The sequence below is a fragment of the Pseudomonas sp. PSPC2-3 genome, from assembly GCF_049898265.1.
Classification (GTDB): Bacteria; Pseudomonadota; Gammaproteobacteria; order Pseudomonadales; family Pseudomonadaceae; genus Aquipseudomonas; species Aquipseudomonas veronii.
Window position 1 is genome coordinate 279,029 of the sequence record NZ_JAFCXJ010000008.1, and the last position, 113,151, is coordinate 392,179.

General features: G+C 61.4%; 105 protein-coding genes, 1 tRNA gene and 2 pseudogenes (2 of these 108 only partly in view). 63 read left to right on the forward strand and 45 right to left on the reverse strand.

What is annotated here, in order from left to right:
- A protein-coding gene (locus ACP7E3_RS19935; RefSeq protein WP_017844891.1) for an enoyl-CoA hydratase/isomerase family protein crosses the window boundary here: on the reverse strand, positions 1-845 show its 5' portion. Its footprint begins 268 nt before the window's first position; only the first 845 of its 1,113 coding nucleotides appear in the window; it begins with the start codon at positions 843-845; its stop codon lies beyond the left edge, outside the window.
- Positions 846-981: 136 nt separating this feature from the next.
- Here ACP7E3_RS19935 and ung point away from each other — a divergent pair, with 136 nt between their 5' ends.
- From ung to ACP7E3_RS19955, 4 genes are all read left to right on the forward strand, one after another.
- Positions 982-1,674 (forward strand): uracil-DNA glycosylase, encoded by a 693-nt coding sequence (ung, locus tag ACP7E3_RS19940; RefSeq protein ID WP_017844892.1) that lies wholly within the window; start codon positions 982-984, stop codon positions 1,672-1,674.
- Positions 1,675-1,877: 203 nt separating this feature from the next.
- Complete coding sequence (locus tag ACP7E3_RS19945; RefSeq protein WP_057004963.1) at positions 1,878-3,911, forward strand: hypothetical protein; 2,034 nt, start codon at positions 1,878-1,880, stop codon at positions 3,909-3,911.
- Positions 3,912-4,255: 344 nt separating this feature from the next.
- Positions 4,256-6,217, forward strand: a complete 1,962-nt coding sequence (locus ACP7E3_RS19950; protein WP_426124145.1) for a hypothetical protein — start codon at positions 4,256-4,258, stop codon at positions 6,215-6,217.
- 197 nt (positions 6,218-6,414) lie between these two features.
- Positions 6,415-8,709 (forward strand): autotransporter outer membrane beta-barrel domain-containing protein, encoded by a 2,295-nt coding sequence (locus tag ACP7E3_RS19955; protein ID WP_057004965.1) that lies wholly within the window; start codon positions 6,415-6,417, stop codon positions 8,707-8,709.
- A gap of 109 nt (positions 8,710-8,818) precedes the next feature.
- On the opposite strand, the gene ACP7E3_RS19960 is transcribed toward ACP7E3_RS19955, so the two are convergent.
- The 7 genes from ACP7E3_RS19960 to ACP7E3_RS19990 all read right to left on the reverse strand — a co-directional run bounded on the left by ACP7E3_RS19960 (position 8,819) and on the right by ACP7E3_RS19990 (position 21,498).
- Positions 8,819-12,436, reverse strand: coding sequence for a YncE family protein (locus tag ACP7E3_RS19960; protein ID WP_426124147.1), 3,618 nt, complete (start codon positions 12,434-12,436; stop codon positions 8,819-8,821).
- A gap of 139 nt (positions 12,437-12,575) precedes the next feature.
- Positions 12,576-15,986: a YncE family protein gene (locus tag ACP7E3_RS19965; protein ID WP_261754146.1), complete on the reverse strand. Its 3,411-nt coding sequence runs from the start codon at positions 15,984-15,986 to the stop codon at positions 12,576-12,578.
- A gap of 132 nt (positions 15,987-16,118) precedes the next feature.
- Entirely contained in the window at positions 16,119-17,147 is a 1,029-nt protein-coding gene (locus ACP7E3_RS19970) for an AbrB family transcriptional regulator (protein WP_108524453.1), read from the reverse strand.
- Entirely contained in the window at positions 17,140-18,654 is a 1,515-nt protein-coding gene (locus ACP7E3_RS19975) for a tripartite tricarboxylate transporter permease (RefSeq protein WP_046384377.1), read from the reverse strand. Before ACP7E3_RS19975 ends, ACP7E3_RS19970 begins: the two co-directional genes overlap by 8 nt.
- Before the next feature lies 1 nt (position 18,655).
- Positions 18,656-19,114 (reverse strand): tripartite tricarboxylate transporter TctB family protein, encoded by a 459-nt coding sequence (locus ACP7E3_RS19980; protein ID WP_046384376.1) that lies wholly within the window; start codon positions 19,112-19,114, stop codon positions 18,656-18,658.
- A gap of 60 nt (positions 19,115-19,174) precedes the next feature.
- The gene (locus ACP7E3_RS19985; protein WP_164887021.1) at positions 19,175-20,164 is read right to left on the reverse strand and encodes a Bug family tripartite tricarboxylate transporter substrate binding protein; all 990 of its coding nucleotides are present in this window, start codon (positions 20,162-20,164) and stop codon (positions 19,175-19,177) included.
- A gap of 41 nt (positions 20,165-20,205) precedes the next feature.
- Positions 20,206-21,498 (reverse strand): OprD family porin, encoded by a 1,293-nt coding sequence (locus tag ACP7E3_RS19990; RefSeq protein WP_046384374.1) that lies wholly within the window; start codon positions 21,496-21,498, stop codon positions 20,206-20,208.
- Between the two features lie 234 nt (positions 21,499-21,732).
- Here ACP7E3_RS19990 and ACP7E3_RS19995 point away from each other — a divergent pair, with 234 nt between their 5' ends.
- Positions 21,733-22,404 carry a response regulator gene (locus ACP7E3_RS19995; protein ID WP_017844905.1) on the forward strand — a complete coding sequence of 224 codons (672 nt, stop codon included), beginning with the start codon at positions 21,733-21,735 and terminating at the stop codon, positions 22,402-22,404.
- Positions 22,397-23,782, forward strand: coding sequence for a sensor histidine kinase (locus ACP7E3_RS20000; protein WP_017844906.1), 1,386 nt, complete (start codon positions 22,397-22,399; stop codon positions 23,780-23,782). The genes ACP7E3_RS19995 and ACP7E3_RS20000 overlap by 8 nt, the downstream gene beginning before the upstream one ends.
- Here ACP7E3_RS20000 and ACP7E3_RS20005 read toward each other — a convergent pair whose 3' ends face one another.
- On the reverse strand, positions 23,783-24,604 hold the full coding sequence (locus ACP7E3_RS20005; RefSeq protein ID WP_017844907.1) for an HDOD domain-containing protein: 822 nt from the start codon (positions 24,602-24,604) through the stop codon (positions 23,783-23,785). It lies immediately after the preceding gene.
- 36 nt (positions 24,605-24,640) lie between these two features.
- Entirely contained in the window at positions 24,641-25,582 is a 942-nt protein-coding gene (locus ACP7E3_RS20010) for a YgfZ/GcvT domain-containing protein (RefSeq protein WP_426124152.1), read from the reverse strand.
- A gap of 139 nt (positions 25,583-25,721) precedes the next feature.
- Between ACP7E3_RS20010 and ACP7E3_RS20015 the strand changes: the two genes are divergently transcribed.
- Both ACP7E3_RS20015 and ACP7E3_RS20020 read left to right on the forward strand, forming a co-directional pair.
- Positions 25,722-25,976 carry a succinate dehydrogenase assembly factor 2 gene (locus tag ACP7E3_RS20015; RefSeq protein ID WP_057004969.1) on the forward strand — a complete coding sequence of 85 codons (255 nt, stop codon included), beginning with the start codon at positions 25,722-25,724 and terminating at the stop codon, positions 25,974-25,976.
- Positions 25,960-26,409, forward strand: coding sequence for a protein YgfX (locus tag ACP7E3_RS20020; protein ID WP_017844909.1), 450 nt, complete (start codon positions 25,960-25,962; stop codon positions 26,407-26,409). The genes ACP7E3_RS20015 and ACP7E3_RS20020 overlap by 17 nt, the downstream gene beginning before the upstream one ends.
- Here ACP7E3_RS20020 and nadB read toward each other — a convergent pair.
- Positions 26,378-27,994 carry an L-aspartate oxidase gene (gene nadB, locus ACP7E3_RS20025; RefSeq protein WP_017844910.1) on the reverse strand — a complete coding sequence of 539 codons (1,617 nt, stop codon included), beginning with the start codon at positions 27,992-27,994 and terminating at the stop codon, positions 26,378-26,380. The genes ACP7E3_RS20020 and nadB overlap by 32 nt on opposite strands.
- Before the next feature lie 462 nt (positions 27,995-28,456).
- On the opposite strand from nadB, the gene rpoE reads away from it, so the two are divergent.
- The 4 genes from rpoE (at position 28,457) to ACP7E3_RS20045 (ending at position 32,309) form a co-directional block, all read left to right on the forward strand.
- Positions 28,457-29,038, forward strand: a complete 582-nt coding sequence (gene rpoE / locus ACP7E3_RS20030) for an RNA polymerase sigma factor RpoE (protein WP_003172477.1) — start codon at positions 28,457-28,459, stop codon at positions 29,036-29,038.
- Positions 29,039-29,070: 32 nt separating this feature from the next.
- Complete coding sequence (locus ACP7E3_RS20035) at positions 29,071-29,658, forward strand: sigma-E factor negative regulatory protein (protein WP_046384370.1); 588 nt, start codon at positions 29,071-29,073, stop codon at positions 29,656-29,658.
- A 16-nt stretch (positions 29,659-29,674) separates the two neighbouring features.
- Complete coding sequence (locus tag ACP7E3_RS20040; protein ID WP_046384369.1) at positions 29,675-30,637, forward strand: MucB/RseB C-terminal domain-containing protein; 963 nt, start codon at positions 29,675-29,677, stop codon at positions 30,635-30,637.
- Between the two features lie 235 nt (positions 30,638-30,872).
- A complete protein-coding gene (locus tag ACP7E3_RS20045; protein WP_177030268.1) occupies positions 30,873-32,309 on the forward strand; it encodes a DegQ family serine endoprotease in 1,437 nt (478 codons plus the stop codon).
- A gap of 65 nt (positions 32,310-32,374) precedes the next feature.
- Here ACP7E3_RS20045 and ACP7E3_RS20050 read toward each other — a convergent pair whose 3' ends face one another.
- Positions 32,375-33,808: a M48 family metalloprotease gene (locus ACP7E3_RS20050; RefSeq protein WP_057004971.1), complete on the reverse strand. Its 1,434-nt coding sequence runs from the start codon at positions 33,806-33,808 to the stop codon at positions 32,375-32,377.
- Between the two features lie 95 nt (positions 33,809-33,903).
- On the opposite strand from ACP7E3_RS20050, the gene ACP7E3_RS20055 reads away from it, so the two are divergent.
- Both ACP7E3_RS20055 and ACP7E3_RS20060 read left to right on the forward strand, forming a co-directional pair.
- A complete protein-coding gene (locus ACP7E3_RS20055) occupies positions 33,904-34,143 on the forward strand; it encodes a sulfurtransferase TusA family protein (protein ID WP_017844915.1) in 240 nt (79 codons plus the stop codon).
- Between the two features lie 32 nt (positions 34,144-34,175).
- The gene (locus ACP7E3_RS20060) at positions 34,176-35,246 is read left to right on the forward strand and encodes an AI-2E family transporter (protein WP_017844916.1); all 1,071 of its coding nucleotides are present in this window, start codon (positions 34,176-34,178) and stop codon (positions 35,244-35,246) included.
- Positions 35,247-35,284: 38 nt separating this feature from the next.
- Here the strand turns inward: ACP7E3_RS20060 and ACP7E3_RS20065 are convergent, their stop codons facing one another.
- Positions 35,285-35,758 (reverse strand): peroxiredoxin, encoded by a 474-nt coding sequence (locus ACP7E3_RS20065; protein WP_046384366.1) that lies wholly within the window; start codon positions 35,756-35,758, stop codon positions 35,285-35,287.
- Between the two features lie 10 nt (positions 35,759-35,768).
- Positions 35,769-36,329 carry a glycine cleavage system protein R gene (locus tag ACP7E3_RS20070; protein WP_003172487.1) on the reverse strand — a complete coding sequence of 187 codons (561 nt, stop codon included), beginning with the start codon at positions 36,327-36,329 and terminating at the stop codon, positions 35,769-35,771.
- Between the two features lie 273 nt (positions 36,330-36,602).
- Between ACP7E3_RS20070 and dapA the strand changes: the two genes are divergently transcribed.
- The 5 genes from dapA to ACP7E3_RS20095 all read left to right on the forward strand — a co-directional run bounded on the left by dapA (position 36,603) and on the right by ACP7E3_RS20095 (position 40,291).
- Positions 36,603-37,481, forward strand: coding sequence for a 4-hydroxy-tetrahydrodipicolinate synthase (dapA, locus tag ACP7E3_RS20075; protein WP_017844918.1), 879 nt, complete (start codon positions 36,603-36,605; stop codon positions 37,479-37,481).
- Between the two features lie 17 nt (positions 37,482-37,498).
- Entirely contained in the window at positions 37,499-38,614 is a 1,116-nt protein-coding gene (gene bamC / locus ACP7E3_RS20080; RefSeq protein ID WP_046384365.1) for an outer membrane protein assembly factor BamC, read from the forward strand.
- A gap of 4 nt (positions 38,615-38,618) precedes the next feature.
- On the forward strand, positions 38,619-39,377 hold the full coding sequence (locus tag ACP7E3_RS20085; protein WP_017844920.1) for an MBL fold metallo-hydrolase: 759 nt from the start codon (positions 38,619-38,621) through the stop codon (positions 39,375-39,377).
- A gap of 27 nt (positions 39,378-39,404) precedes the next feature.
- Positions 39,405-40,118: a phosphoribosylaminoimidazolesuccinocarboxamide synthase gene (purC, locus tag ACP7E3_RS20090; protein WP_017844921.1), complete on the forward strand. Its 714-nt coding sequence runs from the start codon at positions 39,405-39,407 to the stop codon at positions 40,116-40,118.
- A gap of 83 nt (positions 40,119-40,201) precedes the next feature.
- A tRNA-Ser gene (locus ACP7E3_RS20095) sits at positions 40,202-40,291 on the forward strand.
- An 877-nt stretch (positions 40,292-41,168) separates the two neighbouring features.
- Here the strand turns inward: ACP7E3_RS20095 and ACP7E3_RS20100 are convergent.
- Complete coding sequence (locus tag ACP7E3_RS20100) at positions 41,169-41,987, reverse strand: DUF6236 family protein (protein ID WP_426124159.1); 819 nt, start codon at positions 41,985-41,987, stop codon at positions 41,169-41,171.
- Between the two features lie 453 nt (positions 41,988-42,440).
- Between ACP7E3_RS20100 and ACP7E3_RS20105 the strand changes: the two genes are divergently transcribed.
- The 3 genes from ACP7E3_RS20105 (at position 42,441) to ACP7E3_RS20115 (ending at position 43,493) form a co-directional block, all read left to right on the forward strand.
- Entirely contained in the window at positions 42,441-42,743 is a 303-nt protein-coding gene (locus ACP7E3_RS20105; protein ID WP_046384363.1) for a type II toxin-antitoxin system HigB family toxin, read from the forward strand.
- Positions 42,744-42,746: 3 nt separating this feature from the next.
- On the forward strand, positions 42,747-43,118 hold the full coding sequence (locus tag ACP7E3_RS20110; protein ID WP_057004975.1) for a helix-turn-helix domain-containing protein: 372 nt from the start codon (positions 42,747-42,749) through the stop codon (positions 43,116-43,118).
- 138 nt (positions 43,119-43,256) lie between these two features.
- Positions 43,257-43,493 (forward strand): hypothetical protein, encoded by a 237-nt coding sequence (locus ACP7E3_RS20115; RefSeq protein WP_057004976.1) that lies wholly within the window; start codon positions 43,257-43,259, stop codon positions 43,491-43,493.
- A 94-nt stretch (positions 43,494-43,587) separates the two neighbouring features.
- Here the strand turns inward: ACP7E3_RS20115 and ACP7E3_RS20120 are convergent, their stop codons facing one another.
- Both ACP7E3_RS20120 and ACP7E3_RS20125 read right to left on the reverse strand, forming a co-directional pair.
- Positions 43,588-43,959, reverse strand: a complete 372-nt coding sequence (locus ACP7E3_RS20120) for a DUF6216 family protein (protein ID WP_426124162.1) — start codon at positions 43,957-43,959, stop codon at positions 43,588-43,590.
- Positions 43,898-44,449, reverse strand: a complete 552-nt coding sequence (locus ACP7E3_RS20125) for a DUF6216 family protein (protein ID WP_426124164.1) — start codon at positions 44,447-44,449, stop codon at positions 43,898-43,900. The genes ACP7E3_RS20120 and ACP7E3_RS20125 overlap by 62 nt, the downstream gene beginning before the upstream one ends.
- 136 nt (positions 44,450-44,585) lie before the next feature.
- Here ACP7E3_RS20125 and ACP7E3_RS20130 point away from each other — a divergent pair, with 136 nt between their 5' ends.
- On the forward strand, positions 44,586-44,879 hold the full coding sequence (locus ACP7E3_RS20130) for a hypothetical protein (RefSeq protein WP_169865065.1): 294 nt from the start codon (positions 44,586-44,588) through the stop codon (positions 44,877-44,879).
- A gap of 15 nt (positions 44,880-44,894) precedes the next feature.
- Here ACP7E3_RS20130 and ACP7E3_RS20135 read toward each other — a convergent pair.
- Positions 44,895-45,689 (reverse strand): annotated as a pseudogene (locus ACP7E3_RS20135) (EAL domain-containing protein); the annotation flags it as partial.
- Positions 45,690-45,987: 298 nt separating this feature from the next.
- Between ACP7E3_RS20135 and ACP7E3_RS20140 the strand changes: the two are divergent.
- The gene (locus tag ACP7E3_RS20140; RefSeq protein WP_057004978.1) at positions 45,988-46,329 is read left to right on the forward strand and encodes a helix-turn-helix domain-containing protein; all 342 of its coding nucleotides are present in this window, start codon (positions 45,988-45,990) and stop codon (positions 46,327-46,329) included.
- A gap of 370 nt (positions 46,330-46,699) precedes the next feature.
- Here the strand turns inward: ACP7E3_RS20140 and ACP7E3_RS20145 are convergent, their stop codons facing one another.
- Positions 46,700-47,638 carry a LysR family transcriptional regulator gene (locus ACP7E3_RS20145; RefSeq protein ID WP_017848707.1) on the reverse strand — a complete coding sequence of 313 codons (939 nt, stop codon included), beginning with the start codon at positions 47,636-47,638 and terminating at the stop codon, positions 46,700-46,702.
- Positions 47,639-47,796: 158 nt separating this feature from the next.
- Between ACP7E3_RS20145 and ACP7E3_RS20150 the strand changes: the two genes are divergently transcribed.
- The 5 genes and pseudogenes from ACP7E3_RS20150 (at position 47,797) to ACP7E3_RS20170 (ending at position 53,612) form a co-directional block, all read left to right on the forward strand.
- Positions 47,797-49,116, forward strand: coding sequence for an MFS transporter (locus tag ACP7E3_RS20150; RefSeq protein ID WP_046384359.1), 1,320 nt, complete (start codon positions 47,797-47,799; stop codon positions 49,114-49,116).
- 13 nt (positions 49,117-49,129) lie between these two features.
- Positions 49,130-50,359 (forward strand): Zn-dependent hydrolase, encoded by a 1,230-nt coding sequence (locus ACP7E3_RS20155; protein ID WP_232566361.1) that lies wholly within the window; start codon positions 49,130-49,132, stop codon positions 50,357-50,359.
- 87 nt (positions 50,360-50,446) lie between these two features.
- Positions 50,447-51,472: a histone deacetylase family protein gene (locus ACP7E3_RS20160; protein ID WP_426124168.1), complete on the forward strand. Its 1,026-nt coding sequence runs from the start codon at positions 50,447-50,449 to the stop codon at positions 51,470-51,472.
- A gap of 514 nt (positions 51,473-51,986) precedes the next feature.
- Positions 51,987-52,754 (forward strand): annotated as a pseudogene (locus ACP7E3_RS20165) (MCP four helix bundle domain-containing protein); the annotation flags it as partial.
- Positions 52,749-53,612: a methyl-accepting chemotaxis protein gene (locus ACP7E3_RS20170; protein WP_370737569.1), complete on the forward strand. Its 864-nt coding sequence runs from the start codon at positions 52,749-52,751 to the stop codon at positions 53,610-53,612. The pseudogene ACP7E3_RS20165 and the gene ACP7E3_RS20170, both read left to right, overlap by 6 nt.
- 36 nt (positions 53,613-53,648) lie before the next feature.
- On the opposite strand, the gene ACP7E3_RS20175 is transcribed toward ACP7E3_RS20170, so the two are convergent.
- Entirely contained in the window at positions 53,649-53,858 is a 210-nt protein-coding gene (locus ACP7E3_RS20175) for a cold-shock protein (protein WP_046384355.1), read from the reverse strand.
- Between the two features lie 70 nt (positions 53,859-53,928).
- Positions 53,929-54,141, reverse strand: coding sequence for a cold-shock protein (locus ACP7E3_RS20180; RefSeq protein WP_046384354.1), 213 nt, complete (start codon positions 54,139-54,141; stop codon positions 53,929-53,931).
- Between the two features lie 269 nt (positions 54,142-54,410).
- On the opposite strand from ACP7E3_RS20180, the gene ACP7E3_RS20185 reads away from it, so the two are divergent.
- Positions 54,411-55,313, forward strand: a complete 903-nt coding sequence (locus ACP7E3_RS20185; protein ID WP_017848714.1) for a LysR family transcriptional regulator — start codon at positions 54,411-54,413, stop codon at positions 55,311-55,313.
- On the opposite strand, the gene ACP7E3_RS20190 is transcribed toward ACP7E3_RS20185, so the two are convergent.
- Together ACP7E3_RS20190 and ACP7E3_RS20195 are read right to left on the reverse strand one after the other, a co-directional pair.
- The gene (locus tag ACP7E3_RS20190; RefSeq protein WP_017848715.1) at positions 55,305-56,063 is read right to left on the reverse strand and encodes a substrate-binding domain-containing protein; all 759 of its coding nucleotides are present in this window, start codon (positions 56,061-56,063) and stop codon (positions 55,305-55,307) included. The two genes, ACP7E3_RS20185 and ACP7E3_RS20190, sit on opposite strands and share 9 nt — an antisense overlap.
- Positions 56,060-57,367, reverse strand: coding sequence for an MFS transporter (locus tag ACP7E3_RS20195; RefSeq protein ID WP_057004984.1), 1,308 nt, complete (start codon positions 57,365-57,367; stop codon positions 56,060-56,062). Before ACP7E3_RS20195 ends, ACP7E3_RS20190 begins: the two co-directional genes overlap by 4 nt.
- Before the next feature lie 198 nt (positions 57,368-57,565).
- Here ACP7E3_RS20195 and ACP7E3_RS20200 point away from each other — a divergent pair, with 198 nt between their 5' ends.
- The 7 genes from ACP7E3_RS20200 (at position 57,566) to ACP7E3_RS20230 (ending at position 64,083) form a co-directional block, all read left to right on the forward strand.
- Entirely contained in the window at positions 57,566-57,712 is a 147-nt protein-coding gene (locus ACP7E3_RS20200) for a hypothetical protein (RefSeq protein WP_165933314.1), read from the forward strand.
- Between the two features lie 135 nt (positions 57,713-57,847).
- Positions 57,848-58,570 carry a GntR family transcriptional regulator gene (locus ACP7E3_RS20205; protein WP_046384352.1) on the forward strand — a complete coding sequence of 241 codons (723 nt, stop codon included), beginning with the start codon at positions 57,848-57,850 and terminating at the stop codon, positions 58,568-58,570.
- Positions 58,567-59,355 (forward strand): SDR family oxidoreductase, encoded by a 789-nt coding sequence (locus ACP7E3_RS20210; protein ID WP_026140238.1) that lies wholly within the window; start codon positions 58,567-58,569, stop codon positions 59,353-59,355. Before ACP7E3_RS20205 ends, ACP7E3_RS20210 begins: the two co-directional genes overlap by 4 nt.
- Before the next feature lie 79 nt (positions 59,356-59,434).
- On the forward strand, positions 59,435-60,367 hold the full coding sequence (locus ACP7E3_RS20215; RefSeq protein WP_046384351.1) for a 3-keto-5-aminohexanoate cleavage protein: 933 nt from the start codon (positions 59,435-59,437) through the stop codon (positions 60,365-60,367).
- A 65-nt stretch (positions 60,368-60,432) separates the two neighbouring features.
- Positions 60,433-61,311 carry an SMP-30/gluconolactonase/LRE family protein gene (locus tag ACP7E3_RS20220; RefSeq protein WP_426124173.1) on the forward strand — a complete coding sequence of 293 codons (879 nt, stop codon included), beginning with the start codon at positions 60,433-60,435 and terminating at the stop codon, positions 61,309-61,311.
- A 73-nt stretch (positions 61,312-61,384) separates the two neighbouring features.
- The gene (locus ACP7E3_RS20225) at positions 61,385-62,707 is read left to right on the forward strand and encodes an MFS transporter (RefSeq protein ID WP_169881947.1); all 1,323 of its coding nucleotides are present in this window, start codon (positions 61,385-61,387) and stop codon (positions 62,705-62,707) included.
- Positions 62,708-62,763: 56 nt separating this feature from the next.
- Positions 62,764-64,083: an MFS transporter gene (locus tag ACP7E3_RS20230; protein WP_057004985.1), complete on the forward strand. Its 1,320-nt coding sequence runs from the start codon at positions 62,764-62,766 to the stop codon at positions 64,081-64,083.
- Here the strand turns inward: ACP7E3_RS20230 and ACP7E3_RS20235 are convergent.
- Positions 64,061-64,240 (reverse strand): hypothetical protein, encoded by a 180-nt coding sequence (locus ACP7E3_RS20235; protein ID WP_017848724.1) that lies wholly within the window; start codon positions 64,238-64,240, stop codon positions 64,061-64,063. The genes ACP7E3_RS20230 and ACP7E3_RS20235 overlap by 23 nt on opposite strands.
- A 129-nt stretch (positions 64,241-64,369) precedes the next feature.
- Between ACP7E3_RS20235 and ACP7E3_RS20240 the strand changes: the two genes are divergently transcribed.
- Together ACP7E3_RS20240 and ACP7E3_RS20245 are read left to right on the forward strand one after the other, a co-directional pair.
- On the forward strand, positions 64,370-65,293 hold the full coding sequence (locus tag ACP7E3_RS20240) for a LysR substrate-binding domain-containing protein (protein ID WP_046384347.1): 924 nt from the start codon (positions 64,370-64,372) through the stop codon (positions 65,291-65,293).
- A gap of 55 nt (positions 65,294-65,348) precedes the next feature.
- The gene (locus ACP7E3_RS20245; protein WP_426124177.1) at positions 65,349-65,711 is read left to right on the forward strand and encodes a 5-carboxymethyl-2-hydroxymuconate Delta-isomerase; all 363 of its coding nucleotides are present in this window, start codon (positions 65,349-65,351) and stop codon (positions 65,709-65,711) included.
- A 35-nt stretch (positions 65,712-65,746) separates the two neighbouring features.
- Here ACP7E3_RS20245 and ACP7E3_RS20250 read toward each other — a convergent pair whose 3' ends face one another.
- The 4 genes from ACP7E3_RS20250 to ACP7E3_RS20265 form a co-directional block, all read right to left on the reverse strand.
- On the reverse strand, positions 65,747-66,682 hold the full coding sequence (locus tag ACP7E3_RS20250; protein ID WP_426124179.1) for a LysR substrate-binding domain-containing protein: 936 nt from the start codon (positions 66,680-66,682) through the stop codon (positions 65,747-65,749).
- A 137-nt stretch (positions 66,683-66,819) separates the two neighbouring features.
- Positions 66,820-68,007, reverse strand: coding sequence for a cyanate transporter (locus ACP7E3_RS20255; protein ID WP_426124181.1), 1,188 nt, complete (start codon positions 68,005-68,007; stop codon positions 66,820-66,822).
- 141 nt (positions 68,008-68,148) lie between these two features.
- Positions 68,149-69,591 (reverse strand): aldehyde dehydrogenase family protein, encoded by a 1,443-nt coding sequence (locus tag ACP7E3_RS20260; protein WP_426124183.1) that lies wholly within the window; start codon positions 69,589-69,591, stop codon positions 68,149-68,151.
- Positions 69,588-71,213: a 5-guanidino-2-oxopentanoate decarboxylase gene (locus ACP7E3_RS20265; protein WP_057004988.1), complete on the reverse strand. Its 1,626-nt coding sequence runs from the start codon at positions 71,211-71,213 to the stop codon at positions 69,588-69,590. Before ACP7E3_RS20265 ends, ACP7E3_RS20260 begins: the two co-directional genes overlap by 4 nt.
- Positions 71,214-71,324: 111 nt before the next feature.
- Between ACP7E3_RS20265 and ACP7E3_RS20270 the strand changes: the two genes are divergently transcribed.
- On the forward strand, positions 71,325-72,197 hold the full coding sequence (locus tag ACP7E3_RS20270; RefSeq protein ID WP_046490388.1) for a LysR substrate-binding domain-containing protein: 873 nt from the start codon (positions 71,325-71,327) through the stop codon (positions 72,195-72,197).
- A 59-nt stretch (positions 72,198-72,256) separates the two neighbouring features.
- On the opposite strand, the gene ACP7E3_RS20275 is transcribed toward ACP7E3_RS20270, so the two are convergent.
- Both ACP7E3_RS20275 and ACP7E3_RS20280 read right to left on the reverse strand, forming a co-directional pair.
- Positions 72,257-72,871, reverse strand: a complete 615-nt coding sequence (locus ACP7E3_RS20275; protein WP_017848732.1) for an NAD(P)-dependent oxidoreductase — start codon at positions 72,869-72,871, stop codon at positions 72,257-72,259.
- Between the two features lie 34 nt (positions 72,872-72,905).
- Entirely contained in the window at positions 72,906-73,772 is an 867-nt protein-coding gene (locus tag ACP7E3_RS20280; RefSeq protein WP_426124186.1) for an MBL fold metallo-hydrolase, read from the reverse strand.
- A 105-nt stretch (positions 73,773-73,877) separates the two neighbouring features.
- On the opposite strand from ACP7E3_RS20280, the gene ACP7E3_RS20285 reads away from it, so the two are divergent.
- Positions 73,878-74,783 (forward strand): LysR family transcriptional regulator, encoded by a 906-nt coding sequence (locus ACP7E3_RS20285; protein WP_032804836.1) that lies wholly within the window; start codon positions 73,878-73,880, stop codon positions 74,781-74,783.
- Positions 74,784-74,882: 99 nt separating this feature from the next.
- On the forward strand, positions 74,883-75,059 hold the full coding sequence (locus ACP7E3_RS20290) for a hypothetical protein (protein WP_164887019.1): 177 nt from the start codon (positions 74,883-74,885) through the stop codon (positions 75,057-75,059).
- A gap of 25 nt (positions 75,060-75,084) precedes the next feature.
- On the opposite strand, the gene ACP7E3_RS20295 is transcribed toward ACP7E3_RS20290, so the two are convergent.
- The gene (locus ACP7E3_RS20295) at positions 75,085-75,972 is read right to left on the reverse strand and encodes a helix-turn-helix domain-containing protein (protein WP_046384341.1); all 888 of its coding nucleotides are present in this window, start codon (positions 75,970-75,972) and stop codon (positions 75,085-75,087) included.
- A gap of 189 nt (positions 75,973-76,161) precedes the next feature.
- Between ACP7E3_RS20295 and pobA the strand changes: the two genes are divergently transcribed.
- Together pobA and ACP7E3_RS20305 are read left to right on the forward strand one after the other, a co-directional pair.
- Complete coding sequence (gene pobA / locus ACP7E3_RS20300) at positions 76,162-77,346, forward strand: 4-hydroxybenzoate 3-monooxygenase (protein WP_169850587.1); 1,185 nt, start codon at positions 76,162-76,164, stop codon at positions 77,344-77,346.
- A 65-nt stretch (positions 77,347-77,411) separates the two neighbouring features.
- The gene (locus tag ACP7E3_RS20305) at positions 77,412-78,929 is read left to right on the forward strand and encodes an MDR family MFS transporter (RefSeq protein ID WP_046384340.1); all 1,518 of its coding nucleotides are present in this window, start codon (positions 77,412-77,414) and stop codon (positions 78,927-78,929) included.
- A gap of 69 nt (positions 78,930-78,998) precedes the next feature.
- On the opposite strand, the gene ACP7E3_RS20310 is transcribed toward ACP7E3_RS20305, so the two are convergent.
- The gene (locus tag ACP7E3_RS20310; RefSeq protein WP_057004993.1) at positions 78,999-79,838 is read right to left on the reverse strand and encodes a cache domain-containing protein; all 840 of its coding nucleotides are present in this window, start codon (positions 79,836-79,838) and stop codon (positions 78,999-79,001) included.
- 50 nt (positions 79,839-79,888) lie between these two features.
- Positions 79,889-80,662, reverse strand: a complete 774-nt coding sequence (locus tag ACP7E3_RS20315) for a transporter substrate-binding domain-containing protein (protein WP_256823243.1) — start codon at positions 80,660-80,662, stop codon at positions 79,889-79,891.
- 410 nt (positions 80,663-81,072) lie between these two features.
- On the opposite strand from ACP7E3_RS20315, the gene ACP7E3_RS20320 reads away from it, so the two are divergent.
- From ACP7E3_RS20320 to ACP7E3_RS20340, 5 genes are all read left to right on the forward strand, one after another.
- Positions 81,073-82,443 carry a glutamine synthetase family protein gene (locus tag ACP7E3_RS20320; protein WP_046384337.1) on the forward strand — a complete coding sequence of 457 codons (1,371 nt, stop codon included), beginning with the start codon at positions 81,073-81,075 and terminating at the stop codon, positions 82,441-82,443.
- A 101-nt stretch (positions 82,444-82,544) separates the two neighbouring features.
- A complete protein-coding gene (locus ACP7E3_RS20325) occupies positions 82,545-83,144 on the forward strand; it encodes a class I SAM-dependent methyltransferase (protein WP_079443069.1) in 600 nt (199 codons plus the stop codon).
- A gap of 122 nt (positions 83,145-83,266) precedes the next feature.
- Complete coding sequence (gene rnd / locus ACP7E3_RS20330; RefSeq protein WP_046384335.1) at positions 83,267-84,400, forward strand: ribonuclease D; 1,134 nt, start codon at positions 83,267-83,269, stop codon at positions 84,398-84,400.
- Positions 84,397-84,690 (forward strand): YcgL domain-containing protein, encoded by a 294-nt coding sequence (locus ACP7E3_RS20335; protein ID WP_017848744.1) that lies wholly within the window; start codon positions 84,397-84,399, stop codon positions 84,688-84,690. Before rnd ends, ACP7E3_RS20335 begins: the two co-directional genes overlap by 4 nt.
- Before the next feature lie 109 nt (positions 84,691-84,799).
- Positions 84,800-85,732: a D-2-hydroxyacid dehydrogenase gene (locus ACP7E3_RS20340; RefSeq protein ID WP_017848745.1), complete on the forward strand. Its 933-nt coding sequence runs from the start codon at positions 84,800-84,802 to the stop codon at positions 85,730-85,732.
- Positions 85,733-85,783: 51 nt separating this feature from the next.
- On the opposite strand, the gene ACP7E3_RS20345 is transcribed toward ACP7E3_RS20340, so the two are convergent.
- Positions 85,784-86,377 carry a nitroreductase family protein gene (locus ACP7E3_RS20345; RefSeq protein WP_017848746.1) on the reverse strand — a complete coding sequence of 198 codons (594 nt, stop codon included), beginning with the start codon at positions 86,375-86,377 and terminating at the stop codon, positions 85,784-85,786.
- A gap of 153 nt (positions 86,378-86,530) precedes the next feature.
- Between ACP7E3_RS20345 and ACP7E3_RS20350 the strand changes: the two genes are divergently transcribed.
- Together ACP7E3_RS20350 and ACP7E3_RS20355 are read left to right on the forward strand one after the other, a co-directional pair.
- The gene (locus tag ACP7E3_RS20350; RefSeq protein ID WP_017848747.1) at positions 86,531-86,980 is read left to right on the forward strand and encodes a YcgN family cysteine cluster protein; all 450 of its coding nucleotides are present in this window, start codon (positions 86,531-86,533) and stop codon (positions 86,978-86,980) included.
- 13 nt (positions 86,981-86,993) lie between these two features.
- Positions 86,994-88,214: a hypothetical protein gene (locus tag ACP7E3_RS20355; RefSeq protein ID WP_108524353.1), complete on the forward strand. Its 1,221-nt coding sequence runs from the start codon at positions 86,994-86,996 to the stop codon at positions 88,212-88,214.
- Between the two features lie 65 nt (positions 88,215-88,279).
- Here the strand turns inward: ACP7E3_RS20355 and ACP7E3_RS20360 are convergent, their stop codons facing one another.
- The 4 genes from ACP7E3_RS20360 to ACP7E3_RS20375 form a co-directional block, all read right to left on the reverse strand.
- The gene (locus ACP7E3_RS20360) at positions 88,280-88,630 is read right to left on the reverse strand and encodes a YgaP family membrane protein (RefSeq protein WP_017848749.1); all 351 of its coding nucleotides are present in this window, start codon (positions 88,628-88,630) and stop codon (positions 88,280-88,282) included.
- A gap of 68 nt (positions 88,631-88,698) precedes the next feature.
- The gene (locus tag ACP7E3_RS20365) at positions 88,699-89,166 is read right to left on the reverse strand and encodes an RNA methyltransferase (protein WP_017848750.1); all 468 of its coding nucleotides are present in this window, start codon (positions 89,164-89,166) and stop codon (positions 88,699-88,701) included.
- 199 nt (positions 89,167-89,365) lie between these two features.
- Positions 89,366-89,740, reverse strand: coding sequence for a YajD family HNH nuclease (locus tag ACP7E3_RS20370; RefSeq protein WP_003210675.1), 375 nt, complete (start codon positions 89,738-89,740; stop codon positions 89,366-89,368).
- A gap of 60 nt (positions 89,741-89,800) precedes the next feature.
- Positions 89,801-90,487: a spermidine synthase gene (locus tag ACP7E3_RS20375; protein WP_017848751.1), complete on the reverse strand. Its 687-nt coding sequence runs from the start codon at positions 90,485-90,487 to the stop codon at positions 89,801-89,803.
- A 78-nt stretch (positions 90,488-90,565) separates the two neighbouring features.
- Here ACP7E3_RS20375 and ACP7E3_RS20380 point away from each other — a divergent pair, with 78 nt between their 5' ends.
- Positions 90,566-90,844, forward strand: coding sequence for a hypothetical protein (locus tag ACP7E3_RS20380; RefSeq protein WP_017848752.1), 279 nt, complete (start codon positions 90,566-90,568; stop codon positions 90,842-90,844).
- 33 nt (positions 90,845-90,877) lie between these two features.
- Here the strand turns inward: ACP7E3_RS20380 and ACP7E3_RS20385 are convergent, their stop codons facing one another.
- Positions 90,878-92,932: a S9 family peptidase gene (locus ACP7E3_RS20385; RefSeq protein WP_079443070.1), complete on the reverse strand. Its 2,055-nt coding sequence runs from the start codon at positions 92,930-92,932 to the stop codon at positions 90,878-90,880.
- A gap of 21 nt (positions 92,933-92,953) precedes the next feature.
- Between ACP7E3_RS20385 and ACP7E3_RS20390 the strand changes: the two genes are divergently transcribed.
- From ACP7E3_RS20390 to ACP7E3_RS20405, 4 genes are all read left to right on the forward strand, one after another.
- Positions 92,954-93,487 carry a hypothetical protein gene (locus ACP7E3_RS20390; RefSeq protein ID WP_017848754.1) on the forward strand — a complete coding sequence of 178 codons (534 nt, stop codon included), beginning with the start codon at positions 92,954-92,956 and terminating at the stop codon, positions 93,485-93,487.
- A 30-nt stretch (positions 93,488-93,517) separates the two neighbouring features.
- Positions 93,518-94,294 (forward strand): class II glutamine amidotransferase, encoded by a 777-nt coding sequence (locus tag ACP7E3_RS20395; RefSeq protein WP_108524354.1) that lies wholly within the window; start codon positions 93,518-93,520, stop codon positions 94,292-94,294.
- 11 nt (positions 94,295-94,305) lie between these two features.
- Complete coding sequence (locus ACP7E3_RS20400; RefSeq protein ID WP_017848756.1) at positions 94,306-94,848, forward strand: DUF2937 family protein; 543 nt, start codon at positions 94,306-94,308, stop codon at positions 94,846-94,848.
- A 217-nt stretch (positions 94,849-95,065) separates the two neighbouring features.
- Positions 95,066-95,806 (forward strand): 5-oxoprolinase subunit PxpA, encoded by a 741-nt coding sequence (locus tag ACP7E3_RS20405; protein ID WP_046384331.1) that lies wholly within the window; start codon positions 95,066-95,068, stop codon positions 95,804-95,806.
- 25 nt (positions 95,807-95,831) lie between these two features.
- Here ACP7E3_RS20405 and ACP7E3_RS20410 read toward each other — a convergent pair whose 3' ends face one another.
- Both ACP7E3_RS20410 and ACP7E3_RS20415 read right to left on the reverse strand, forming a co-directional pair.
- Positions 95,832-97,010: a vWA domain-containing protein gene (locus ACP7E3_RS20410; RefSeq protein ID WP_057004997.1), complete on the reverse strand. Its 1,179-nt coding sequence runs from the start codon at positions 97,008-97,010 to the stop codon at positions 95,832-95,834.
- A gap of 11 nt (positions 97,011-97,021) precedes the next feature.
- On the reverse strand, positions 97,022-97,867 hold the full coding sequence (locus ACP7E3_RS20415) for an AAA family ATPase (RefSeq protein WP_017848759.1): 846 nt from the start codon (positions 97,865-97,867) through the stop codon (positions 97,022-97,024).
- 256 nt (positions 97,868-98,123) lie between these two features.
- Between ACP7E3_RS20415 and cysK the strand changes: the two genes are divergently transcribed.
- Together cysK and ACP7E3_RS20425 are read left to right on the forward strand one after the other, a co-directional pair.
- Complete coding sequence (gene cysK, locus ACP7E3_RS20420; RefSeq protein WP_017848760.1) at positions 98,124-99,098, forward strand: cysteine synthase A; 975 nt, start codon at positions 98,124-98,126, stop codon at positions 99,096-99,098.
- Positions 99,099-99,284: 186 nt separating this feature from the next.
- Positions 99,285-100,223 (forward strand): aspartyl/asparaginyl beta-hydroxylase domain-containing protein, encoded by a 939-nt coding sequence (locus ACP7E3_RS20425; RefSeq protein WP_017848761.1) that lies wholly within the window; start codon positions 99,285-99,287, stop codon positions 100,221-100,223.
- A 144-nt stretch (positions 100,224-100,367) separates the two neighbouring features.
- Here ACP7E3_RS20425 and acnA read toward each other — a convergent pair whose 3' ends face one another.
- A complete protein-coding gene (gene acnA, locus ACP7E3_RS20430) occupies positions 100,368-103,109 on the reverse strand; it encodes an aconitate hydratase AcnA (protein WP_057004998.1) in 2,742 nt (913 codons plus the stop codon).
- Positions 103,110-103,304: 195 nt separating this feature from the next.
- On the opposite strand from acnA, the gene rlmM reads away from it, so the two are divergent.
- Together rlmM and tusA are read left to right on the forward strand one after the other, a co-directional pair.
- Complete coding sequence (gene rlmM, locus ACP7E3_RS20435) at positions 103,305-104,381, forward strand: 23S rRNA (cytidine(2498)-2'-O)-methyltransferase RlmM (protein WP_046490414.1); 1,077 nt, start codon at positions 103,305-103,307, stop codon at positions 104,379-104,381.
- Positions 104,382-104,408: 27 nt separating this feature from the next.
- On the forward strand, positions 104,409-104,660 hold the full coding sequence (gene tusA, locus ACP7E3_RS20440) for a sulfurtransferase TusA (protein ID WP_017848764.1): 252 nt from the start codon (positions 104,409-104,411) through the stop codon (positions 104,658-104,660).
- Between the two features lie 158 nt (positions 104,661-104,818).
- On the opposite strand, the gene ACP7E3_RS20445 is transcribed toward tusA, so the two are convergent.
- Positions 104,819-106,213, reverse strand: coding sequence for an MATE family efflux transporter (locus ACP7E3_RS20445; protein ID WP_169881942.1), 1,395 nt, complete (start codon positions 106,211-106,213; stop codon positions 104,819-104,821).
- 180 nt (positions 106,214-106,393) lie between these two features.
- On the opposite strand from ACP7E3_RS20445, the gene pdxB reads away from it, so the two are divergent.
- A complete protein-coding gene (pdxB, locus tag ACP7E3_RS20450) occupies positions 106,394-107,536 on the forward strand; it encodes a 4-phosphoerythronate dehydrogenase PdxB (RefSeq protein ID WP_017848766.1) in 1,143 nt (380 codons plus the stop codon).
- 57 nt (positions 107,537-107,593) lie between these two features.
- On the opposite strand, the gene ACP7E3_RS20455 is transcribed toward pdxB, so the two are convergent.
- On the reverse strand, positions 107,594-107,767 hold the full coding sequence (locus tag ACP7E3_RS20455; protein WP_017848767.1) for a PA1571 family protein: 174 nt from the start codon (positions 107,765-107,767) through the stop codon (positions 107,594-107,596).
- Between the two features lie 245 nt (positions 107,768-108,012).
- Here ACP7E3_RS20455 and ACP7E3_RS20460 point away from each other — a divergent pair, with 245 nt between their 5' ends.
- Positions 108,013-109,797, forward strand: a complete 1,785-nt coding sequence (locus ACP7E3_RS20460; RefSeq protein WP_426124199.1) for an ABC transporter ATP-binding protein/permease — start codon at positions 108,013-108,015, stop codon at positions 109,795-109,797.
- Between the two features lie 64 nt (positions 109,798-109,861).
- Here the strand turns inward: ACP7E3_RS20460 and ACP7E3_RS20465 are convergent, their stop codons facing one another.
- Positions 109,862-111,790, reverse strand: a complete 1,929-nt coding sequence (locus ACP7E3_RS20465; protein WP_108524357.1) for a transglycosylase SLT domain-containing protein — start codon at positions 111,788-111,790, stop codon at positions 109,862-109,864.
- Between the two features lie 213 nt (positions 111,791-112,003).
- Between ACP7E3_RS20465 and ACP7E3_RS20470 the strand changes: the two genes are divergently transcribed.
- Positions 112,004-113,151, forward strand: the 5' portion of a protein-coding gene (locus ACP7E3_RS20470) for an ATP-binding cassette domain-containing protein (protein WP_017848770.1). It continues 772 nt past the right edge of the window; the window shows 1,148 of its 1,920 coding nt (coding positions 1-1,148); it begins with the start codon at positions 112,004-112,006; its stop codon lies beyond the right edge, outside the window.

Sequence of the window (113,151 nt, forward strand, 5' to 3'; positions counted from 1 at the left end):
GGGCAGCCTTCGCTGAGGGTCTTGCCGGCGCGGCTGAGCAACGGGTCGGCGTGCTCGCGCAACGGGCTCAAGGCCCGCCAGGCACTGCGCACGTCACTGACATCCAGCCACTCATCGATCTGCGCCCGGCGTGGCAGCCATTGCGCTTCGGGTTGCTGGTCGATGGCTTCCTGGGCCAAGGCCTTGAGCAGGCTGTTGAGCTGCATCGCGGTCTGTTCCTGCCAGTTCAGTTGCAACAGGCCTTCGAGCAGTTCGTCTTGCTGGTCGTCGCGCATGAAGCGGTCGGCCAGGCCCAAATCGAGTGCGTCGCGGCCGTTGATGTGCGCGCCGGTCAGGCCAAGGAACAACCCCAGTTTGCCCGGCATGCGTGACAGGAACCAACTGGCGCCCACATCCGGGTACAGGCCGATGCTGATCTCGGGCATGGCCAAGCGGCTGCTGGGGGTGACGATACGCACCGAGGCGCTTTGCAGCAGGCCCATGCCGCCGCCCAGCACATAGCCGTGACCCCAGCAGATCAACGGTTTGGGGTAGGTGTGCAGGCGATAGTCGAGGCGATATTCCGCGGCAAAAAACTGCGCGGCCAGCTCCGGCACGACGCCGGGTTGTTCACGGCAGGCCATGGCCAGGCTGCGCACTTCGCCGCCGGCGCAAAATGCCTTGGGGCCCTTGCCGCGCAACAGCACGCAGACGATGTTCGGGTCTTTGGCCCAGGCGTCCAGGCGATCGCCCAGGGCCAGGATCATCGGCAGGGAGAGGGCGTTGAGGGCCTTTTCGGCGTCCAGGCTGGCGATGCCGATGCGCGCGCCGCCGCTGCCGGTCAGCTCTTCGAAGTGCAGGTTCATCGTGACCTCAATCGGGAAGGTGAAGGTTGAGTATGATCCCTTCATGGGAAAGTGCCGGTTGTGTGTCAGATCAATTGACAAGCGGGGTCGGCTTTCCTAGGGTTCGCCTCATTCTTTTTTACAAGACCAGTCAATCATGAGCGAAGGCGACCGTATCAAACTCGAACCCAGCTGGAAACACGCCCTGCGCGATGAGTTCGAGCAGCCCTACATGGCCCAGTTGCGTGAGTTCCTGCGCCAGGAACACGCGGCCGGCAAGGAGATCTACCCGCCTGGCCCGCTGATCTTCAACGCGCTCAACTCCACGCCGCTGGACAAGGTCAAGGTGGTGATCCTCGGCCAGGACCCCTACCACGGCCCCGGCCAGGCCCACGGTCTGTGTTTCTCGGTGCAACCGGGCGTGCCGGCGCCGCCGTCGCTGGTCAATATCTATAAAGAGCTCAAGCGCGACCTGAATATCGACATCCCCAACCACGGTTGCCTGCAAAGCTGGGCCGACCAGGGCGTATTGCTGCTCAACACCACCATGACCGTGGAACGCGCCAACGCCAACGCCCATGCGGGCAAGGGCTGGCAGTTTTTTACCGATCGGATCATCGAAGTCGTCAGCGAGCACCAGCCGCACCTGGTGTTCCTGCTGTGGGGCGCGCATGCACAGAGCAAGCAGAAGCTGATCGATGCGACCAAGCATCTGGTGCTGACGTCGGTCCACCCGTCGCCGTTGTCGGCATATCGCGGCTTTCTGGGCTGCGGGCATTTCAGCCGCACCAACAAGTTTCTTGAGCAGAATGGCGAGACGCCGATTGATTGGGTGTTGCCACCCGTCTGAGGGGCCGGCGCGTTGTGTTCCCGGGTTAGCGGGAGCACACCGTCTGTGGGGGGCAACGGTCTTGTGTCCGCCCTACCTGTTACTTTTGACAGTATCCAACCACCGCGTTTCCTAATTAACTGTTCTCCCGGCCTTATCGCTCTGCTGTTCAGCAGCACGCAGCCAGCGGCCAGTCACTGAACCCAGTGTTGAGGAGAGTGGAAATGCCTAATAACACACCATCGGACAAGCGCTTATCCAAAAGCGGCCTTCCAACTCCGAAAATGGCGGCTGAACCCGTGGTACCGCCACCTTTCGCGTTGCCTTTATTGAGTGATGAAACGGCGTACACCATTCCACGTTCGGCGCAGGCGGCGGACTTGCCGGTAGAAGTCCAGACGTTATGGGCCGGTGGGGATGGGCTGGATCCTGGCGAGGTGACCGTCATCAGATTTTATTGGGATGATGAATCGACGCCGTTCGCTACCGCGTCCCGTACCGCATTTTATGATGAGAGCGACCTGCCGGTGGTCGGGCTTGTGCCGCAGATAAAACTGAACTCACCCGGCCTGCATTTGCTGCGCTACACCGTGACGTTGGTGCCGGGCGATACGGCCGGCCCGTCCAGTCCGATTCTCATTAATATCGACAAGGAGGCGCCTAATCAGAATAACCGGGGGGCACCGTTGATTTTTCCATCAGAGATAGAAAGCGGCGGAGTGACGGATGCGTACCTGGTGTCTAACGGTGATCGCGTCGTGGCACGGGTTCCGCGCTGGCCGGACATTCGGCTTGAGGATGAAGTGACGGCCGACCTGGTGCGTTTGCCCCTGAGCAAGGCCAAAGGCAAGCGTCGGGTGCTTGCGGACGGGATCGCCCGTACCACGATCACTCAGGCCCACTTGGATGGCGCTCCCATTGAGCTGATCTTTACCGGTGACGTGCTGCGCAGTCATGTCAACGCTGAATACAATGCCCGTTATTTTTTGAGCGACAGGGGCGGCAACGAAGGCCCGCCTTCACGCACTTCAGTCCTGCTGATAGACCTGACACCCACGCCGGGCACCCTCAGGGCTGTCGACGTTCCCCAATTGGCGATCGACGGGCGGATCGATCTGGAGGATGCTCGGGACCCGGGGTTTCCAGGCGGTGTGTATATACACATCCTGGAAGTGGTCGGGGCCGCGCCCGGCGATGTTCTGCAGCCATTTTGGGACTTCATTGCTCTGCCCCCGATTACCGTCGGCGTAGGCCAGGTCTGGCCGATCGTGGTGCAGATCGACTATGGAACCCTGGCCAGTGGCGGCTTCGAGTTTATCGGCGGTACGATCAGGACGGATTACACCTGGCAGCGCGGGACCGGAACGCCGAGACGTTCACTTCCCAGGTTTGCGCCGGTCAATCTGACCGTCGCAGGGCCGGTAAGCCCGAACAACCCTGACCCGGTGAACCCGTTGCTGGAACGGGTCACTGTCAAAGGCCGAGACGGCGACAACCTGTTGACGATCAGCGACCGGGGCCAGCCGGCGCGGGTTATTGTGCGACTCTATGTCGGCCCTGTTGCGAACCAGTCGTTGGAATTGATGTGGGGCAACCCTCCCGTGCTTGCCGATACCTATACCGTGCGGCCTGAAGACAGGGCGGGGGACGAGATTGCGTTCTTCGTCCCATGGGATCTGATCGAGCAAACACCGGGCGGCATTGTCCCCACGTTCTATTGGACGTTTAACGGAATCAACAGACAGCGTTCGCCCCATACGGATGTGATGGTCAATATTGTACCGATCGATGGGTTGCGCGACCCTGAATTTCCCGATGTCAACTATGGGCCTGCGCCTGATGCAGGCTTTATCAACTGCGACATGCGGCCTTGGGACAGAGGCGTCCGAGTGAGAATTCCCGGCGACAGCAGCCGGTTGTCGGAGCAGGACACGGTTGTCTTGTCTTGGGCGAGCTACGCCAATACCAACGGCAATTCAGATGGCGTCATTCCAGAAACGATCGATACGTTCTCCCATACGCTGACGCAACAAGAGGCGGAGCAGGGCTATGACTTTTGGGTGCCGTTTGACCCCTATATCCTGCTGCCGGGACTTGTAAAGCCGCCTGAGGGGCAAACCAATCCGCGCTATGGCTCGGCGGTCATACAGTATCGGCTGATCAAAAGCGGCGGAGGGGGGATAGGGGATTCCCGTCGGGAACTGGTGTTCATTTCTCTGACTCGCCTCGGCACCCTGCCGCCCTGCATCAGTGATTGAACCTGGCATGTTGTACGTGCAATCGGGAGGGCATGAAGCCTTCCCGGTTTCATTTTCAGACGTTGGATTCCTGCCTTTTTGCGCTATTTCGCAATAAAAAAAGCCGCTTGGACGGTTGTCGTCGAAGGGGCCAGTGGCGGCCTTTCGCTCAATTTTTACATATATCAACCTGTCAAGTTTGACAGTTACGAAGGCTTTTCGAAAAGAGTTTACTGCGCTTGTCAGTGTGAGTTCGTTGAGTCGTTGTGAGTGGCACTGATCAACAGCAGTACACATTTGTCGGAAGTTCCTGAAGGTCCATTCGCGGTGGGCCCTCGGCTCCGTCTACCCAGGAGTTTGTAAAAATGGCAAACCCAGCACGTTTCAAAGATGTAAAGGCGTCTAAAGCGTCTTCGAATAAACCCAACACATGGCCCACCATCCTGACCCCGCCAGCGCCGGCTGATATTCATACGCTGCCGGATGTAGTAGGGGATGACCAACTCGCTGTAGTCAGCGCCGAGCAACAGAGGGACGGGCTGCCCGCGACGATACGGCTCTGGCCGAATGCTGCCGAGTTTCCGGGAGAGTTCGATATCTTGACGGTTTCGCTTGAAGGACAGGCAGTTCAACTTCAAGAGATCGAAGGTCCTGTCACGGCTGACGTGGATATTGTGATCAAGTCGAGCCGTCTTAGAACCCATGGACCGAAAGATATTACCTACTCCGTTACGCTAAGCGGCTTACCCGCTGGCGAGTTTTCCTTGCCGCAGACCGTCTTTGTCGATGCGATCGACCCCAATGGCAATAACCGGCCGGGTGCCCTCACGCTGCCGGTTGATTTGCCATCGGAAGGGGTGACACCTGCGTATTTGGCGGCACATGGTGGCGTCACGCTGACCTTCCCCCGGCCAGTGGATTCAAGACCTGGGGATACTCTTGTGGCGTTTTTTGGCGAGACGGACGATACGGGCAAGACGATTAACGTTCCGCCCACAGGGCCGATTACCCTCACGTATAACACGCTTGAAATTCAGGGCTTCGGAGAGGGCGATTTTTTAATCAGCTATCAGATCTCCGACAGGGCAGGAAATGCCACACAAGTGTCGATACCCCGCACGCTCTCGGTTAGAACGAGCAATCCACCTGTGCTGCTGGCCCCGCTGGTTCCCAATGCAGGCGCTCTGATCGACAAGGAAGAGGCGCGTGATGGGGTGCTGGTGACTGTGCCCACCATCGACAACTTCCACCCCAACGACTGGGTACATATCTTTATGAACGGCATTGAGTTTGGTAGTCAGCGCCTTGGCGTCACGCCAGTATTTGCGTTGCCGTTTGTCGTTGGTTACTCCACCCTGCGCGCAGGTGGCGTGCTGTATACCGCCAGTTTCAAATATGAAGTTCGTCGTGGTCTGGATACATACCCCTCTCCGGAGACCGACGTCCCCGTCGACTTTGTGGAGCCCGGCACGCCGATCCCCGGGGAGGGGCCGGTGGATACAGCACTGGCATTGCCTGTGGTGAGAGGCGATTCGGCGGTTGATAACTCGTTGATTGCGTCCGACCTGGACGGTACGATTCGTGCGACCTTTCCCATCTATGCGGGGCGTACAACGACTCCGGGCACTGAGTTCATCGATCTCTATTACGGGTTCATGGACGGGACGGCTGTCGGTACGTATGGAGTCACGGGTACGGAACCTGAAGGGACCATGATATCGATAACTATCGCGTCGGATATCATTGAAAGCTACGGGAACGGTGAAGTTCCTTGTTGGTATCGGGTACGCAATGCTAACAATTACAAAGAGTCCCATAAGCAGAACGTGAATGTTAACGTCTTTTCGCTTGACGGGTTGGCGGACCCTGTCTTTACCAACCTGTTCACGCCGCCACCGCCTTCCACCGACGCGCCCTTCATTTCCTGTGAGCAAATACCTTGGGTCGGCGTGCCCATCAGGATTTTTGATCCGGTGACGCTCCAGGATGGTGACACCGTCGTTATTCACGCTGTGCGGTATCTCTATTCAGGTGTGACAAAGCCTCCAACGCCGGTGGCGGGCAGTGAGATAAACAGTCCTCCTATAGGGATTGGGCCGTCTGAAAGGATCAACGGTTTCACCTATAATTTTGCCTTGAATTCTTACTTCGACGGCGATACGGCAAGGCGGCGCGGTTGGCTGGAAGTCAGTTGGAGCATCATCCGCTCGGGGCCGCCGCCAGAGAGTGGAACGTCGGACCCTGTTGCGGTGAAGTGGGATATCCGCAGCAGCGCTTCAACAGGGACTTGTGCCCCCATCACCCTAAGAAACGGCTCGTTGGCCTAGGCCTTCATACGCACCTATTCGGGCCTCCAGGTAATCAAAAGTCCCCTCTCGTTGAGGGGATTTTTGTAGGTATTAGATAAGGAATATCCTACATATCCTTTCTTTTTGGATCTTTAGTCTCTGCGGCTCTTGAAAACGGAACCTGCTCGATACGGCTCCGGTTTCGAACTGGAACTTTTTTCTGAGAGTCGCAAAACATGATCCATACCTCTACTCACCCACGTTTTCGTTGTACGCGTTTGTCCACCGCGATCAAGCTCATTGCAGCCGCCCCTCTGTGCCTGTTGGGCGAGCAAGCCTTTGCCGTAAAAGTCATTGATGGGCAAACTGGCCCGGCTTATTTCGACGTCGTCCCTGGCTCGCACACCGACAATTATATTGTGCAACGCGAAGGCGTCTTGAATGTGAAGCCAGGTGGTGTCACGCGTGAGATTCTCGTGACCGGCGCCTCGACCCTCAACATGGATGGAGGCCGCGTTGACGGCTACTCCACTCTCGATGCAGCCATACTTCTGAATCGAAGCAACGCCACCATTGCCAACTCACAGATTACCAGCTACTCCAAGGGTGGCCTGGATATGTCCCGCAGCCTGTCGGAGGATATCGGCTCCGAAGCCGTAGTGAGCAACAGCCAGATCACGGGTGCCACCTACGGCGCTACGGTCACGGCGTTCAGCCATCTGCAGTTGCTCGACGGCTCCACGCTGACCGGCGGCAGCCAGGAAGGCCTGAAGTTGATGGGCGGCAAGGCCACCGTGGTGGGCAGTACCATTACCGGGGCGACTAATGGCGTCACGATGACCCGCGAGCATCGCACGGTAAACGAATCTCCCGTGTTGGTGCTGGAAGGTTCGCGTGTCGAAGGCGTGAGCGGCCCGGCCATTCTGGTGAATCAGACCATTACCGCCGAGATCGATGTAAACAACGGCTCCACGCTGATCGGCGGCAACGGCAACATGCTGGAGCTGACCGGCGGCGGCAATGCCAACATGCGTGTCAACAACAGCGCCCTGGCCGGCAACATCCAGGTAGGCACCGACAGCGCCCTCGACCTGAGCCTTGATGGCGCCATCATGAAGGGCGATGTGATCAACAATGGCGGTAGCGCCAGTGTCGGTCTGAACAACGGCTCGGTCCTCACCGGGCGCCTGGAGCACGTCGATAAACTGGCGATCAACAGCGACGCCACCTGGGTGATGGTCGACCATCAGCAGGTGGGTGACTTGTCCCTGAGCGGCGGCAACGTCAAGTTCGGCGAGACCGGTACGTTCTACCAGCTGGACGTGGCCAACCTGTCGGGCAACGGCACCTTCATCATGAGCGCGGATTTCGCCACCCTGAGCAGCGATTTCCTTAATGTGACCGGCACGTCGTCGGGCGACCACAAACTGCTGATCGCCAGCAGCGGTGCTGACCCGTTGAGCGATGACCGCCTGCATGTCGTACACACCGCCGACGGTGGCGCCCAGTTCAGCCTGATCGGCGATCGCGTGGATGTCGGGACCTATTCCTACAGCCTGATCAATGACAACGACGGCAAGGACTGGCTGCTCGACCCAGGCAGCAAGGTGATCAGCCCGAGCACCAACTCGGTGTTGGCATTGTTCAACGCAGCCCCCACTGTATTGCTGGGCGAAATGACCACCCTGCGCACCCGCATGGGTGAACTGCGCTTCAGCGAAGGTCAGTCGGCTGGGCTGTGGACCCGCGCCTATGGCAACAAGTATGAGGTGTCCAACGACAAGACCGGCTTGGGTTACAGCCAGTCGCAACGCGGCTTCGCGCTCGGTGCCGACGCGCCGGTATCGGGTGGTGACGGCCAGTGGCTGATCGGTGCAATGGTCGGTCACAGCACCTCGGACCTGGACCTGAACCGTGGCAGCAGTGCAACTATCGACAGCTACTATGTCGGCGGTTACGCCACCTGGCTGGATGTCGAGAGCGGGTTCTACTTTGACGGTGTGCTCAAGTTCAACCGCATGCACAACGAGTCCAATGTGGCCATGAGCGACGGCAAGAAAGGCAAGGGCAACTATGCGCAAAACGCAATGGGCGCGTCGGCGGAAGTCGGTCGCCACATCACGCTGGACGACGGTTTCTTCGTTGAACCATATGGCCAGTTGTCTGCGGTGATTACCCAGGGCCAGAGCTACACGCTGGACAATGGCCTGGACGCCAAGGGTGACCGCTCCAGTACGGTGATCGGTGAACTCGGTACTACCGTGGGGCGCAATATCCAGCTGGAAAGCGGCGGCGTCTTGCAGCCGTACTTGAAGGCGGCGGTGGCCCACGAGTTCGATCAGAGCAATAAAGTGTTCGTCAACGACAACTCGTTCAACAACGACTTGTCGGGTTCGCGCCTGAAGCTGGGTGCGGGTGTGGCGATGTCGGTATCGCAGAACCTGAAGTTGCATGCGGATCTGGAACACAGCACGGGCAAGAACATCAAGCAGCCGTATGGAGTTAACCTGGGCTTGCGCTACGATTTTTAACGGGCTGGATGTATAGCGCGGTAGCGGTATAAACCGTGCGGGTAATGAAAATGCCCCGTCTCGAAAGAGGCGGGGCATTTTTTTGCTTTAAGGCAGGGCGGGGTGGTTTTTAAATGCTCACCACCGCCACGGTCGTGTTGCCAGAGTTGCAGACCAGCAAGTATTGGCCATCAGGTGTGCAAGCCACCCCATCGGGTTGATCAAAACCAGTAATAGTACCAACGAGTGTCTCGGTGGTCGTATCAATGACTCTGACACGGTTACCGGAAAGTTCCGCTACATACGCCCGGGGGAGAGTGGGATGGAAGGCAATTCCTCTTGGATCACTCAGCCCGGTTAGGGTTTTGACGTGAGTAAGACCCTCATCGGCGGTGTTGTAGATTTCAACTCTGTTTATGGCCGATACCGACACATAGAGTCGTTCCAAGGGGGAGTTAAGAGGGCTGTGGGCAAGTTCTTGAGCAACTCCCCCGTTGACAACGGTGTGGGTACGCAGCCCGCTGCTGAAAATAAATCGCTCCGTGTTGACGCCCGTTGTAAATGCCGATATGCCTTGTGGATCGACTATCGCAGCTCTAGGGGCGGACGTGCCAGTATAGTAAGTTGAAAGCTGGTTGCTTATTGTATTGTAGCCGAACAGCGCATAGTTACCATATGCGGTGTTAGGGCCGAAAAGTACTCGCGAACCGGTGGGGTTTAGGCAAATTGCCTGGGTTATGGCGCCATAGTTGTAGGGGTAGGAGAAGCTGAAGGAGCTGATATTAAAGACTAGGATGTTGGAGTTGGCAGCAACGCCATAGGCCGAGATAAAGAGCCTTGAGTCAGTAGGGTGCAACGCCAATCTATAAGCAGCATAGGCATAGGGAGTGCTCAGTGTTCTGACTGCATCAGTTGTAAGATTGATGATTGAAATCGCATTGGCACGCGAGTTCGCGACACATGCCGTTGTGCCGTCTCGACTGATTACGATTTTAGCCGGGCCATTCCCAGCTGTAATATGACGAATAATCTCCCCGTTTCCCTTACGCGTCACATAAGTAGGCACCTTGAAGTACTTGGCCGTCTCCAGGCTGTTGGAACCGTCCAGCGATACCCAGGCTTTGACCGCAACCTCGCTGTTGTTCTCCAAGCCTGACAAATAGCTGGCGGGTATCAGGTCGAGCGTGCGTCCGGCATTGAATTCCGCGGATGTCACGCCGACCGCAAGCCGCAGGTCGCGATTGGTCGTGCTGAGTAACTGAATCCACACGGGTTGCCCGGCTCTGAAGAACGGCCATTTATCAATCCGCACGTTGTTCGCCACTGCCGTATTGATCGCCCCACCCGAGGCTTCGGGGATACTGACCAGTTCGAATTCCTGCTCTGGCAGCTCTTCGACCTCCAGGGTCAATTCCCGCGACTGGGTGATGGCGTTGTCGCGGGTCACCTCGAAAAATACCCGGCACTTGCGACCCAGGTTCGCCCCCACGAATACGTTGGACGTGGTGAACGTGATGTACTCCTCCCCCGCATCAGGGATGCCGGGTTTCATCGGGATATTCGGTGTTCCAATCCCAGTGCCGCTTTCTCCGATGATATGTACTTTGACGTTATCGCTGGCGAGCATGGCATAGGTCACGCGGACAGTGACAACGGCAGGACGCGGCGGCAGGACATGTAGGGGGTTGATCGAGGCGAGGCTGGGCGGCTTGATCGGGGTAGACTCCAGTACGACCGGTTCTGGCAACTCCAGTGCGCTGCCTATCGTAATCACCAGATCATGGGAGATGAGTTGGCGTGGCTGTCCAGGCGCATCGACCGTGTAGTAAAGGCGTGCCGAGCCGTTCAGGTTGTTCAGGACGATAGTTCGAGGAATCGTGAAGGGCAGGTCTGCCCCCAACCAGTTTGAATCGATCAGGAAGGCGATTGGCGGATTGCTGCCGCCCGCCTTGCTCCCTTCAAAGTGCAGGGTAACTACGGCATTCAGTACAAAACTGGCATGGTGGTGAACGGTGACGTTCAGGTTGGCCTTGCTGACGAGCGGGTCGAACACATGATTTGGCGGCACAGCCTGCCGGGTGGTCGGGGCACGCAGTGAGGCCTGGGTCTCGCCGATACTCAGCTCGAGTCGACGTGACGGCGGCCGATTGTTGACTTTGTAATAGGTAATGAGAGAGCCACCTTCCAACTGGGCGATGGGCCCGCCGGGTCCGTTGGGCAAGTCAAAGTAAATGTCACCGATGCCTGCCATATCGCTGTATTCGGCGTAATAAGACCTGCCATTGGCGAAGGTACCTTCCAGTACCAGCGTGACGCGATCATTGGATAGCTGGCCGGGGTAGGTCTTGATGAGCACTTCAAACGGATTGACGGTGGGATCAGGCAGCGTGCCACCCATGGCCGCCTCGACAATGGGCGCTGCCAGGCCGACCTCGCCAGGCGTGCCGACGATGTTGACGTTGGCACCTCTGGAGTCGCGCGGTAGAACGCCTGTGCGTATGCGCTGATAGGTCAACTGAATGCGACCGTTGACCAGCGGCAGGATGTCTGCGAACGGCCAGGGGATCTTCGCGGTGACGATGGTCGGTGATACGACAGGGAAATCGTAAAATGTGATGATCCGGATACCCTCAGCGGTGAGGCCGTTGACCCTCACACGAATCGTATCGCCGGAGATATAACCTTCATTGCGCACGGGAACAATAATGGTCGCCGGTTCGCCACCGAGGCCATCGGCATCGAGTTGATCGTTACCGTCGGGATCCTGTTCGGCCTCATCAATATAGGCTTCACGCAGCAGCGGCTGCGCCCCATCGTCAAGGCGCACCGTCAGTTCTTGTTCGGGTGAGAACCCGAGGGACGCGTTGCCTACCTCGTCGAATAGGTTGTATTCACAGATTTTTACCCCGCTGCCCACGGTGGCCCAGGTGTTCGCGTAGACCCATATGGTAATGGGCGCAGTACCCGCTGCTTCAAATTCGCTGACACGGTGTTCAACCACGACTCCGCCTATGCTCAGGCGAATGCGATCTCGCACCTTGCGGCGGTTGGCGACGGGCGCCGAGGAATCCACCGGGTAATAGTCGATGATCACCGGTACGCCTTTACCCGCGGTGTCGCTGTCCACGCCAAATTGTATGACGTCGTCGGGAAATATCGGTTTGGGCAGGTTTTCGTTTTGCCATGTGCTGGCTATCGGGTCGCGTCCACCGGGGTGTTCGATATCAACTTTGATGTTGAAGCGTTTGGTCTGTTGAGTGTTGCCTCCCAAAGGAGTTACGAATGCCTGTAGTGCATTGCCTGCCTCGCTGATGAAATGCTTGCTGGGCACATACAGGACAATTTGTGTGCCTTTGAGGGCTTCGTCTTCGGTCACGGTGTGAAAAACAACCCGTTCGTCGTTGAGCATCAACTCGATGAAGTCGTTTTCTGCCTGGTTCAGGTAGCTGAACAAAATGCACGTGACACCTTTTTCATTCACCTCCAGCGCCGCCCGGTTGAGCCCGCCGTCGAAACTGACGACAGGGGTGCTCAGCGTCGGCAGGTACAGGGGAAGATCGGCGAACGGCGTCTGGCGAAACGATTGAGGGGTCAATGTCGAGCCGTCGACCTGAGGCAGCGTGAAACCTTCCGATCGCGGCTCGTCCGGTTCGCGGGCACTGAATTCATCGCTTGGAGGATCGTAGGGCAACACGGGCAAAGCGTTGTCGGCGGGGATGAGCGCTTGATCATCGGAGTCTGTGGCCATGATCGTAATCCTGTCTGAGCAGTTGATTGGACGACTGACGCGAGGCGTCGGCACGCTCAATTCAACGTCCTGAACCCGGGACTGCCTAGCTGTGAGAAATGACAGTGCCGACGAATGGTGAACCCGACTTGTCCGTCAGCTAAAACACCACCAACGACACTGAATCCCCGCCGATATTGGCCACGTAGCCGTGGGAATCGTCTGGAGCCACCACCAGCCCGCGCGGCTTGTTAAACCCGGCATAGCTGCCAATCACCTGTCGCGAGCGCGTATCGATAATGCCCAGCAGGTCGCCATCGGTCTGCGACACGTAGGCCCGATCACGCCCGCGTTCGAAGGCGATGTCGTAGGGGCCCAGCAACCCGGTCAAGGTCTGCTCGATGCGCTGGGTCGAGGTGTTGCCGATCGTGACGCTGCCGCCTTCGCGCGCGCTGATATACACCTGAGAGCCACGGGGGTTATGGGCAATGGCGACGGGGGCGGAGCGGGTGTCGGCGCTGTTGATCAGGCTGTTGGTCGGCAGATTGATGATGGACCAGTCGAAGAATGTGGCCACGTGTGCGCGGTTGTTATCAGGGCTGACGGCGACATCGATGGGCGCGCGCACCGGGATCGAAGCCACGCGTTGGTGGTTGCTTGTGTCGATGACGACCAGGCGCGATGCACCTTCATCGGCCACATACAGGCGCGAGCCGTTGGCATTGAAGCGAATGCCTCGGACGGTGGTGAACCCGGTCAGCGTGTCGATCAGCGAATAGTCCCGCGTGCTGTAGAGGCGAATCGGGGTATTGGTGGCGCTGCTGTTGTCGGTCACATACAGACGCTCGGCCGTTGGATGAATGGCCAGGCGCAACGGCGAGCCCGGCACCTCGAAGCTGTCGATGACGCGGTTACGCAGGGTGTCGATGACCCAGATCGAAGTGCGGCCGAAGGTGCAGGCGACGTAGAGCCGCGTACCGTCCGGGCTGAGCGCCAGGGCGTTCGGCGAATTGCCCACCGGGATTGTGGCGAAGATGCCCACGGTGTTGCTTATGCGGTAGTCGACAGGGCGAAAGGCGATGGCGAAATCCTTATGGGCGCTGCCGTTCAGCGATACCCGCGCCTCAACCCGCAGGGTGCTCTGGGTCGGCAAGGATTGCAGATAATCGGCGGGTAAGCGGACTTCCACGCGTTTGGCATTGAACTCCGCGGCGCTCAGCGGCGTGCCGTCGCGCAGCACCCGATTGGCCGCGGCCTTGATTTCGAGCCACACCGGCTGCCCGGTCCGCATGAACGGCCATGCCTGAATCACTGCACTATGCGCCACGTTGGCGTTGATGATGCCGTTCGACGCCTGGGGCACGTTGACCAGGTCCAGCACTTGTTCGGCCAGCGGGTCGATGGTCAAGGTCAACACCTGGGAGATGCTGGTGGCACCGGCACGGGTCACGGTATAGGACAATGCAGCGTCTCTGCCCAGGTTGGCGGCAATCACCCGATTACTGATGATGAAGTCGACATAACCTTTCATCGGGTCGCCTGGCCGTGGATTGATGACGGGCGTTCCGAGCCCGTAGGTGCCGGTGAATCTGGGCTGGATATCATCGCTGGCCAGCATCGGCTTGTAGCTCACCCGAAACGTGCAGACCGGCGGCTCCAGCACATGTTGCGGGTTGAGCCGGGCGGTGGAGGGGTCGGCGATGTTGATCGTGCTTTCCAGAATATGCGGCACCGGCAGTTGCAGACCGCTGCCGACGCTCATCACCAACGCCTGGGAATAACGGGTGCGCTGGCCGGCGTGCTCCACCCGATAGTAAATGCGCGCCGAGCCGTTGAGGTTGGCCACGACAAACACCCGTGCGATGACAAACGCCAGGTCCTGCCCGACCCACGGCTGGGTGATGGGGAACCGGTCCGGTGGGGCGCTGCCGCCCATGGCGCTGCCTTCGACGTACAGGGTGACCGTGGCGCCTTCCGTGAAAGCGGCATGCGCCGCAACCCTCACGTTGGCATTGCCTCGGGATTGCTCGGGGTCGAAGTTGAAGGCAGGGGCGGGTGCTTGCAACACCTCAGGCGCGGGCAGGGCGTCCTGGGGCTCGCCGATGTTGAGTTGCAGAATGGCCGACGGTGGGCGCCCCCCGGCGGTGTTGATGTAGTAGTAGAGCATCAGCTCGCCGCCATCGAGCTGGCGGATGTCACCGTCGATCCCATTGTGCAGTTCGAACACGACGCAGCCTTCGCCGGCCGGCAACCCGTGCTCCTGATAAAAACGGTGGCCGTTGGCGTAGGTGCCTTCCAGCACCAGCGTGACGCGGTCAAACGGCTTTTGGCCGGTGTAAGCCGCGATCGTAACGGTCACCGGGTCGGTCAAGGGGTGCAGAACGCCGCCGCTGGCGGCCGGCACTTGCGGTGCCACGAGGCCGGTTTGTTCGGGGGTTCCGCTCACTTGGACGAAGGTGTTTTCCGAGGGCCGGTTGACTTGCCCTGTGCGAATTCGCTCATAACTCAGTTGGATCAAGGCGCCGATAAGCATACGCACGTCAGCATTGGGCCATGGGACGTCGACGAAAGGCGTTGTGGTCGATGTGATACTGGCATTGTAGGTCTGTTCGACATCGACACCTTCCGGCAAACGCCCGCGAATGGTCAGTCGAAGACCGTCGCCCGACGCCCAGCCTTTTCCCTCGACAGCCACCCTGAGGGTTGCGTCTTTGCCTGCCAGCGTGTCCGCATCCAGCGTGCCGGTCGGTGCTTCGACAATCTGGGCGGCGTCCAGCAACCGTTCGTTGGGATCCAGCCGCACTTCGATCAGTTGCATCGGCGAGCGACCCGACGCGTAGTTGCCGACCTCATCGATGACATCGTAGGCGCAGGCCTGAAAGCCACTGCCGATGCGCAGCCAGGTGCCGTAATAGACCGTGATTGAAATCGGGTTGCGGCTGCTGGCCTCATTCTCTGTGACGATGTGCTCGATGATTTGCCCGCCGATGATCAAGCGAATGCGATCGCGTACCGCCCGGTAGGTACTGGGAGGCCGGTTGAGGTCCAGCGGGTAAAAGGGGATTCTCACCACCACCCCACGCCCGGCTGCGGCCGAATCGATCAGGACCTGCGCCGGTTGCGGCCGCGACAGTTGTTCATTGACCCAGGGCGGGCGGGTAACGGGGTCGCTGCCGGTTGGCGCCACGGTGTCGATCTTGAGGGTCAGGCGTTGGGTTTCTTCTACGCGGTGATCGAGGTGCGTCACCCGGAAAAATACGGGCCCGGCCGCGCCGTCGACCAAGCGGGCCAGGGAGATGTGCAGGGTAATCGCCTTTGCTTCGCGCGCTTCTTGCTCGGTTACGGTATGGAAGTCGACCGGGACCAGCAGGTCGCTACAGAACAACTCGATGAAATCGCCTTCAAGCTGGCCTGCGTAGGCGCGCAAGATGCAAATCAGGCCCGCGCTGCCATGGCTCTCCAGCAGCAGTTGATACACGCCGCCGGAGAAGCCCACGACCGGGGTCGTCAGGCCGGGAATATAAGGCGACAACTGCGCGACGAAAGGGGGCGCGTTGCGGTCTGGAGCCATGGTTTTCACCTCGTGCTGGGCCAAGGAGCCGAAAAGGTCCGGGGCACACAAGGATTGAACGCAGAAGGGCTGCGAGCAGGCTAGCTGTTAGAAATGACAGTGCCGACAGGCGGTAGCGGCCCTCGGCAGCCGCTAGCCTTGGCGGTTCCAATGCCTGAACAGCGGCTCCGCCAGAAACAACACGAACAACAAGCGCATCACCTGCATTGCCGTCACCAACGGCACCGACAGTTGCAGGGTTTCCGCGGTCAAGCTCATCTCGGCAATACCACCGGGCATCATGCCCAGGGTCAATGAGCGCAGGTCCAGTTGGGTCATCGCACTCAAGCCCACGGCGGCCAGCGTCGCCAGCACCATGGTCAAGGCGGTGCCGATCAAGGTGCGCGCCATGAACGACGGCGCACTGCGGAAGAACTGACGATTGAAGTGGCAGCCCAACCCGCTGCCGATCAGCCACTGGCCGATCTGGCTGCCGCCGTCGGGCAGGCCGATGTGCAGGTCCCACGCCACACTGGCGGTGGCACTGACCAACAGTGGCCCGAACAACCATGGGTTCGGCTGACGCAAGCGTTGCCAGCCCCAGGCCACCAGCGCACCGGCGGGAAACAGCAGCGCCAGCCAGGCCCAGCTCACGGGGGCGGGATGAAACTGCGGCGCGCCACCGTCCAGCACGTACTTGAAGATCGCCGGTACGCACAGCACCACCACCAACACCCGCAAGCTTTGCCCCGCCGCGACCCGGCTGAGCACCGCGCCATTGCGCGCGCCGAGGTTGACCATCTCGCCGGAACCGCCGGGCATGCTGGAGAAAAACGCGGTGGCGCGGTCTTCGCCGCTGCGGCGCATCAACCACACGCCGACCACGCTCGACAGGCTGGTGACCAGCGCGCCGAAGAAGATCAAACCGAAGTGGCTCATCACCTGTTCGATCACCAGCGGAGTGAAGTGCAGGCCGATGCCGATGCCCACCACCCATTGGCCGCCTTTGCGCCCGCCGGGAATCTCCGCCAACTGCCACGGCGTGAGGCAACGCACGAGGATGATCGCCAGTAGCGAACCGACCATATACGGCAACGGCCAGCCGACCAGGCTGGCCAGGTAACCGCCGGCCAGGCCGACCAGCGGTGTTCCCCACCAGTGTTTAAAGCTGGCCTCAGACATCGGCCACGGCACGACGCTGCAACGCACGTTTGCGGTAGATGCGCGCCAGCGGTAACAGCAGCATCACGGCGGTCAATACCCAGACACCGAAGGTGATCGGGCTGGACCACAGGATCTCCAGCGCACCGTTGGAGATCGACAGCGCGCGGCGCAGGTTCTGCTCCATCAGGCCGCCGAGGATAAAGCCCAGCAACACCGGCGACAGCGGGAAGTCGAGCTTGCGCAGGATGTAGCCGAAGATGCCGATGCCGATCATCAGGAACAGATCGAACGTGGTGGCGTGAACCGCGTACACGCCGATCGCGGTGATGATCGCGATCACCGGCACCAGCGCCCAGTTCGGCACGGCGAGGATGCGCGTGAAGATGCGGATCATCGGGATGTTGAGGATCACCAGCATGATGTTGGCGATGAACAACGAGGCGATCAGGCCCCAGACGATATCCGGTTGCTGTTGGAACAACAGCGGGCCCGGCGTGATGTTGTACAGCGACAGGGCGCCGATCATCACCGCGGTGGTGCCCGAACCCGGCACGCCCAGGGTCAGCATCGGCACCAGCGCACCGCAGGCGGAGGCGCCGATGGCGGTTTCCGGTGCCGCCAGACCGCGCATGTCACCTTGTCCGAATTTACCGCTGGCCCCGGCCAGGCGTTTCTCGGTCATGTAGGCCACGGCTGACGCCAACGTCGCGCCGGCGCCGGGCAATACGCCCATGATGAAACCGAGCAGGCCGCACCGGATGTTCACCACAAATACCGACGAGGCTTCCTTCAGGTTAAACATCATCCGCCCGGTGGCTTTCACTGCTTCCTGGCCACGGTGGGTTTTTTCCAGCAGCAACAGGATCTCGCTGATGGAGAACAGGCCCAGCACCAACACCACGAACTGGATGCCGTCGGTCAGGTGGATGTTATCGCCAGTAAAGCGGTACACGCCGCTGTTGGCGTCGATGCCCACCGCCGACAGGAACAGGCCGATCAGCGCCGCGACAAAGGTCTTCAGCGGTTTATCGCCGGCCATGCCGCCGAGGCAGACAATCGCGAACACCATCAGTACGAAATATTCCGCCGGGCCGAAGGCAATCGCCCACTTGGCCAGCAGCGGGGCAAACAGCACCATGCCGCAGGTGGCGATAAACGCGCCGATGAACGAACTCCACGCCGACAACGACAAGGCCACACCGGCCAGGCCTTTGCGGGCCATCGGGTAACCGTCGAGGGTGGTCATCACGGTGGAGGCTTCGCCCGGGATGTTCAGCAGGATCGAACTGATACGCCCACCGTATTCGCAGCCCAGGTACACGGCCGCCAGCAGGATCAACGCCGACTCCGGCGGCAGGCCCAGGGCGAACGCGATGGGGATCAGCAGCGCCACGCCGTTGATCGGGCCCAGGCCCGGCAGCAGGCCGACCACGGTGCCGATCAAGGTGCCGCACAGCGCGGTCACCAGGTTGTAGGGGGACAGTGCCACGCCGAAGCCCTGGCCCAAATAGCCGAAAGTATCCATATCAGTTCTCCAGAACGTCGAGCAGGCCGAGGGGCAGCGGAACATCCATGGCTTTATCGAACAGCAGATAAAGGCCGACGCTCATCAAGGTGATGATCACCGCACCGGGCAACCAGCGGCCGCCATACAGCCGTGCCATCGGAATGCCGATCAACATGCTGCTGAGAATGAAACCGAGGGATTCGAAGGTGGCGGCAAACACGATCAACAGCGCCACGCAGATGCCGATCTTGATCAGGGTGGCGCGGTCCAGCGCGGGTTCTTCCTCAGTGTGTTTGGTCGGCTGCGGGCGAAACAGCATGTAGATCAGCGCCAGGCTCATCAGCCCAAGCATCAGCAGCGGGTAGGCCCGAGGCCCCACGGGTTCGTAGGAAAACGACGCCTGGTAGGGCCAGGCCATCAAGGCCAGGCCCGCGCAGGCCAGCAGCAGCGCGGCGGCGAATATGCGTTGTAAGAGCATGTTGAACTCCTGGGCCACGCCCCTGGTTCAGCAGGGCGTGGCCGCGCGACAGAGGGGCGATTACTGGATCAGGCCGAACTCTTTGGCCAGCACTTTGTAGTCCGCTACCTGCTTCTTCACGTAGGTGTCCAGCTCCGGGCCGGTCATGGCGAACGGGAACAGTTCGCGCTGGTCACGCAGCTTGGCGAAGTCTTCGGAGGCCAGCAGTTTGTCGAAGGCGTCTTTCCACCAGGCGTAGTCGGCATCGCTGACTTTTGGCCCAAGGTAGAAACCGCGCACCACTGGCCAGACGATGTCGTAGCCTTGCTCTCTGGCGGTCGGAATATCCTTCATTTCCGGCTCGTCCAGGCGCGCTTCGGAGAACACCGCGAGCAAGCGCATGTCTCCACTCTGGATATGGGGCATGGAATCGGAGATGTCGGTACTGCCCACCTGGATGTGGTTGCCCATCAGCGCGGTGACAATTTCACCGCCACCTTCCAGCGCCACATAGCGCAGGTCGCGCGGGTTGATCCCGGCGGCCTTGGCGATCAGCGCGGTTTGCATCCAGTCCTGGCTACCCACGGTGCCGCCGGAACCGATGACCACTTTGCTCGGATCTTTCTTCAGCGCCTGCACCAGGTCGTCGAGATTTTTGTAAGGCGAATCGCTTTTCACCGCGATGGCGCCGTAGCTGGTGCCGACCGCCGCCAGCCAACGCACGGCGCTTTCATCGAAGCGCCCGAACTTGCCCTGGGCCAGGTTCAACAGCGAGCCGCTGGACCAGGCCACCAGGGTGCCGCCGTCTGCAGGGCGCTGTGCGACCACGGCGTTGTAGGCCACTGCGCCCACGCCACCGGGCATGTAGGTCACGCGCATCGGCTTGCTCAGCAGCTTCTGGTTGACCAGCGCGCTTTGCGCCAGTTTGCAGGTCAGGTCAAAACCACCGCCAGGGGAGGCCGGGGCGATGCATTCCGGGCGCTTGGGTTCGTCGGCGGCCAGCAGTTGGCCGGCGAACAGCATGCAGCCGGCGGCGAGGGCGAATTTACGCAATGAAAGGGTCATGGTTATCTCCGTCGTTGTTGTTATGAGTGGCTATTACCAGGCACTGCTTACCAGAGCGCGACGCTGTAACTGACCAGCAGGCGTACTTCATCCGCATCACGCGCTGAATAGTTGGAACGATACGTCGCATTGCGCAGGCGCACGGCGACATCCTTGAACGTGCCGCTTTGCACCACGTACTTGATCTCGCTGTTGCGTTCCCACTCCTTGCCGGTCTCGCCGTTCTTGAGCTTGATATGGTCACCCGATAGGTAACGGCTCATGAAACTCAGGCCGGGAATCCCCAGCTTGGCGAAGTCATAGTCGTAGCGTGCCTGCCAGGAGCGTTCCTCGGCGCCGGCAAAATCGTTGATCTGCACGAAGTTGACCAGGTACGGGTCGCTGCCATCCACATACGGAAACGCACTGTCGCCGGACATGTGCTGGTAGCCGGCGCTGAGCTTATGGCCATTGAGGGCATAGCTGAACAGGCCGTTGAGGGAGGTGTTGTCGATCTTGCCGCCGCGGGCGGCGCCGGTGTCGTCGCTGATCGCCAGGCGCAGATCGGTGGCGAAGGTGCCGGGGCCCATCGGGCGCGCAGCCACCAGGCCGAGGAAGTGCTGGCGGTACACGTCGTCGAGTTGGGCGAAGTGATAGCTGCCGGTGATCTTGTCGGCGAACTTGTAGTCCACGCCGCCGAAATTGAAGTGCTTGCCGGTGGCGCCGCTGAGGAAACGGCTGTTCTTGTTGTTGAGGGCGATGTCCTCGTAGTTGGTGTCGTCGCGGTCCTTGGCCTTGTCGAGACGGCCACCGGTGAACACCAGGTTCTTGAACTCTTTCGAGGTGATCAGGCCGCCGTTGAAGGTTTGCGGCAGGATGCGGCCGTCGTTGGGCTTGAGGATCGGCAGCTCGGGGATCAGCGCGCCGACTTTCAGTTCGGTGGCGGAGATCTTCACTTTGCCGGTCAGGCCCAGCTTGGAATACTCGTTGGCGGCGCGGCCATCGTCGTGGGTGGGCAGCAGGCCAGTGCCGGTGCGGTCGGGGCTGGAGTCGAGCTTGACGCCGAGCATGCCCAGCGCATCCACGCCAAAGCCGACGGTGCCATCGGTGTAGCCCGATTGCAGGTTGAGCATGAAGCCCTGGGCCCATTCGTCGCGCTTGGATTGCTGGGCGCTGGTGCCGTCGCGAAAGTCGCGGTTGAAGTACATGTTGCGGGTTTCCAGGGTCGCGCTGCTGTCTTCGAAGAAGGCGGCTTGGGCAAGCGGCGAAAAGCCGGCAAGGGTGGCGGCGCTGGCAAGGGCGGTTTGGGTCAGGCGGGAAAAACGCACAGGCGTGCAAGCCTGGGGCTGTGTCGACAGCATCGTTGAGTACTCCGTTATTGTTCTTATTTGACGAAAACGCTTCGAGGCGTTTTTCGGGCGCTACGGATCAGGCAGCTCGGCGGGCATGGCCTACCGTGGCTGGATGCTAAAGGGTGAAGCTTTCACTAACCTTTCAGTTGCCTTTCAATGTTTTCGGGCTTCACAGCCCAGGCGGCGCCTGTAAACTGCCTCGCAGAGCGTGGCGCCGACCACCCCCGAATGAGGTAGAAATCCATGCGTGTCCTCCTGGTTGAAGACCATTTGCAACTGGCCGAAAGTGTCGCCCAGGCGCTCAAGAGCACGGGTCTGACCGTCGATGTGCTGCACGACGGAGTGGCCGCGGACCTGGCCTTGGGCAGTGAGGAATACGCCGCGGCGATCCTCGATGTGGGCTTGCCGCGCATGGACGGTTTCGAGGTGTTGGCGCGCTTGCGGGCGCGTGGGAAAAATCTGCCGGTGCTGATGCTGACGGCGCGCAGTGATGTGAAAGACCGTGTGCATGGCCTGAACCTGGGCGCCGACGATTACCTGGCCAAGCCGTTCGAGCTGACGGAACTGGAGGCGCGGGTCAAGGCGCTGTTGCGGCGCAGCGTGCTCGGCGGCGAGCGCCAGCAGGCGTGCGGCGTGCTGGTCTACGACCTCGACACCCGCCGCTTCACGGTCGGCGGCGAGCTGCTGACCCTCACGTCCCGCGAGCAAGCTGTGCTTGAAGCGCTGATCGCCCGCCCGGGCCGGGTGATGAGCAAGGAGCAACTGGCCGCCCAGGTGTTCGGCCTCGACGAAGAGGCCAGCCCGGATGCGATCGAAATCTACATACACCGCCTGCGCAAGAAACTCGACGGCCAGCCTATCGCCATCGTCACCTTCCGTGGCCTCGGCTACCTGCTGGAAGCGCGCGATGCATAAGCCCAGCAGTCTGCGCTGGCGGCTGCTGTGGAACCTCGCGCTGTTGCTGGTGCTGTTGATGGTCGCCAGCGGCATGAGCGCCTACTGGAACGGCCGCGAAGCCGCCGACACCGCCTATGACCGCACCTTGCTGGCCTCGGCACGCACGATTGCCGCCGGCCTGACCGAGGTCGACGGCAGCTTGAGCGCGAATGTGCCATATGTGGCCCTGGACACCTTTGCCTACGACAGCGCCGGGCGGATTTATTACCAGGTCAATGACATCGACCAGAAGCTGATTTCCGGTTACGAAAACCTCCCCGGCCCGCCGCCTGGCACGCCGCGCACCGATGATTACCCGGCATTGGCACGGTTTTACAACGCTACGTACCAGGGCCAGGCCGTGCGCGTGGTGAGCCTGCTCAAGGCGGTTTCCGAACCGAACATGAACGGCATGGCGGAAATCCGCGTGGCCGAGACCGATGAAGCCCGCGTCAGCATGGCCCGCAGCCTGATGGCCGACACCTTGCTGCGCCTGGGCATGCTCGCCATCGGCGCGCTATTGCTGGTGTGGTTTGCCGTGAGCGCGGCGTTGCGCCCGCTGGAGCGCTTGCGCACGGCGGTGGAAGAGCGCCAGCCCGACGATCTGCGGCCGTTGCCGCTGGTCGAGGTGCAGCTCGAGTTCGGCCCGCTGGTGCGTTCCATCAACCATTTCACCGAACGCCTGCGGGGCCAGTTCGAGCGCCAGGCACAGTTTATCGCCGATGCGGCCCACGAACTGCGCACGCCGCTGGCCGCGCTCAAGGCGCGCCTGGAACTCGGCCTGCGCGCCGAAGACCCGGCCACCTGGCGCAGCACCCTGGAAACCGCCGCGCAAGGCACCGACCGCCTGACCCATCTGGCCAATCAATTGTTGTCCTTGGCGCGCATCGAAAACGGCGCACGGGCGATTGCCGAAGGCGGGGCGCAATTGCTCGACCTCAGCCAACTGGCCCGCGAACTGGGCATGGCCATGGCGCCGTTGGCCCATGCGCGTGGGGTCGCGCTGGCGCTGGAAGCCGACGAGCCGGTGTGGCTGCGCGGCGAACCGACGCTGCTCAACGAGCTGTTGAGTAACCTGGTGGATAACGCCCTGGCGCATACGCCGCCTGGCGGCAATGTGATCCTGCGCGTGACGGCACCGGCGGTGCTGGAAGTGGAAGATGATGGCCCGGGCATTCCGCTGGACGAGCGCGACCGCGTGTTCGAACGCTTCTATCGCCGCAGTCAGCAGGGCCTGGGCTCCGGTCTGGGCCTGGCGATTGTCGGCGAAATCTGTCGCGCGCATCTGGCCCAGATCAGTCTGCATGATGGTGAACCGACGGGCTTGAAAGTGCGCGTCAGTTTTGTCGCCGGTTGATCAGTAGAACATCGACCGCGCTTCATCCAGTTCCGCACGCACGCTGTCGCTGTAAAGGTCCAGGCGCAGTTTCTTGACTGCCGGCAGGTTGGTGATCGGTACATCCGCCAGTGGATGCGCGGTGCCGCGATGGCAATACAGCACGGCGACTTGCACCAGGTCGATATAGTCGAGGCTGGCGGAGTCGCGTTCCAGGTCCAGGTATTGGCCCGGAAGCTTGACCAGCATCTCCGGGAAGTCCCAGCCACGCAGGAGTTTGTCGCCGAGCATTGGGTGACTTTTCTCGATCATGTGGTTGAGGCTGACCGGGTCAGAGAGCAACTCGTAATGGTCTTCGGCATAGGTCAGGATCGGCAGCACACCGATCTGGTGCACCAGGCCTCCGAGCGCTGCCTGGTCCGGCTTGAGCTGGCTGTGGCTGCGGCACAGCGCGTAGCTGACGCCCGCCACTTCCAGGCTGCGGCGCCAGACGTCGCGCATTTTCTGTTCGATCACTTCGGAACGGGCGTGGAAGATCTGCTCCATCACCAGGCCGATCGCCAGGTTGCTGCTGTAGTTGGTGCCCAGCCGGGTGATGGCGGTGTGCAGGTCGGTGACTTCCTGCGTCGCCCGCAACAACGGGCTGTTGACCACTTTGATCAAGCGCGCCGACAGCGCGGTGTCGCGACCGATCACTTTGCTCAAGTGGCTGATGCCGATTTCCGGGTCTTCGGCGGCCTGACGAATGCTCAGGGCCACTTCCGGTAATGTCGGCAGAACCAGGTCATCGTTGTCGATGGCCGCAATCAAAGCCTGTTGGACTTTTTCCGCCAGCTCGTTCATTCATGCTCTCTAAGGTGTTGCAAAGGGGTGCGACGATCAGTGCTGGATCTCTCGATCACGATCCAATTGGTAGGGCAGGTCAAGTAGTTGCAAACCGGGACCTTCGAGGGTGCCTAAATGCACATCACCACTCTCGGCTGCTTCGGCTTGCAGAACCGCCAGAAGTTCCACCATTTGGTCAGCTTTTGCCGCGATCACCACTTCGCCGATCGAGCTGTTGTGGCTGGGAGAAAACAGCGGCGTGCCTGGCTCGGGCAATTCAGCGGTATTCAGGCTCAGGCGGTACAGGCGACGCTTGAGTTTGCCCAGGTATTGCATGCGCGCGACGATTTCCTGGCCGGTGTAGCAGCCTTTCTTGAAACTGACGCCGCCCACGGCCTGCAGGTTGAGCATCTGCGGGATAAACAGCTCGCGGGTCTGCGGCATGACCTGGCCGATACCGGCGCGCACCTGGCCCAGCAGCCAGTCATTCAAGTCAGCCGTTTGCAACTGCGCGGCCAATTGGCTGCGCACAGCTTCGGCTTGCTCGGCGGGCGCCCAGAGTTCGACGCGACCAGGGGATACGCGGATGGCGATCAATTGTTCGCTGCGGACGACGCTGTCGGTCGCGGCCGGCAGTTCCAGGCCCAGGCTCGCCAGGGCATGATCCGCGTTCGCCAGGCCGAAACGTGCCCAGGCGGCGCTTTCGTCGGTGAGTTTGGATTTGGAGAACACCGCGTATTTCTTCAGGTCGGCCAGTTGCGGTTCCAGCAGCTCGGTGGCCATGGCCAAGAGCACGCCATCACCTTGCAGCAGGATGCGAAAGCTCGACTGCATGCGCCCTTTTTGCGTGCAGCGCGCGCCGAGGCTGGCCTGGGTGTCGCTCAGGTAGTTGAGGTTGCAGGTGAGTTGGCCCTGCAGGAACTTGGCAGCGTCGGCGCCGCGGACGGCGAGAACGCCTTCGTGGGTCAGTGGGCAGAAGAAAGCAGAGTCGGCCATGGGTCATCGCAGGTCAAAAAGTCTAGGTGCATCATAGAGGGGCGCCCGACAAATGGATAGTTTCTGTAGGGGGCGACCAAAGCCGACTGTTCCGCTGCCTTGGGGCCTGTATACTTGCAATCTATTTGAGGAGCGTTCCATGGTCGAAGATGTAGAACTCAATCGCCTCTACTGGCACAGCCGTCGCGGCATGCTTGAGCTGGACGTGTTGCTGGTGCCATTCGTCAGAGAGGTTTACTCGACCCTTAACGAGGTGGATCGCAAGTGTTACGTGCGCCTGCTGGAATGCGAAGACCAGGACATGTTCGGCTGGTTCATGGAACGCGCTGAATCGGAAGACCCGGAGCTGCAGCGCATGGTTCGGATGATCCTGGATCGTGTCCAGCCCAAGTAATCCCGCCTTCGAATGCCGCTGGCAGGCCTCGCGGCTGTTGCTGGCGGCCTATCTCCTGGCCCAGTCGTCCGCACTGGGTGCGCTGCTGCTTGTCGATTTGCCTTATTCAAGCCTTGGCCTGTTGCTGTGCCTGGCTCACGCCGCCTGGGTTATCCCGCGCCATATCCGGCTGACTCACCGTTCGTCGATTCGCGGCCTGCGCCGTGACGAAAGCGGGTGGCAGTTGTGGAGCGAAGCGCGCGGCTGGCACCGCGTGCAACTGCGTCCCGACAGCCTGGCGTTGCCGTTGATCGTGGTGCTGCGCTATCGGGTGCAGGGCGAATGGGCGGTGCGGTCGATCTGTGTGCCCAAGGATTCGCAGGCCGCCGATGTACACCGGCGCCTGCGGGTTCGCCTGAAGTTCAGTCGGCGTAGGTGGTTGGCACCAGAATAGTATCGCGGGCCTCGGGCAGCATCTGCGGGTAGTCGAGGGTGTAATGCAGGCCGCGGCTTTCCTTGCGCTCCATGGCCGAGCGGATCATCAGTTCCGCCACTTGGGCCAGGTTGCGCAATTCGATCAGGTCGCGGCTGACTTTGTAGTTGCTGTAGAACTCGTCGATCTCATCCAGCAACAGTCGCACGCGGTGTTGTGCGCGTTGCAGGCGTTTGTTGGTCCGCACGATCCCTACGTAGTCCCACATGAAGCGTCGCAGTTCGTCCCAGTTGTGGGCGATGATCACGTCTTCGTCCGAATCGGTCACCTGGCTCGCGTCCCAGCGGGGCAGGGCGGCTGGGACGGGGATCTGCGGCAGTTGTTCAAGGATGTCCGCTGCCGCCGAACGCGCATAGACGAAACATTCGAGCAGCGAGTTGCTGGCCATGCGGTTGGCGCCGTGCAGGCCGGTGAAGCTGGTTTCGCCGATCGCGTACAGGCCGGGCACGTCGGTGCGCCCGTGTTGGTCGACCATCACGCCGCCGCAGGTGTAGTGCGCGGCCGGCACCACCGGGATCGGGCCTTTGGTGATGTCGATATTGAAGGCCAGGCAGCGCTCGTAGACCGTCGGGAAGTGAGTCTTGATAAACGCTTCGGGCTTGTGGCTGATGTCCAGGTAGACGCAGTCGATGCCCAGGCGCTTCATTTCATGGTCGATGGCGCGGGCGACGATATCGCGCGGGGCCAGTTCGGCGCGCGGGTCGAAGCGTTGCATGAAGCGCTCGCCATTCGGCAGTTTCAGGTGCGCGCCTTCGCCGCGCAGGGCTTCGGTGATCAGGAAGCTCTTGGCCAGCGGGTGATACAGGCAGGTGGGGTGGAACTGGTTGAATTCCAGGTTGGCCACCCGGCAGCCCGAGCGCCAGGCCATGGCGATGCCGTCGCCACAGGCACCGTCGGGGTTGCTGGTATAGAGGTAGACCTTGGCCGCGCCGCCCGAGGCGAGAATGGTGAAGCGCGCGCCGTAGGTGTCGACTTCGCCGCTGTTGCGGTTGAGTACATAGGCGCCGAGGCAGCGCTCGCCCGACAGGCCCAGGCGTTTCTCGGTGATCAGGTCGACGGCGACCCGTTGCTCAAGCAGTTCGATATTCGGGCGTTGGCGGGCTTGTTCGAGCAGGGTCCTGAAGATCGCGGCCCCGGTGGCGTCGGCGGCGTGGATGATGCGGCGGTGGCTGTGCCCGCCTTCGCGGGTCAGGTGGAACTCGAAGCCGCCGTCATCGCTGCCCGCGTGATCGTCACGGGTAAACGGCACGCCCTGGTCGATCAGCCATTGAATGGCTTCGCGGCTATGTTCGACGGTAAAGCGCACCGCATCTTCGTGGCACAGGCCGCCGCCGGCGTTGAGGGTGTCTTCGACGTGGGACTGCACCGTGTCGGTGTCGTCCAGCACGGCGGCAACACCGCCCTGGGCCCAGAATGTCGAGCCATTGGCCAGGTCGCCTTTGCTCAGCACCGCAATGCGCAGGTGGCTGGGGAGGGTCAGCGCAAGGCTCAGGCCGGCTGCGCCGCTGCCGATCACCAGGACATCGTGTTGAAACTGTTGGCTCATTTGAAGGATTCCGCAAAAAGCGATCCACAGGGGCTGGCGCAAACAGGACGCCTGGATCGGCGAATCAAAGGGTCACACGGGCTACTAGTATATAGAGGGGGGGAGCGGCACAATAGCCGCGCATTCGTGGCAATGTGAAATTACGGTGCACGGCCAAGGTAAATGGACCGGTTATTGAAGTGGGAACTTTTTGCATAAGCCCCGACTCAATAGCAGGTTGCCCGAAAGCTGGGAAAACGTTGAGTTTATTGGCCCGTCGGGAGCATTGGACGCGTCAGGAAACCGGCGACAAGATTATTCGCGCAGCCGGCATTGCCCGCGCTGCGTTTTTCGTGTGTGCCAAATCAGTGCATGCCGGAAACTTGCTTGGAGGGGAGAACTTTTGCGGAAAGTCCGAGTCTATGTTTGCAAGCCTGATCGTTCAGTTATGCAAGCCTCCTTCAAGTACAACGAGGAGTGTTCATGCTAACCCAGGAAGAGGATCAGCAGCTGGTCGAGCGCGTTCAACGCGGCGACAAGCGAGCTTTTGATCTGCTAGTGCTGAAATACCAGCACAAAATTCTCGGGTTGATCGTGCGGTTTGTGCACGACACCCATGAAGCGCAGGACGTTGCACAGGAAGCCTTTATCAAGGCATACCGTGCGCTGGGCAATTTCCGCGGTGACAGCGCGTTTTACACGTGGCTCTACCGCATCGCCATCAACACGGCGAAGAACTATCTGGTGTCTCGCGGACGCCGCCCACCAGATAGTGATGTCAGTTCGGAAGATGCAGAATTTTACGATGGTGATCACGGCCTCAAAGATCTCGAGTCGCCGGAGCGTGCATTGCTGCGCGACGAGATCGAAGGCACCGTTCATCGCACTATTCAGCAACTGCCAGAAGATTTACGGACGGCGTTAACTTTACGTGAATTCGATGGTCTGAGTTATGAAGACATTGCGAGCGTCATGCAGTGTCCGGTGGGGACTGTAAGGTCACGGATTTTCCGGGCCCGGGAAGCCATCGATAAAGCCTTGCAACCGTTGTTGCAGGAAAACTAAAGACAGCGGCGACAGCCAAGAGAGGAACCGCCATGAGTCGTGATGCCCTGCAGGAATCGCTGTCCGCAGTGATGGATAACGAAGCGGATGAACTGGAACTTCGTCGGGTGCTCAATGCATTCGGTGATGCCGAAACCCGTGATACCTGGTCTCGTTACCAAGTCGCTCGGGCGGTGATGCACAAGGATCTTCTAATCCCTCGTCTGGATATTGCTGCGGCCGTTTCTGCTGCACTGGCTGATGAAGCCGTTCCGGCAAAAGCTGCGCGGGGGCCATGGCGTAGCCTGGGTCGCCTGGCAGTGGCCGCTTCGGTGACTGTTGCCGTTCTGGCTGGTGTTCGCCTGTACAACCAGGACGAAATCGCCGGTGCCGAACTGGCCCAGCAGACTCAGCAACCGATCATGGCTGGCCCGCAAGTCAAGGGCCCCGCCGTACTGGCAGGCTACAAGGAAAGCTCCGACACTACCGGCCCGATGGCGAACGGTGTGCTTCAAGGGCAATCCGGCTGGCAGGATCAGCGTCTTCCAGGCTACCTGCGCCAACACGCACAGGAATCGGCCTTGAAAGGCACTGAAAGCGCTCTGCCTTATGCTCGCGCGGCAAGCCTGGAAAACCGTTGAACCGTTGAGGAGCACTATGCGCGCCATACCGCTCCTTACGCTTTTGCTCAGTGGTTGGTTTGCACTCCCCGCCCACGCCGATGATGCCCAAGACTGGTTGACTCGACTTGGGCGTGCTGAGCAACAGCAAAGCTTCCAAGGTACGTTCGTCTACGAGCGTAACGGCAATTTTTCTACCCACGACATCTGGCATCGTGTCCAGGACGGTCAGGTTCGCGAGCGGCTTTTGCAGCTCGACGGTTCGGCTCAGGAAGTCGTGCGGGTAGACGGTCGGACGCAATGCGTCAGCGGCACTCTTGTCGCCGGCCTCGGCAATTCGCGTGATGCCCCTTCACGTGCGCTTGATCCGCAAAAAATCGCGCAATTCTATGAACTGGCCGTCATCGGTAAATCTCGCGTGGCCGGTCGAAATGCGGTGATTGTGTCGATCACTCCGCGTGACCAATACCGCTATGGTTTTGAGTTGCACCTGGACCGCGAAACCGCGTTGCCCCTTAAATCCCTGCTGGTGAACGATCAGGGGCAGTTGCTGGAGCGTTTCCAGTTCACGCGATTGAACACCTCGGTCACGCCGGATGATCGCGACTTGCAACCCACTGGCGATTGCACGCCTATTGCAGTGGCCACGGCTAAAGCGCCCGAGGTGCAACCTGCCCAGGACTGGCATCTGGAATGGTTGCCGCCGGGTTTCCAGTTGACCAGCAGCAATGCGCGCAAAGACACCCAGACCAAAGCGACGGTCGACAGTCGGATGTATGAAGATGGGCTGGCGCGGTTTTCGGTATTTCTTGAGCCGATCGGCGAATCCGGCGTTACCGAAACCCGTACCCAGTTGGGCCCGACGGTGGCGGTGTCGCGTCGGCTGAATACGGTGGATGGCGAAATGATGGTCACGGTAGTGGGCGAAATCCCCATGGGCACCGCCGAGCGCATCGCGCTGTCGGTGCGCGGTGAAAAAAAACCAGCCGCCAAGCCGTGAATCGTTAATCTTATGTTCATCCTGGCCTTTCACCCTACGTCCATGCGAGGTTGGCTGCCGAGCGTCATGAAATGTCTGGTCCAGCATTTTCACTTGCAAAAATCTCTCATATTTTTTATAGGTCAGGGCTTGTCGGCGCTGACCATGTTTTGTTCGCGGAACGGAGATGTCGGTCACAGTTTCCGGCGTTTCCAGAACCCTGTCGCCCAACCCTGCTCGTCGTAACGGGAGCTGTATGTCGATACCACGCTTGAAGTCCTATTTATCCATAGTCGCCACATTGTTGGTGTTGGGTCAGGCCGTGCCCGCGCAAGCGGTCGAGCTGCCTGATTTCACCCAATTGGTCGAGCAGGCCTCGCCTGCCGTGGTGAACATCAGTACCACGCAAAAACTGCCCGAGCGCAAAGTCTCCGACCAGCAGATGCCGGACCTGGAAGGCCTGCCGCCGATGCTGCGCGAGTTCTTCGAGCGTGGCATGCCGCAACAACGCGCGCCCCGTGGTGGCGGTGGCCAGCGTGAAGCGCAGTCCTTGGGCTCAGGCTTCATCATCTCGCCCGATGGCTACATCCTGACCAACAACCATGTGATTGCCGACGCTGACGAGATCCTCGTCCGTCTGGCTGACCGCAGCGAGTTGAAAGCCAAGCTGGTCGGCACTGACCCACGTTCCGACGTGGCGTTGCTGAAGATCGACGGCAAGGACCTGCCTGTGCTGAAACTGGGCAAGTCCCAGGACCTGAAGGCCGGGCAATGGGTCGTGGCGATCGGTTCGCCGTTTGGCTTTGACCACACCGTGACCCAAGGCATCGTCAGCGCCATCGGCCGCAGCCTGCCCAACGAAAACTACGTGCCGTTCATCCAGACCGACGTACCGATCAACCCGGGTAACTCCGGTGGCCCGCTGTTCAACCTGAACGGCGAGGTGGTCGGCATCAACTCGCAGATCTACACGCGCTCCGGTGGCTTCATGGGCGTGTCGTTCGCCATCCCGATCGACGTGGCCATGGACGTTTCCAACCAACTCAAAAGCGGCGGCAAAGTCAGCCGTGGCTGGTTGGGCGTGGTGATCCAGGAAGTGAACAAGGACCTGGCCGAGTCCTTCGGCCTCGACAAGCCGGCCGGTGCGCTGGTCGCTCAGATCCAGGACGACGGCCCGGCAGCCAAGGGCGGCCTGCAAGTCGGCGACGTGATTCTGAGCATGAACGGCCAGCCGATCGTCATGTCGGCAGACCTGCCGCATTTGGTGGGCGCGCTCAAGGCGGGCAGCAAAGCCAAGCTGGAAGTGATCCGTGAAGGCAAACGCCAGAACGTTGAACTGACCGTCGGCGCCATTCCGGAAGAAGGCGCGACCCTCGATGCCCTCGGTAGCGCCAAGCCGGGCGCCGAGCGCAGCAGCAATCGCCTGGGTATTGCCGTGGCCGAGCTGACGGACGAGCAGAAGAAGGCCTTCGACCTGAAAAGCGGCGTGGTGATCAAGGAAGTGCAGGACGGTCCTGCCGCGTTGATCGGCCTGCAGCCAGGCGATGTGATCACTCACCTGAACAATCAGGCCATCGACAGCACCAAGCAGTTCACCGACATCGCCAAGGCGCTGCCGAAGAACCGTTCGGTCTCGATGCGCGTCCTGCGTCAGGGCCGTGCCAGCTTCATTACCTTCAAGCTGGCTGAGTAACACCGGCGCATCAAAAAGCCCCGCCTTCGTTTAACGAGGGCGGGGCTTTTTTGTGGGCGGTGGGTTTAGCCCATCATTCCTTTCACCAAGCGTTCCTGTTCGATCAGCTCACGCTGGCGTGCGTCGATACGTGACGACAGTGGGAAGTTGCTGCCGGCACGGCGCTTGGCGAAGTCCAGTTGTTGAATGGCTTGCTGGAAGTCGCCGACCAGGGCGAAGTACTCGGCGCGCGCCTGGTGCAGGCCGATGATATTGCCGGACAAGCCGCGCGTTTCGGCGACCTGGTACCACACGTCCGGATCGTCCGGGCGCGACTTGAGCAAACCGTCCAGGGCCTTTTCCGCATCGGCGGTGCGGTTCTGTTTGAGTAAAAGGTCCACTCGCACCTGGTTCAGCGGATAGTTGCCGGGGTACTGGGTGAGCATCCGGTCAGTGCGTTGCTGGGCATCCGGCAAGCGGTTGTTGGTGATGTCCAGTTCGATCTGCGCCAGGTTGTAGGTAATGTCGTTGGGCGACTTGGCCAACAGCGGGGCCAGGTTTTCCCGGGCTTCCTTGAGCTTGGTCCCCTTGATTTGGGCGATGGCCAGACCATAGCGCGCCACGTCGCTTTTCGGGTTTTCGTCCAGTTGGGCCTGGAAGCGCTTGGCGGCGAGGCCTGGCGTGTCTTCGTATTTCAGCTGCACCCGTGCGCGAATCAATTGATAACGCAGGCTGTCTTCGGTGCCGCCGAGCTTGGCCTGTTCGGCGCGGTTGCGGGTGTCGGCGATGCGCGATTCGGTCACCGGGTGAGTCAGCAGGAATTCCGGCGGCTTGGCGTCGAAGCGGTATTGACGCATCAGGCGCTCGAACATGGTCGGCATGGAGCGTGGGTCGTAACCGGCTTTCTCCAGGTTGAGGATGCCGATGCGGTCGGCCTCTTGTTCATTCTGGCGCGAGAACCGCCGTTGTTCCTGGATCGCCGCAGCCTGGGTGCCGGCAATTGCAGCAATGCCGGCGTCGCCCGCACCGGCTGCGGCGGCAATGATGCCGCCGAGCATCGCGGCCATCATCGGGATCTGCATGCGCTGTTGCGCTTCGACGCCGCGCGCGAAGTGGCGTTGGGACAAGTGAGCCAATTCGTGGGCCAGCACCGAGGCGTATTCACCTTCGGTCTGAGCGTTGAGGAACAGCCCGCCGTTGACCCCGACGATACCGCCAGGTGCGGCAAAGGCGTTGAGCTGCGGGCTGTCGATCAGGATGAATTCCAGGCGGCGGTCATTGACCTGGCTGGTCTCCACCAGTTTGTACACGCTGGTTTCGACGTAATCCTTGAGCTGCGGATCGTTGAGCTGCGCCACCTGGCCGCGTAAGTAGGCAAGCCAGGCGCGACCCAGTTGGTATTCCTGTTGCGGCGAGACAATGGCTGAGCTGGCGTCGCCAAGTGACGGCAGGTCGTCGGCAAAGGCCGGGGAGGCCAGCAGGCAGGCCAGCGTCAGCAGGGTGGGGCGCAAAAAAGTCATGCACAGAGCCTTTCGACAAAGAGCTTACTGTAGCCGGACACTGAGCGTCGGACCAGATATTCTAAGCAACCTGAACGCTTGCCCGGAGTAAAACCATGACCGACGCTGTAGCCTTTGATGCCGAACTCGATGCCAGCGGCCTCAATTGCCCGTTGCCTTTGCTCAAGGCCAAACTCGAACTCAATCGATTGGCCAGCGGCGCGGTGCTCAAAGTCATCGCCACGGATGCCGGTTCCCAGCGTGATTTCCGCACCTTTGCCAGGCTGGCCGGTCATACCCTGGTGCATGAAGAAGACGCCGCCGGTGTCTACCGTTATTGGTTGCGCAAGGCCTGAAGCGTCCGCTTCCCACCACCCGAGGTTGATTGATGTTCAAAGTGTTACGAGACTGGATTCAGCGCTACTTCTCCGACGAGGAAGCCGTGGTGCTGGCGGTCCTGCTGTTCCTGGCCTTTACCGCCGTCCTCACCCTGGGCGGCATGCTCGCTCCGGTGCTGGCGGGGATGGTGCTGGCCTACCTGATGCAGGGGTTGGTCACCACCCTGGAGCGTCTGCGCTTACCGGGCGCGGCGGCAGTGGGGCTGGTATTTGCTTTGTTCATGGGGCTGTTGCTGGTATTTATCGTGGTGGTCGTGCCACTGCTGTGGCACCAGTTGATCACCCTGTTCAATGAGTTGCCCGGCATGCTCGCCAAATGGCAGTCGCTATTGCTGCTGTTGCCGGAGCGCTACCCGCATCTGGTGTCGGATGAGCAGGTATTGCAAGCCATCGAAGTGGCGCGCGGCGAGATCGGAAAGTTCGGGCAGTGGGCGGTGACCTTTTCCCTGTCCAGCCTGCCGTTGCTGGTCAACATCATGATCTACCTGGTGCTGGTGCCGATCCTGGTGTTTTTCTTCCTCAAGGACCGCGCGATGATCGGCCGCTGGGTAAGTGGCTATCTGCCGCGTGAGCGTGCGCTGATCACCCGGGTGGCCGAGGAGATGAACCGGCAGATCGCCAACTACATTCGCGGCAAGGTGATCGAGATCATCATCTGTGGCGGCGTGACCTACATCGCCTTTATTGCCCTGGACCTGAACTACGCGGCGCTGCTGGCATTGTTGGTGGGCATTTCAGTGGTGGTGCCGTATGTCGGCGCGGTGGTGGTGACGGTGCCGGTCACGTTGATCGCCTTGTTCCAGTGGGGCTGGAGCGACCAGTTTATCTACCTGATGGCGGTGTACGGCATCATCCAGACCCTGGACGGCAACGTACTGGTGCCGCTGCTGTTCTCGGAGGCGGTCAACCTGCATCCGGTGGCGATCATCTGCGCGGTATTGTTGTTCGGCGGGTTGTGGGGGTTCTGGGGCGTGTTCTTTGCGATCCCTCTGGCGACGCTGTTCAAGGCGGTGCTGGATGCATGGCCGCGGCAGGAACCGGTGGTGGCGCCCTTACTCTGAAGCGAGGGGAGGGCGCGTGCGCCCTCTCCCGATGATGCTCACGCGTTGTGCAAAGCCTGGGCGGCCGCCAGCACGGCGTCCACATGCCCTGGCACTTTCACGCCACGCCATTCCTGGCGCAGCACGCCATCCTTGTCGATCAGGAAGGTGCTGCGATCCACGCCCAGGTATTCCTTGCCATACAGCTTCTTCAGCTTGATCACGTCAAACAGCTGGCAAACCGCTTCGTCCTTGTCGCTGATCAGCTCGAACGGGAATTCCTGCTTGCCCTTGAAGTTCTCATGGGACTTCACGCTGTCGCGCGACACGCCAAACACTTCGGTGTTGGCTGCCTTGAACGCCGCGTACTGGTCACGGAAACCCTGGCCTTCGGTGGTGCAACCCGGGGTGCTGTCCTTCGGGTAGAAGTAGATCACCACTTGCTTGCCCTTGAGGGCTGCGAGGCTGAAGGTCTGGCCGCTGGTGGCCTGGGCTTCGAAATCGGCTACGGGTTTGTCGATGACTACCGCCATGGGGGCTTCCTTACATTGGGTTCTGTGGGCGCCACGGCTCGATCAAGGCGTCGAGGTTCAGGGCATCGGCGAAGTCGAGGAACTGGTCGCGCAGCCAACTGATCTGCACGCCGGCCGGCAAGGTCACGGTAAACGTGGCGTTGAGCATGGTGCCGCCGGTTTGCGGTGCCTGGTAGGTGTCGCAGGTGAGGTTTTCCAGCTCGACGTTATGGTCGATGAAGAACTGGCACAACTCGTTGACGATGTCCGAGCGGTAGGCCGAGCTGACATACGCCACATAAGGCAGGGCCTGCGGGCGGTTTTCCAGCGCGGCGCTGCGTACCACATTGACGGTGAAGTCGTGCTTCTTGGCCAGGCCCGGCAGGCCGGTCTCCAGGCGTGCCAGGGCGTCCCAGGTGCCGGAAATCTGCAGCACCAGCGCACTGCACTCGCCATGGCGGGTGAGGCGAGAGGTGACGACGGCGCAGCGGTTTTCATGGCTGGCGCGGCACAGGACGTTGGTCAGCTCCATGGGGTTGGCGCCGAGGGCACTGATAACAAGGAATTGTTCGCGAACTGTGGGGGTGGACATGCAGCCTTCCTAAAACGATGAGCGGTCGATACGGTGAGGGCTGTATCGATCAAAGCATGAAGGGTAGCGAAAAGCGTCGCCAAGGGATAGGAGGTGGCGTTTTCATTGCGTGATCGGCGGGTTTTTACCCCGTCTCGACCCGCACTTTCGCGCAATGATGGCAATGCCCGTCGTTTAGTTGCGCCAGAACGCATCCTCAGGCGGTACTTCGCTTGTACAAGCATCTTGGCGCCAGTACCATTACGGCTCTCTTTTTCCGGCAGGAGCGGTTGCATGATTGCGGGCAGTATGGTGGCACTGGTCACACCCATGGATGCACAAGGTCGTCTCGACTGGGATAGCCTGGGCAAACTGGTGGACTTCCACCTGCAAGAGGGCACCAACGCCATTGTGGCGGTCGGCACCACAGGTGAGTCGGCCACTCTCGACGTGGAAGAACACATCCAGGTCATCGAGTTCGTGGTCAAGCGTGTCGCGGGCCGTATCGCCGTGATCGCCGGTACGGGCGCCAACTCGACGCGTGAAGCGATCGAGCTGACCAGGAACGCCAAGAAAGCCGGCGCCGACGCCTGCCTGCTGGTGACCCCGTACTACAACAAGCCGACCCAGGAAGGCCTGTACCAGCACTTCCGCACCATTGCCGAAGCGGTCGATATCCCGCAGATCCTCTATAACGTGCCAGGTCGCACCGCGTGCGACATGAAGGCCGAGACCGTGATCCGCCTGTCCACCGTGCCGAACATCATCGGCATCAAGGAAGCCACCGGCGACCTGCAGCGCGCCAAGGACATCCTGGCAGGCGTGAGCAGCGACTTCCTGGTGTATTCCGGCGACGATGCCACCGCTGTCGAGCTGATCCTGCTGGGCGGCAAGGGCAACATCTCGGTGACCGCCAACGTGGCCCCGCGTGCCATGAGCGACATGTGCGCCGCCGCCCTCGCCGGCGATGCCGTGACCGCGCGTGCGATTCACGAGAAGCTGATGCCGCTCAACAAGACACTGTTTATCGAATCCAACCCTATTCCCGTGAAATGGGCGCTGTTCGAGATGGGCATGATGCCGGACGGTATCCGTCTGCCGCTCACCCGCCTCAGCGAAGCCTGTCACGAACCGCTGCGACAGGCCCTGCGCCAGTCCGGCGTCCTGGTTTAATTGAGGAAGCACTACGCATGAAGCGATTGGCCGGACTTTCCGCACTTGCCTTGATTATCTCCAGCACCAGCGGCTGCGGTTGGATCTGGGGCCCGGAAGGCTACTTCCGTGACCGCGGCAGCGATTACCTGGAAGCACAAGCAACCAAACCGATGCAACTGCCGCCGGACGTCAATGTCGCCAAGCGCCTTGACCCGTTGCTGCCGATTCCGCGCAATGTCGCCGACGACACTGCCAAGGGTGAGTACGTGGTGCCGCGTCCACAGCCGATCTCGGCCGTGGCGAATACCAGCGACTACAGCCTGCAGAAGAGCGGCGATTCGCGTTGGATCGTGGCACAGCGCCCACCTGCCGAAGTCTGGCCGGTGGCGGTGCAGTTCTTCCAGGACAATGGCTTCCGCATCGACGAGCAGCGCCCGCAGACCGGTGAGTTCACCACGGCGTGGCAGCAGGGCAGCGAGCTGTCCGCCAGCATGGCCAAGCGTTTGCAGTCCGGCGGTATCGCCGCTGACAGCGAAGCCCGTGTACGTGTACGCATCGAGCCTGGCGTGCAGCGCAATACCAGTGAAGTCTATGTGGTCAGCGCCGAGCGTCCTGCCGGCAGCACATCCAACGTCGAGTTCACCAACCGCTCGGTCAACACCGGCGTCGACGCCGCACTGGTCGACGAGATGCTGGCCAGCATGAGCCGTATTTCCGAGAAGGGCGGTTCGATCTCCCTGCTCGCCGCACGCGATTACGATACCCCGAGCCGCGTCAGCCTCACCGAAGACGGCAGCGGCAACGTGGTGCTGAACCTGGGTGAAGATCTGGACCGTGCCTGGGCCAGTGTCGGTCGCGCGTTGGAACAAGGCCCTTGGCGTGTTGAAGACATCAACCGCAGCCTGGGCCTGTACTACATCAACGTGGCGGAAAAAGCCGAGAAGAAAGACGCCGAGCCAGGTTTCTTCAGCAAATTGTTCGGCAGCGCGCCGACCAAGGAAGAGATCGAAACCCGCGCCGAGCGTTATCAGATTCGTTTGAGCAAGGTTGGCGACAGCGTGCAAGTCACCGTCGAGAAGAACATCAACACCGTTGCGCCAGCTGAAACAGCGCGCAAAGTGTTGGGCGTGATTCAGGACAACCTGGGCTGATCCGATGCGTTTTGCCGTTCTCGGCAGCGGTAGCCAAGGGAACGGCACGCTGGTCGCTCAAGACGACACGTATGTGCTGGTGGATTGTGGTTTCTCGTTAAGGGAAACCGAGCGGCGCCTGCTGCGCCTGGGGGTTCACCCCTCGCAGCTGAGCGCGATTCTGGTGACCCACGAACATGCCGACCATGTGCATGGCGTGGGTTTGCTGTCTCGGCGCTACAATCTTCCGGTGTACCTGAGTCGCGGCACCTTGCGCGGGATGCGCAAACCCATTGAACCCGCAGGCTTCCTGGCCGGTGGCGAGCAGTTGCAGATCGGTGCCTTGAGCATCGATGTGATTGCCGTGGCGCATGACGCCCAGGAGCCGACGCAGTATGTATTCAGTGGCGGCGAGCGACGTTTCGGCGTACTCACCGACCTGGGCTCCTACTGCGCCAAGGTGCTGGACGGTTACCGGGATCTCGATGCATTGATGATCGAGTCCAACCACTGCCGAGACCTGTTGGCTCGCGGTCATTACCCGTACTTTCTCAAGCAACGGGTGGGCGGCGAACTCGGGCATTTGAACAACCACCAGGCGGCGTACCTGGTGTATGAGTTGGGCTGGCAAGACCTGCAACACCTGGTCCTGGCCCACCTGAGCAGCAAGAACAACCTGCCGCAGCTGGCCCGGCAATGTTTTGTCGATACCCTTGGGTGCGACCCGGACTGGCTGCAACTGGCCGATCAAGATTCAGGGCTCGACTGGCGACACATCGCCTAGCCCACCTCACTCAAAGCGGAGCCCATCATGGAAAAACGTGAAGAACTCTACCGCGGCAAAGCCAAGTCGGTATACAAGACCGACGACGCCAACCGCCTGATCCTGCTGTTTCGCAACGACACTTCGGCGTTCGACGGCAAGCGCATCGAACAACTGGATCGCAAGGGCATGGTGAACAACAAGTTCAACGCCTTCATCATGCAGAAACTCGAAGCGGCCGGCATTCCGACCCAATTCGATAAACTGCTGAGCGACAACGAATGCCTGGTCAAGAAGCTGGACATGATCCCGGTCGAATGCGTCGTGCGTAACTACGCCGCTGGCAGCCTGGTCAAGCGCCTGGGCGTGGAGGAGGGCCTCAAGCTCAACCCTTACACGTTCGAGCTGTTCCTGAAGGACGACGCCAAGGGCGACCCGTTCATCAACGAATCCCACGTCGTGGCGTTCGGCTGGGGCACCGCCGAGCAACTGGCGCGCATGAAGGAACTGTCCCTCAAGGTCAACGACGTGCTGAGCAAGCTGTTCGACGACGCCGGCCTCTTGCTGGTCGACTTCAAGCTTGAATTCGGCGTGTTCCACGACGGCTCCATCGTCCTGGGCGACGAATTCAGCCCGGACGGCTGCCGCCTGTGGGACAAGGACACCAAGAAGAAGATGGACAAGGACCGCTTCCGCCAAGGCCTCGGTGATGTGATCGAAGCCTACGAAGAAGTCGCCAAGCGCCTCGGCGTACCGCTGTAATCGACGCAAGCATCTGATAGCACGGAAAAAAATCGCTTCGGCGCTTTGCTTTCCAGAGACAGGCTGTTATGATGCGCGCCGTTGGAGAGATGCCAGAGTGGCCGAATGGGACGGATTCGAAATCCGTTGTACCTTCACCGGTACCTAGGGTTCGAATCCCTATCTCTCCGCCATTATTGAATACGACTAAGCCCCTGAAATGGTTGAACATTTCAGGGGCTTTTTCGTTGTTGGGGTTTGGTTTAGGGTAATTCTCAAGGCTCGCCCAGCAGCCTTCCATCACTCATAAGGATTTGGTGATGCGATACCCGCTACCGCGCCTTGTTGCGCGGCTCTCCCGCCGCTGCCTACTCAAGCAATGTGGTGGTCTCCGTAGAAGGCACAGCAGGCGTTATTCAGTACGCCGAAGCGCGCACGTACCTGCAGCTTTTGGATCGGGGTGAAAAAACCATGAACTCCCCCGAAAGCGAATATCACTTCGAGCTGAAAGATGCTTACTTTGTTCGAGTCCGTGTTGATGCTGCCAAACGCGCACCGATTCTCTTTCGAATGTCTTGCCAAAACTGGGGGGGGGGGGGGCCGTGGTACGCCGGGCTCGAGGGATCTACTCGTGGGAGCCGGTCCCGATCACATGGCGCGCGAGGTGGAAGCCGCATTGGCCTGGTTGCAACATCAAGGTGAGCAGGGCCAGCGGTTAGCCAAATTGGCGAGCTTGCGCTATCTACCGGAACGGGAGCTGTCCGTTGCTGAGCAGATGCGGCTGCTGGGACTGGAGCCATCGGCGGATAGGACTTATCGCAACTGGGCCCAGCGACTGCATGATCGAATGATTGCTGAGTTATCGAGACGCTCTGAGAGACGCGGTACTTGACCAGCTGTCAGCTGATAGTGCGTCAAAGTTTAATCACTGTGTCGTTGCGGAAAAACACTTGAAACGCCTACTTTGTAGGTTTTCTGTTAGAGAGTAAAAAGATCTCAGGTTGGTTGCTTGCATCTCCGCATAGGACGGATCCCCATTGCTATCGAGTTATAAAAGTTGGACGAGTGATGTCATATTTTGTTGAGGTTGACCAAATAAGAGAGCGCCTTTAGATCCTTCGGGATTTCAGTCGCTGTAAATAGTTTTGCAGGTTCAAGGCTAATGAAATCCAATGCTTCTTTGATGACCTGATTTTTGTCTCCTGTTAGTAAAGCACTGGCCAACGAAAAAGTGCTTTCGATGTTAAGGCTGATGTTGAAGCTGGAAGCAACTCTTCGTAGTAGGCCTTTCGTAGCTGAGGCATTGACGTTGGTTATGGATTTTTTGAGGTTTGCTATTGCTGTCACTAAAGCTCTCTCGGTGTCTGGCTGAGAAAGAATCAGTTGGTAGATGTTGTCCAGATGACTTCGAAATTCTAATAGTTCATCTTTTCTCTTGTCTTTGTAGTTTAATATGTCATCGAAAGATGATTCTGGGCTTGGAATCGGTAGGCATTCATAAATTTTTATTTCGATCCCTGGGTTCTTCGTAAGCTGGTTCTCGCTCGGAGAGAGCTTGTGATTCGCCAGGCTCCACTGCCCAGGTTGGACGCTATGGCGTATCTTCAGGGCATTTTCGATTAGGTTTAGTTTTGTGTGCTTTGGCTGAAATGTAGAGCCCTCGTCGTGCAGCGTGTGTTCTAAGATTCCGGCGCTCTCGAGAAATTTATCGTCAGGTGTTGATTCAAAACCTATTCTGGTAGTTTTTGGGATGTCAATTTTGTCAAAGTAAAGTAAGTATTTTTTAAAGGTGTCAGGGTGAATGGTTCCTAAGTAGCTAATGTTTTTATGTGCCTCGAGATCTAGTGAGGGTGCTATAACTATCCCTCTCATGTTGTTTTCAATAGTCATGTTGTGTGTACTTTATAAGTTGGGTCTGATTTTAAGTTAAGTTATCAGGGGTTGCTGATTGAGTCTAGTGAAGGCTTTTAAAAGTTCTAATTGATAACGTTTCGCACGCATCAAATTTCCCCGGCGATGAGCGAGAGTAAACCCAGGCTCTATAGCTACCACTGGCAAAATACTCGACTCGGCTGGCTCCGGGATCATCCACTTTGTGCTGAATGCTCTCGTCGCGGTCGCACCGGCGCCGCAGTGATCGTGGACCCTTTGATCCCCACCACGGCGACGTACATCTCTTCTGTGACCGCGACGGCTTCTCCACAACCCGATCATGGCGGGTGTCTGACTGCAAAATTTTTTTATGATTTCAGTTTGGCGTTTCTGAGTGTGGGGGAGTATCAGGACACGGCAAACAGATGAAACGCACTTGTGTGAGTCCCACGGTGGGACTAGGATCATTCTATGAGAATCATCGCGATCAGCCAGCTCAAGACTTTTTGGCAGAAATATCCGGATTCAGAGCAATCCCTCCTTGCCTGGATTGACGAGGTCAAGAAAGCGAACTGGCAGACGCCCGCAGACATCAAAGGCCAATTTCGCCATGCGAGCGTTCTCAAGAGCCGCCGGGTCGTGTTCAACATCAAGGGCAATGACTACCGGCTAGTGGTCGCTGTGGCCTACCGCTACAGCGCTCTCTATATCAAATTTGTCGGCACACATAAGCAGTACGACGCCGTTGACGCAGATACTGTTGAAATGGAGTAACCCATGAACATTCGCCCCATTCGTACCGAACAGGATTACCAAGAAGCGCTGAAGGCTGTCTCGCCGCTGTTCGATAATGAGCCAGAGCCAGGGACTCCTGAAGGGGATTACCTAGAGGTAATGATTACGCTGATCGAAGCTTATGAAGCGAAACACTTCCCGGTTGACCTGCCCAACCCGGTGGATGCCATACGTTTCAGGATGGAGCAGTCCGGTTTGTCAGCGACAGACCTTGTGCCTGCCATCGGGCGCAAGAATCGGGTTTATGAGGTTCTGAACGGGAAGCGAGCTCTTACGCTGCCGATGATTTGGAAACTGCATGAGATGTTTGGGATTCCGGCGGAGAGTTTGATTAAGCCGGTAAAAACTCTGTAGTACTGAGCTAGTTTGATTTGCTGAAAAATCCGGGCTTCTGATAGGAGTGCCGGATTTTTTTGCCTGCCGTTCATGGCTGACCGACATCGGTGGCCGCAAGGGCTTCTTCAACAACCCGATCATGGCGGGCGTCTGACCGTGAAACGCTGGAAACCCGGACGGCTGCGCGCCGCCTTGCAGCAGTGGCTCGGCGTGCCCATCGGCTTGGCTGAAAGGGCCTTCTGGCAAGAGTGGTTCAGCACCTCCAGCAGTGGCAACGCCGTGTCGGTCGATTCCGCCATGCGGCTGGACAGCATCTTCGGAGCTTCGCTGTCAGCGGAAGAGGCCGCAGCGAAGGTCTTCGCCAAACGTTCTATGAGCCTGCTCGTAGTCTAGAAAAGGCATTAGATAGGTTTCGGGGTGTGATCAATCCAGCGAGGCGACTCTAACGGTGTAATGTAAGAGTCGCAAAGCTATTCAGCTGGATGGGTTATTTTTTGAAAATTTGTTTTTTGGGCGGATGAATTTTTTCGTGGAGTTTTTTTGCAACATCTGATCTGGATATTCGCACCAATATACAGAACACGGAGAAAATCGAAATTGCGACGATTGCCAGAAGAAGCCCTCGTTGCCCCTTGAGCCCATTGTTTACATGCTCACGGTATTTGTCCTCGCCAAAGAGCGAGCAGATGATGTTGATATTTTTTTCTGAGAACTCGTGATTGATAAATTTTTTAAGTGATTCCGGTGACTGGCACTCTTTCTCTGTTAGTGTTGGGTTGGATTTGAAAAAGCTGAATTTAGCATCGCCCTCGGATAGGTAAAATGACGGAGCTTCCGGAGCGTCTTTCAATGAAACCATCAGGTATTTTGCGTTCGTAAGTGGTACTGAAATGCTGATAATTACGAAGAAAAAGAAGAGTAGCGCAAAAAAACGCACATTGAGCTTTTTTCGAAAACAGGGCCTCTTTAAATTTTAGGCTGTCAAAGTTTTTCCAGTCTATATATTTTCTTGCTCGTGCAACATCTCTATGGCAGAAGCCATTTTTCTTGATCCATTCTTCGGCGAGTTTGGTGTCAGCCAAGTTCTGTGCGGGTATGTTGAACTCGAATCGGTAGTATTCAACTTCCCTGAGGTTTTTTCGTACTTGTTCGTAGTCTTCGGTTTCAAATTTTGTGGAGCCGCCGAAAAAGCGCCACATTAAGTCGCGTAGGAATATCAGTGAGCCTGAACGTGAATAAATGTACAAAGCTAACAAGCAGATGGCGATACCGCTACCTAAGCTTGCCAGTGTTGCATAGTTTTCAAATGTCCAGTTTACGATGTTGTCGTTGAAGTTTTGCTGTGACACAGAGTCATCCTTGATTTAGTTCTGATGGAAGGTTTAATTGGCTTTTTAGCCATTAAGCAATAGGCATTTTTAACTCGTCCTTAAGTTTTTTGTGTCTGCGGCGATAGAGGTTTATACCCTACAGGGAGGATAACCCATGTCCGACACCACCCGCGACCAGTTCAAACAGGTTTCCTCCGAGCTGGAGTGTGCCTCCGGCGCCTTCAGCAAACAGGCCGAGGAGACCATGAGCGAAGCGCGCAAGGCTGGCGGTTTATCCGAGCAAACCAAGGCCACCGTGCCTGAGGAATCCGTTGCCTGGATCTCTGGGCTGCAGTTGGCCAGAAAATGCAAGGACGCTTCCAGGTTTAGCCACTTTGCACCGGGTTGGATATTAGAGAAACCTTGCGAAGGTCTGCACTTCAGTCAGCGCTCGACATTGAGTTTTTGACATGCCACGAACCATTCAATTGTCTTTGAGCCAATTATCTATGTGCGAATGATGCATGGGCTGCGAAAAGTAATAACCTTGGACAAAAAAACAACCCAGGCTAATCAAGGATTCCAATTCCTCGCGAGTTTCCACGCCCTCGGCTATACATTCCAGTTGCATGTCACTGCTCAAAGCAACTAGAGACTTTACAATTTTGTAGCTGGTGGGGTTTTCGTCAATGCCAGTAATAAAGGTTCGATCTATTTTTATTTTAGTGAGCGCCAGCGAAAGTAGTTGGCTAAGGCTGGAGTATCCAGTGCCGAAATCGTCAAGGGCCACTCCGCAACCTAGCCGACAGAACCTGTCAATAGTATGTTGCACTTTAACGACATCCTGCATGATCGCTGTTTCGGTTATTTCCAGGTCCAGTCGCCTGGCGTCGAAATGGCTGGCCTTGATGATTTCGATTATTTGTCCGGCGATTTCGTCTGAAGCACAGTCGTGCGCGGACAAGTTAAAAGAAAGGCAAATGTGGCGGGGCCAATCAGAGGCAATCAGCAATGCCTTGCCGAGCAGGTGAGTGGTCAGGCGATTTATCAGGCCGATCCGCTCGGCAATCGGAATGAACTGGCCGGGAGGCACGTCACCTAGCTCTGGGCTGTTCCAGCGTGCCAATGCTTCGAACGCTACGGTGCGCCAGCTGCGCAAATCAATCACCGGCTGAAAAACCAGGCTGAATTCGTGCTCGATATCGACCTGGCGTAACGCCTGTTCGATCATGCCTTGTCGTGTCAGTTGTTGAAGGTGGGAAGGTGTGAGCATGAACGTTTACCCCCCAGTTACCCAACCATAGGCAATAGGAGCGGTGTTTTTTGACCTGTAACGACAAATAAATGCTGGGTGCTTCTCAAACGCGGGTACCTGCAGGCACCAAAAATCAATCGCATTTTCCGGCAGGCATAATTTTCGGCGTCCATGGGAAAATTCCTTAGCAATTCAACATCGTTCAGATAGTCAAAAAATGACTATACTGAAATTGGCTAGAAAATAATAGCAATCTAGCCTTTTTATGATCTTCCTGGGGAGGTGAATAGGTGTAAGCATTTGATTTTAAGTGATATTTCAGATGAAGCAAAGTGCCACTATACGTATAGGCAAGCGAATCAAGCACTTACGACTAGACAATAAATGGACACAGGCCGCCCTTGCCGAAGCACTGGGGTGTGAGTCGATGACAGTGAGTCGTTACGAGAGGGGCGAATACGCCCCTAGCATCGAGATGTTGGAGCGAATCGCTGACGTCCTGGGCGTGGGACTGGATGCTTTTTTCACGAGCCGGGATCACGCTGAACCAACCGCCGCGAACCTTCGCCACTGCCTATGCGACATTGCCTATCAAGCAGATGAAACGTCGCTGAAAGAAATTATTGGCGCCGCAAAAAGGATCCTGAAGAATCGAGAGCCATAGCAGTGCTCGGTTCAATTCATCTGATAGGTGGCGCAGAATACTGAGTAGAGTCAGGCGCGGTTCATTATTTTTTGAAGGTGGTTGTTTAAGCTTCATTAAGTATAGGAACGTATAATGTTATTTCTGTTCCTGCTGCTAGATGAGTGCATCAGAGATGTGTTCGTTGGTATTGATGAACTTTTTTAAAGTTCGGCCTGGCCGGTGTGACAGGTGTCATTAATTGGCGAAGCAAAAGCGATTTTTTCAACGAGCTGAACTTTAGTTGACGAGGAAAGAGTTTACAAAGTTCGCCGAAGTCCAGAATGAACAAGCCAAGGCCCTATTGAGTTCGCCTGAGAGAGCCGTCTGATAAATCGCTAAATACATTCGACTACCGCGCCAGACGAGCCAACAAACTGTCGATAAACACTGTTTCTGCGCGACTCATCTTCTGCTCCCGATGCCACAACACATGGATATCCACATCCGCAATTCCCTCATCCGGCGGTAATCGCCAGAGCAGTCCGTTCTGCACATCCTCCGCCACCACATGAATCGGCAGGCAGCCCAGGCCAAACCCGGCGATGACCAGGCGGCGCACTTCTTCCAGGCTGGATGACGACGCCACGATCCGCCCGCTGAACCCCTGCTGATCGCGGAATATGGTCAACGGCGAGAGCATCCCGCCGATCTGGTCGCTGGTAAAACTGACGAAGTTTTCCGACTGCAAGTCCCCTTCGGCCAAGCCGCTGCGGCCGAACAGTGGGTGGTGTTTGCCGCAGAAAAAACCATAGCGCTGGTGCAGGAACAGATGTTGTTCCAGGCGCGGCTGTGGCCGGCGGTTGAGGCTCAGGCCCAGGGTGGCGGTTTTTTCCAGCAGGGCGGCGACGATGTCGGAGCTGCGCATTACCTCGACCTCCAGGTCGACCCGCGGGTGTTCGCGGTGAAACTCGGCCAGGAACTCATCGAAGGTGTTGGAGTTGATGCGGCTGATCATCAGCAGGCGCACTTTGCCGATCACTTCATCGCCGGGTTTTTGCAGGGCGTTGCTCATCTGCGAGACCTGGCCGTACATCTCGCCGGCGATGGCGAAGATCTGTTCGCCGGCCTCGGTCAGTACGAAGCGCGGGCCACGGCGGGCGATGAGTTGGCAGTCGAGTTGTTCTTCCAGGCGTTTGAGGGCCTGGCTGATGGCCGGCTGAGTCAGGTGCAGGCGTGCGGCGGCGCGGCTGATGCTCAGTTCCTGGCCAATGACGCGGAAGGTGCGCAGCAGGTTCCAGTCCAGGCGGTCGTTGAGCAGCGGGTGAATATCGCGACGGGTTTCGGGCATGGCGCGGCTCAATAATAAGCAGGATTTATAATTGGAATAATAAATAGAAAATTGACTAATCATAGCCCCGCGACGATAAATCACCCTCAACAAGCGCCATCAGAGCGCATGCGTTCGACCTTTCTCCTGCCAAAAAAATAACCAAAGGAGCCCACCCCATGAAGCCTTCCGCTTCGCCCCAGCCTCGCCGTGCTGCGGCAGCCGCTTTCATCGGCACCATGATCGAGTGGTACGACTTTTACATCTACGCCACCGCCGCCGCGTTGGTGTTCGGTCAGCTGTTTTTTCCTTCCGAAGATAAATTGTTCAGCACCATGGCCGCGTTCGGCACCTTTGCCGTAGGCTTTTTCGCGCGGCCGTTGGGCGGCATTGTGTTCGGGCATATCGGCGATCGCATCGGCCGCAAGAAGTCGCTGGTGATCACTCTGGTCATGATGGGCGTGGTCACGGTGTGCATCGGGTTGTTGCCGAGCTACGCGCAGATCGGCGTCGCGGCGCCGGTCCTGCTGGTGCTGTTGCGCATCGTGCAGGGCATCGCCGTCGGTGGCGAGTGGGGCGGGGCGGTGTTGATGGCCGGCGAGCACGCGCCAAAGGGCCGCCGCAATTTCTTTGCCTCCTTTGCTCAGTTGGGCAGCCCGGCGGGCTTGATTCTGTCGCTGCTGGCGTTCAGCGCGGTGACCCGTTTGCCCGAAGAAGACCTGCTCAGTTGGGGCTGGCGTCTGCCGTTCCTGGCCAGCGCCTTGCTGTTGATCGTTGGCCTGGCGATTCGCCTGGGGGTGAACGAGTCGCCTGAGTTCCTCGAAGACAAAGCCTTGGCCGAAAAGGCACGGGCGCTCAAGCCGGACCAGGCCCCGGTGATCGAGGTGCTGAAAACCGCCTGGCGCCCGCTGCTGCTGTGCATCGGTGCCAACACCCTGGGCATCGCCGGCGTGTATTTCACCAACACTTTTATGATTGCCTACAGCACTCAGCAACTGGGCCTACCGCGCTCGTTGATTTTGGAGTGCCTGTTCGTCGTCGCCATCATCCAGTTCTGCGTACAGCCCCTGGCGGCCTGGGTCGCGGAGAAGGTCGGCGCCACGCGTTTCCTCTGCGCGATGACGGTGCTGGCGATGGCGTCGCCTTACCCGATGTTCGTACTGGTCAGCAGCGGTGAGGCGCCGTTGATCATCCTCGGCATCGCCCTGGCGGTGGTGTGCATGGCCTCGTTTTATGCGGTGATCGCGGGCTTTGTCAGCGGCCTGTTTGAAACCCGCGTGCGCTACACCGCGATTTCCCTGGCCTATCAGGTGTGCGGTGCGCTGGCCGGTGGCCTGACACCGTTGATCGGCACCTGGCTGGCCCACGAATACCAAGGCCAATGGTGGCCGATGGCAGTGTTTTACAGCCTGATCGCGGCGGTCTCGCTGGTGAGCGTATTGGCCTTGTCGCGCCGCCACGCCACTGCCCACCGTCTGGAAATGGCCCCTGGTGTTTAATGGAGCGGGTGCAATGTTGAAGATTAAGGGTGAGCGTTTATGGGCCAGCCTGATGGCCATGGCCGAAGTCGGTGCGACCGCGCGCGGCGGCAGTTGCCGCCTGGCGTTGAGCGCTGAAGACCACGCCGGTCGCGAGCTGTTCAGCCACTGGTGCAAGGCCGCCGGGCTGAGCCTGAGCATGGACGCCATCGGCAACCTGTTCGCCCGGCGTGCCGGTACGGATAAGGACGCCGCGCCGGTGATGATCGGCAGTCACCTCGACACCCAGCCGGAAGGCGGCCGCTTCGACGGTGTCTACGGCGTGCTGGCCGGCCTGGAGGTGATGCGCAGCCTCGACGACCATGGCATCCAGACCCGCAAGCCGCTGGAAATCGCGGTATGGACGAACGAGGAGGGCGCCCGTTTCACCCCCGCCATGCTCGGCTCCGCCGTGTTCACCGGTACCTTGGCGCTGGACCAAGCCCTGGCCACCACCGATGCCGACGGCATCAGCGTGGCCGACGCCTTGCGCACGCTCGGCTGCCACGGCAAGCGTGCTCTGGGCGGGGCGGTGGATGCGTATTTCGAAGCCCATATCGAGCAAGGCCCGATCCTTGAGGACCACGCCAAGAGCATCGGCGTGGTCAGCGGCGGCCAGGCGATTCGCTGGCTCGATGTGCGGGTCGAAGGGCTGGCCGCGCATGCTGGCACCACACCGATGCCGCTGCGCAAGGACGCGCTGTATGGCGCCGCGAAAATGATCCAGGCCCTGGAATGCCTCGCCATGGATTTCGCCCCCCAGGGCCTCACCACCGTCGGCGAGTTGAGCATTGCCAAGTCTTCGCGCAACACCATTCCCGGTTTGCTGACCTTCACCGTCGACCTGCGCCATCACCGCGACGCCGACATTGAGGCGATGGAGCAGCAGGTCAGGGCGCGCTTGCAGGCCATCGCGCAGAAGCGCGGCCTGAGCGTCACCATCAGCCCTCACTGGATCAGCCCAGCGACGCCGTTCGATGCCGAATGCGTGGCCTGCGTGCAAGCGGCGGTGGACGCCTTGGGTTACAGCCAGCAGCCCATCGTCAGCGGCGCCGGCCACGATGCCATCCACCTCGCACGCTATTGCCCGACGGCGATGATCTTCATCCCCTGCGTCGGCGGCCTCAGCCACAACGAAGCCGAAGACGTACTGCCCGAGGATGTGCGCCAGGGCGCCGATGTTTTACTCAACGCCGTGTTGAAACGTGCCGGCCAAGCCAACTGACCGCCTCATTCAGGACGACTGAAGACGACCTGCCGGGCCGCAGGCAAGCCAGCGCCCACCGGCAGCGTGTTCACTCAGGAGATTCCCATGCAAACGTTCTTCCACCCCGAACAACTCCTGCATCATCCGCGCAGCTACTACTCCCGTGGTCAGATGCGAACGCCGCAGGAAGTCCCCGAGCGTGCCCGCAACCTGCTGCGGGCCGCGCAAACCCTGGGGTTTGAGATTGTGTCACCCGAGGACCACGGCCTTGAGCCGCTGCTGGCGGTACACGGTGCTCCCTACCTGACCTTCCTTCAGGAGGCTTACCCGCGCTGGAAGGAAATCCCTGAAGAGTGGGGCGACGAAGTCATGTCCAACATCTTCGTGCGTGAACCCAACGCCCTGCGCGGCATCCTCGCCCAAGCCGCACGCTACCTGGCGGATGGCAGTTGCCCGGTCGGCGAACGGACCTGGCGCTCGGCCTATTGGTCGGCCCAAAGCGCCGTCGCTGCCGCCAAGGCCGTCCTCGATGGCGCGCCCGCCGCCTACGCGCTGTGTCGCCCCCCCGGTCATCACGCGCGCTTCGATGCGGCGGGCGGCTTCTGCTACATCAACAATGCCGCGGTGGCGGCGCAGGTGTTGCGCGAAGGCTTCCAGCGCGTCGCGGTGCTGGATACCGATATGCATCACGGCCAAGGCATTCAGGAGATTTTCTACGACCGCGACGACGTGCTCTACGTGTCGATCCACGGCGACCCGACCAACTTCTACCCGGCTGTCGCCGGTTTTGCTGACGAGCGCGGCAACGCGGCCGGCGAAGGTTTCAACCTCAACCTGCCGATCCCCCACGGTGCCAGCGAGGCGGTGTTCTTTGAACAGCTCGAACTGGCCCTCAAGGCGCTGAAGGACTTTTCTGCGGATGTGCTGGTGCTCTCCCTGGGCTTCGATATCTACGAACTGGACCCGCAAAGCAAAGTCGCGGTGACGCGGGACGGGTTTGCGCGCTTGGGTGAGCACATCCGCGGCCTGGGGTTGCCCTGTGTGATCGTGCAGGAGGGCGGGTATCACCTGGAGACGTTGGACAGCAATGCGCAGGCGTTCTTCAGCGGCCCGCAGGCTTGGGCGAAGTAACCGAGTATCGGTTTTGTGGAGGTGTGATATCTTTGTGCCATCATATGTCGTGACGATCACGGAGGATGGTATGAAGAAGCTGTTATTGGTCGGGGTTTTGGTGGTGTTGGCGTGTAGCCCGTTTTTTGCCGCGGCGTGTCCGAAGGGGACACATCCGGTCGGGGGCACGGGGTCGCACCACAAAGGTGGGACTTGTCAGTAGTCGATGGCTCGACAAGGCGTGTGAAGTCGCGGTTCGAGCGTCAACCCCGTGCGGGTGCGCTTGAGGGCGGTTAACCGATGCCCGCAGCGAAAAGCCTGCCGAACCGAGCGTTCTGCAGGCTTTTTCGTTTCAGATGGAGAGATCAGGTTCTTTCCCGTGTAGGGATTTTTCCGCATACGCAAATCTCCCTGTAATCCTGCATGACTGATCGCAGGCGCACGCGGGGAAATGGATGACGTCTCTAAAGTCCTGATCCTGGCGGCCGAAATGCTCTTGTATGACATCTGATCACTAATAAAAGAGCCTCGAAAAATGTCCTTACGTAGCCTGTCCATCGCCCGTCGCGCGGGCCTGGGTTTTGCCCTGATTGCTTTGCTGGTGGCCGTACTCGGTTTTTTTGCGCTCTCGAACATGGCCAGCATTCGTGAAAGTGCAGTCCAGGTCGAGCGTGGGCTGGTGCCTAAAATGCGTCTGGTCTCGGATATCCGCGAGATCATGTTGCGCATTCGGACCATCTCTTTGCGCATGGCGCTGGACCCGAACCCGGCAAGCATCCCGCAATACCGCAGCCAGATGGACACGCGCAGCCAGGACCTGAGCAAAAAGCTGGCCGACCTCGAGGCCGTGATCGACAGCGCCGAAGTGCGCGCGTTGTATGAGCAGTTCCAGGTCTCGTTGCGCCAATACCAGCAAGGGCTGACCCGCTCGTTTGCGCTGGCCGACCAGCAACAGGGGGCTGAGCTCAATAAGTTGCTGTTGGTGGATATGAAAACCGTGGTCGATGGCTCCGGTGCCCAGCTCAACGCATTGGCCGACTACTACAACACGCAGATCAACCAACAGGGGCAGGCGGCCGAGGCGCAGTATGGCCGTTCGCGCACGATGGTCTTCGGCTTTGTGCTCCTGGCCGCCTTGAGTACCGTGGCGCTGGCCTGGCTGCTGACACGCAGCATCGTCGGCCCGCTGAGCCATGCGGTGCGGGCTGCGGAAAACGTCGCCCGTGGCGACCTGACCGAAACGGTGGCGGTGACCGGCGACGACGAAGTGACCCGCCTGCTCGTGGCGCTGCAGAGTATGCAAGCCAGCCTGCGCGGCACCTTGCAGCTGATTCGCCAGTCGGCCGGGCAGTTGGCGTCGTCGGCTACCGACCTGAACGGCATCACCGATCAAAGCAGCCGCAGCCTGCAAAAGCAGACCGCGGAAATCGAGCTGGCCGCCACTGCCGTCAATGAGATGACTTCCGCAGCTGACGAGGTGGCGCGCAACGCGGTGTCCACCTCCGAGTCCACGCGGGTGTCCAATGAAACGGCGCGCGAAGGCCAGCATCGCGTGGGCGAAACGGTCAGCGCGATTCAAGCCCTGAGCAGCAACATCGGCGAGACCTCGACCCTGGTGCAACACCTCGCCGAGCAATCGCGGGATATCGGCAAGGTACTCGACGTGATTCGCTCCATCGCCGAGCAGACCAACCTGCTGGCCCTCAATGCCGCCATCGAAGCGGCGCGGGCCGGGGAGTCCGGACGCGGTTTTGCGGTCGTGGCCGACGAAGTGCGCGCCCTGGCGCACCGCACCCAGCAATCGACCCTGGAAATCGACCAGATGGTCAGCGCCATGCGCGCGGGTTCCGACCACGCACTGACCTCGATGCAGTCGAGCACCGCACGCGCCACCGACACCCTGGCGTTGGCGGAAGGCGCCGGCGGCGCCTTGAGCCAGATCACCGATTCCATCGACCAGATTCACCAGCGCAACCTGGTCATCGCCAGCGCCGCCGAGGAGCAGGCCCAGGTCGCCAAGGAAGTCGATCGCAACATCGTCAACATTCGCGACTTGTCGGCGCAATCGTCTTCCGGCGCCGGGCAGATCAACGGCGCGAGCCGGGAACTGGCGCAACTGGCGGTCGCACTGAACGAGGCGGTGGCACGCTTTCAGCTGTAGTGAAGTGCGCCGCGAGTGGCGGCGCGCAGGATGGCGCTAATTCAGCGTCGGTTCTTCCACGATCCTGATATTGACCGCTTGCCACTCGCCCCCCGGCCCCCGTTCCAATTCGTAGGTGACGGTTTGCCCTTCGCGCAGGACCTGGCCACCCTGGGCGGTGCTGCTGCGAAAGAAAACGTCCTGTGCATCGTGGGCGGCAGTTTCGCTGCTGATGAAGATTGCAGTCTGTGGAGTCTTTCTGGACATGGCCGTTCTCCATTTTCAGTGCAATACATGGCCCAGGGTGGGCGGGGTGACGCGGTGAGTCGCAGGCTTATCAGCTGATCAATTGGACTTTGTCCGCCTGCATGCCTTTTTCCCCTTTTGTCGTTTCGAAGCTGACTTTCTGTCCTTCTTTCAATGATTTGAATCCAGTGCCCTCAATCGCCCTGAAGTGTACGAACAGGTCGGGCCCGCTGTCCGGAGTGATGAACCCATAGCCTTTTTCATCGTTGAACCACTTCACCGTGCCGTTCTGTCTGTCGCTCATTGTTCGTATCCTCTAAACCCTGATGTCCTACTGCGCACCGACGCAGTGCGACATGCTTAATAAAAGCCCCGCGCCAGCCCGTCGTCAACACTGCGCAAGACCAGCGGTACTGTCATTCCTGACAGGTTCGCAGGCCGTCGAAACGCGCCATACTGCGCAGTTTCATGCTGACAACCTGGCGTATCCGGGCGCCGGTCCTTACGCACATGGCGCCCCGTCACCTGCCATACGATAATGCCCTCCATCCCGATTCCCACTGGCTTCCTACCGTGATCATCAACTTCGACCTCAACGACCTCCAAGCCTTTCGCGCCGTAGTAGACAAGGGTAGTTTTCGCGGCGCCGCCGATGCCATCCGGATCTCGCAGCCAGCGCTCAGCCGGCGCATCGAAAAGCTCGAAACCGCCCTCGACGTGAAGCTGTTCGAGCGCACCACGCGCCGCGTCAGCCTGACCATGGTCGGGCGCGCCTTCCTGCCGCAGGTCGAGCGTATCCTCGACGACCTCGACATCGCGCTGATGGGCATCAGCAACGTCGCCTCCACGCGGATGGGCGATGTGACCATCGCGTGTGTGCCGTCCACCGCGTATTACTTCATGCCTCACGTGATCTCGGCATTCCACAAGCTCTACCCCAAGATTCGCCTGCGGGTGCTGGATGCCAGTGCCGGCGAGGTGTGCAATGCGGTGGAAAGCGGCGAGGCGGATTTCGGCGTGAGTTTCAGCGGCAGCCTGGCCGATGAGGTGGAGTTCGAGTTGCTGTTTCAGGAGCGTTATGTGCTGGCCTGCCGCCGCGATCACCCGCTGGCCGAGCGCGCCAGCGTGAGCTGGGCCGAGGCCTACGAGCATGACTACATCACGGTGGACAAAACCTCGGGCAACCGTTTTCTGCTGGACCAGGCCCTGCGCGGCGTGCGGGTGAAAAAGCCGAGTATTTGCGAGACGCACCACGTGACCACCATGATCGGCTTGGTCGAGGCGGGGCTGGGTGTGGCGATGGTGCCGTCGATTGCCATGCCGGGCACTGAACACCCGATCCTGCTGAGTGTGCCGCTGGTGGAACCGCAGGTGATGCGCAATGTGGGCTTGATCAAGCGCCGCGGGCGGACGTTGCCACCAGCGGCGCTGGAGTTGGAGCGGTTGGTGCGGGAGCTGCCGTTTCGGTCAGCGTGACACCGAGTCCAGGCCGGTGGATTGCACCACCGCTTGCGCCTCGGGCGAGGCCAGGTAGTGCAGCAGCGCCCTGGCCTGCGCCGGGTGTTCGGCGTTGACCGGAATACCCGCGGCGAAGCGCGTCACCGATTGCACGTCTTCAGGTATCTTGCCGACGTAAGTCACCCCCGGCACCGGTAACAGTTCCGCCACCTGCTGCAAGCCCACCTCGTAGTCACCCTTGGCGACCTGTTCGGCCACGGGGATGCGTTCGATCATGGTGCCCTTGGCCGGCATGCCGAGTTTCTTGAACAGTTCCTTCTCGACATACACGCCGCTGGCGCTGTCCGAATACGCCACGGACTTGGCCTTGAGCAACACCGCTTTGAGTTCGGCATCGGTGCCGATGGCCGGTTTGGCCGCGCCGGCTTTCACCACCAGGCCGATTCGCGAATCCGCCAGTTCCACGCGGGACGCTTTGTCGACCTTGCCCTGTTTGATCAGCTCATCCAGGGCGTAGCCGACCATGATCACCACATCCGCGTGTTCGCCACGGGCCAGGCGGTTGGGAATCGCTTCCGGCGCCTTGCCCATGGACGGGCCGAGGACGGTGTCGAGGGTGTCGCCGCTGCGCTGGGCGTATTGCGGGCCCAGCAGCTTGTAGGCAGCGGTGAAGCCACCGGAGGTCATCACCTTGAGTTGTTCGGCCTGGGCCGTCAGTGCCAGGGCACCGAGGGCCAGGGCCGTCAGGGTTTTCGACAGCGCTTTCATTGCGCCGCCTCTTGCATGACCTGCCCGCGGGTATTGGCACGGTGATACAGCGCGAGGGTCGAGCACAGGGCGCACAGGGCGGCGAACATCAACCAGTAGGCCGGCGAGGCTTTGTCGTCGGTGACGTGAATGAACCAGGTGGAGATCGCCGGAGTGAAACCGCCGAAGACCGCAGTCGCCAGGCTATAGGCCAGGGAGAAGCCCGCCACGCGCACTTCCACCGGCATGATTTCGGTCAGCGCCGGGATCATCGCGCCGTTGTACATGCCGTACAGGAAGGAGAACCACAGCAGGGTTTCCAGCATATGCGCAAAGCTCGCAGCGTTTACCACGTAGGACAACGCCGGATAAGCCGTGAGCACCGTCAGCGCGGTCATCGCGACCAGCACCGGTTTGCGCCCGAAGCGGTCGCTCAGGCTGCCGCCGATGGGCAGCCAGACAAAGTTCGAGATCGCCACCAACAGGGTCACCAGCAACGCATCGGACGTGGTCAGTTGCAGCACGGTCTTGCCGAAGGTCGGCGCATACACGGTGATCAGGTAGAACGCGGTGGTGGTCATGGCCACCATCAACATGCCGCCGATGACCACGGACCAGTTTTTCGCCAGGGTCGCCAGCACTTCACGCATGCTCGGGCGATGTTTGCGGTTGGCGAACTCTTCGGTTTCCTCAAGGTTGCGCCGCAGCACAAAGATGAACGGAATGATCACGCAACCGACGGCGAACGGAATGCGCCAGCCCCAGTCGGCCACGACCGACGGTTGCATCCACACGTTCAGGCCATAGCCCAGCGCGGCGGCGACCACGATGGAGATCTGTTGGCTGCCCGACTGCCAGCTGGTGTAGAAACCTTTGCGGCCGGGGGTGGCCATTTCTGCGAGGTACACCGACACCCCGCCCAGTTCCGCACCGGCCGAGAAGCCTTGCAGCAGACGGCCGAGCAACACCAGCGCCGGAGCCCACAGGCCAATGGTGTGATAACCCGGCACCAGCACAATCAGCAGCGTACCGCTGGCCATGATCGACAGCGTCACGATCAACCCTTTGCGCCGCCCCACATCGTCGATGTAGGCACCCAGGATGACCGCACCCAGCGGACGCATCAGGAAGCCCGCGCCGAACACGGCAAAGGTCATCATTAATGACGCAAACTCATTAGCGGCGGGGAAGAACGCGGCAGCGATGTAGGTGGCGTAGAAGCCGAACAGGAAGAAGTCGAACTGTTCGAGGAAGTTGCCCGAAGTAACGCGGAAAACCGCACCAATTTTCGAACGGGCAGAGTCAGGGCGGGTAGGGCTAGTCATGCTTTTGTGTCTCCAGCGTTCTTTTTAAAGTGCTTGTTTCGCTTAAGGCCAAGGATAGTGGCTGACACATTTAGAAATGATAAGTGAATATTTTTGATCTATTGATGCGTTTTGGTTATCAGTGGTCAGTGCAGGCCCACGGCGGCGTCCTTGTTCTATGCTTGCAGGCGTAACTAATTCTTACGGTCGGGGGTGCCTATGACTGACGAACAGAAACAGCGGGACGAACGGAAGCAGGAGCGACGCAAGCAGCAATTGGAGGAAGAAAAGCCGCAGACCTGGAAGCATCCCGACGACGGCACGGAGCTTTCGGAGCGGGATCAGGAAATTCCGCTGAAACCCTGATGCGTGATCGGTGGGGGCGGGCATGCCCGCTCCCACATGTGCAACGGGCGTTTCTCGGGAATAGGCAAACTATTTGACATATTTGATTTGTGATCACATATTGGAGGCATAAGAACCACAACACAGGTTTGCCTCATGACAGATGGTCCGCTCCTCCTGCCCACCCTGCGCCAGGTGTCCCGCGATACCTTGCAAGACCAGGTCTACCGCCAGATCCGCGAAGCGTTGATGAGTGGCCGTTTCCAGCCTGGCCAGAAACTCACCATCCGTGGCCTGGCCGAAGCGCTCGGCTCCAGCCCGATGCCGGTGCGCGAAGCCCTGCAACGCCTCAGCGCCGAAAACGCCTTTGAAGTCACCGAAACCTCGCGTCTGCGGGTCCGCATGATGACGGTCGAGCGCCTGCGCGAAATCCGCGATGCGCGGGTTGCTCTTGAAGGCTTGCTGGCCGAGAAGGCGGTATTGCTCCTGAAAAAAACCGACCTCGACGAAATCACCGACCTGTGCCAGCAAATGCAGCACGCCGCCGACGAAGTCGATGTGTCGCGCTACCTGTGGACCAACTTCGCCTTCCACCGCCGGATTTACGCAGTGGCCCAGGCCGAGCTGACCATGGCCGCCGTGGAGAATTTCTGGCTGCACATGGGGCCGTGCTTTGCCCTGGTCGCCCCCGATAAAGCTCACCTGCAACGCTCGATGGAGGCGCATACGCGCATCGTCGAAGCCCTGGCCGCCCGCGACGGCGCTGGCGCACGGGCGGCGGTGACCGATGACATCATGCAGGCCGCCGATTCCCTAGCGCGCCTGCTCGTCAAGAACGACCGTTCGCGGTCGTCTGCTTCAGGAGGTAAACGTGCATGAGTGTCCTACAGCGGCTACAGCCCTATCCTGGGTTACGTGTATTGATTTCCGGCGGGGCTGCCGGCATCGGTGAAGTGTTGGCCGCGGCGTACCTGGAGGCCGGTGCCCAGGTGCATGTGTGTGATGTCAGCGAACCGGCCCTGGCGGCGTTTCGCGACAAATACCCAGGCAGCGTCGCCACCCGCGCCGATGTCAGTGATGCCGCGCAGATCGCGGCGGTGTTCGAGGTGCAGCGCGAGCATTTCGGCGGCCTCGACGTGCTGGTCAACAACGCTGGCATCGCCGGCCCCACTGGCGGTATCGACGCGATCAGCGACGCCGAATGGCAAGCCACCATCAACATCAACCTGACTGCGCAATACCGTTTTGCCCACCATGCGGTGCCGATGCTCAAGCAATCGTCCCACGGCCATCTGTTGCATATCGCCTCGGTGGCCGGGCGTCTGGGCTACGCGTGGCGCACGCCGTATGCGGCGACGAAGTGGGCGATTGTCGGCCTGATGAAATCCCTGGCCTCGGAGTTGGGCGAGAGTGACATCCGCGTCAATGCCTTGCTGCCTGGCATCGTCGAAGGCCCGCGCATGGACGCGGTGATTCGCGCCCGTGCCGAGCAGGTCGGCGTACCCGAACCCGAGATGCGCCAGGAATACCTCAACAAAATTTCCCTCAAACGCATGGTCACCGCCGAAGACGTCGCGGCCATGGCGCTGTTCCTCTGTTCGCCCGCCGCCCGCAACGTGACCGGCCAGGCGATCAGTGTCGACGGTAACGTCGAGTACCTGTAGGACGCGGCGCCAGTCGCCAAGGAAGAACCCCGAGCTGTACCCAGGATTTTTTCATAAGAATAAAAGTCGGAGAATCGTCATGTCCAAAAAACGTCCTGTGATCATTACCTGTGCCGTGACCGGTGCCATCCATACGCCGTCGATGTCGCCGCATTTGCCCATCACTGCCGAGGAAATTGCCGCCGCCGCCATCGGCGCCGCCGAAGCCGGCGCGGCGATTGTTCACCTGCATGCCCGTGACCCCAACGACGGCCGCCCCAGCCAGGACCCGGCGTTGTTTGCTGAATTCCTGCCGCAGATCAAGGCCGCCAGCGACGTGGTGATCAACATCACCACCGGCGGCGCGCCGACCATGGGCGTGGAAGAACGCCTACAGCCGGTGATGCAGTTCAAGCCGGAATTGGCCTCGCTGAACATGGGCTCGATGAACTTTGGCCTGTACGAAATGCTCAACCGCTTTACCGAGTTCAAGCACGACTGGGAGCGTCCATACCTGGAAGAGAGTGACGACCGGATCTTTCGCAACACCTTCCGCGACATTGCCCACATCCTCAATTCCTGCGCCGAGAACCGCACCCGTTTTGAGATCGAGTGCTACGACATCGGCCACCTCTACACCGCCGCGCACTTCCTGGAACGTGGCCTGCTCAAGTCGCCGCTGTTCATCCAATCGGTGTTCGGCCTGCGCGGCGGCATCGGCGGGCACCCGGAAGACCTGGCACACATGCGTCGTACCGCCGATCGCCTGTTTGGCGACGATTATGTGTGGTCGATCCTCGGTGCCGGGCGTGGGCAAATTCCGCTGGCGACCATGGGCCTGTCCATGGGCAGCCATGCCCGGGTCGGCCTGGAAGATTCGTTGTGGGACGGGCCGGGCAAATTGGCCGCTTCGAACGCCGATCAGGTACGGCGCATTCGCAGCGTGATCGAAGCCCTCGGCCATCGCGTCGCCACGCCGGATGAAGCGCGGGACATCCTCGGGCTCAAGGGGCGTGACCAGGTCAATTTCTAACCGACGACACGGCCGCGTGCTGGCGCGGCCCGAATCCCGCACAACAACAATAAGGGGATCACACCATGCGTATCGAAGTGCTTGTGGACGTCAAGACCACCCTGGGCGAAGGCCCGGTGTGGGACGTCGAACAACAGCGGCTGTATTGGATCGACAGCGCCGACGGCCGCATCCTGCGTTGCACCGACGACGGCCGCGAACTGCGTGCCTGGGACGTGGGCCAGAAAATCGGCTCCATGGCCCTGCGCCACAACGGCGCGGCGGCCATCGTCGCCTTGCAGAATGGCGTACACACTCTGGACCTGGCCAGTGGCGAACTGGCGCTGATCGAAGACCCTGAACCGCACCTGCCGAACAACCGTCTCAACGACGGCAAGGTCGACCGCCAGGGCCGCTTTGTCTTCGGTTCCATGGACACCCAGGAAGACCGCGCCAGCGCCAGACTCTACCGCCTGGACCCGGACCTGCGCCTGCACACCCTGGACGAAGGCATCATCGTTTCCAATGGCCCGTGCTGGAGCCCATCCGGGGACACCTTGTACTTTTGCGACACCTGGTCGGGCGGGATCTGGGCCTATGACTACGACCTCGCCAGCGGCAATGTCAGCAACCGGCGCACCTTCGCCAAGGTCGACACCTCGGGTGGCGGCGCCGCGGACGGTTGCACCGTGGACGCCGAAGGTTGCCTGTGGCAGGCCCTGGTCTATGCCGGGAAGCTGGTGCGTTACACCCCCGATGGCCACGTCGACCGGGTCATCCAAATGCCGGTGAAGAAGGTCACCAGCCTGACCTTCGGCGGGCCGAACCTCGACACCCTGTTTGTGACCTCCATGGCCAAGCCGCCGCTGCCGCGTTTTCCGCACGACGGCCAGCAGCGCGGCGCGCTGTTCGCCATTACCGGGTTGGGCGTGCAAGGAATAGCCGAGCGACGGTTCGCCAGCTAGCGCGTGTGTTCGATCAGCAACATTCCTTCGCAACCTTGTGTCAGTGCGCGCCTTCGCGCGCCTGGAGAGGCCCATGGCTACTTTAAAAAAAGCGTCGCTGCGCAGCATTCACCGGCATTCCTGGGTGTCGCTGCTGGTTTGCTGGATGATCTGGATTCTCAACGCCTACGACCGTGAGATCGTGTTGCGCCTGGGGCCGACCATCTCCAAGCATTTCGATTTGTCCGCCGATCAGTGGGGCACCGTGGCCACGGTGATCATGCTCGCCCTGGCCCTGTTGGATATCCCGGGTTCGATGTGGAGCGACCGCTACGGCGGCGGCTGGAAGCGCGCGCGGTTCCAGGTGCCGTTGGTGCTGGGCTACACGGCGATCTCGTTTCTGTCCGGGTTCAAGGCGTTGAGCGGCAACCTCGCGACGTTTATCGCCCTGCGTGTCGGGGTCAACCTCGGCGCGGGCTGGGGCGAGCCGGTGGGCGTGAGCAACACCGCCGAATGGTGGCCGGTGGAACGCCGCGGTTTTGCCCTCGGCGCGCACCACACCGGTTACCCGATCGGCGCGATGCTCAGCGGCATCGTCGCCAGCTTTGTGATCAGCACCTTCGGCGAGGACAACTGGCGCTACGTGTTCTTCTTCGCCTTCGTGGTGGCCTTGCCGCTGATGATCTTCTGGGCGCGGTATTCCACGGCCGAACGCATCACCGCGCTGTACGTCGACATCGCCGCCAAAGGCATGACGCCACCGGACAATGCCCCGGCCAGCCAGATCAAGGGCGACACCTGGCGCACCTTTGTCGCCACCCTGCGCAACCGCAATATCGCGCTGACGGCGGGGAACACCCTGCTCACGCAGGTGGTGTACATGGGCGTGAATATCGTGTTGCCGGCCTACCTCTACAACATCGTCGGGCTGTCGCTGGCGCAGTCGGCGGGGATGAGCGTGGTGTTCACCCTGACCGGGATTCTCGGGCAACTGGTGTGGCCGTCGTTGTCGGACATCATCGGCCGCCGTACCACCCTGATCATCTGCGGGCTGTGGATGGCCGCCAGTGTCGGCGCGTTCTACTTCGCCAGCACCCTGACCCTGATCATCGTCGTGCAGTTGCTGTTCGGTCTGGTCGCCAATGCGGTCTGGCCGATCTACTACGCGGTGGCCTGCGACTCGGCCGAGCCGTCGGCCACCTCCACGGCCAACGGCATCATCACCACCGCGATGTTCATCGGCGGCGGCCTGGCGCCGGTGTTGATGGGCAGCCTGATCGCGATGGGCGGCGGCTGGACCACGCTGCATGGCTACACCGTGTGCTTTTTCGTGATGGCCGGCTGCGCCCTGGGCGGCGCGCTGCTGCAACTGTTTTCCCATCGCCCGCAGGCGTTGGTTGTGCAACTCGAACCCTAGAACAACATTGATGCGCCCCCCAGCCGCGCTGGCGGGGCGCCAGGAGGAACTGCCCGATGACTACCGCCACCCAGGCCCGCGAACCGCAGGTGCTGAACAAATTGATGTTCGCCAAGTTGATGCCCTTGTTGATCATCGCCTACATCCTGAGCTTTCTGGACCGCACCAACATCGCCCTGGCCAAGCACCACCTGGACGTCGACCTGGGCATCTCCGCCGCGGCCTACGGGCTGGGCGCGGGCTTGTTCTTCCTCACGTATGCACTGTCGGAAATCCCCAGCAACCTGATCATGCACAAAGTCGGCGCGCGCTTCTGGATCGCGCGGATCATGGTGACCTGGGGCCTGATCTCGGCGGCCATGGCGTTTGTGCAGGGCGAGACCTCGTTCTACGTATTGCGCCTGCTGCTGGGCATCGCCGAAGCGGGCCTGTTTCCCGGGGTCATGCTCTATCTGACCTACTGGTTCAACCGCGAACAACGCGCACGGGCCACCGGCTATTTCCTGCTCGGCGTGTGCTTTGCCAACATCATCGGTGGCCCGGTGGGCGCAGCGTTGATGCGCCTGGACGGGCTGCTCGGCTGGCATGGCTGGCAGTGGATGTTCCTGCTCGAAGGCTTGCCGGCGGTGGCGTTCGCCTGGGTGGTGTGGCGCAAGTTGCCGGACCGCCCGAGCCAGGCGCCGTGGCTGACGGCGGCGGAAGCGCAGGGTATCGAACAGCGCATTGCCCAGGAAACCGAGGAAGGCGCCGGGGAGGGCGGCCACGCGTTGAAAAACTGGCTGACTCCGCAGATCCTGCTGGCGATCTTTGTGTATTTTTGCCATCAGATCACGGTCTACACGGTGATCTTTTTCCTGCCGAGCATCATCAGCAAATACGGTGAATTGAGCACCATGAGCGTGGGGTTGCTGACCTCGCTGCCCTGGATCGCCGCCGCCTTGGGCGCAGTGTGGCTGCCGCGTTTTGCGACCACACCCACCCGCGCGCGGCGCCTGTTGATCACCGGGTTGCTGACCATGGCGCTGGGGTTGGGCATCGCGTCGGTGTCGGGGCCGGTGTTCAGCCTGCTGGGCTTTTGTCTGTCGGCAGTGATGTTTTTTGTGGTGCAGTCGATTGTGTTCCTCTACCCGGCCTCGCGTCTCAAGGGCGTCGCCTTGGCGGGCGGGCTGGGTTTCGTCAATGCCTGCGGGCTGTTGGGCGGGTTTGTCGGGCCGTCGGTGATGGGCATGATTGAGATGAGTACCGGCAACGCGATGAATGGCCTGAAGGTGATTGCCGTGGTGCTGGTGGTCGCGGCGTTGGCCGCGCTGCGTTTGCGCCAGGGCCAGGAACAGGCGCCGGCCCCTCGGGTCGTTATGAGACCAGCAACGAAATAGGATAACCCGACGCCAAGACCAGGTACGCCACCACCGCCGCCAGGCACAGGCCGACGAATACCCGCAGCAACGTGCGGGCGGTGGGGTGCGCGATAAACTGGATGACCCAGATGCAGAACCCGGCCAGGAGGAAGGCCGCGGCGAGAATAACCAGCACGATAGTGTTCCTGCGACCGTGAAGAGCTGAATATATAGTCGTAAAGCCGCCCAATGAACAGTGCGCGCATAGACGCAGCCCCTCGGGCTTTCTAAACTGCGGCTTGTCGTGGGGAAAGGGCAGGTGCCGATGAATCGCAATGAATTACGCAAGGCCGACATCAACCTGATGGTGGTCTTCGAGGCACTGATGCTCGAGCGCAATGTGACGCGGGTGGCGGAGAAGTTGTTTCTCGGCCAGCCGACCATCAGTTCGGCGCTCAACCGGTTACGCACCTTGTTCAACGATCCGCTGTTCATTCGCGTCGGCCACCGCATGGAACCTACCGCGCGGGCCGAGGAAATCATCCGGCACCTGTCGCCGGCCCTGGACTCTCTTTCATCGGCCCTGAGCCTGACCCACGATTTCGACCCGTCCGTCAGCACCATGACCTTCCGGATCGGCCTGTCCGATGACGTCGAGTTCGGCCTGTTGCCGCCGTTGTTGCGCGCCTTGCGCCAGGAAGCGCCGATGGTGGTGTTCGTGGTGCAGCATGTGGATTACTGGCGGATTCCCGATCTGCTGGCATCCGGTGATATCACCGTCGGCATCACCCAGACCCGTGGCCTGCCGGCGAATGCCAAGCGCAAGTTGCTGCGCCATATCCACCCGCGCTTGCTGCGCGCCGACGCGTCTGACCGGCCGCTGACCCTCGATGAATATTGTGCGCGGCCCCATGTGCTGGTGTCCCACACCGCCAACGTATCCGGGTTTGCCGATGAGTGGCTGGCGGAAATCGGGCGCAAGCGCCATGTGGTGCTGTCGGTGCCGCAATACAGCGCGCTGCCGGCGCTGCTGGCCGGCACCGACCTGATCGCCAGCCTGCCGGACTACACCGCCGAAGCCATGACGCTGTCGGGCAATCTGTTTTGTGAGCCCTACCCATTCGAGACGCCGACCCTGGATCTGTCCATGGTCTGGCTCAGCCATGTGGACACCGATCCGGCCGAGCGCTGGGTGCGTTCGCGGCTGGAGGCGTTCATGAGCGACCGCGGGCTGGCGAAAAAGGTCTGATGCTTTTATCCGTGGTATATCTAGGAGTCTTCCTATCGATACTTCGGAGACTCCCATGCCACACCTGCACCTGGAATACACCGCCAACCTGACGCAACTGGACACCGACAAGGCCCTGTTGCGTCTGAACCATGCATTGGTGGCCTCCGGTCAGTTTGGCGCCGAGCTGGATATCAAGAGCCGTTCACTCAAGGTCGAGAGTTTTCGCGTGGGCACCGGCATGAACCCGCGGGGTTTTGTCGCCGTGCGCCTGGCGTTGCTCAGTGGACGCTCGGCGCAGGTCAAGAAGCAGCTGTCAGAAAGCCTGCTGGCCGTGGTGCAGGAACTTGGGCCATGGCCGGAAGGTGTGCAGGTGCAACTGAGTGTCGAATTGCTGGATATCGATCGTGATTCCTACAGTAAGGTCGTGATCGGCTAAGCGCTTCCATCCACCACAACCGTCGATGCGTAAGGTCAGAGTAATCCCTGTTCAGCGCAGACTTTGACCACCTGCTCCCTGAACCAGGTATTGGCGCTGTCCTGTTCACTGGTTTCGTTCCACTGCATATCCAGGGTGAACCCCGGCAACCCGTGGGGCGCCTCGCAGTGGCCGAACACCGACGCCGGGGCCAGCAGTTTGTGGACGCGGCGGGGCAGGGTCACGATGAAGTCGGTGCCGGTGATCATCTTCAACGCCGCGCCATAGCTGTTGGCCCGTGCGACCACCTGGCGCTTGTGGGCCTGACGCGCCAGCCAGCCGTTGACCATGTTGGTGTCGGAGGTCCACGGCGTGGGAAACACGTGGCGCCGCTCGACGAACGACTGCAGGCTGAACGCCGCCTCGCGGGGCGCCGCACGCTTGTCGAAGACACACACCAGATCATCTTCCAGCAACATCTGGGTCTTGAAGTCTTTATGCGCGCGGTGAAAGTGCGGGCCAAAGCAAATCACCAGGTCGAGGCGGCCTTCGCGCAGGTCGTCGGCAGGGATCTCGGTTTCCAGCTTGCGCACATTGACGATCACCGGCAGGTTCGCGCGGTCGAAGTGTTTCAACAGGCGCGGCAGGATCAGTTGCTCGAAATACTCCGGGGCGCACACGTTGAAGGTCACGGCTTTCTGGGTGGGGTCAAAAGCTTGGCCACCGGCGTGGCACAGGTTGATGCTTTCGAGGATTTTCTGCACATGGCCGTACATGGTGCTGGCCTTGTACGTCGGACGCATACCCGCCCGCGTGTTGATGAACAGCTCATCCTCGAAGCTGGTGCGCAGCTTCTTCAGGCTGTAGCTCACGGTCGACTGGCTGACGAACAGCGTTTCTGACACCTCGGTAACGCTGCTCTGGTCGTAGACGGCGATAAACACCATCAAATCCTGCATATCGAGCTTTCTGAGCAAGTTACTGTTTAGCATCCATTCCATCCGGTAAGCCTTGGCACTGTGGCAGCGCGCGACAAGGGCAAAAGCTTAACGGAACGGGAGTGCCAATAGAAAGCTCTGTAGGGTATTTCAGTGTTGTGCGTGGGACAAAAAGTGTTTGCAACACGACGTCAGCGGATGTGGTCTGTGTAATGCTTCGGATTGAAGCGCGTGACGATCAGCAGCATCACCCCGATCACCGCCGCCAGCGACCACCATGCCCATTCGAAACTGCCCAACTGATCGCGGATCATCCCGGCGATCAGTGGCGACAGGCCGGCAATCAGGTAACCGATGCCTTGCACGAACGCCGTCAGGCTACCGGCGCGGCGCGGGTGGTCGAGGTGGTCGAGGGACAGGATCAAACTCATCGGGAACAGGCCGCCGATGCCCAGGCCGAGCAGGCAGGGCCACAGCAGGCTCAGGTGTTGTGGCGCGAGGATCAGGCCGCAGAACCCGAGGATGATCAGCACCAACAACACGGCCAACACTCCGCGTTTATCCCGGCGGCGGTTGGCGAGGGCGGGGGTGACCAGGCCCGAGATGACTTCCATCGCGGTGAGGAAACCCAGGAGCAAACCGGCATGCTGTTCGCTCCAGCCTTGTTCTACGTAGTACGGCGCCAGCCACGCCAGTACGCAGGTGTAGGAGGCTGTACCGAGGCCAAAAAAGATCGCTAGCAACCAGGCGCGGCCGTTGCCGAAAAATCCTTCCTGCTTGTCAGAACCTGCCTGGGGCAGAACCGGCAGCGCCGCACGCTGGGCGGACCAGCACACCAGGGCGAGCACGGCCAGCCCCGCCCAGATCGCCAGGCCGATGCGCCAGCTACCGGTCTGCACCAGCACGAACGGGGAGAACGACGCCGCCAGCGCCGCGCCGCCCATGATCGCCGTGACGTACAAGCCCATGAACAATGAAACGTCAGCGCTGAAGCGCGACTTGATCAGCGCCGGCATCACCGCCTGGATCATCGCGATGCCGACCCCCGCAGCGATGGCGCTGACGATCAACTCCAGCGCCGAATCGAGGAACAACCGCGACAGCGTCGCCACGCCGATCACCAGCAGCGACACCGCAATGCTGCGATGTTCGCCGAAGCGCTTGGCCAGGCCCATGCCGAAAAACATCGCCAGGCCCATGGCCATGACCGGCAACATGGTCAGCAGCGCCGCGCTGCTGAAACTCAACGGCACCTCGCCGCGAATCGACGCTAACAACGGCCCTACGGCGGCCATCGACGGGCGCAGGTTAAGCGCGACCAGCACGACGCTGATCATCAGCCATACGGCGGTGGTGGGTTTTGCGTGAACGTTTTCCATGGGCCTGCCTTGAGTGAACAAGGGCGAATCAGGCCACGGGCGGGGGAGTGGGGCAAATGAGAAAGTCGCAGGGGCTATCTAAAAAACGCAGTTAACTGAAATGCCGCACATTGGTCCACATTCCATCGGGAGGCTGCGTCGTCAGTTAGACCGGATTACATGCTTGATCTCCTGAAACGTCGCCAGCCCCCAAGGGCCCAGTTCGCGGCCGATGCTGCTCTGCTTGTAACCGCCCCACGCCGTTTGCGGGAAGATCACCTGCGGCGCGTTGATCCACACCATGCCGGCCTGCAAGGCATTGGCCACGCGTGCGGCGGTTTCGTCGTTGCGGCTGACCACGCTGGCCACCAGGCCGAAATCGCTGTCGTTGGCCAGGGCGATGGCCTCGGCCTCCGTGGTAAAGCGTCGTACACACAGCACCGGGCCGAAGATTTCTTGCCGCCACAACGCGCTGTCCAGCGGCACGTCGGTGAACAGCGTGGGGCGAATGAAATAACCCTTCGCCAAGTGCGCCGGGCGCTCACCGCCGCACAGCAAGCGGGCACCGTCCTGCACGCCGCGCTGGATATGCGCCAACACCCGTTGGTACTGGGCGCGGTTGATCAACGCGCCCATTTCCACGTCGTCGGCAAATGGGTCGGCGACGCGAATCCCTTCAGCCCGCGCAGTTAAACGCTGTAGGAATTCATCCGCGAGACTGTCCGCCACCAGCACACGACTGGTCGCTGAACACATCTGCCCGGCGTTGAAAAAGCCGCCTCCACAGGCCAGCTCAAGCGCCAGGTCGAGGTCGGCATCTTCCAGCACCAGCAGCGAGGATTTGCCCCCCAGTTCCAGGCTCACGCCCTTGACGGTTTCGGCGGCGCGTTGCATTACCTGCACGCCCACCGCATTGCTGCCGGTGAAGGAAATCTTCGCCACGCGAGGGTCCGCCGCCAGCGGGGCGCCCACGGCCAAGCCGGTGCCGCAGACCAGGTTGAACACCCCCGCCGGGAAGCCGGCCGCGGCGATGATCTGCGCCAGTTGCAACTCCGCCAGCGGCGTCACTTCCGACGGTTTGAGCACCACGCAACAGCCGGCGGCCAGCGCCGGGGCGAGTTTCCAGGCGGTGGTGACCATGGGGAAATTCCACGGCACGATTAGCCCCACCACGCCGCAGGGTTCGCGGCGCAGGCGGGCGCTGAAGGCATCAGTGGGCAGCGCCACCGCGCGGTCTTGCTCGGCGTCCAGCGCCTCGGCGAGACCGGCGTAGTACTCGAAGGTGGCGATGACGTCGTCCACATCGATTCCCGCTTCGAACAACGGTTTGCCGCTGTTGCGCGACTGTACACGCATCAACGGCTCGCGCTGCTCGCTTACGCCTTGAGCCACTTTGCGCAGCAGGGCGCCGCGCTCGCGGCCGGTGCTCTGCGACCAGCCGACACACGCCGCACTGGCGGCGTCGACCGCCTGGGTCACGGCGCGGGCATCGCCGACGCTGACCTGGGCGAGTATTTCCTCGGTGGCCGGGTTGATCACGTCCAACACGTCATGGCCCGCACGCCACGCACCATTGATATACACACCGTTTACGACCGTACTCATACCGCTACCTCCTGCATCCAACGTTCCTGGTCGATTTCAATCAGCGTCGGCCCCTGGCGATCCGCGGCGGCACGCAAGGCCACGCGCAGTGCGTCCAGGCCCTGGATGCGTTCGGCAGCGCAACCGAGGGCCGTGGCCACGCCGATGAAGTCCGGCGTGTAAATGTCGACGCCGACCGGTTCGATGGCCCGGTTGACCATGTACTTCTTGATCTCCTCGTAGCCCTGGTTATTCCACAGCAGCACGATGATCGGCGTGCGCGCCTCCACGGCGCTGGCCAGTTCCGGCAGGGTGAATTGCAGCCCGCCGTCGCCGATCAGGCACACCACCGGCTGGCCATCGCCACGCCCCAACCAGGCACCGATGGCCGCGGGCAGGGCATAACCCAGGGTGCCGTAGCCGGTGGACGCGTTGAACCAGCGGCGCGGGTGGTCAAGGTTCAGGGTCAGGTTGCCGCTGTACACCGGCTGTGTGGAGTCGCCCACCAGCACCGCGCCGGGCAGTTCCTCCAGCACCGTGTGGAGCATGCGGGTTTGCGCGCGGGTGGCGGCGTCCCAGGTCGGCGTCAATTCGGCCCACAGGCGGGCGACGCGCTGGGCGCCCCAGGCACTGTGGCGAGGCGCCAGCGGTTGGCGCTGGAGTTCGGCGAGCAAGGCGTCGGCGGCGATCTGCGCGTCGGCCACCAAGGCCAGCTCGGGCGGGTAATTGCGCACGGTCTGGTCGGGGTCGATATCGATGCGCAGCAGTGCGCCGGGAATCTCGAAACCGCCGGCGAAGGTCACGTCGTAGTCGGTCTCCGCCAGCTCCGTGCCGATCGCCAGCACCACATCGGCTTCGGCGACCAGGGCGCGGGTGGCGAGCAGGGACTGGGTCGAGCCGATCAGCAGCGGGTGGGCCGCGGGCAGCAGGCCTTTGGCGTTGATGGTCAGCGCCACGGGGGCGCCGAGGGTTTCGGCCAGGCGGGTCAACGCCGCGGCGGCCTCGATGGCGCCGCCGCCGGCCAGGATCAGCGGGCGTTGGGCGGCGGCGAGCCGTTGGCTCATCTGTGCGACCGCCACTGGCGCCGCACCGGCACGCGCCACGCTGATGGGGGAGGTGCCGAGCAACGCATCGGCGTTTTCCACCAGCACATCCAGCGGGATTTCGATGTGTACCGGGCGCGGGCGCCCTGCCTGGAACAGTGCAAACGCCCGCGCCAGCACGCCGGGCAATTCTGCTGCCGACATCACGGTGTGGGAGAACGCCGCCACGCCGGCGACCAGCGCGCTTTGGTTCGGCAGCTCATGCAACTTGCCGCGCCCGCCGCCCAGCTGGCTGCGCGCCTGCACGCTGGAGATCACCAGCATCGGGATCGAGTCGGCATAGGCCTGGCCCATGGCCGTGGTGATGTTGGTCATGCCGGGGCCGGTGATGATCAAACACACGCCGGGCTTGCCGCTGGTGCGCGCATAGCCATCGGCCATAAAACCCGCGCCCTGTTCGTGGCGCGGGGTGACGTGGAGGATGTTCGAGCGCGCCAGGCCGCGATACAACTCCACGGTGTGGACGCCAGGAATACCAAACACCTGGTCCACGCCGTAGCTTTCCAGGAGCTTGACCAATACTTCGCCGCAGGTCGCCATACATGTCGCTCTCAGGTTGAGGTGAGGCGGTATTGGACCGGCTGGCCCGTAGCGGCAACAATCGATAAAAAGTCATACTAGCCATGTCCTCACGTCATGGCTGCTTGCCCTATGAAACGCCTCCCGCCGCTGCCCGCGCTGCACACCTTCTGGGTCACCGCCCAGTGCTGCAACTTCACCCACGCTGCCGCGCAGTTGCACATCACCCAAGGCGCGGTGAGCCGGCAGATCGCCGGGCTGGAAAGCCATTTGGGCTATGCCTTGTTCCAGCGCCAGGCGCGGGGCCTGAGCCTGACCGAAGAAGGTCGCGAGTGGTCGCTGCGGGTGCAGCAGGTCTTCGGCCTGATCGGTGACGCGCTGGAGCAGATCGGCCGCCGCCGCGACACCTTGCAGCTCAAGGCCTCCACCTGCGTGATGCGCTGGCTGCTGCCGCGCTTGATGCAATGGCAGCGGGAGCGCCCGGATGTGCCGGTGGAGCTGACCACGACCGTGGCCTACACCGTGGACTTTCGTCGCGAGCAATTCGATGCCGCGGTGATCTATGCGCCCAGCGCCGAACAGTCGGCCGAGGCTCGGCATCTGTTCGACGAACACCTCACCCCGGTGTGCGCGCCGGCCTTGCTGGGCGCGTTGAATACGCCAGCGGACCTGCAGCAACAGGTGCTGCTGCACCCCACGCGGGACGAGCGGGACTGGGCGTTATGGCTGAACGCGGCGAAGACGCGCTTGAGCAATGTGAGCCAGGGCCATCATTTCGAGACGCTGGATCTGGCCATGACAGTGGCGTCCCAGGGTTCAGGCGTGGCGATCGGCGACAGCGCGTTGATTGGCGAGGATGTGAGCGCGGGGCGCTTGGTGACGCCGTTTGAATTGCGGGTGCCGACGGGGATGGGCTATTACCTGGTGTATCCGCCGGGGACAAAGCCGTCCGCCGGGCTTGAAGCGTTGATGGAGTGGTTGGTCAACCAGGCGCAACAGGCGTAACGCTGAAGATCCACCTGTGGGAACCGGCAAGCCAGCTCCCACAGGTTGATCGTGTCGGCTCAGTAGCCGACGGTGAAACGCTGGCGCGAATGCTTCGGTGTTTCCACTTCATCGATCATCGCGATAGCGAAGTCGGCGAAGCTGATCCAGCTGCGGCCTTCGCGGCTCACCAGCAAATCATCCTGGCCCAGGCGGAAGGTGCCGGTGCGCTCGGTTTCAACGAATTCGGCCGATGGCGACAGGAAGGTCCAATCCAGTTCCTGCTCCTGACGCAACGCCTCGAGGAACGTCGCGCCGGCACTGGCTTCAGCCTTGTACGCCTCTGGGAAACCCTCGCTGTCGATCACCCGAGTGCCGCCCGGCAGCAGCAACGAACCCGCGCCGCCCACCACCAGCAGGCGTTTGACCCCGGCTTTTTTCACCGGGCCGATCACCGCGCTGGCGGGCAGGGTGGCGAAATGCGCCGCGCTGATCACCACATCGCTGCCGCTGATGGCCTGTTGCAAGGCCTCGGCATCCAGCGCATCGACCTGTTTGACGCTGACGCCAGGACGCACGGCGAGCTTGTCAGTGTTGCGCGCGATGGCGGTGACGCTGTGCCCGCGTCGCAGCGCTTCTTCCAGCAGTTGGCTACCGGCGCGGCCGGTGGCCCCAATGATTGCGATCTTGCTCATGACATTCTCCAGTACGGTTAAGGTTTGAAACGCTTCACCACTTCATTTCGCCCTTGGCGACTTTGGCGCTCAGTTCCAGCGAACTTTCGTCGGCGAGGGTCGGGTAACGCTTTTTCATCGCCGCGATCAGGGCGGCGGAGTCCTTGGCCTTGGCGGCTTCTTCGTCAAAGGCCTGGATGTAGTCGGCGGTAAAGGCCACGGATTGCAGCGACGGGTTGCCGAGGAAATGCCCCGGAACCACCGTGCGCGGCTGCAGTTCGGCGATGCGTTGCAGGGTGGCCAGCCAGTCTTTATGGGACTGCGCGCTCTGAGTATCGGCCATCCACAGGTGGATGTTGTCGGCGACGACCACACCGCCGACCACGGCCTTGATCGACGGCACCCACACAAAGCTGCGTTCCGGCTGCGGGCCGTCGAGGCCGATCACTTCCAGCGGTTGCCCTTCAAGCGTCAGGCGGTGGCCGTCGAGCACCTGCGGCACGATGGTTTTGCCTGGCTTGTCGGCGCCCATTTTCGGGCCCCAGAACGCCAGTTTGCCGGCGACGGTGGCGTTGATGTGGTCGACCACCGCTTGCGGGGCCAGCACCTTGGCGTCGGGGAATGCGGCGGTCAGGGTGTCGAGGCCGAAGTAGTAGTCCGGGTCGCCGTGGCTGATGTAGATGGTCGTCAGGTGTTTGCCGCTGGCGCGGATCTTCTGCACCAGGTGTTCGGCCTGGCTTTTGCCGAACTGTGCGTCGACCAGGATCGCGTCTTTCGCGCCGCTGACTAGCACCGAACTGACCGGGAAGATCGCGGCCTCGCCGGGGTTGTACACGTCGAGGGTCAGCTCGGCAGCGGCCGCCTGCACGGCGAAGGCCAGGGCGGCGGTCGCCAGGGTCAGGCGCTTGAGGGTGGACAACATCGGGCAACTCCGGCAATCGGTAAGGGATGCACAGAGCTTAGTTGCACCAAACACAACAAAAAATGCGATGCTGGGACATAGTTTGTTTCTAAAATCGGGCAGATCATGGATCGTCTTCAAGCAATGCGCGTGTTTGTGACGGTGGTGGATCTGGGCAGCCAGTCCGCCGCCGCCGACCATCTGGACCTGTCGCGCCCGGTGGTCTCGCGCTACCTGGCCGAGCTGGAAGACTGGGTCGGCGCGCGCTTGCTGCATCGCACCACGCGCAAACTCAGCCTGACGGCTGCCGGCGGGGAAACCCTGCCACGTTGCCGGCAATTGCTGGAGCTGTGCGGCGACATGCAGGCCGCCGTCAGCGAACCGGATGACGCGCCCCGTGGCCTGCTGCGCCTGAGTGTCAGCACCTCGTTCGGCCAGGCGCAGTTGGCCGAGGCCATCGCCGAATACGTCAGGCGCTACCCCTTGGTGACGGTCGACCTGCAGATGCTCGATCGCACGGTCAACCTGGTGGATGAGCGCATCGACCTGGCCATCCGCACCAGCAACGACCTGGACCCCAACCTGATCGCGCGGCGCCTGACGGTCTGTCGCTCGGTGGTGTGCGCGACCCCGGCCTACCTGCTTGAGCATCCGGCGCCGCAAAAGGTCGAAGACCTGGCGCGGCACAACTGCCTGACCCACTCGTACTTCGGCAAAAGCCTGTGGCATTTCGAGGAAGGCGGCGAACACGTTTCGGTGCCGGTCCACGGCAATATCACCGCCAACGAAGCCAGCACGCTGTTACGCGTGACGCTCGCCGGGGCGGGGGTGGCGATGCTGCCCAGTTATCAGGCCGGCGAGCACATCCGCCGTGGCGAACTGGTGCGCCTGTTGCCCGCGGCCGAACCGCGGCAGATGAACATCTACGCGGTGTACGCGTCGCGCAAACACATGCCGTCGGCGCTGCGTAGCCTCCTGGATTTCCTGGTGCTGAGGTTTCCGGAAACGCCGGAGTGGGACCGGGGCCTGTGACCCGACATACAGATGTTGAATGGCGTCCAATAATGGCAACTCGCCCTGGCTGACCTATGCTTTAAACAGCACCGAGTAGGTCCTTCAGAGGTCTGTGCCATGACCGTCAAAACCAGAAAGTACCTGAAAATTTTCATCCTTTGCGCCTTGGTCAGCGCGCTGTACGGCACCGCCGCCTATCGCGTCGAGCAGACCCGCATGCAGCCGAGCTTTGCGATCAGCTGCCATCAGGATCAATGCATTCCGCGCACCGGCAGTTTCAGCGCGTTGCGCTAATGGCCAACCAAGGACGATCCCGCGTTTAATCCTCGGGTGTTTCGGCCTTGAGTCGTTCGCGAAATGCCTTGGGCGAAAACCCGACCCGGCGGCGGAATAGCCGCGAGAAGTTGGTCGGGTCGGAAAAGCCCAATACCTCCGACATTTCATTGATGGTCATGCTGGTGTAGGTCAGCAGGCGCTTGGCTTCCAGCAATTGGCGGTCGTGCATGATCTGTAGCGCGGGTTGCCCACCCAATTCCCGACATGTGCCGTTCAGGTGTGAGACCGAGATACCCAGCTTGTGGGCCAGGTCTTCAATCTTCGGGTGTTCGCGATACTGCTGTTCGACCAATTGGGTAAAGCGCCGGAAATACTCGCGCCCACGCGGTGCCCGCGGGTGACGGCGCTGGATGGCCTGGCGGCTGATCCACACCAGCAGCACGCTGACCAGGGCGTGCATCAGCATGTCCCGGGCCGGCTGCTCATCGGCGTATTCGTCCTGCAGGCGGGCGAACAGGTTGTTGAGATAGTCGCTGTCCTTGCCTGCCGGGTAACTGCCCAGCACCTGCAGGCCGTCGACCGTTGCGCCCAATTGCGCTTGCAGGTGGCTGACCAGCGGTGCCGCCAGGGTCAGCACGTAGCCTTCGACATCTTCCGCAAACCGAAACCCGTGCACACACAGCGGCGGCAGCACCTGCAAGGTCGCTTCGTTGAGGGTGGTGCGCTGGCCTTCGATTTCCAGTTGCGCCTGGCCTTGGTGGACGTACAACAACTGGCACAGATCCGCGTGCCGGTGGGGCTGGATTTCCCACTGGTAGTCCCGGCTGCGTCGGGAAATCGTTTCGCAGTGCAACAAATCCGGCGTCGGCCATTGCTGGTTTTCCCCGTACAGCTTGAACACCGGAATCGCGGAACTGGCAGTTTTGGTCATAGTTTCAATCCGATACTCAGGCAAGTGGTTCGGTAATCGCCCCGATTGGCAAAAAGCGCAGGCTTTGGCGCAGTTTTCACCTTCTTATAGCGCCCACTCAAGTGAAAAATGTCAGCAACAAGACCAATGACAACTCTTTCACCTTATCCGTTCGGGTGAATTTTTCGGGCCATAAAAATAATGAAAACGCTGAAAACTCAAGTCGCCATCATCGGCGCCGGTCCTTCGGGACTGTTGCTCGGCCAACTGTTGCAGCAGGCCGGTATCCAAACCCTGATTCTAGAGCGCCAGAGCGCCGATTACGTGCTGGGGCGCATCCGTGCCGGGGTGTTGGAGCAAGGCATGGTCGACCTGTTGCGCGAGGCCGGCGTCAGCCAGCGCATGGACGCGGAAGGCCTGGTCCATGATGGCTTCGAACTGGCGCTTAATGGCCAACTGACTCACATCGACCTCAAGGCGCTCACCGGCGGTCAATCGGTGATGGTCTACGGCCAGACCGAAGTGACCCGCGACCTGATGGCCGCACGCGCCGCCACCGGTGGCGTCACCTTGTATAACGCGCGTGAGGTGCAACCCCACGGGCTCAAAACTGATCAACCCTGGCTGACGTTCGAACATGAAGGCGAAGCCTATCGCCTGGAGTGTGATTACGTGGCCGGTTGCGACGGTTTTCACGGTGTCGCCCGGCAATCGATCCCGGCCGAGTCGCTGAAGGTCTTCGAGCGGGTGTATCCCTTCGGCTGGCTGGGCATCCTGGCCGACACGCCGCCGGTCCATCCTGAACTGGTGTACGCCAAGCATGCGCGTGGGTTTGCCTTGTGCAGCATGCGTTCGCCGACGCGCAGCCGTTACTACCTGCAAGTACCCGTCGAGGAGTCGGTCGATGAGTGGTCGGACCAGCGTTTCTGGGCTGAACTGAAAACGCGCCTGCCAAGCCAGTTGGCCGAGCAGTTGGTGACCGGGCCGTCGATCGAAAAAAGCATCGCGCCGCTGCGCAGCTTCGTGGTCGAGCCGATGCAGTACGGGCGTTTGTTTCTGCTGGGGGATGCGGCGCACATCGTCCCACCCACCGGGGCCAAGGGCTTGAACCTGGCGGCGAGCGACGTGAGCACGCTGTTTCGCATCTTGCTCAAGGTCTACCGCGAGGGGCGCGTGGAGTTGCTGGAGAAATATTCGGAAATCTGCCTGCGACGCGTGTGGAAGGCTGAGCGGTTTTCCTGGTGGATGACGTCGATGCTGCATCAGTTTCCCGAAGCGGACGGGTTCAGCCAGCGCATTGCCGAGAGCGAACTGGCGTACTTCATCCACTCGCACGCCGGTCGCACCACCATCGCGGAAAATTACGTCGGGCTTCCTTACGAAGCTATCGAATAGCCTGCTATCGTATCGAGCATGCCCGCAGGTCGCCTTTTCCTGCGGGCCTTGCTCGAAGGTTTACCGTGACTCAGCTCAATCAGCCTACTCCAGCCGTACCTGCCGTGCGCAGCATCCTCGTCTCGTTGATGATGGCGATCTTCCTCGGTGCCTTGGACCAGACCATTGTCGCCGTGTCCATGCCGGCCATTTCCGCGCGGTTCCACGACGTCAACCTGCTGGCCTGGGTGATCTCCGGCTATATGGTGGCGATGACAGTGGCGGTGCCGATCTACGGCAAGCTCGGCGACCTGTACGGGCGGCGGCCGATGATGCTGATCGGCATGGGCCTGTTCACCCTGGCGTCGCTGTTCTGTGGCATGGCGCAAAGCATGGAGCAACTGGTGCTGGCGCGGGTGCTCCAGGGCATCGGCGCCGGCGGGATGATTTCGGTGAGCCAGGCGATCATCGGCGACATCATCCCGCCGCGCGAGCGCGGGCGTTACCAGGGCTATTTCAGCGGCATGTACGCGGTGGCCAGCGTGGCCGGGCCGGTGCTGGGCGGTTATATGACCGAGTACCTGTCCTGGCGCTGGGTGTTTTTGATCAACCTGCCGTTGGGCGCCGGCGCCTGGTACGTGGCCCATCGCAGCCTGGTCGGGCTGCCGTTGCCGCAACGCAAGCCGATCATCGATTACCTCGGCACCGTGCTGCTGATCATCGGCTTGAGCGCCTTGCTGCTGGGCATCACCGAGATCGGCCAGGGCCATGATTGGCGCAATGACTCGGTACTAGCGTTGCTGGCCTGCGCGCTGGTGGCGCTGAGCATATTTGTCTGGCATGAGCGGCGTGCGCGGGAACCGTTGCTGCCGATGCACCTGTTCGCCAACCGCAGCGCGGTGCTGTGCTGGTGTACGATGTTTTTCACCAGTTTCCAGGCGATTTCCCTGACGGTGCTGATGCCTTTGCGCTTTCAGACCGTGACCGGCTCCGGCGCCGACAGTGCCGCGCTGCACCTGCTGCCGCTGGCGATGGGCTTGCCGATGGGCGCCTACTTTGCCGGGCGCATGACCTCGGTGACCGGGCGCTATAAACCGCTGATCCTCAGCGGCGCCGTGTTGAGCCCCTTGGCGATTCTCGGCATGGCCTACAGTGCGCCGCAGGCGATGGGGCTGACGGCGATGTTCATGCTGTTGTGCGGCATCGCTGCCGGCATGCAGTTCCCGACCTCGCTGGTGGGCACGCAGAACTCGGTGGAACAGCACGATATCGGCGTCGCCACCAGCACCACCAACCTGTTCCGTTCCCTGGGCGGGGCGGTCGGGGTGGCGTGCATGTCGGCGTTGTTGCTGGCGCTGTTGCAGGACTCCAGCTTTGCCCACCTGGCCAGCGGCGCGCTGGTGGTCGAGGGCGGTTCCGGCAGCGTTTTGCTCGACGGCCTGAACGCCGCCCCAGGCCCGGCGCAGGATGCCCTGCGCGGGGAACTGGCGGTGACGTTCCGGCATTTGCTGATGGTCAGTGCGGCGGTGTCGTTGCTGGGGTTGGCGGCGGCGATTGCGATGCCCGATCGCATGCTGCGCGGCCGTGAAGACAAGGCCCGCTGACGGGCCGGCTGGACATCCAAATGTGCGAGCGGGCTGGCCCGCTCCCAGCGGTTTGACCGCCTGTGCAATTCAAGGGCTGTAATAACCGACCGCCACCATGAAATGCCCGGTTTTGCGCAAATACGCATGCTTGTTCTCGACCTTGCCGGTCACCGGGTTTTTCCAACGGTACTTGTACTCACCCTGATCCTGCTCCGCCATCAACTTGAGGATCGGTGCGCCCACCGGCTTGCCGTCGGGGTCCTTGATCTTGCTGAAGTCGGTGTTGATCAGCCGCAGGTTGGTGCCATGGGCGACATAGCGCCGGGTATCGAGGTCGACCACGAACACGTAGAGATCGTCCTGCAGGAAACCGCCCTGCAATGAGTTGATCGCCTTCAGCGTGCCGGCTTCATCCTTGACCAGCGCCTTGACGGCCTGGTCCCGCAGCGCTCGCGCCTGTTCCGGCGTGGCCCGTGGCAGGTAATAGCCCACCGCCAGAATGCGTTCGCCGACACGCTGATAAAACACATGCTTGTGTTCGATCTTGCCGTCGTTCCAGTTCTGCCAGCGGTAGTCGGCCTGCTGGATGCCCTGGCCTTCCGGCGCCTTGAGCGCGTCCTTGAACGACTGGCGCAAATCCGCCCCGAGCACTTCGGACACATCGCGGCCGATCAAGGCGGAGGAGGGCCCGCCGCTGGCCAGCAACACGCCCTGAGTGTCGACCACGAACACATAGCGGTCATGGTCGACGAACTCGCCCTGGCGGCTGAAGGCGGCGAAGGCCTTGTCGCCATTGCTCTGGTAGTAGGCCAAGGCTTTCCCCAGCAGAGCCTTGGCCGCCTGGGCGTCCTCCTCCGGCAAGGTGGCGGCGTGTACCTGGCTGAAACCCAACAGCAGCAGCCAGCTGAATCGGAGCAGTCGCTTCATTATCCGTGCCTCGTTCTTATAGATGTGAGCACAGCTTAGACGGCTGCGGCTCAGGGCGCCGCCAGCCATTGATTGACGATGCCGTCGTACACCCCGGTGGCCACGCTCAGGTGCAACCACTGGTCGACGTAACTTTTCCAGGCCACATCGTCGCGGGGCAGCAGGAAGGCTTTCTCGCTATATTGCATCTGCCGCTGCGGGTTGACCGCGCACAGCCCCGGCTTGAGTTTCTGCTGGAAGCGCGCCTCGCTGGCGTCGGTGATCATCACATCGGCCTTGCCCGCCAGCAGTTCGTCGAAGATGGTCACGTTGTCGTGCAGGCGCAGTTGCGCCTGGCCCAGGTGCGCCCGGGCGAACACTTCGTTGGTGCCGCCCGCCGGTTCGATCACCCGCACCTGTGGCTGGTTGATCTGCTCGACGCTCTGGTAACGCTGCACATCGGCGCAGCGCACCAGCGGGATCTTGCCGTCGACGCCGAGGGACTGGCTGAAGAACGCCTTTTTCTGGCGTTCCAGCGACACCGAAATACCGCCCACGGCGATGTCGCAGCGGTGCGCGAGGAAGTCCGGCATCAGGCTTTTCCAGGTGGTGGGCACCCAGGCGATCTTGGCGTTGAGGCTCTTGGCCAGGGACTCGGCCATGGCGATATCGATGCCTTCGTAGCGGCCATCGGCACGCAGGAAGGTGTAGGGCTTGTAGTCGCCGGTGGTGCAGACGGTGAGCGTGCCGCTGTCGAGCACGTTGTCCAGGCGCGAGGGGGGCGTGTCCGCGAAGGCGGGTGTCGCCAGACTCACCAATACACACAGGGCTAAAGGAGCTTTCATGCGGTCGAGTCCTTGGGCATGATCGGGTGGTCATTATTTCCAGCAAGATGGCGGGGTGGCAAGGACGGCGAATGTTTAGCCAACGTGCAACCAAACTCCGTCAACCCTGAATTGACGCCCCTGACCCGGCGTGTGACGCTGCCGGGCATCTCCCTCACGGTGATTCGCCCATGGACGGTTACCCCGACACTTACCCCGAGACACTGCCTGGCGTCGTCGCGCCGAGCGGTCCCGCGGATGTCGAGGCGTTGCCCTCCGCGCTGGCTTTCTGGGCCCTGTTCCACTGTCGACATGCGCGCCCACCAGATACCTCTCTCTTACGTTGATCTATCCGATGGATGACGCGCACCTGCGCGCATCCGCCCGGCGGCGCCTGTGCGCCTGCCTGACGCTAACGTATGAGAATTGCCATGAGTGTTTTTGCCAGCCTGCACGAAGCCCGCTCTTTCCTTGAGCAGAACCCGGACATCGAGATGTTCGAGCTGTTCATCCTCGACAACAATGGCGTGCCGCGCGGCAAGTTGCTGCATCGCGACGAACTGCTGGCGGTGTATGAAAGTGGCCGCCCGCTGCCCAGCACGATCCTTGGCCTGACCATCCATGGCGATGACGTGGAAAACTCCGGGCTGGTGTGGGAGGTGGGCGATATCGACTGCCGTGCGTACCCGATCAGCGGCAGTTTGCAGCGCATGCCATGGCGGCTGATTCCGACGGCGGCGGTGCAAGTCAGCATGCACCCCACCGAAGGCTTGCCCGCCACCGTGGCCGACCCCCGGCACGTGCTGGCCAGGGTGATCGACGGGCTCAAGGCCGATGGTTATTACCCGGTGATGGCGGCGGAACTGGAGTTCTACCTGCTCGACCAGAAACCCGACCACAACGGCCGCCCGCAACCGGCGCGCGACATGGACGGCGGCCGCCCGCGTGCGACCCAGGTCTATGGCCTGCGCGAGCTGGAGCAGATCGAGCCGTTTCTCGCCGACCTTTACAGCGCCTGCAAACTGCAAGGCATCCCGGCGCGCACGGCGATTTCCGAATACGCGCCGGGCCAGGTCGAAATCACCCTCGAACACCGCACCGATGCCCTGCAAGCGATGGACGAAGCGGTGCGCTACAAACGCCTGGTCAAAGGCGTGGCGCACAAGCACGGGATGACGGCGTGCTTCATGGCCAAACCGTTCGACGACCTAGCCGGCACCGGCATGCACATGCACGTCAGCCTGGCGGACGCCGAGGGCCATAACCTGTTCGCCAGCGAAGCCGCCGACGGTACGCCGCTGCTGCGCCAGGCCGTGGGCGGTATGCTCAGCACCTTGCTCGATTCGCTGCTGATGTTCTGCCCCAACGCCAACTCCTATCGCCGCTTCCAGACCAACAGCTATGCGCCGCTGGCCGCCACCTGGGGCGTCGACAACCGCACCGTCAGCCTGCGTGTGCCGGGTGGTCCGGCGCCGTCGCGGCACATCGAACACCGCCTCTGCGGCGCCGACGCCAACCCTTATCTGGCGGCGGCGGCGATCCTCGCCGGTATCCACCGCGGCATCCGCGAACGACTTGACCCCGGCGCTCCGGTGGAAGGCAACGGCTACGCCCAGGCCAACGCGTTGCTGCCCACCGATTGGCTCACCACCCTGCGCGCCCTGGAAGACTCCAGCTGGGCACGGGAGGCGTTCGGCAGTGAGTTTCTCGGCGTGTACCTGGCGGTGAAACGGGCTGAATATCGGCAGTTCATGGGCGAGGTGGGCGAGCAGGACTGGCGCTGGTATCTGCACTCGGCGTGAACGGATTGACGGTGGTGGTTTTTTCGACCTTTTTTTCACGTTGCACTGGTTAAGCTGCGAATCAAGGTCATTCACTACCGTTCCACTCACATGAGCCCGTGATGTTGTCACCACCACTTTCGTCCATCGAGATTGAATACGCCGAACGCTGTGACCGTGAGCACGCCAGGGTCTGCGGCGATACGCGCCCGCCTGGGCTGCGTCAGCGTCTGGCGGCGTGGCGTGACGGGCGGCTGGTGCGCAATGCCCTCAAGGTGGCCGGCGAGCCCGGTCTGATCCTCGACCTGGCCTGCGGTTCGGGGCGGTTCTGGCCGGTGTTGGCCGAACACGTCAACCGGGTCATCCTCGCCTCGGATAACTCCCAGGACATGCTCGACCATGCCCGCACCCATCACCCGGCGGCGCTGCTCAAGCGGGTCAAGACCTTTCAGGGCTCGGCGTTTTCCATCGGCTTGTCGGCGAACGCGGTAGATTGCATTTTCTGTCTGGAATTGTTTCGCCACGTGCCCAGCAGCGAAGGGCGCCAAGCGCTGCTGCAGGAGTTTCATCGGGTCAGCCGCGACACCGTGATCGTGTCGGTCGCCTCCCGGACGCCAGTGGAGGAGGAGTTCTGCCAGGCGGGGTTCCAGGTCCTGAATCACCAGGAGTTCATTCCTGGCTCCAGCGTATGGCGTGTCTACGTTCTACGTAAGATGGGATAACTCCAATCTGTCGGACTATTCTTTACACGCTGTCGGAGTTTTCATGATTGCGTGTGCACTGCGGATGCTCGCAAGTCCCTTCCGCGATATATACTGCGCGCCATTCTTCAAGGGAGAGCCGTGTGGCCATCGATATTCACTGGATCTGCGACAACGATAGCCTCGGCCAGCATTGCGCCGAATGGCAGCAGTTGCCATTCGTCGCCCTCGACACCGAATTCATGCGGGTCGACACCTTTTATCCCATTGCCGGGCTGATCCAGATCGGTGATGGCGTTCGCGCTTACCTGATCGACCCCCTGACCATCGACAACTGGCAACCACTGGCGGCGTTGCTGGAAAACCCGGCCGTGATCAAAGTGGTCCACGCCTGCAGTGAAGACCTGGAAGTGTTGCTGCGCCTGACCGGCAGCCTGCCAGTGCCGTTGTTCGACACCCAACTGGCCGCGGCTTACCTGAACCTCGGCTTCTCCATGGGCTATTCGCGCCTGGTGCAAGCCGTGCTCGATATCGACTTGCCCAAGGGCGAAACCCGCTCGGACTGGCTGCAGCGCCCGTTGTCCGAGACCCAGGTGAGCTACGCCGCCGAAGATGCGGTCCACTTGGCCGAGGTCTTCATTCGCCTGCGCCCGCGGCTGTCGGACGACAAATACGCCTGGGTCCTGGAAGACGGTGCCGAACTGGTGGCCAACCTGCGCCGCGAAGTCGACCCTTACGAGGTGTACCGCGAGGCCAAGCTGGCGTGGAAACTGTCCCGTGCCCAACTCGCCGTGCTGCGTGAACTGTGCGCCTGGCGCGAGCAGCAAGCGCGTGCCCGTGACCTGCCGCGCAATCGCATCATTCGTGAACACTCGCTGTGGCCCCTGGCCAAATCCCAGCCGGATAACCTCGCCGCCCTGGGCAAAATCGAAGACATGCACCCGCGCACCGTGCGTCAGGATGGCCAGTTTCTGCTGGACCTGATCAAGCGCGCCGGCAGCGTGTCCATGGACCAATGGCCGCCCGCCGTGGCTGAACCGCTGCCGGTGGATGCCGCTGCGCTGATCAAGCACCTGCGCGCCTTGGGCCAGGCGCAAGCCGAACGCCTGGAGATGGCGCCGGAACTGATGCTGCGCAAGAAAACCCTCGAAGCCCTGGTCAAAAGTGGCTACCCCGACGGGCCTTACCAATTGCCAGACTCGCTGCGTGGCTGGCGCCGCGAGTTGATGGGCCAGGCGCTGCTCGACAGCCTGGCCACTGCCGGAGAACAGCCTTGAAACGTATTTGCTCCATCTATCGCAGCTTGAAACGCAACGAAATGTATCTCTACGTGCTGAAAAGCGATGCCCTGGAGCGCGTGCCGGAACCCTTGATGGAAGCCTTCGGCAAGGCCCATCACGCTTTCGACATGGTGCTGACGCCCGAGCGCAAGCTGTCGCGCGAGGACATCGCAGTGGTCCTGGAAAACCTCGAAAAGCAGGGCTACCACCTGCAAATGCCACCGGCCGAGGACGAGTACATCGAACACTTGCCCGAAGAGCTGCTGCGCCGCAACGACCCGATGTGATCGCGGCGTGCCCTGCCCGGGGCGCATTCTTTTCCATGGAATCGTATTAATGGATGGTGGCCGTAAGGATGCGGGCGGCCGTCCGCATTGTTTTTGAAAGGTTTGAACCATGCGTGTTCTGATTGCTGAACAGGATCACCCGCTCTACGCCCGGTTGCTGAGCGAAGCGGCCCCGGACCTCGAGGTGTTGACCAGCGGCGACTCGGCCGAACTCTCGCGCCTGGCTGCCGATTGCCCGGTGTGGCTCGGCCAGCCGGACCTGCTCGCCACCCTGTTGCGCCAGGGGCACCAGCCGCAGTGGCTGCAATCGACCTGGGCCGGCATCACGCCGCTGCTGGCCGACGGCCTGCCCCGCGACTATCGCTTGACCCGTGCGGTGGGGATTTTTGGCCAGGTCATGGCGGAATTTATCCTCACCTACATGCTCGGCCATGAACGCGAAGTCTTGGCGCGCCTGGTCAGCCAGGTCGAGCGCAAGTGGGACAACCGCATGGGCCAGAGCCTGGCGGGGCGCACGGTGCTGATCGTCGGCTGCGGTGATATCGGCCAGCGCGTGGCGCAGTTCCTCGTGCCGTTTGGCGTCAAGCTGTACGGCATCGCCAGCCAGGCGCGCGAGCAGGCGCCGTTTGTCGAAGTGGCTGCGCTCGATCAACTCGGCCGGCTGGTGGGCGAAGCGGACTACGTGATCAACCTGTTGCCCAACACGCCGAACACCCACGACCTGTACGACGCGGCGCTGTTCAAGCAATTCAAGCCGAGCGGGTTGTTTATCAACGTCGGCCGCGGCGTTGCGGTGGTTGATGCGGATCTGGTCGAAGCGTTGAAAGAAGGGCACCTGGCTGGCGCGGTGATCGACGTGTGCCGCCAGGAACCGTTGCCGCAGCGCCACCCGTTCTGGACCGCCTGGGGCTTGCTGCTGACCGGGCACAGCTCGGCGCCGACCTCGCCGTCGATGATGGTGCAACTGTTTCTGGAAAACGTGCGCGCCTACCAGGCCAAGCAAGTGTTGCGCGGTGAAGTGGATTTCGAGCGCGGCTACTGACACCGCGTCGAACCACAGGTGGGGGCTGGCGAGCCAGCTCCCACGTCAGTCCTAGAGACTGAAATCGCCTTGCGAAACCAGCTCGCTCAACGGCTTGCGCGGGCTTGGGGTCTCACGGCCTTGCAGGTACTCGGGCAAGCTCGACTTGTCGCCCAGCTTGCCAATCGCGACCGCCGCATGCAGCGCATAACCCTCGGGAATCTTCAGCTCCTTGCGCGTCAGCGCCTGATCGAAGCCGGCCATGCCATGGCTGTGCCAGCCGCTGAGGCTGGCCTGCAGCGCGAGGTAGCCCCAGGCCGAACCGGTGTCGAAGGTGTGCCACAGCGCCGGGGTTTCTTCGCTGGCGCCGGGGGCGATGAAGTCGGTTTTCGAGGCGATGATCACCAGGGCCGACGCATGCTGCGCCCAGTTGCGGTTGAATTCGTTCAACAGGCCGAGGAAACGCTCCCAGTCCGGCGTGTCACGGCGCGCATAGAGAAAACGCCAGGGCTGCGAGTTGTAGGCCGATGGCGCCCAGCGCGCGGCTTCGAAAAAACTCAGCAGGGTTTCCTGCGGGATGCTCTCGCCGGTAAAGGCGCGGGGCGACCAGCGCTCAGTGAACTGTGGGTTGATCGGGTAATCGGCAGCGCGGGGGTTGGTGCTCATGGGCAGTTCCTGATCGTCAATTCGGCGCTCAAAGCTACTGCGCTCCCGCTAGACTGACAAGTCTTGCAACACCGCCAGTCGTAAGCGCTTGGCCCCAGTGGCCTTGGGCACTAGACTGGCGGCCTTTTCACCCACCGATACCGATGTAGAGCCATGGCCGCCAAAGTCGAACCTTTCTGGATACGCAAAACCCTTGAACACCTCGATCAGGAGGAGTGGGAGTCGTTGTGCGACGGCTGTGGCCTGTGCTGCCTGCAAAAGCTCGAGGATGAAGACGACAACAGCGTCTATTACACGCGCATCGCCTGCAAACTGCTCGACCTGAAAACCTGCCAGTGCACCGATTACCCCAACCGCCGCGCGTCGGTACCCGACTGCATCCAGCTTACCCCGGGCCAGGCCGACCAGTTCAAGTGGTTGCCGCCCACCTGCGGTTACCGCCTGGTCAGCGAGCGCAAGGACTTGCCGCTGTGGCATCACCTGGTCTGCGGCGACCGTGACGCCGTGCATCACGAACGCATTTCCCAGTCCGGACGCATGCTCCGCGAAGGCAGCGTGCCCGAAGAAGACTGGGAGGATTACCTGATTTTCCGCGCTGGCTGAACAAGGAGCGAGTATGAAGGGGCTGACCCGGCTGGCGGCAAGCCTGGTGTTGCTGGCGCTGAGCACACCGGCGTGGTGCGCGAAGAAAGTCGACCTGGACTATCACGTCAAACTGCTGCCCCAGAGCGATCAGGCTGAGGTGCGCGTGAGCCTGTCCCAGGGTTCGGCGGTGCGCAGCCTGGATTTCGAGCTGGGTCGCGACGGTGACTACAGCGATTTCAAGGCCGATGGCCAATGGAAAGTCAGTGGCCATCGCGGCCTTTGGCAACCCAGCGCCGACAAGGCCAGCCTGACCTACCGTGTGCGCCTCAGCCATGCGCGCAAGCCGGGTATCTATGAAACGCGCATGACGCCGGATTGGGCGCTGTTTCGCGGGGAAGACCTGGTGCCGACCGCGCACCTCGACCAGCAGGACGGCGTCGAGCTGGTCTCGCGCCTGGTGTTCGAGCTGCCGACGGGCTGGAAAAGCGTCGAAACCGCCTGGCCGCGTATCGGCAAGCACACCTTCCGGATCAACAACGTCTCGCGCCTGTTCGACCGCCCCACCGGCTGGATGCTCGCCGGTAACCTCGGCAGCCGCCGTGTGCGCCTGGGCGAAACCGACGTCACCGTGGCCTCGCCCAAGGGCCAGGCCATGCGCCGTATGGATGTGCTGACGTTGCTGACTTTCGTCTGGCCGCAGGTGGAAGCCGCGTTCCCGCGTCACCCCGCCAAGCTATTGATTGTCGGCGCCAGCGACCCGATGCGCCGTGGCGCCTTCTCGGCGCGCGACTCGGTCTACCTCAACAGCCGCACGCCGCTGGTCAGTGAAAACGGCAGCAGCCCGTTGATCCGCGAAGTGGTGCATGCCATCGGCCGCTTCAGTGACCATGATGCCAGCGACTGGATCAGCGAAGGCCTGGCGGAGTATTACGCGATCGAGTTGCTGCGCCGTGGCGGCGGGATCACCGATGAGCGCTATGCGGCGATACAGGCGCGGTTGACCCGCGAAGGCAAGGACGTCACCAGCCTGCGTGGCGAGCACGTCAGCGGCGCAACCGTGGCGCGGGCAGTGGTGGTGATGCAGGAGCTGGATCGCGAGATCCGCGTGAAAACCCACAACAAGCGCTCGCTGGATGATCTCGCGCAAGTGGTGATGCGGGCGAACAGCGTCAGCACCCCAGAGTTTGTGCGACTGGCCCAGAGCATCATCGGCGAGTCGTCGGTGGTGTTGGACTCCAAGCTGTTGCGCTGACCCAGAATAAAGGTGGGAGCAAGCCGCCTCCCACATCTGGATCAGCACCAGGCAGAAGACTTGGCTCAGCCGGTGGTTTTTGTGGCCTTTTCGGCCCCCGTTTGCGCCTTGGTCTTCAGGTTCTTCAACTCGTCACCGGCCCGCTCGATTTTCGTGCGCAGGCTGTTCATTTCCTGGCGACCTTGTTCCAGCTTGTCCTTGAGCGAACTGTGCCCGGTAAACCCACGCGTCAGCGCCACGCCGCCAATCGCCACCTGGAGCAGCCCGAAAATCCCGCCACGGCGCAGGCCTTTGCCGACCATGATCACGCCGCCGGCCACCGAGCCGATGCGCTCCCAGCCGTGTACGTTCTGCGTGGGGCGGGCCTGGCGTGGGGTGGATTCAATGACAGGTCGCAGGGTTTTGCTGTCGCTCATGATCGGTCTCCAACAAGGGCTAGTGATACGCAACTGACTGTGTGCAGGCGCCGGATGTTCCCGGCAACTCAGTATTTGGGCCCCGAGCGGGTGTTATTGCCCTTGGCCAGGCGGTCGTAGAGCACCACGTTGACGGTGGCGGCGAGGTTCATGCAGCCGGTGGTCGGGATGTACACCACGTCTTCACACCAGTCGCGAATCTCTTTGTCGAGGGAGCCATCTTCGGGGCCGAAGATGTACAGCGCGCGGTCGGGGTGGGTGTATTCGGGCAGCGGGCGGGCGCCGTCCACCAGTTCGACGGCGACCGGGATGCAGCCCAGCGGCAGGATTTTTCTCAGGTCATCGATGCCGATCAGCGGAATGTCGTGGTGGACCTTCTTGGTGTCGGTGATGAAATCCCGGGCGCGCTCGTAGCGTTTGCCGGTGTAGAACACCGAGGCCACGCCGTAGCAACCGGCGGCGCGCATCACCGAACCGACGTTTTCGGGGGATTTGGGGTTATACAGACCGATGCAGCTGTAGCGTTTATTGCCCACGGGGAAGGGTGCCTTGGAGAAAAGCGGCGATTATACGGGGATTGGTCGGGCTGTGGTCGCTATCGAGCGCTGCGTCGCTGGCGCTGCTGCCTTCGCGAGCAAGCCCGCTCCCACATTGGTCCGTGTCCATGCTCTGGAATGCGGTCAAAGGTAGGAGCGGGCTTGCCCGCGAAGAGGGCGGGGCAGCCCGCGCGCAACTTCAGTCGTCTTTCTTCATCAACCCTGCCAACGCCGCGAACGGGTTGTGCGTGGCCTTGGCGATCGTCGGGCTGCTGGTGGAGCCTTCGCCGAAGTACTGCTGGTCGGTGTAGCGCGAGTGCTCGTTGTCGTGGCAGTACAGGCACAGCAACTCCCAGTTGGACCCATCCTGGGGATTGTCGTCATGGTTGTGGTTGCGGTGGTGTACGGTCAGTTCGCTCAGGCGCTTGCCGGCGAACTCACGGGCGCAGCGGCCGCACACGTGGGGGTACATTTTCAGGGCTTTGTCGCGGTAGCCCATTTCCCGGTCGCGCTGGGCATCGGCGAGGATGCGGTCGAGCTTGGCGGTGTGGGAGGGCGGGTTGGTCGAGCTCATCATGGCTCCTGTCTTCGGGTGGTTCACGGATAGGGTTGATTCTAGCCAATCGCGGCGCAATTAGCCCTTGAGCTTTTCCGCAATCCAGATGGTGTGCCGCGTGCCCTTGTTGCCATGGGCGAACACTTGCACTTCCTCGGCCTTGAAACCGGCCTTGCGCAGCTTGTCGCTGAACAGCTTGTCGGCGCTGGCCGACCACACCGCAAGTACGCCCTTGGGGCGCAGGGCCTTGGCGCAGGCGGCCAGGCCACCGGCGGAGTAGAGCCAACTGTTGGCTTTTTGCGTAAGGCCTTCGGGGCCGTTGTCCACGTCGAGCATGATCGCATCAAAGCCCTGGGGCTCGGCTTGCAGCACCTTGGCCACGTCTTCCATGCGGACCACGGTGCGCGGGTCAAGCAGCGGGCGCCCGGCCTTTTCGCCCAAAGGGCCACGGTTCCATTCCACGACACCGGGCACCAGTTCTGCCACCACCACTTCGGCGGTCTTGCCCAGGTGCTTGAGGGCCGACGCGAGGGTGAAACCCATGCCCAGCCCGCCGATCAATACCCGCGAACCGGGGCGGCCGGCGACTTTGCGACAAGGGATTTCTGCCAGCGCGTCTTCGGAGCCGTGCATGCGCGTGTTCATCAACTGGCCGCCGTCGCCGCCCTGGATCTTGATGACAAAGTCCTCGCCGTATTCGAACAGGCACAAGGCACCGCCGTTGTCGGGGATCGGGGTGGTGTCCAGCAGAACGAAACGTTTCATGGAGATCTCATTGGGAAGGGCATTCTTGCGCGGTTGGGAGTAGCCTTACGACATTCCGGTCAGGCCATGGAGCCATCGATGAAGTGCAGCATTCTAACGGTCATTGTGTTGGGCGCGCTCACATTGGGTGTGGCGCAGGCTCAGGAGTTGCAAACCGTACCGGTTGCGCCGGCGCCAACCCCAGGCGCGCCGGGCACCCCCACCCCGACGCTGTATCCGCAAGTCACCCCGCCGGCGGTGCCCAAGACGAACGGCTCGCCGCCGCTGGTGCCTATCGTGTTACCTGCGCCACCGAAGGACCAGACGGTCCCCGGCGTGCCGCCGAACGACAGCAAGCCGAAGACGCCCGGCGGTTAACCGCGTCGAGCCTCCAGCGTTCAGACAGGACCGCTAAACCAGCCCCAGCGCCTTGAACACAAATGCATATTCGAGCGCTACGTCACGTAATCCCTGGTAACGCCCGCTCATGCCGCCATGGCCGGCCCCCAGTTCGGTCTTGAGCAGCAGCAGGTTGTCGTCCGTCTTGGTGTCGCGCAGCTTGGCCACCCACTTGGCCGCTTCCCAGTACTGCACGCGGCTGTCGTTGTAGCCGGCGATCACCAGCAGGGCCGGGTAGGCCTGGGCGCGCACGTTCTCATACGGCGCATACGCCTTGATGCGCGCATAGACCTCGGGCTCCTGCGGGTTGCCCCACTCGTCGTACTCGGTGACGGTCAGCGGCAGGTCCGGGTCGAGCATGGTGTTGAGCACGTCGACGAACGGCACTTCGGCAATCGCCGCCTGGAACAGCTCCGGACGCTGGTTGAGCACCGCGCCGATCAACAGGCCACCGGCACTGCCGCCGCTGATCACCAACTGTTTGGCGCAGGTCAAACCCTGTGCGATCAGGTGTTCGGCGCAGGCGATAAAGTCGCTGAACGTGTTCTGCTTGTGTTCTTGTTTGCCATTGCGATACCAGGCTTCGCCTAGCTCGCCGCCGCCGCGTACATGCGCAATGGCAAACGCGACGCCACGGTCCAGCAGGCTCAGGCGCGCGTGGGAGAACCACGGATCGAGGCTCTGGCCGTAGGCGCCATAGCCGTAGAGGTACAGCGGCGTCGGCTTGCCGAGCTGGTCGCGCTTGACCACCAGGCTGATCGGCACCTGGGTGCCATCGGCGGAGGTTGCCCACAAACGCTGGCTGACGTAATCGTCGGCGTTGAAGACGCCGAGTACCGGGGTTTCCTTGAGCACCTGTTGCGCGCCGCTGGCCAGTTCCAGCTGGCGCACCTGGGCCGGACGGTTCAGGGCTTCGTAGCGCAGGCGGATCTTGTCGCTGGGGAATTCCAGGCTGTTTTGTACGTAGAGGCTGTAGGCAGCGTCAGGCAATTCCACACGATAGGTCGGTAGACCCTGGGGATGCACTTCGATGACCGGCAGGCCGCCGATGCGCAGGCTCAAGGTCATGGCGCCGGCATTCAGGCTCACGCCGTCGAGCATCACCTCATCGCTGTGGGGGATCAGGTTTTTCCAGTCGGCCTGGGTCGGCACGCGGCCGGTGTCGGCGGCGACGAACAGGGCGTAGTTGATGCCGTCGCGGTTGCTGCGGATGAACCAGGTCCACGCGCCGTCGAGCTGGCCGTGGTCGACGTCGTACTCGTGGTCTTCGACCCGTGGCGCCAGGCAGGTGAAGTCCAGGTGCGGCTGGTCGGCGTCCAGCGCCCAGATTTCACTGGTGGTCTTGCTGCCCAGGGCCACCAGCAACTGGCGCTCGGAGCTGGAGCGGTAGCAGTGCAGGAAGAAGCGCCCGTCGGTCTCGTGGAACACTTCCTGCGCGGCGGTGCCGTCCAGGCGATAGCGGTAGAGTTTGTGCGGACGATGGGTATCGTCCAGTTCGCCGAAAAACAGGGTCAGGCTGTCATTGGCCCAGGTCATGCTGCCGTCGCAGTTATCGAACGCCAGTTCGCTGACTTTGTCGGTGGCCAATTCCTTCACGTACAGGGTGTAGATCTCTTCGCCATTGGTATCGAGGCTGTAGGCCAGGCGCTGATGGTCGGGGCTGATGCTGAACGCACCGAGGGAGAAAAAGCCGCCGTTGGCCAGCACGTTGGGGTCGAGCAACAGCTCCTCGCTGCTGTCATCCACCTGGTTGCTGTCGTCGGCCGGGCGGCGGCAGCGGTAGTGGCGGGCGTATTCGTCGCCGGCGGTGGTGCGCGTGTAATACAGGTACGGGCCCCAGGGGGAGGGCAGCGACAGGTCGGTTTCGAGGATACGGCCCTTGATCTCTTCGAACAGGGTTTCACGCAGCGCCTGTTGCCCGGCGAGTTGGGCTTCCTGCCAGGCGTTTTCGGCTTTCAGGTAATCCATCACTTCTGCGCTGTCACGCACTTGCAGCCAGGCGTAAGGGTCCTGGCCTGGGGCCTTGCGGGCAATCGGGGCGGCAGTGATGGGGGTCGATGGCGGCATGGATCACTCTCTGTCTGGCGGATGGTGGCAGGCATTGCAGCCGCGACACGCAAAAGCCGTTATCATAGCGGCCTGTTTGCCTACCTTGCCATGGACACCATGACCGAGAACGATTATCTGACCGCTTGGGGCCTTTACGCCTTCGCCGCTTTGGGCTGCCTGTTGGTGTGGTGGCGCATGACCCGCTGGATCTGGCGCTGGTTGCGCGAGCCACTGCAATTGCTGATGGCCGTGCTGCTGTTGAGCCCGACCATCGTTGACCCGGTCAAGACCCAGTTCGCGCCGGCCGTGGCGATTACTGCGCTGGACCTGGTGCTCAAGGTCGGCAATAACGCCTGGCGGGCCGTCTCCGATTTGTTCATGTACACGATGATCGCCTTTGGCGTGTACCTCGTGTTTGTGTTGATCCGCTGGCCCATCGAGCGCGCCGCCAATGCCCGCCGTGAGCGCAAGGCCGCCGCTGATGCCGCCTTGGCCGCCGAGCCCGAAGACGATGACGAGCCGTTCCGTCGCCCGGCGCCTGTGGGCGGTATGCGGGTCGAACCGCGCCTTTAACGTTGTCTGCCCTGCAGCGAGAGCCCTGGCATGTGTGAATTATTGGGCATGAGTGCCAACGTCCCCACCGATATCGTGTTCAGCTTTACCGGGCTGATGCAGCGCGGTGGGCGTACCGGCCCCCACCGCGACGGTTGGGGCATCGCGTTCTATGAAGGTCGTGGCCTGCGCCTGTTCCAGGACCCGGCCGCGAGCAGCGAATCGGAAGTCGCGCGGCTGGTGCAGCGTTATCCCATCAAAAGTGAAGTGGTGATTGGCCATATCCGCCAGGCCAACGTGGGCAAGGTGTGCCTGTCCAATACCCACCCGTTCGTGCGCGAGCTGTGGGGGCGTAACTGGTGCTTTGCGCACAACGGCCAATTGGCCGACTTCAAACCGCGCGCCACGTTTTACCGGCCGGTGGGCGACACCGACAGCGAAGCGGCGTTCTGCGACCTGCTCAACCGCGTCCGCGAGGCGTTCCCGGAGCCGGTGGAGATCGAACAGATGCTGCCGGACCTGATCGCCGCCTGCACCGAATACCGCAGCAAAGGCGTGTTCAACTGCCTGCTCAGCGACGGCGATTGGTTGTTCTGCTACTGCACGACCAAATTGGCCCAGATCACCCGGCGCGCTCCGTTCGGCCCGGCACGCTTGAAAGATGTCGACGTGATCGTCGACTTCCAGGCCGAAACCACGCCCAACGATGTGGTAACGGTGATCGCCACCGAACCCCTGACCGACAACGAAAACTGGACCCGCTACGAACCGGGCCAGTGGAGCCTGTGGCGGCGCGGTGAATGCGTCAGCCAGGGCATTACCGAGTAAGGAAGTCGACTATGTTGCTCAGCTATCTGCGGTTGGTGTTGTTTGCCATTGGCTTGTTGGTCGGTGTGCAAGTGCCGGGGTTCATCAATGACTACGCCAAGCGCGTCGAAGCCCACTTGATCGAGGCCCAGACCGGTCTGCGCGGCTTTGAATCCACCGCGCAACAGTTCTTCAACGGCGACTTGCAGGCCCTGGTCGCCCACTACCGCGCCAGCGACGACCCGGTGTTTCGCAGCGATGCCAACAGCCTCGGCACGTTGTTGGATCGTCAGTTGGCGCTGGACAAGCAATTCCAGGCCATGCAAGGCCCCTGGTACATTCGCGCATTGCAGGTAGCGGTCGCGGCCGACCCGGCGATCCGCCTGGAAACCTGGAACGGCTACAGCTACCAGATCCTGCTGACCCCCGAAGCCATGGGCTGGGGCCTGGGCGGGGCGATGTTGTTGTCGTTCGGCCTGGAGTGCCTGTTCCGCTTGATCGACTGGGTGGTGCTGGGCGGCAAGCGCCTGCGCCAGAGCCGGCCGATCGAAGAGCGTGATTTGAAAGGGCTGTAGAAAGGCCTGTAATGGTGGGAGGGGGCTTGCTCCCACCGTTTTAATCGCGTTCCTTCAACTTCATGGGGTCGACCTTTATGGGTTGGACACCGTCCCGGACACACGCCAAAAATCGCGCCGTTTCACGATAAGTGTCGCTGGGACGGTGGGATAAGTTGCGAGTCTTGTGTAAAAGATCCCACACTACAAAAAAACAAAGCCTACAGGAGCACTCAGCGTGAGCCGTCTGCTATTGAATTGCGACATCGGCGAAAGCTATGGCAACTGGAACCTGGGTCTGGACGCTGAGGTCATGCCGTTCATTGATTGCGCCAACGTGGCCTGCGGCTTCCATGCCGGCGACCCGAGCGTCATGCGCAAGACCGTCGGCCTGGCGCTCAAGCATGGCGTGCTGGTCGGGGCGCACCCGGCGTATCAGGACCTGCAGGGTTTCGGCCGCCGTTCCATGGCCTACACGCCCGAAGAAATCCAAGACCTGTTGCACTACCAGATCGGCGCGCTCGACGGCATTTGCCGCGCCCAGGGCGGACGGGTCAGCTACGTCAAACCCCATGGCGCGATGTACAACGACATGATGGCCAACCCCGCGCAGTTGCGTGCGGTGATCCAGGCCGTTGCCGCTTACGGCGAACTGCCGCTGATGCTGCTGGCCACCCGCGACAACCGCGCGGCCCAGGCGCTTGGCGACGAATACGGTGTGATCCTGTGGTTCGAGGCGTTCGCCGACCGTGCCTACGACAACAAGGGGCACCTGGTTTCCCGCCAATTGCCCGGCGCGGTACACCACGATACCGAAGCCATCATCCAGCAATCCCTGACCATTTCCCGTGGCGAACCCTTGACCGCCAGCGATGGCAGCCCCTTGGTCCTGCGGGCCAATACCTTGTGTGTGCATGGCGATAACGCCAGTTCGGTGGCCTCCGTGCAGCGCATTCGCGAGGCGTTGAAGTGCCAGTGACGCCACGCCTATGGGAGATATCGGGTTACTTGGAAAGGAACCGCATGCCTTCTTCCAGCCCGCGCAAGGTCAGCGGATACATCTGGTCTTCGACCAACTCCCGCACGATCCCGGTCGACGCCGTATAGCCCCAGGTGTCCTTCGGATACGGGTTTATCCAGATCAGCTTCTTGTACTTGGCCATGAAGCGCTGCATCCACACATACCCCGGCTCCTCGTTCCAATGCTCGACGCTGCCGCCGGCCTGGGTGATTTCATACGGCGCCATCGAGGCATCGCCGATAAAGATCACTTTGTAATCGGCGCCATATTTGTGCAGCAAGTCTTGGGTGGAGGTGCGCTCCGACGTGCGGCGCTGGTTGTTCTTCCACACCGACTCGTACACGAAGTTGTGGAAGTAGAAGTACTCCAGGTGCTTGAACTCGGTCTTGCACGCGGAGAACAGCTCTTCGCAGATCTTCACATGGGCGTCCATCGAGCCGCCGATGTCGAACAGCAACAGCAGCTTGATGGTGTTGCGCCGCTCCGGGCGCATCTGGATATTCAACAAGCCGGCATCGCGGGCGGTGTGGTCGATGGTGCCGTCGATGTCCAGCTCTTCCGCCGCACCCTGGCGCGCGAACTTGCGCAGGCGGCGCAGGGCGATCTTGATGTTGCGCGTGCCCAGTTCCACCTGATCGTCGAGGTTCTTGTACTCGCGCTGGTCCCAGACTTTCACCGCCTTGCCCTGGCGCTTGCCCGCATCGCCGACGCGGATGCCTTCCGGGTTGTAGCCGCCGGAGCCGAACGGGCTGGTGCCGCCGGTGCCGATCCACTTGTTGCCGCCGGCGTGGCGCTCTTTCTGTTCTTCCAGGCGTTTCTTGAACGCTTCGATCAACTTGTCCAGGCCGCCGAGGGACTGGATCTGCGCGCGTTCTTCGTCGCTCAGCGAGCGTTCGAACTCCTTGCGCAGCCAGTCTTCGGGGATCAGCGCCTGCAGGTGGTCGTCGAGCTTTTCCAGACCGTTGAAATAGGCGCTGAAGGCGCGGTCGAACTTGTCGAAATGGCGTTCGTCCTTGACCAGGATCGCCCGGGCCAAGTAGTAGAACTCGTCCATGTCGGCGAAGATCACCCGCTGTTTCAGGGCGTTGATCAGGTCGAGCAGCTCGCGCACCGACACCGGCACCTTGGCTGCACGCATTTCATTGAACAGGTTGAGCAACATGGCAGGCGCCCTTATCGGTTACCGCGACGGCTCATGAACGCCAGGCGTTCGAGCAATTGCACGTCCTGCTCGTTCTTCACCAGCGCACCGGCCAGGGGCGGGATGGCCTTGGTCGGGTCGCGTTCGCGCAGTACCGCTTCGCCGATATTGTCGGCCATCAGCAGCTTGAGCCAGTCGACCAGTTCGGAGGTGGAAGGCTTTTTCTTCAGGCCCGGCACTTTGCGCACGTCGAAGAACACGTCCAGCGCTTCGCTGACCAGGTCTTTCTTGATGTCGGGGTAATGCACATCGACGATCTTCTGCAGGGTGGCGCGGTCGGGGAAGGCGATGTAATGGAAGAAGCAGCGGCGCAGGAACGCATCCGGCAGTTCTTTTTCATTGTTGGAGGTAATGATGATGATCGGGCGTTTCTTGGCCTTGATGGTCTCGTCGATTTCGTAGACGTAGAACTCCATCTTGTCGAGTTCTTGCAGCAGGTCGTTGGGGAATTCGATGTCGGCCTTGTCGATTTCGTCGATCAGCAGGATCACCCGTTCCTCGGCCTCGAAGGCTTCCCAGAGCTTGCCCTTCTTCAGGTAGTTGCGCACGTCATGCACCTTGTCCACGCCCAGCTGCGAGTCGCGCAGGCGGCTGACCGCATCGTACTCGTACAGGCCCTGGTGGGCCTTGGTGGTGGACTTGATGTGCCAGGTGATCAGCTTGGCGCCGAAGGATTCGGCCAACTGCTCGGCGAGCATGGTCTTGCCGGTGCCCGGCTCGCCCTTGACCAGCAGCGGCCGCTCCAGGGTGATGGCCGCGTTGACGGCCAGTTTCAGGTCATCGGTGGCAACGTAGGCCTGGGTGCCTTCGAACTTCATCGGTCATTCCTCGAATTCATCAATGCCCGACTATACCGTGCGGCCCCGGCGACTGTGAACGCAGACGGGTTATTCAGTCTCTGAATGACCAGTCACGCGTGCGCTCAGTCGATCGAAGGCGTGGTCGTTCCCGGGGCTGTTCTGCGGGCTTGTAGGAAATTGACTATTGCGATGTCTCCGACGTTCCGCTGACTGGACGCTTTGGAAGACGAGGCATACCCTTGGGGCTTTCTTCAAGCCGCCTCAAGGACCCGTCATGAGCCGCATTTTTGCAGACAACGCGCACTCCATCGGTAACACGCCTCTGGTTCAGATCAACCGCATCGCACCGCGTGGCGTGACCATCCTGGCCAAGATCGAAGGGCGTAACCCGGGTTATTCGGTGAAGTGTCGCATTGGCGCGAACATGATCTGGGACGCGGAAAGCACCGGCAAACTCAAGCCGGGCATGACCATTGTCGAACCGACCTCGGGCAACACCGGTATCGGCTTGGCGTTCGTCGCCGCGGCCCGTGGCTACAAACTGGTGCTGACCATGCCTGCGTCGATGAGCATCGAGCGCCGCAAAGTGCTCAAGGCCCTGGGCGCCGAGCTGGTGCTGACCGAACCGGCCAAGGGCATGAAGGGCGCAATCGACAAAGCCGCGGAAATCCTCGCCAGCGACCCGGCCACCTACTACATGCCGGCGCAGTTCGAAAACCCGGCCAACCCGGCGATCCACGAAAAAACCACCGGTCCGGAAATCTGGAACGACACCGACGGCGCCGTCGACGTGTTGGTGGCGGGCGTGGGCACCGGCGGCACCATTACCGGGGTGTCGCGCTATATCAAGAACACTGCGGGCAAGCCGATTCTGTCGGTGGCCGTCGAGCCGATCGTTTCGCCGGTGATCACCCAGGCGCTGGCCGGTGAAGAGATCAAGCCGAGCCCGCACAAGATCCAAGGCATCGGCGCCGGGTTCGTGCCGAAGAACCTCGACCTGTCGATGGTCGACCGCGTGGAACTGGTGAGCGACGACGAATCCAAGGCCATGGCCCTGCGCCTGATGCGGGAAGAGGGGATTCTGTGCGGGATCTCCTGCGGCGCGGCGATGGCGGTCGCCGTGCGCCTGGCCGAGAAGCCGGAGATGCAGGGCAAGACCATCGTGGTGATCCTGCCGGACTCCGGCGAGCGCTACCTGTCGAGCATGCTGTTCAGTGATTTGTTTACCGATCAAGAAAACCAGGCTTGATGCAAATCAGCGTGAGAGCGGGGGCCTTATGCATAATTGGCCTACCCTCGCGCCGTTTTAAACGCTGATTGTTGGACTGCGCGGGTTTTTCCCGAGGTCCGGAGTGTTTATCATGGCCGGCTGCTACGCCTGGTTTCCCCTCGACGGGAGGTTGTTGGCCAGGCGCTTATTTCCAGGAGTTGCTGCATGACCTTTTCTTTGGCCGCCAAACTGTCGGTGTTGCTGGTGTTTATCGGCAGCACGCTGTACGTACACCTGCGCGGCAAGGCCCGTTTGCCGATGTTGCGCCAGTTCGTCAACCACTCGGCGCTGTTTGCCCCGTATAACGCCTTGATGTACCTGTTCTCGGCCGTGCCGTCCAAGCCGTACCTGGACCGCAGCAAGTTCCCGGAACTGGACGTGCTCAAGGACAACTGGGAAGTGATCCGCGAAGAGGCCATGCACCTGTTCGACGAGGGTTACATCCGCGCCGCCGAAAAGAATAACGACGCCGGCTTCGGCTCGTTCTTCAAGAAGGGCTGGAAGCGTTTCTACCTTAAGTGGTACGACAAACCGCTGCCGTCGGCCGAGGCCCTGTGCCCGAAAACCGTGGCCCTGGTCAGCAGCATCCCCAACGTCAAGGGCGCGATGTTCGCGCTGTTGCCGGGCGGCAGTCACCTCAACCCGCACCGCGACCCGTTTGCCGGTTCCTTGCGTTATCACCTGGGGCTGTCCACGCCGAACTCTGACGACTGCCGCATTTTCGTCGACGGCCAGGAATACGCCTGGCGCGACGGTGAAGACGTGATGTTCGACGAGACCTACGTACACTGGGTGAAGAACGAGACGGAAAAGACCCGCGTGATCCTGTTCTGCGACATCGAGCGCCCGCTGAGCAATCCGCTGATGACCCGCATCAACCGCTGGGTCAGCGCGCAACTGGGCCGCGCCACCGCGCCGCAGAACCTGGACGACGAACGCGTCGGTGGCATCAACCAGGCTTATGCCTGGAGCAAGTCGTTCAGCGACAAGATCAGCAGCGTGGTCAAGCAGTGGAAGCGCAAGCATCCCAAGGCCTACCGCATTGCGCGGCCGGTGCTGGCGGTTGTCGTCTTGGTACTGCTGTGGAAGTGGCTCTTCGGCTGACTTGAAGCTTTAAATGCGGTCAAAACTGTGGGAGGGGGCTTGCCCCCGATAGCGGTGTGTCAGTCATCAGATGTATCGACTGATCCACCGCCATCGGGGGCAAGCCCCCTCCCACATTGGACCTCCATTGCTTTTGAGATCGCCTTATGACGCGATTAACTGGCGCAGCACATAGTGCAGGATGCCGCCCGCTTTGAAGTATTCCACTTCATTGAGGGTGTCGATCCGGCACAGCACGTCGATCTTCTCGCTGCTGCCATCCTCGCGGGTAATCACCAGGGTCAGGTTCATGCGCGGCACGAGCTGCGCGTCGCTGAGGCCCAGGATGTCGATCTTCTCCTTGCCGGTGAGCTTGAGCGCCTTGCGGTTCTGGTCCAGCTTGAACTGCAACGGCAGCACGCCCATGCCCACCAGGTTGGAACGGTGAATGCGCTCGAAGCTTTCGGCGATCACTGCCTTGACCCCTAGCAGATTAGTACCCTTGGCCGCCCAGTCGCGGCTCGAGCCGGTGCCGTATTCCTGGCCGGCGACCACCACCAGCGGTGTGCCGGCGGCCTGGTACTTCATGGCGGCATCGTAGATCGGCATTTTCTCGCCGGTGGGCACATACAGCGTGTTGCCGCCTTCCTCGCCGCCGAGCATTTCATTGCGGATACGGATATTGGCGAAGGTGCCGCGCATCATCACTTCATGGTTGCCGCGGCGTGAGCCGTAGGAGTTGAAGTCGCGCGGTTCCACGCCTTGTTCGCGCAGGTAATGGCCGGCGGGGCTGTCGGCCTTGATGTTGCCGGCGGGGGAGATGTGGTCGGTGGTCACCGAATCGCCCAGCAGGGCCAGGACGTTGGCGCCGTGGATGTCCTTGATCACTGGCAGCGGCCCGGCGATGTCGTCGAAGAACGGCGGATGCTGGATGTAGGTGGAATCCTTCTGCCATACGTAGGTCGCGGCCTGCGGCACTTCGATGGCTTGCCACTGTGCGTCGCCGGCGAACACCTCGGCGTATTCCTTGTGGAACATGCCGGTGCTGACCTGGGCGACCGCGTCGGCAATCTCCTGGCTGCTTGGCCAGATGTCCTTGAGGTAGACCGGATTGCCGTGTTGATCGTTGCCCAACGGTTCGCGGCTGATATCGATACGTACCGTACCGGCCAACGCATACGCCACCACCAGCGGCGGCGAGGCCAGCCAGTTGGTTTTCACCAGCGGGTGGACGCGGCCTTCGAAGTTGCGGTTGCCGGACAGCACTGACGCCACGGCCAGGTCGGCTTTCTGGATGGCTTTTTCAATCGGCTCGGGCAACGGGCCGGAGTTGCCGATGCAGGTGGTGCAGCCATAACCCACCAGGTCAAAACCGAGCTTGTCCAGGTATTGGGTGAGGCCGGCCGCCTTGTAGTAGTCGGTGACCACTTTGGAGCCGGGGGCCAGGGAGGTTTTTACCCAGGGTTTGCGGGTCAGGCCTTTTTCCACGGCCTTTTTCGCCACCAGCCCGGCGGCCATCATCACGCTGGGGTTGGAGGTGTTGGTGCAGGAGGTGATCGCGGCGATCACCACGGCGCCATTTTTCAGACGATAGGTCTGGCCGTCGTACTCGTAGTCGGTTTCGCCCACCAGATCGGCATTGCCCACGGCCACACCGCCGCCGCCTTCGCTTTCCAGGCGGCCTTCTTCCTTGTTGGTCGGTTTGAATTGCAGGTCGAGGAAGTCACTGAATGCCTGGCCGACATTCGGCAGCGACACGCGGTCCTGCGGGCGTTTCGGCCCGGCGAGGCTGGCTTCGACGCTGCCCATGTCCAGGGCCAGGCTGTCGGTGAACACCGGCTCCTGGCCGGCGTTGCGCCACAGACCTTGGGCCTTGGTGTAGGCCTCGACCAGTTTGACGGTCTGCGCCGGGCGACCGGACAGGCGCAGGTAGTCCAGGGTCACCTCATCCACCGGGAAAAAGCCGCAGGTGGCGCCGTATTCCGGGGCCATGTTGGCGATGGTGGCGCGGTCAGCCAGGGGCAGGTCGGCCAGGCCGTCGCCGTAGAACTCGACGAATTTGCCGACCACCCCTTTCTTGCGCAGCATCTGGGTGACGGTCAGCACCAGGTCGGTGGCGGTGATGCCTTCTTTCAATTTGCCGGTGAGCTTGAAGCCGATCACTTCCGGAATCAGCATCGACACCGGCTGGCCGAGCATCGCCGCTTCCGCTTCGATCCCGCCCACGCCCCAGCCGAGCACGCCGAGGCCGTTGATCATGGTGGTGTGGGAATCGGTGCCGACCAGGGTGTCGGGGAAGGCGTAGGTGCGGCCGTCTTCGTCCTTGGTCCACACGGTGCGGCCGAGGTATTCGAGGTTGACCTGGTGACAGATGCCGGTGCCCGGCGGCACCACGCTGAAGTTGTCGAAGGCGCTCTGGCCCCAGCGCAGGAAGGCGTAGCGTTCGCCGTTGCGCTGCATTTCGATGTCGACGTTTTGCCCGAACGCGGCGGTGGTGCCGAACTTGTCGACCATCACCGAGTGGTCGATCACCAGGTCCACCGGCGACAGCGGGTTGATGCGCTGCGGGTCGCCACCGGCCTTGGCCACGGCGGCGCGCATGGCGGCCAGGTCGACCACGGCGGGCACCCCGGTAAAATCTTGCATCAGCACGCGGGCCGGGCGGTACTGGATCTCGCGGTCGGACTGGCGCTCTTTGAGCCAGGCGGCGATGGCCTTGAGGTCGGCGCCGGTGACGGTTTTGTTGTCTTCCCAGCGCAGCAGGTTTTCCAGCAGCACCTTGAGGGACATCGGCAGCTTATCCAGGTCACCCAGGCGCTTGGCGGCTTCGGGCAAGCTGAAATAGTGATAAGTCTTGTCGTCGATTTGCAGGGTTTTAAGGGTTCTCAGGCTATCAAGGGATGACATTACATGACTCCTTATGGTCCGCACGGCTACGGACCTGACGGGACGAACAGAACTATCAAACTAGCCCTGTTTTCAGTAGCTGGCTAATTACTGGACTCTATGGACAGATCCAAGGTTCCGAAGTCAGTTATCATGCGCGCGTTTTCATGACAGACATTGCGATAGCGCAAGTCCGTTGGGTCGCCAGGAGAGTCGATGAACACCCTTTTTATGCACTGCCGCCCGGGTTTTGAAGGCGAAGTCTGTTCCGAGATCGCGGAACACGCCGCGCGCCTGAACGTTTCCGGCTACGCCAAGGCCAAGACCGGCAGCGCCTGCGCCGAATTTGTCTGCACCGAGGAAGACGGCGCCCAGCGCCTGATGCACGGCCAGCGTTTTGCCGAGCTGATCTTCCCGCGGCAGTGGGCGCGCGGGGTGTTCATCGACCTGCCGGAAACCGACCGCATCAGCGTGATCCTCGCGCACCTGCGCGAATTCCCGGTGTGCGGCAGCCTGTGGCTGGAGATGGTCGACACCAACGACGGCAAGGAGCTGTCGAACTTCTGCAAGAAATTCGAAGTCCACCTGCGCAAAGCCCTGCTGAACGCCGGCAAGCTGGTGGACGACCCGAGCAAGCCGCGCCTGCTGCTGACCTTCAAGAGCGGCCGCGAAGTGTTCATGGGCCTGGCCGAGTCGAATAACTCGGCGATGTGGCCGATGGGCATCCCGCGCCTGAAATTCCCCCGCGATGCGCCCAGCCGCTCGACCTTGAAGCTGGAAGAGGCCTGGCACCACTTCATCCCCCGCGACCAGTGGGACGAGCGCCTGCACGGCGACATGACCGGCGTCGACCTGGGCGCGGCTCCGGGCGGCTGGACCTGGCAACTGGTCAACCGGGGCATGCTGGTGACCGCCATCGACAACGGCCCCATGGCCGAAAGCCTGATGGACACCGGCCTGGTGCAACACTTGATGGCCGACGGCTTCACCTTCGTGCCCAAGCAGCCGGTGGACTGGATGGTGTGCGACATCGTCGAAAAACCGGCTCGCAACGCCGCCTTGCTGGAAACCTGGATCGGCGAAGGCTATTGCCGTGAAGCGGTGGTCAACCTGAAACTGCCGATGAAGCAGCGTTACGCCGAGGTCAAGCGTTTGCTCGAGCGCATCGAAGACGGCTTCAAGGCGCGCGGTATTCGTGTGGAAATCGGCTGTAAGCAGCTGTACCACGACCGTGAGGAAGTGACCTGCCACTTGCGTCGGCTGGTGGATGTGAAGAAAACCAAGGCCCGTTAAACTGAGCGCCTGCCGTAGGAGTAATCAATGAGCGATATGACCGACACTGCCGTCGACGGCACCCTCGACGCCACCGGGCTGAACTGCCCGGAGCCGGTGATGATGCTGCACCAGCACATCCGTGACCTGCCGCCTGGCGGCCTGCTCAAGGTGATCGCGACCGACCCGTCGACCCGCCGCGACATTCCCAAGTTCTGCGTGTTCCTTGACCACGAACTGGTGGCTCAGCAGGAACAGGCCGGTACGTACCTGTACTGGATCCGCAAGAAACTCGACTAAGCCCCCGATTCCTGTAGGAGCGAGCTTGCTCGCGAAAACTAAGCCCCCGATTCCTGTAGGAGCGAGCTTGCTCGCGAAAACCCCGAGAGCGCCACGTCAAACCAGGCAAGCTGCGTTATCGCTGGCGACCTTCGCGAGCAAGCGCGGGTGTGTGCTGCTTAACCCCGCGCCTTGTCCCGGCGAATGCGTCGGCGTGCGCTGCGCGCCAGGCGCACCAGCAACATCCCCGCCGCGCAGCTCAGGCCCACGATCAGCCCCTGCCACAAACCGCTGGGGCCGCTCGCCGCGCCCAGCCAGTCGGTCAGCCCCAGGGCGTAACCCACCGGCAACCCCACGCCCCAGTAGGCAAACAGGGTCAGCACCATGGTCACGCGGGTGTCCTGATAGCCGCGCAAGGCACCGGCGGCGGTGACCTGGATCGAGTCGGAAAACTGGAACAGCGCGGAAAACACGATCAGCGTCGACGCCAGGTGGATCACCACCGGGTCCGGGGTGTAGATCGCCGCGATCTGCTCGCGAAACACCAGCATCAGGCTGCAGGACAGGCAGGCATACGCCAGCGCCGTGCCCATGCCGACCCCGGCAGCGAAGCGCGCTTCACGCGGCAGGCCACGGCCGAGGGCCTGGCCGACGCGCACGGTGACGGCCGTGCTCAGGGAGTAGGGGATCATGAACACCAGGGAACTGACGTTCAGGGCGATCTGATGGCCGGAGACCACCGTGGCGCCCAGGCTGCCGATCAGCAGGGCGATCACCGCGAAGATGCTCGATTCGGCAAAGATCGCGATGCCGATTGGCAGGCCGATGCCCAATACGCGCTTGATCACCGCCCATTGCGGCCAATCGAAACGCTTGAACAGTTCGCTGCTCTGGTACGCCGGCCCCCAGCGCGTCCAGCCCGCCAGGCCGAGCATCATCACCCACATCGCAATGCCCGTGGCCCAGCCGCAGCCCACGCCGCCCATGGCCGGCACGCCGAAATGGCCATAGATGAAGATGTAGTTCAGCGGGATATTCAGCGCCAACCCGCACAGGCCCATGACCATGCTCGGGCGTGTGCGGCCCAGGCCGTCGCTGAAACAACGCAACACGTAATACAGGGCAACGGCCGGCATGCCTGCGGCGATGCCGTGCAGGTAGCCCATGGAGGGTTTGATCAGGTCGGGTTCAACCTTCATCGCGTGCAGGATCGGTTCGGCGCTGAGCAGCAGCAGTGACGCGGTGATGCCGACCACCACCGCCAGCCACAGGGATTGGCGCACCAGCGGCCCGATCTCGCTGTAGTGACCGGCGCCATAGCGCTGGGCGACTTTCGGCGTGGTGGCCAGCAAGGTGCCGGTCATCAGCAGGTACACCGGAATCCAGATCGAATTGCCCAGGCCCACCGCCGCCAGGTCCTGCGGGCTGACGCGCCCGGCCATCACCGCATCGACGAAGCTCATCGCGGTGGTTGCCAGTTGGCCGATCATGATCGGCACGGCGAGTGTCAGCAGGCCGCGCACTTCCCGGCTGATGCGGGCGGGACGGGTGAGGGGGGCGGTGGCGGTGTTCACGTGCAGATGTCCAAAGAAGAGCGCAGGACGGCGGATTCTACGCGTTGACGCAGCGGTCAGGAAAAAACCTGTGTTAGCGATTTGTAAGCGATCTTCCAGGCGCCGCAGCGTCCACCTTCGATCTGCGGTGGAACACCGATCGCATCCCTGTACACTGCTGTTCCGCCAAAGGAGCCTGCCATGCTGATTGTTGCCGACGAAAATATTCCGCTGCTCGATGCTTTCTTCCAAGGATTTGGCGAAATACGCCGGGTGCCCGGCCGTTCCATTGACCGCGCCACCGTCGAGCAGGCCGATGTGCTGCTGGTGCGCTCGGTGACCAACGTCAACCGGGCCTTGCTCGAAGGTTCCAAGGTGCGCTTTGTCGGCACCTGCACCATCGGCACCGATCATTTGGACCTCGACTATTTCCAGCGTGCCGGCATTCAATGGTCCAGCGCGCCCGGCTGCAATGCCCGTGGCGTGGTGGACTACGTGCTGGGCAGCTTGCAGACCCTGGCCGAGATCGAGGGCGCCGACCTCAACCAGCGGACTTACGGTGTCGTCGGCGCCGGTGAAGTGGGCGGGCGTTTGGTCAAGGTGCTCAAGGGCCTGGGCTGGAACGTGCTGGTCTGCGACCCGCCGCGGCAGATCGCCGAAGACGGTGACTACGTCAGCCTGGAGCAGATCATCGAGCAATGCGACGTGATCAGCCTGCACACGCCGTTGACCAAGTCCGGCAACGGCTCCACCTGGCACTTGTTCGACCGCGAGCGCCTCAACCGCCTCAAGCCCGGTGCCTGGCTGATCAACGCCAGCCGTGGCCCGGTGGTGGACAACGCCGCCCTGCGCGACGTGCTGCTTTCGCGTGAAGACCTGCAAGCGGTGCTGGATGTGTGGGAAGGCGAGCCCGAAGTGGATGTCGACCTGGCCGACCTCTGCGTGCTGGCCACCCCGCACATCGCCGGTTACAGCCTGGACGGCAAGCAGCGCGGCACGGCGCAGATCTACCAGGCGTTCTGCGCGCATCTGGGCCAGGCGCCGGCGATTGAACTGAGTGATTTGCTGCCGCCGCCGTGGCTGGCCGAGGTCCACTTGAATGCGTCTACCGACCCGGCCTGGGCGCTGGCGACGTTATGCCGCAGCGTGTACGACCCGCGTCGCGACGATGCGGATTTCCGTCGCAGCCTCGTGGGAACGGTGGACGAGCAACGCAAGGCGTTCGATCTGCTGCGCAAGCACTATCCGGAGCGCCGTGAGATCGATGGCTTGAAGGTGCGTATCCATGGGCAATCGGCGCTGTTGTCTGGCATCGTCGAGGCATTGGGCGCTGAGCTGCTGTAGGAACGAGGTCACAAAAAAACCGGCCATCAAGGCCGGTTCTGAAAGAGCGTGGGCGCTTCAGCCTTGCTGGGCAGGCTTGACCAGTCGCTGTTCCAGCTCGCGGCACGCTTGCTGGATCATGTCTTCGGTAATCTGCACTTCGCGGCCTTGGGCGTCGATGACGGAGCAAGGCAGGTATTGCGGTTGGCGGATTACTTCAATCTTGGCATCGCTGCTGTTTTGCAAGGTCATGGCCTGTCTCCTCATCAGGTTGTGTACCAACTTTAACCCCCCCGCGTGACCGAGCTGTTACAACTCCTTGCAAGATCATCGCTTCGAATACTCAGTCCACCAGAAACCGTTACAAATTTCCAGCCGGGTGTTAGACCGATAACCTCTAGGGGGCAGAGTGGGCGGGCATAATTAACCCGACTCATTGTTATTTACCCAAGTTCCCCCAATGTTGTCTGTAGGTTCCGATCTCCCCTCATCAGGTGATGCCCCCCATGTTCTCAGTCCGACAACGCCGTGCAATTCGCCTGGCCAGCCGCTTCATTGCGCCCTATCGCTGGCAGGCGCTTGGCGCGCTGGTGGCGCTGATCGTCACCGCCGGTATCACCTTGTCCATGGGCCAGGGCATTCGCCTGTTGGTGGACCAGGGCTTCATGACCCAGTCGCCGCACTTGCTCAACCAATCCATCGGCCTGTTCATGATCCTGGTACTGGGCCTGGCCGTCGGCACGTTTGCGCGGTTTTACCTGGTGTCGTGGATCGGCGAGCGGGTGGTGGCCGACATTCGTCGGCAGGTGTTCAACCACCTGATCTACCTGCATCCTGGGTTTTATGAAAACAACCGCAGCTCGGAAATCCAGTCGCGGTTGACCACCGACACCACATTGTTGCAATCGGTGATCGGCTCCTCGCTGTCGCTGTTCCTGCGCAATGCGTTGATGGTCATCGGCGGCATCGTGCTGCTGTTTGTCACCAACCCCAAGCTCACCAGCATCGTGGTGGTGGCGCTGCCGCTGGTGCTGGCGCCGATCCTGATTTTCGGCCGCCGCGTGCGCAGCCTGTCGCGCTTGAGCCAGGACCGTATCGCCGACGTCGGCAGCTACGTGTCCGAGACGCTCGGCCAGATCAAGACCGTGCAGGCCTATAACCACCAGGCGCAGGACGAACAACGCTTTGCCGTGACCGTCGAGGACGCTTTCAGCACCGCACGTAAGCGCATCGCCCAGCGTGCCTGGCTGATTACCCTGGTGATCATGCTGGTGCTCGGCGCTGTCGGGGTGATGCTGTGGGTCGGCGGCATGGATGTGATCAGCGGGCGCATTTCCGGCGGCGAGCTGGCCGCGTTTGTGTTCTACAGCCTGATCGTCGGTAGCGCCGTCGGCACCTTGAGCGAAGTGCTCGGCGAGTTGCAGCGCGCCGCGGGGGCGGCAGAGCGGATCGGCGAGTTGCTGCAGTCGCACAACGAGATCCAGGCGCCCGCCGCTGGCAGCGTGCAATTACCGCCACGCGTCAGCGGCCGCATGGAGCTGCAAGACCTGCGCTTTTCCTACCCGTCGCGGCCGGACACTTACGCCATCGACGGTTTGAGCCTGACCATCAACCCCGGCGAAACCCTCGCGCTGGTGGGGCCGTCGGGCGCGGGCAAGTCGACGATTTTCGACCTGTTGCTGCGCTTCTATGATCCCCAGCACGGCCGCATCCTGCTCGAAGGCCAGCCGCTGACCGAACTCGACCCCCAGGACCTGCGCCGCCACTTTGCCCTGGTGTCCCAGAGCCCGGCGCTGTTCTTTGGCAGTGTCGAAGACAACATCCGCTACGGCAACCCGAGCGCCACTCGCGAGCAGGTCGAAGCCGCCGCGCGGATTGCCCATGCTCACGACTTCATCCTGCAAATGCCCGATGGCTACCAGACCCACCTCGGCGACGGCGGCATGGGCCTCTCCGGCGGCCAACGGCAACGCCTGGCGATCGCCCGCGCGTTGCTGGTAGATGCGCCGATCCTGCTGCTGGACGAAGCCACCAGCGCCCTCGACGCCCAGAGCGAACACCTGATCCAGCAGGCGCTGCCACAACTGATGCAGGGCCGCACCACGCTGGTCATCGCGCATCGGCTGGCGACGGTGAAGCATGCGGACCGGATCGCAGTGATGGACCAGGGCAAGCTGGTGGCGATCGGCACGCATCAGCAGTTGATCGCGAGCAACCCGCTGTATGCGCGGTTGGCGGCGTTGCAGTTCAGTGACGGCGTGGAGGAACAGGCTGCGCACTGAAATCACTGCGCATAAAAAATGCCCGCATCCTTCGATGCGGGCATTTTTGTGTATGCGTCACGCTTTATTGATCGTCGAAATACCGCTCATGCCAGTCCACCAACGGCTGTGGCGAATTGAGCTTCTGCCCGTAGATCACCGAATAAGACAGCACGTTCTGCACGTACTGGCGGGTTTCGTCGAACGGGATGCTTTCCACCCACACGTCGAAACTCAGGTGATCGGCGCCGCGCAGCCACTGGCGCACGCGGCCCGGGCCGGCGTTGTAGGCGGCGGAAGCGAGGACGCGGTTGCCGTTGAACTGGCTGTGTACCTGGCTCAGGTAAGCGGCGCCGAGCTGGATGTTTTTATCCGGATCGAGCACCTGGGCTGGGGAGGCCAGCGGGATGCTGAACTTGCGCGCGGTGTCTTTGGCGGTGCCGGGCATCAGCTGCATCAGGCCGCTGGCGCCGACGCCGGAGCGGGCGTCGTCCATGAACGCGCTTTCCTGGCGGGTGATGGCGAACACCCAGCTCGAATGCAGGCCACGCACCTTGGCTTCGCGCACCAGGGTGTCGCGGTGGGCCATTGGGAAGCGGATGTCGAGGTCATCCCAGTACTGCGCCTGGCTGATGGTACGGATCGCCGGGAAGTACCACTTCATGTCGTAGGCCAGCCTGGCCTGGGCGACCATTTCGTCGCGGTTGAAGTGACGGCTGACGTGGTACCACTCGCGGCGGCCATCGACCACCTGGCCCCGCGCATAGAACTCCAGGGCGCGGCGCACGCCGGGGGTGTTGCGCACTTTGTTGATCAGCGCCTGGCTCATCAACAGCGGCTTGTTCATCAACTGGTACGGCGCTTTGGAGCGGTCGGCGGCGAGGAAACCGTAGAAATCGCGCTCCCGCGACAGGTTCTTGTACAGCACTAGGGCTTGCGGGTTTTTCGGCTCGGCCAGCTCCAGGCTGCGGGCCTGCCAGTAGCGCCAGCGGTTGGTGGTGGCCAAGTCCTGCGGGAGTTTGCGCGTGAGTTGGTAGGCGTCTTCCCAACGGGCCAGGCGCAACAGCAGGCGCAGGCGCCATTCGGACACGGTGTTGTCGCGCAGTTCCGGGTCGTACTTGGTCATCACCTCAAGGGCGCGTGGGTCAAAGCGCTTGGCCAGGGTCAGGCCGATCTCGCGGGCAATCGCCACTTTTTCGTCACGGGAGAAGTGCATGCTGCTGGCATAGCCGTCGAGCATGGCCATGGCCTTGTCCGGGTCCTGGCGCGCCAGGCGGCGAAGGCCCAGGCCCACGGCGTCAGACATGGCCTCGGTGGCCGGCAGGAAGCGCGACGGGTCGCTGAGCATCTCCGGCTTTTGCGCCACGTCCACCATCAGGCGGCCTTGGGCGCCGAGGGTCGGCAGGCTTTTCACCAGGCTGTTGGCCAGCGCGTAGTTGCGGGCTTCGGCGGCGAGCTTGGCGCGGTCCCAGATTTTCTGTTCGGTGAGTTGGCCATCTGCGGCCCACTGCGCGAACGTGGCATCACAGGCGGACGGTTGCGATTTACCGGTCAGCCAGAGTTTTTCGGTGGTTTTGTAGCCTTCGGCCTTCAGATTGTGCGTGAGCTGGAACTGGCCATGCAGGCAATCGAGCTCGACGAAATTGAGCTTGGGGTCGTAGTACTTTTCAAAGGTCTGCCAGTCGCCACGCTCGGCCAGCCAGCGCAACCAACGCAGTTTCATCCAGTTGGCCTGGGGCAGGTCGCCGTTTTTGGCGAGGAATTGTTCGATTTCCTCGTTGCTCGCGGTCTTCAGGCGTGCGGTCAGCTCGTCGTAGGCCAGGTACGGCGTCAGCGGGTAGTCGGCCAAGGCCTGGCTGTATTGCATGTAGGGCCCGGTATCGCCCTTGGCCAGGGCGCGTTTGGCTTCATCGTAATATTGACGTTGGGTGGTTATGTCCACGGCCAGGGCGGGTTGAGCGGCAGTGGCAGTAAGAAGCAGACAAGATAAAAAGTTGAAAAGGCGACTGCGCATGAGACGTCCGTGCAGAGAAATCACGACTAGCGCCGGCACCGCCGACACTCATTGCCTCTAGCTTAGCCTTTTGCCAGCGGCCGGTGAAAGCTTTGCCGACCTGTTCGTTCAAGTTCGCCGGAATTGTCTTACAGAACCCACCCGTAGCGAAAATGCCGGCCGCATCCCACCCTCAACTCAGGTAGAATGCGCGCCCAGTTTTTGGAGAAGCGTATGACCCTGCTCAAATTCAGCGATGTGTCCCTTGCTTTCGGCGCTATGCCGTTGTTGGACAAGGTGTCCTGGCAGATCGCCCGTGGTGAGCGGGTGTGCATCATCGGCCGCAACGGCACCGGCAAGTCCAGCATGATGAAGCTGGTAAAAGGCGACCAGAAGCCCGATGACGGCTCTGTATGGCGCGCCCCGGGCCTCAAGATTGGCGAATTGCCGCAGGAACTGCCGGTGGCCGACGGACGGACAGTGTTCGACGTGGTCGCCGAAGGCCTGGACGGCGTCGGTGAGTTGCTTGCGCAATACCATCACCTGGCGCAGAACTGCGTCACCGAGGAAGACCTGGACAAGCTGATGCACGTCCAGCAAGACCTCGAAGCCCGTGACGGCTGGCGCCTGCAGCAACTGGTGGACAGCACCCTGAGCCGCCTGCAACTGCCGGCCGACAAGACCCTCGCCGAATTGTCCGGCGGCTGGCGTCGCCGCGTCCTGCTGGCCCAGGCCCTGGTGTCCGAGCCGGACCTGCTGCTGCTCGACGAACCGACCAACCACCTGGACATCGGCGCGATCGCCTGGCTCGAAGAAGCCCTCAAGGATTTCCAGGGCGCCGTGCTGTTCATCACGCACGACCGGTCCTTCCTGCAGAACCTGGCGACCCGCATCCTCGAGCTGGACCGTGGTGGCCTGATCGACTGGAACGGCGACTACGCCAGCTTCCTGGTCCACAAAGAAGCCACCCTGGCCGCTGAAGAAACCGCCAACGCCTTGTTCGACAAGCGCCTGGCCCAGGAAGAAGTGTGGATCCGCCAGGGCATCAAGGCGCGCCGCACCCGTAACGAAGGCCGTGTACGCGCACTCAAGGCCCTGCGCGTTGAACGCAGTGAGCGTCGCGAGCGCACCGGCAAGGCCAACATCATGCTGGAAACCGCCGATAAGTCGGGCAAGCAGGTGATGGTGCTGGAGAACGTCAGCTTCCATCACCCGGACGGTCCGTTCCTGATCAAGGACTTCTCCATGGTCCTGCAGCGCGGCGACCGTATCGGCCTGCTCGGCGCCAACGGCACCGGCAAGACCACGTTGCTCAAGCTGATGCTCAACGGCCTGCAGCCGACCAGCGGTAAAGTGGAAGAGGGCACGCGCATCGACGTGGC

Coding starts and splice junctions, on each gene's coding strand:
- ACP7E3_RS20045 (WP_177030268.1), top strand. CDS start 30,873: ATGTCGATACCACGCTTGAAGTCCTATTTATCCATAGTCGCCACATTG.
- ACP7E3_RS20315 (WP_256823243.1), bottom strand. CDS start 80,662: ATGAAAGCTCCTTTAGCCCTGTGTGTATTGGTGAGTCTGGCGACACCC.
- ACP7E3_RS20340 (WP_017848745.1), top strand. CDS start 84,800: ATGCGTGTTCTGATTGCTGAACAGGATCACCCGCTCTACGCCCGGTTG.
- ACP7E3_RS20455 (WP_017848767.1), bottom strand. CDS start 107,767: ATGACCTTGCAAAACAGCAGCGATGCCAAGATTGAAGTAATCCGCCAA.
- ACP7E3_RS19950 (WP_426124145.1), top strand. CDS start 4,256: ATGGCAAACCCAGCACGTTTCAAAGATGTAAAGGCGTCTAAAGCGTCT.
- purC (WP_017844921.1), top strand. CDS start 39,405: ATGGAAAAACGTGAAGAACTCTACCGCGGCAAAGCCAAGTCGGTATAC.
- ACP7E3_RS20015 (WP_057004969.1), top strand. CDS start 25,722: ATGGTCGAAGATGTAGAACTCAATCGCCTCTACTGGCACAGCCGTCGC.
- ACP7E3_RS20380 (WP_017848752.1), top strand. CDS start 90,566: ATGAAGTGCAGCATTCTAACGGTCATTGTGTTGGGCGCGCTCACATTG.
- ACP7E3_RS20055 (WP_017844915.1), top strand. CDS start 33,904: ATGACCGACGCTGTAGCCTTTGATGCCGAACTCGATGCCAGCGGCCTC.
- ACP7E3_RS20160 (WP_426124168.1), top strand. CDS start 50,447: ATGCAAACGTTCTTCCACCCCGAACAACTCCTGCATCATCCGCGCAGC.
- ACP7E3_RS20130 (WP_169865065.1), top strand. CDS start 44,586: ATGTCCGACACCACCCGCGACCAGTTCAAACAGGTTTCCTCCGAGCTG.
- ACP7E3_RS20265 (WP_057004988.1), bottom strand. CDS start 71,213: ATGGCGACCTGCGGCGAAGTATTGGTCAAGCTCCTGGAAAGCTACGGC.
- ACP7E3_RS20385 (WP_079443070.1), bottom strand. CDS start 92,932: ATGCCGCCATCGACCCCCATCACTGCCGCCCCGATTGCCCGCAAGGCC.
- pdxB (WP_017848766.1), top strand. CDS start 106,394: ATGCTGATTGTTGCCGACGAAAATATTCCGCTGCTCGATGCTTTCTTC.
- ACP7E3_RS20465 (WP_108524357.1), bottom strand. CDS start 111,790: ATGCGCAGTCGCCTTTTCAACTTTTTATCTTGTCTGCTTCTTACTGCC.
- ACP7E3_RS20425 (WP_017848761.1), top strand. CDS start 99,285: ATGACCTTTTCTTTGGCCGCCAAACTGTCGGTGTTGCTGGTGTTTATC.
- ACP7E3_RS19975 (WP_046384377.1), bottom strand. CDS start 18,654: ATGGATACTTTCGGCTATTTGGGCCAGGGCTTCGGCGTGGCACTGTCC.
- ACP7E3_RS19960 (WP_426124147.1), bottom strand. CDS start 12,436: ATGGCCACAGACTCCGATGATCAAGCGCTCATCCCCGCCGACAACGCT.
- ACP7E3_RS19965 (WP_261754146.1), bottom strand. CDS start 15,986: ATGGCTCCAGACCGCAACGCGCCCCCTTTCGTCGCGCAGTTGTCGCCT.
- ACP7E3_RS20145 (WP_017848707.1), bottom strand. CDS start 47,638: ATGCCCGAAACCCGTCGCGATATTCACCCGCTGCTCAACGACCGCCTG.
- ACP7E3_RS20155 (WP_232566361.1), top strand. CDS start 49,130: ATGTTGAAGATTAAGGGTGAGCGTTTATGGGCCAGCCTGATGGCCATG.
- ACP7E3_RS20320 (WP_046384337.1), top strand. CDS start 81,073: ATGAGTGTTTTTGCCAGCCTGCACGAAGCCCGCTCTTTCCTTGAGCAG.
- ACP7E3_RS20395 (WP_108524354.1), top strand. CDS start 93,518: ATGTGTGAATTATTGGGCATGAGTGCCAACGTCCCCACCGATATCGTG.
- ACP7E3_RS20105 (WP_046384363.1), top strand. CDS start 42,441: ATGAGAATCATCGCGATCAGCCAGCTCAAGACTTTTTGGCAGAAATAT.
- ACP7E3_RS19955 (WP_057004965.1), top strand. CDS start 6,415: ATGATCCATACCTCTACTCACCCACGTTTTCGTTGTACGCGTTTGTCC.
- ACP7E3_RS20390 (WP_017848754.1), top strand. CDS start 92,954: ATGGTGGCAGGCATTGCAGCCGCGACACGCAAAAGCCGTTATCATAGC.
- ACP7E3_RS20255 (WP_426124181.1), bottom strand. CDS start 68,007: ATGGAAAACGTTCACGCAAAACCCACCACCGCCGTATGGCTGATGATC.
- ACP7E3_RS20230 (WP_057004985.1), top strand. CDS start 62,764: ATGACTACCGCCACCCAGGCCCGCGAACCGCAGGTGCTGAACAAATTG.
- ACP7E3_RS19970 (WP_108524453.1), bottom strand. CDS start 17,147: ATGTCTGAGGCCAGCTTTAAACACTGGTGGGGAACACCGCTGGTCGGC.
- rpoE (WP_003172477.1), top strand. CDS start 28,457: ATGCTAACCCAGGAAGAGGATCAGCAGCTGGTCGAGCGCGTTCAACGC.
- ACP7E3_RS20205 (WP_046384352.1), top strand. CDS start 57,848: ATGACAGATGGTCCGCTCCTCCTGCCCACCCTGCGCCAGGTGTCCCGC.
- ACP7E3_RS20400 (WP_017848756.1), top strand. CDS start 94,306: ATGTTGCTCAGCTATCTGCGGTTGGTGTTGTTTGCCATTGGCTTGTTG.
- ACP7E3_RS20150 (WP_046384359.1), top strand. CDS start 47,797: ATGAAGCCTTCCGCTTCGCCCCAGCCTCGCCGTGCTGCGGCAGCCGCT.
- ACP7E3_RS20040 (WP_046384369.1), top strand. CDS start 29,675: ATGCGCGCCATACCGCTCCTTACGCTTTTGCTCAGTGGTTGGTTTGCA.
- bamC (WP_046384365.1), top strand. CDS start 37,499: ATGAAGCGATTGGCCGGACTTTCCGCACTTGCCTTGATTATCTCCAGC.
- ACP7E3_RS20415 (WP_017848759.1), bottom strand. CDS start 97,867: ATGAAGTTCGAAGGCACCCAGGCCTACGTTGCCACCGATGACCTGAAA.
- ACP7E3_RS20290 (WP_164887019.1), top strand. CDS start 74,883: ATGACCGTCAAAACCAGAAAGTACCTGAAAATTTTCATCCTTTGCGCC.
- ACP7E3_RS20275 (WP_017848732.1), bottom strand. CDS start 72,871: ATGAGCAAGATCGCAATCATTGGGGCCACCGGCCGCGCCGGTAGCCAA.
- ACP7E3_RS20085 (WP_017844920.1), top strand. CDS start 38,619: ATGCGTTTTGCCGTTCTCGGCAGCGGTAGCCAAGGGAACGGCACGCTG.
- ACP7E3_RS20325 (WP_079443069.1), top strand. CDS start 82,545: ATGTTGTCACCACCACTTTCGTCCATCGAGATTGAATACGCCGAACGC.
- ACP7E3_RS20360 (WP_017848749.1), bottom strand. CDS start 88,630: ATGAGCGACAGCAAAACCCTGCGACCTGTCATTGAATCCACCCCACGC.
- ACP7E3_RS20140 (WP_057004978.1), top strand. CDS start 45,988: ATGAAGCAAAGTGCCACTATACGTATAGGCAAGCGAATCAAGCACTTA.
- ACP7E3_RS20180 (WP_046384354.1), bottom strand. CDS start 54,141: ATGAGCGACAGACAGAACGGCACGGTGAAGTGGTTCAACGATGAAAAA.
- ACP7E3_RS20215 (WP_046384351.1), top strand. CDS start 59,435: ATGTCCAAAAAACGTCCTGTGATCATTACCTGTGCCGTGACCGGTGCC.
- ACP7E3_RS20225 (WP_169881947.1), top strand. CDS start 61,385: ATGGCTACTTTAAAAAAAGCGTCGCTGCGCAGCATTCACCGGCATTCC.
- ACP7E3_RS19945 (WP_057004963.1), top strand. CDS start 1,878: ATGCCTAATAACACACCATCGGACAAGCGCTTATCCAAAAGCGGCCTT.
- ACP7E3_RS20170 (WP_370737569.1), top strand. CDS start 52,749: ATGCAAGCCAGCCTGCGCGGCACCTTGCAGCTGATTCGCCAGTCGGCC.
- ACP7E3_RS20110 (WP_057004975.1), top strand. CDS start 42,747: ATGAACATTCGCCCCATTCGTACCGAACAGGATTACCAAGAAGCGCTG.
- ACP7E3_RS20370 (WP_003210675.1), bottom strand. CDS start 89,740: ATGAGCTCGACCAACCCGCCCTCCCACACCGCCAAGCTCGACCGCATC.
- ACP7E3_RS20100 (WP_426124159.1), bottom strand. CDS start 41,987: ATGACTATTGAAAACAACATGAGAGGGATAGTTATAGCACCCTCACTA.
- ACP7E3_RS20195 (WP_057004984.1), bottom strand. CDS start 57,367: ATGACTAGCCCTACCCGCCCTGACTCTGCCCGTTCGAAAATTGGTGCG.
- ACP7E3_RS20355 (WP_108524353.1), top strand. CDS start 86,994: ATGAAGGGGCTGACCCGGCTGGCGGCAAGCCTGGTGTTGCTGGCGCTG.
- ACP7E3_RS20035 (WP_046384370.1), top strand. CDS start 29,071: ATGAGTCGTGATGCCCTGCAGGAATCGCTGTCCGCAGTGATGGATAAC.
- ACP7E3_RS20065 (WP_046384366.1), bottom strand. CDS start 35,758: ATGGCGGTAGTCATCGACAAACCCGTAGCCGATTTCGAAGCCCAGGCC.
- ACP7E3_RS20005 (WP_017844907.1), bottom strand. CDS start 24,604: ATGAACGAGCTGGCGGAAAAAGTCCAACAGGCTTTGATTGCGGCCATC.
- ACP7E3_RS20250 (WP_426124179.1), bottom strand. CDS start 66,682: ATGCTAAACAGTAACTTGCTCAGAAAGCTCGATATGCAGGATTTGATG.
- cysK (WP_017848760.1), top strand. CDS start 98,124: ATGAGCCGCATTTTTGCAGACAACGCGCACTCCATCGGTAACACGCCT.
- ACP7E3_RS20345 (WP_017848746.1), bottom strand. CDS start 86,377: ATGAGCACCAACCCCCGCGCTGCCGATTACCCGATCAACCCACAGTTC.
- ACP7E3_RS20175 (WP_046384355.1), bottom strand. CDS start 53,858: ATGTCCAGAAAGACTCCACAGACTGCAATCTTCATCAGCAGCGAAACT.
- ACP7E3_RS20120 (WP_426124162.1), bottom strand. CDS start 43,959: ATGGTTTCATTGAAAGACGCTCCGGAAGCTCCGTCATTTTACCTATCC.
- ACP7E3_RS20245 (WP_426124177.1), top strand. CDS start 65,349: ATGCCACACCTGCACCTGGAATACACCGCCAACCTGACGCAACTGGAC.
- ACP7E3_RS20460 (WP_426124199.1), top strand. CDS start 108,013: ATGCCCCCCATGTTCTCAGTCCGACAACGCCGTGCAATTCGCCTGGCC.
- tusA (WP_017848764.1), top strand. CDS start 104,409: ATGAGCGATATGACCGACACTGCCGTCGACGGCACCCTCGACGCCACC.
- ACP7E3_RS19980 (WP_046384376.1), bottom strand. CDS start 19,114: ATGCTCTTACAACGCATATTCGCCGCCGCGCTGCTGCTGGCCTGCGCG.
- ACP7E3_RS20240 (WP_046384347.1), top strand. CDS start 64,370: ATGAATCGCAATGAATTACGCAAGGCCGACATCAACCTGATGGTGGTC.
- ACP7E3_RS20280 (WP_426124186.1), bottom strand. CDS start 73,772: ATGTTGTCCACCCTCAAGCGCCTGACCCTGGCGACCGCCGCCCTGGCC.
- ACP7E3_RS20210 (WP_026140238.1), top strand. CDS start 58,567: ATGAGTGTCCTACAGCGGCTACAGCCCTATCCTGGGTTACGTGTATTG.
- ACP7E3_RS19990 (WP_046384374.1), bottom strand. CDS start 21,498: ATGCTGTCGACACAGCCCCAGGCTTGCACGCCTGTGCGTTTTTCCCGC.
- rlmM (WP_046490414.1), top strand. CDS start 103,305: ATGAACACCCTTTTTATGCACTGCCGCCCGGGTTTTGAAGGCGAAGTC.
- nadB (WP_017844910.1), bottom strand. CDS start 27,994: ATGAGCCAACAGTTTCAACACGATGTCCTGGTGATCGGCAGCGGCGCA.
- ACP7E3_RS20060 (WP_017844916.1), top strand. CDS start 34,176: ATGTTCAAAGTGTTACGAGACTGGATTCAGCGCTACTTCTCCGACGAG.
- ACP7E3_RS20190 (WP_017848715.1), bottom strand. CDS start 56,063: ATGAAAGCGCTGTCGAAAACCCTGACGGCCCTGGCCCTCGGTGCCCTG.
- ACP7E3_RS20220 (WP_426124173.1), top strand. CDS start 60,433: ATGCGTATCGAAGTGCTTGTGGACGTCAAGACCACCCTGGGCGAAGGC.
- ACP7E3_RS20260 (WP_426124183.1), bottom strand. CDS start 69,591: ATGAGTACGGTCGTAAACGGTGTGTATATCAATGGTGCGTGGCGTGCG.
- ACP7E3_RS20375 (WP_017848751.1), bottom strand. CDS start 90,487: ATGAAACGTTTCGTTCTGCTGGACACCACCCCGATCCCCGACAACGGC.
- ACP7E3_RS20200 (WP_165933314.1), top strand. CDS start 57,566: ATGACTGACGAACAGAAACAGCGGGACGAACGGAAGCAGGAGCGACGC.
- ACP7E3_RS20010 (WP_426124152.1), bottom strand. CDS start 25,582: ATGGCCGACTCTGCTTTCTTCTGCCCACTGACCCACGAAGGCGTTCTC.
- ACP7E3_RS19995 (WP_017844905.1), top strand. CDS start 21,733: ATGCGTGTCCTCCTGGTTGAAGACCATTTGCAACTGGCCGAAAGTGTC.
- ACP7E3_RS20350 (WP_017848747.1), top strand. CDS start 86,531: ATGGCCGCCAAAGTCGAACCTTTCTGGATACGCAAAACCCTTGAACAC.
- ACP7E3_RS20310 (WP_057004993.1), bottom strand. CDS start 79,838: ATGAAGCGACTGCTCCGATTCAGCTGGCTGCTGCTGTTGGGTTTCAGC.
- ACP7E3_RS20000 (WP_017844906.1), top strand. CDS start 22,397: ATGCATAAGCCCAGCAGTCTGCGCTGGCGGCTGCTGTGGAACCTCGCG.
- dapA (WP_017844918.1), top strand. CDS start 36,603: ATGATTGCGGGCAGTATGGTGGCACTGGTCACACCCATGGATGCACAA.
- ACP7E3_RS20410 (WP_057004997.1), bottom strand. CDS start 97,010: ATGTTGCTCAACCTGTTCAATGAAATGCGTGCAGCCAAGGTGCCGGTG.
- ung (WP_017844892.1), top strand. CDS start 982: ATGAGCGAAGGCGACCGTATCAAACTCGAACCCAGCTGGAAACACGCC.
- ACP7E3_RS20285 (WP_032804836.1), top strand. CDS start 73,878: ATGGATCGTCTTCAAGCAATGCGCGTGTTTGTGACGGTGGTGGATCTG.
- ACP7E3_RS20050 (WP_057004971.1), bottom strand. CDS start 33,808: ATGACTTTTTTGCGCCCCACCCTGCTGACGCTGGCCTGCCTGCTGGCC.
- ACP7E3_RS20070 (WP_003172487.1), bottom strand. CDS start 36,329: ATGTCCACCCCCACAGTTCGCGAACAATTCCTTGTTATCAGTGCCCTC.
- ACP7E3_RS20295 (WP_046384341.1), bottom strand. CDS start 75,972: ATGACCAAAACTGCCAGTTCCGCGATTCCGGTGTTCAAGCTGTACGGG.
- acnA (WP_057004998.1), bottom strand. CDS start 103,109: ATGTCATCCCTTGATAGCCTGAGAACCCTTAAAACCCTGCAAATCGAC.
- ACP7E3_RS20270 (WP_046490388.1), top strand. CDS start 71,325: ATGAAACGCCTCCCGCCGCTGCCCGCGCTGCACACCTTCTGGGTCACC.